This is a genomic window from Flavobacterium lacisediminis, assembly GCF_025909975.1.
Taxonomy (GTDB): domain Bacteria; phylum Bacteroidota; class Bacteroidia; order Flavobacteriales; family Flavobacteriaceae; genus Flavobacterium; species Flavobacterium lacisediminis.
The window spans coordinates 115,344-230,686 of record NZ_JAPCIO010000002.1 but is presented as its reverse complement, the minus strand read 5'-3'; the positions used below and the strand labels follow the sequence as shown (position 1 = coordinate 230,686).

General features: G+C 32.1%; 106 protein-coding genes, 5 tRNA genes and 1 pseudogene (2 of these 112 cut by a window edge). 49 read left to right on the top strand and 63 right to left on the bottom strand.

Going from position 1 to position 115,343, the window contains the following annotated elements; genetic code table 11:
• Positions 1–529, top strand: partial view of a hypothetical protein gene (locus OJ995_RS03650; RefSeq protein WP_264368197.1) — the 3' portion only. Its footprint begins 1,808 nt before the window's first position; 529 of the gene's 2,337 nt are visible here — the last part of the coding sequence; its start codon lies off the left edge, out of view; its stop codon occupies positions 527–529.
• Between the two features lie 41 nt (positions 530–570).
• Here OJ995_RS03650 and OJ995_RS03645 read toward each other — a convergent pair whose 3' ends face one another.
• The 12 genes from OJ995_RS03645 to xrtF form a co-directional block, all read right to left on the bottom strand.
• Positions 571–1,335, bottom strand: a complete 765-nt coding sequence (locus OJ995_RS03645; RefSeq protein WP_264368196.1) for a DUF2490 domain-containing protein — start codon at positions 1,333–1,335, stop codon at positions 571–573.
• Entirely contained in the window at positions 1,335–2,939 is a 1,605-nt protein-coding gene (locus OJ995_RS03640; RefSeq protein ID WP_264368195.1) for a SulP family inorganic anion transporter, read from the bottom strand. Before OJ995_RS03640 ends, OJ995_RS03645 begins: the two co-directional genes overlap by 1 nt.
• Positions 2,940–2,954: 15 nt before the next feature.
• A complete protein-coding gene (locus tag OJ995_RS03635; RefSeq protein WP_264368194.1) occupies positions 2,955–4,823 on the bottom strand; it encodes a proton-conducting transporter transmembrane domain-containing protein in 1,869 nt (622 codons plus the stop codon).
• A gap of 3 nt (positions 4,824–4,826) precedes the next feature.
• Entirely contained in the window at positions 4,827–7,322 is a 2,496-nt protein-coding gene (locus OJ995_RS03630) for a YbcC family protein (protein ID WP_264368193.1), read from the bottom strand.
• Between the two features lie 73 nt (positions 7,323–7,395).
• Entirely contained in the window at positions 7,396–7,731 is a 336-nt protein-coding gene (locus OJ995_RS03625; RefSeq protein WP_264368192.1) for a hypothetical protein, read from the bottom strand.
• 150 nt (positions 7,732–7,881) lie between these two features.
• A complete protein-coding gene (locus OJ995_RS03620) occupies positions 7,882–8,226 on the bottom strand; it encodes a heavy-metal-associated domain-containing protein (protein WP_264368191.1) in 345 nt (114 codons plus the stop codon).
• Between the two features lie 26 nt (positions 8,227–8,252).
• A complete protein-coding gene (locus tag OJ995_RS03615; RefSeq protein WP_264368190.1) occupies positions 8,253–10,538 on the bottom strand; it encodes a TonB-dependent receptor in 2,286 nt (761 codons plus the stop codon).
• Between the two features lie 55 nt (positions 10,539–10,593).
• On the bottom strand, positions 10,594–11,001 hold the full coding sequence (locus OJ995_RS03610; RefSeq protein ID WP_264368189.1) for an HYC_CC_PP family protein: 408 nt from the start codon (positions 10,999–11,001) through the stop codon (positions 10,594–10,596).
• Positions 11,002–11,047: 46 nt separating this feature from the next.
• Complete coding sequence (locus OJ995_RS03605; protein ID WP_264368188.1) at positions 11,048–12,403, bottom strand: MBL fold metallo-hydrolase; 1,356 nt, start codon at positions 12,401–12,403, stop codon at positions 11,048–11,050.
• A 10-nt stretch (positions 12,404–12,413) separates the two neighbouring features.
• The gene (locus OJ995_RS03600; protein WP_264368187.1) at positions 12,414–13,238 is read right to left on the bottom strand and encodes an ATP cone domain-containing protein; all 825 of its coding nucleotides are present in this window, start codon (positions 13,236–13,238) and stop codon (positions 12,414–12,416) included.
• Positions 13,239–13,272: 34 nt separating this feature from the next.
• Complete coding sequence (locus OJ995_RS03595; protein WP_264368186.1) at positions 13,273–13,716, bottom strand: exosortase F system-associated membrane protein; 444 nt, start codon at positions 13,714–13,716, stop codon at positions 13,273–13,275.
• Positions 13,697–14,248 carry an exosortase family protein XrtF gene (xrtF, locus tag OJ995_RS03590; RefSeq protein ID WP_264368185.1) on the bottom strand — a complete coding sequence of 184 codons (552 nt, stop codon included), beginning with the start codon at positions 14,246–14,248 and terminating at the stop codon, positions 13,697–13,699. Before xrtF ends, OJ995_RS03595 begins: the two co-directional genes overlap by 20 nt.
• Positions 14,249–14,321: 73 nt before the next feature.
• On the opposite strand from xrtF, the gene OJ995_RS03585 reads away from it, so the two are divergent.
• The 10 genes from OJ995_RS03585 (at position 14,322) to rpe (ending at position 27,094) form a co-directional block, all read left to right on the top strand.
• Positions 14,322–14,777, top strand: a complete 456-nt coding sequence (locus tag OJ995_RS03585) for a GAF domain-containing protein (protein WP_264368184.1) — start codon at positions 14,322–14,324, stop codon at positions 14,775–14,777.
• Between the two features lie 69 nt (positions 14,778–14,846).
• Complete coding sequence (locus tag OJ995_RS03580) at positions 14,847–16,079, top strand: cation:proton antiporter (RefSeq protein WP_264368183.1); 1,233 nt, start codon at positions 14,847–14,849, stop codon at positions 16,077–16,079.
• A 118-nt stretch (positions 16,080–16,197) separates the two neighbouring features.
• Complete coding sequence (gene rpsO / locus OJ995_RS03575; protein ID WP_026711936.1) at positions 16,198–16,467, top strand: 30S ribosomal protein S15; 270 nt, start codon at positions 16,198–16,200, stop codon at positions 16,465–16,467.
• 137 nt (positions 16,468–16,604) lie between these two features.
• On the top strand, positions 16,605–18,764 hold the full coding sequence (locus tag OJ995_RS03570; RefSeq protein WP_264368182.1) for a polyribonucleotide nucleotidyltransferase: 2,160 nt from the start codon (positions 16,605–16,607) through the stop codon (positions 18,762–18,764).
• A 148-nt stretch (positions 18,765–18,912) separates the two neighbouring features.
• Positions 18,913–19,632, top strand: a complete 720-nt coding sequence (locus OJ995_RS03565) for a hypothetical protein (RefSeq protein ID WP_264368181.1) — start codon at positions 18,913–18,915, stop codon at positions 19,630–19,632.
• 6 nt (positions 19,633–19,638) lie between these two features.
• On the top strand, positions 19,639–22,392 hold the full coding sequence (locus OJ995_RS03560; protein WP_264368180.1) for a TonB-dependent receptor: 2,754 nt from the start codon (positions 19,639–19,641) through the stop codon (positions 22,390–22,392).
• 2 nt (positions 22,393–22,394) lie between these two features.
• The gene (locus OJ995_RS03555) at positions 22,395–23,585 is read left to right on the top strand and encodes a DUF4249 domain-containing protein (protein WP_264368179.1); all 1,191 of its coding nucleotides are present in this window, start codon (positions 22,395–22,397) and stop codon (positions 23,583–23,585) included.
• Positions 23,582–25,264 carry a hypothetical protein gene (locus tag OJ995_RS03550; protein ID WP_264368178.1) on the top strand — a complete coding sequence of 561 codons (1,683 nt, stop codon included), beginning with the start codon at positions 23,582–23,584 and terminating at the stop codon, positions 25,262–25,264. The genes OJ995_RS03555 and OJ995_RS03550 overlap by 4 nt, the downstream gene beginning before the upstream one ends.
• Before the next feature lie 111 nt (positions 25,265–25,375).
• Positions 25,376–26,239, top strand: a complete 864-nt coding sequence (locus tag OJ995_RS03545) for a sigma-70 family RNA polymerase sigma factor (protein ID WP_166236498.1) — start codon at positions 25,376–25,378, stop codon at positions 26,237–26,239.
• A 195-nt stretch (positions 26,240–26,434) separates the two neighbouring features.
• The gene (gene rpe / locus OJ995_RS03540) at positions 26,435–27,094 is read left to right on the top strand and encodes a ribulose-phosphate 3-epimerase (protein ID WP_264368177.1); all 660 of its coding nucleotides are present in this window, start codon (positions 26,435–26,437) and stop codon (positions 27,092–27,094) included.
• A 40-nt stretch (positions 27,095–27,134) separates the two neighbouring features.
• On the opposite strand, the gene OJ995_RS03535 is transcribed toward rpe, so the two are convergent.
• The 17 genes from OJ995_RS03535 to mraZ form a co-directional block, all read right to left on the bottom strand.
• Positions 27,135–27,554, bottom strand: coding sequence for a CBS domain-containing protein (locus OJ995_RS03535; RefSeq protein ID WP_264368176.1), 420 nt, complete (start codon positions 27,552–27,554; stop codon positions 27,135–27,137).
• A gap of 69 nt (positions 27,555–27,623) precedes the next feature.
• Positions 27,624–28,484 (bottom strand): zinc-dependent peptidase, encoded by an 861-nt coding sequence (locus OJ995_RS03530; RefSeq protein ID WP_264368175.1) that lies wholly within the window; start codon positions 28,482–28,484, stop codon positions 27,624–27,626.
• 81 nt (positions 28,485–28,565) lie between these two features.
• Positions 28,566–28,639 (bottom strand) — tRNA-Arg (locus OJ995_RS03525).
• Positions 28,640–28,698: 59 nt separating this feature from the next.
• Positions 28,699–29,148 (bottom strand): GatB/YqeY domain-containing protein, encoded by a 450-nt coding sequence (locus tag OJ995_RS03520; protein ID WP_264368174.1) that lies wholly within the window; start codon positions 29,146–29,148, stop codon positions 28,699–28,701.
• Between the two features lie 135 nt (positions 29,149–29,283).
• Positions 29,284–31,257: a cell division protein FtsZ gene (ftsZ, locus tag OJ995_RS03515; protein WP_264368173.1), complete on the bottom strand. Its 1,974-nt coding sequence runs from the start codon at positions 31,255–31,257 to the stop codon at positions 29,284–29,286.
• An 11-nt stretch (positions 31,258–31,268) separates the two neighbouring features.
• A complete protein-coding gene (gene ftsA, locus OJ995_RS03510) occupies positions 31,269–32,651 on the bottom strand; it encodes a cell division protein FtsA (protein ID WP_264368172.1) in 1,383 nt (460 codons plus the stop codon).
• 8 nt (positions 32,652–32,659) lie between these two features.
• Positions 32,660–33,382: a cell division protein FtsQ/DivIB gene (locus tag OJ995_RS03505; RefSeq protein ID WP_264368171.1), complete on the bottom strand. Its 723-nt coding sequence runs from the start codon at positions 33,380–33,382 to the stop codon at positions 32,660–32,662.
• A complete protein-coding gene (gene murC / locus OJ995_RS03500; RefSeq protein WP_264368170.1) occupies positions 33,369–34,715 on the bottom strand; it encodes a UDP-N-acetylmuramate--L-alanine ligase in 1,347 nt (448 codons plus the stop codon). The genes OJ995_RS03505 and murC overlap by 14 nt, the downstream gene beginning before the upstream one ends.
• Before the next feature lie 98 nt (positions 34,716–34,813).
• Positions 34,814–35,902, bottom strand: coding sequence for an undecaprenyldiphospho-muramoylpentapeptide beta-N-acetylglucosaminyltransferase (murG, locus tag OJ995_RS03495; RefSeq protein WP_264368169.1), 1,089 nt, complete (start codon positions 35,900–35,902; stop codon positions 34,814–34,816).
• The gene (locus OJ995_RS03490) at positions 35,903–37,255 is read right to left on the bottom strand and encodes an FtsW/RodA/SpoVE family cell cycle protein (protein ID WP_133608176.1); all 1,353 of its coding nucleotides are present in this window, start codon (positions 37,253–37,255) and stop codon (positions 35,903–35,905) included.
• A gap of 12 nt (positions 37,256–37,267) precedes the next feature.
• Positions 37,268–38,602, bottom strand: coding sequence for a UDP-N-acetylmuramoyl-L-alanine--D-glutamate ligase (gene murD / locus OJ995_RS03485; RefSeq protein ID WP_264368168.1), 1,335 nt, complete (start codon positions 38,600–38,602; stop codon positions 37,268–37,270).
• A 1-nt stretch (position 38,603) separates the two neighbouring features.
• Positions 38,604–39,824, bottom strand: coding sequence for a phospho-N-acetylmuramoyl-pentapeptide-transferase (gene mraY, locus OJ995_RS03480; protein ID WP_133608181.1), 1,221 nt, complete (start codon positions 39,822–39,824; stop codon positions 38,604–38,606).
• A gap of 36 nt (positions 39,825–39,860) precedes the next feature.
• Positions 39,861–41,324: a UDP-N-acetylmuramoyl-L-alanyl-D-glutamate--2,6-diaminopimelate ligase gene (locus OJ995_RS03475; protein WP_264368167.1), complete on the bottom strand. Its 1,464-nt coding sequence runs from the start codon at positions 41,322–41,324 to the stop codon at positions 39,861–39,863.
• Complete coding sequence (locus OJ995_RS03470) at positions 41,321–43,303, bottom strand: penicillin-binding protein (protein ID WP_264368166.1); 1,983 nt, start codon at positions 43,301–43,303, stop codon at positions 41,321–41,323. Before OJ995_RS03470 ends, OJ995_RS03475 begins: the two co-directional genes overlap by 4 nt.
• Positions 43,294–43,650 carry an FtsL-like putative cell division protein gene (locus OJ995_RS03465; RefSeq protein ID WP_133608187.1) on the bottom strand — a complete coding sequence of 119 codons (357 nt, stop codon included), beginning with the start codon at positions 43,648–43,650 and terminating at the stop codon, positions 43,294–43,296. The genes OJ995_RS03470 and OJ995_RS03465 overlap by 10 nt, the downstream gene beginning before the upstream one ends.
• Positions 43,651–43,653: 3 nt before the next feature.
• Entirely contained in the window at positions 43,654–44,562 is a 909-nt protein-coding gene (gene rsmH / locus OJ995_RS03460; protein ID WP_264368165.1) for a 16S rRNA (cytosine(1402)-N(4))-methyltransferase RsmH, read from the bottom strand.
• Positions 44,537–45,007, bottom strand: coding sequence for a division/cell wall cluster transcriptional repressor MraZ (gene mraZ, locus OJ995_RS03455; RefSeq protein WP_264368164.1), 471 nt, complete (start codon positions 45,005–45,007; stop codon positions 44,537–44,539). The genes rsmH and mraZ overlap by 26 nt, the downstream gene beginning before the upstream one ends.
• Before the next feature lie 333 nt (positions 45,008–45,340).
• Between mraZ and OJ995_RS03450 the strand changes: the two genes are divergently transcribed.
• Both OJ995_RS03450 and yihA read left to right on the top strand, forming a co-directional pair.
• Positions 45,341–46,096 carry an alpha/beta fold hydrolase gene (locus OJ995_RS03450; protein ID WP_284698660.1) on the top strand — a complete coding sequence of 252 codons (756 nt, stop codon included), beginning with the start codon at positions 45,341–45,343 and terminating at the stop codon, positions 46,094–46,096.
• A 36-nt stretch (positions 46,097–46,132) separates the two neighbouring features.
• Positions 46,133–46,753 (top strand): ribosome biogenesis GTP-binding protein YihA/YsxC, encoded by a 621-nt coding sequence (gene yihA / locus OJ995_RS03445; protein ID WP_194093230.1) that lies wholly within the window; start codon positions 46,133–46,135, stop codon positions 46,751–46,753.
• A 51-nt stretch (positions 46,754–46,804) separates the two neighbouring features.
• Here yihA and gldC read toward each other — a convergent pair whose 3' ends face one another.
• Positions 46,805–47,131 (bottom strand): gliding motility protein GldC, encoded by a 327-nt coding sequence (gene gldC, locus OJ995_RS03440; protein WP_133608197.1) that lies wholly within the window; start codon positions 47,129–47,131, stop codon positions 46,805–46,807.
• 2 nt (positions 47,132–47,133) lie between these two features.
• The gene (gldB, locus tag OJ995_RS03435; protein ID WP_264368162.1) at positions 47,134–48,096 is read right to left on the bottom strand and encodes a gliding motility lipoprotein GldB; all 963 of its coding nucleotides are present in this window, start codon (positions 48,094–48,096) and stop codon (positions 47,134–47,136) included.
• Positions 48,097–48,177: 81 nt separating this feature from the next.
• Here gldB and nadE point away from each other — a divergent pair, with 81 nt between their 5' ends.
• Both nadE and OJ995_RS03425 read left to right on the top strand, forming a co-directional pair.
• A complete protein-coding gene (gene nadE / locus OJ995_RS03430) occupies positions 48,178–48,981 on the top strand; it encodes an NAD(+) synthase (protein WP_264368161.1) in 804 nt (267 codons plus the stop codon).
• Positions 48,982–49,064: 83 nt separating this feature from the next.
• The gene (locus tag OJ995_RS03425) at positions 49,065–49,694 is read left to right on the top strand and encodes a response regulator transcription factor (protein ID WP_133608203.1); all 630 of its coding nucleotides are present in this window, start codon (positions 49,065–49,067) and stop codon (positions 49,692–49,694) included.
• Here the strand turns inward: OJ995_RS03425 and dnaG are convergent.
• The 6 genes from dnaG to rlmN form a co-directional block, all read right to left on the bottom strand.
• Positions 49,691–51,667 carry a DNA primase gene (gene dnaG / locus OJ995_RS03420; RefSeq protein WP_264368160.1) on the bottom strand — a complete coding sequence of 659 codons (1,977 nt, stop codon included), beginning with the start codon at positions 51,665–51,667 and terminating at the stop codon, positions 49,691–49,693. The two genes, OJ995_RS03425 and dnaG, sit on opposite strands and share 4 nt — an antisense overlap.
• A 135-nt stretch (positions 51,668–51,802) precedes the next feature.
• Positions 51,803–52,918 (bottom strand): hypothetical protein, encoded by a 1,116-nt coding sequence (locus OJ995_RS03415; RefSeq protein WP_264368159.1) that lies wholly within the window; start codon positions 52,916–52,918, stop codon positions 51,803–51,805.
• Between the two features lie 34 nt (positions 52,919–52,952).
• Positions 52,953–53,636 carry a hypothetical protein gene (locus tag OJ995_RS03410; RefSeq protein WP_264368158.1) on the bottom strand — a complete coding sequence of 228 codons (684 nt, stop codon included), beginning with the start codon at positions 53,634–53,636 and terminating at the stop codon, positions 52,953–52,955.
• The gene (locus OJ995_RS03405; RefSeq protein WP_264368157.1) at positions 53,623–54,192 is read right to left on the bottom strand and encodes an RNA polymerase sigma factor; all 570 of its coding nucleotides are present in this window, start codon (positions 54,190–54,192) and stop codon (positions 53,623–53,625) included. The genes OJ995_RS03410 and OJ995_RS03405 overlap by 14 nt, the downstream gene beginning before the upstream one ends.
• Positions 54,193–54,291: 99 nt before the next feature.
• Positions 54,292–55,272: a polyprenyl synthetase family protein gene (locus OJ995_RS03400; RefSeq protein WP_264368156.1), complete on the bottom strand. Its 981-nt coding sequence runs from the start codon at positions 55,270–55,272 to the stop codon at positions 54,292–54,294.
• A 79-nt stretch (positions 55,273–55,351) separates the two neighbouring features.
• On the bottom strand, positions 55,352–56,392 hold the full coding sequence (rlmN, locus tag OJ995_RS03395) for a dual-specificity RNA methyltransferase RlmN (RefSeq protein WP_264368155.1): 1,041 nt from the start codon (positions 56,390–56,392) through the stop codon (positions 55,352–55,354).
• A 67-nt stretch (positions 56,393–56,459) separates the two neighbouring features.
• On the opposite strand from rlmN, the gene OJ995_RS03390 reads away from it, so the two are divergent.
• The 3 genes from OJ995_RS03390 to OJ995_RS03380 are packed head-to-tail and all read left to right on the top strand — an operon-like array spanning position 56,460 to position 58,717.
• On the top strand, positions 56,460–57,029 hold the full coding sequence (locus OJ995_RS03390; RefSeq protein ID WP_264368154.1) for a hypothetical protein: 570 nt from the start codon (positions 56,460–56,462) through the stop codon (positions 57,027–57,029).
• Entirely contained in the window at positions 57,030–57,671 is a 642-nt protein-coding gene (locus OJ995_RS03385; protein WP_264368153.1) for an O-methyltransferase, read from the top strand.
• Entirely contained in the window at positions 57,671–58,717 is a 1,047-nt protein-coding gene (locus OJ995_RS03380; protein ID WP_264368152.1) for a glycosyltransferase family 9 protein, read from the top strand. The genes OJ995_RS03385 and OJ995_RS03380 overlap by 1 nt, the downstream gene beginning before the upstream one ends.
• On the opposite strand, the gene OJ995_RS03375 is transcribed toward OJ995_RS03380, so the two are convergent.
• The 6 genes from OJ995_RS03375 to OJ995_RS03350 form a co-directional block, all read right to left on the bottom strand.
• Positions 58,707–59,288 (bottom strand): phosphatase PAP2 family protein, encoded by a 582-nt coding sequence (locus OJ995_RS03375; protein ID WP_264368442.1) that lies wholly within the window; start codon positions 59,286–59,288, stop codon positions 58,707–58,709. The two genes, OJ995_RS03380 and OJ995_RS03375, sit on opposite strands and share 11 nt — an antisense overlap.
• Positions 59,288–59,635 (bottom strand): Sec-independent protein translocase subunit TatA/TatB, encoded by a 348-nt coding sequence (locus OJ995_RS03370; protein ID WP_264368151.1) that lies wholly within the window; start codon positions 59,633–59,635, stop codon positions 59,288–59,290. The genes OJ995_RS03375 and OJ995_RS03370 overlap by 1 nt, the downstream gene beginning before the upstream one ends.
• A gap of 102 nt (positions 59,636–59,737) precedes the next feature.
• Positions 59,738–62,014 carry a M1 family metallopeptidase gene (locus OJ995_RS03365; RefSeq protein ID WP_264368150.1) on the bottom strand — a complete coding sequence of 759 codons (2,277 nt, stop codon included), beginning with the start codon at positions 62,012–62,014 and terminating at the stop codon, positions 59,738–59,740.
• Positions 62,015–62,029: 15 nt separating this feature from the next.
• Positions 62,030–62,491 (bottom strand): DUF6702 family protein, encoded by a 462-nt coding sequence (locus OJ995_RS03360; RefSeq protein WP_264368149.1) that lies wholly within the window; start codon positions 62,489–62,491, stop codon positions 62,030–62,032.
• A gap of 61 nt (positions 62,492–62,552) precedes the next feature.
• Entirely contained in the window at positions 62,553–63,308 is a 756-nt protein-coding gene (locus tag OJ995_RS03355; protein WP_264368148.1) for a carboxypeptidase-like regulatory domain-containing protein, read from the bottom strand.
• A gap of 67 nt (positions 63,309–63,375) precedes the next feature.
• The gene (locus OJ995_RS03350; RefSeq protein WP_264368147.1) at positions 63,376–64,131 is read right to left on the bottom strand and encodes a carboxypeptidase-like regulatory domain-containing protein; all 756 of its coding nucleotides are present in this window, start codon (positions 64,129–64,131) and stop codon (positions 63,376–63,378) included.
• 114 nt (positions 64,132–64,245) lie between these two features.
• Between OJ995_RS03350 and pepE the strand changes: the two genes are divergently transcribed.
• Complete coding sequence (gene pepE, locus OJ995_RS03345; RefSeq protein ID WP_264368146.1) at positions 64,246–64,953, top strand: dipeptidase PepE; 708 nt, start codon at positions 64,246–64,248, stop codon at positions 64,951–64,953.
• A gap of 30 nt (positions 64,954–64,983) precedes the next feature.
• Here the strand turns inward: pepE and OJ995_RS03340 are convergent.
• From OJ995_RS03340 to OJ995_RS03325, 4 genes are all read right to left on the bottom strand, one after another.
• Positions 64,984–65,059: transfer RNA gene (locus tag OJ995_RS03340), tRNA-Gly, on the bottom strand.
• 34 nt (positions 65,060–65,093) lie between these two features.
• A tRNA-Gly gene (locus OJ995_RS03335) sits at positions 65,094–65,166 on the bottom strand.
• A gap of 34 nt (positions 65,167–65,200) precedes the next feature.
• A tRNA-Gly gene (locus OJ995_RS03330) sits at positions 65,201–65,273 on the bottom strand.
• 34 nt (positions 65,274–65,307) lie between these two features.
• Positions 65,308–65,380 (bottom strand) — tRNA-Gly (locus OJ995_RS03325).
• Positions 65,381–65,566: 186 nt separating this feature from the next.
• Between OJ995_RS03325 and OJ995_RS03320 the strand changes: the two genes are divergently transcribed.
• Positions 65,567–66,010, top strand: coding sequence for a GNAT family N-acetyltransferase (locus tag OJ995_RS03320; RefSeq protein WP_264368145.1), 444 nt, complete (start codon positions 65,567–65,569; stop codon positions 66,008–66,010).
• Positions 66,011–66,053: 43 nt separating this feature from the next.
• On the top strand, positions 66,054–67,637 hold the full coding sequence (locus OJ995_RS03315) for a L,D-transpeptidase family protein (protein WP_264368144.1): 1,584 nt from the start codon (positions 66,054–66,056) through the stop codon (positions 67,635–67,637).
• Here OJ995_RS03315 and OJ995_RS03310 read toward each other — a convergent pair.
• Entirely contained in the window at positions 67,626–68,357 is a 732-nt protein-coding gene (locus OJ995_RS03310; RefSeq protein WP_264368143.1) for a murein L,D-transpeptidase catalytic domain family protein, read from the bottom strand. The two genes, OJ995_RS03315 and OJ995_RS03310, sit on opposite strands and share 12 nt — an antisense overlap.
• A gap of 190 nt (positions 68,358–68,547) precedes the next feature.
• Between OJ995_RS03310 and OJ995_RS03305 the strand changes: the two genes are divergently transcribed.
• The 7 genes from OJ995_RS03305 (at position 68,548) to OJ995_RS03275 (ending at position 81,423) form a co-directional block, all read left to right on the top strand.
• On the top strand, positions 68,548–70,959 hold the full coding sequence (locus OJ995_RS03305; RefSeq protein WP_264368142.1) for a DUF5916 domain-containing protein: 2,412 nt from the start codon (positions 68,548–68,550) through the stop codon (positions 70,957–70,959).
• A gap of 83 nt (positions 70,960–71,042) precedes the next feature.
• Positions 71,043–72,560: a 2,3-bisphosphoglycerate-independent phosphoglycerate mutase gene (gene gpmI / locus OJ995_RS03300; protein ID WP_264368141.1), complete on the top strand. Its 1,518-nt coding sequence runs from the start codon at positions 71,043–71,045 to the stop codon at positions 72,558–72,560.
• Positions 72,561–72,678: 118 nt separating this feature from the next.
• Positions 72,679–73,350 (top strand): TetR/AcrR family transcriptional regulator, encoded by a 672-nt coding sequence (locus tag OJ995_RS03295; RefSeq protein ID WP_264368140.1) that lies wholly within the window; start codon positions 72,679–72,681, stop codon positions 73,348–73,350.
• On the top strand, positions 73,347–74,999 hold the full coding sequence (locus OJ995_RS03290; protein WP_264368139.1) for a peptidase domain-containing ABC transporter: 1,653 nt from the start codon (positions 73,347–73,349) through the stop codon (positions 74,997–74,999). Before OJ995_RS03295 ends, OJ995_RS03290 begins: the two co-directional genes overlap by 4 nt.
• Positions 75,000–75,002: 3 nt before the next feature.
• On the top strand, positions 75,003–76,346 hold the full coding sequence (locus tag OJ995_RS03285) for an HlyD family secretion protein (RefSeq protein WP_264368138.1): 1,344 nt from the start codon (positions 75,003–75,005) through the stop codon (positions 76,344–76,346).
• A complete protein-coding gene (locus OJ995_RS03280) occupies positions 76,346–77,734 on the top strand; it encodes a TolC family protein (protein ID WP_264368137.1) in 1,389 nt (462 codons plus the stop codon). The genes OJ995_RS03285 and OJ995_RS03280 overlap by 1 nt, the downstream gene beginning before the upstream one ends.
• A gap of 83 nt (positions 77,735–77,817) precedes the next feature.
• Positions 77,818–81,423, top strand: a complete 3,606-nt coding sequence (locus OJ995_RS03275; RefSeq protein ID WP_264368136.1) for a T9SS type B sorting domain-containing protein — start codon at positions 77,818–77,820, stop codon at positions 81,421–81,423.
• A gap of 72 nt (positions 81,424–81,495) precedes the next feature.
• On the opposite strand, the gene rbp is transcribed toward OJ995_RS03275, so the two are convergent.
• Both rbp and OJ995_RS03265 read right to left on the bottom strand, forming a co-directional pair.
• Complete coding sequence (gene rbp / locus OJ995_RS03270; RefSeq protein ID WP_264368135.1) at positions 81,496–81,831, bottom strand: RNA-binding regulator; 336 nt, start codon at positions 81,829–81,831, stop codon at positions 81,496–81,498.
• Positions 81,832–82,047: 216 nt separating this feature from the next.
• A complete protein-coding gene (locus tag OJ995_RS03265) occupies positions 82,048–83,325 on the bottom strand; it encodes an acetyl-CoA hydrolase/transferase family protein (protein WP_264368134.1) in 1,278 nt (425 codons plus the stop codon).
• Between the two features lie 179 nt (positions 83,326–83,504).
• Between OJ995_RS03265 and map the strand changes: the two genes are divergently transcribed.
• Positions 83,505–84,323 carry a type I methionyl aminopeptidase gene (gene map, locus OJ995_RS03260; RefSeq protein ID WP_264368133.1) on the top strand — a complete coding sequence of 273 codons (819 nt, stop codon included), beginning with the start codon at positions 83,505–83,507 and terminating at the stop codon, positions 84,321–84,323.
• Positions 84,323–85,087 carry a class I SAM-dependent methyltransferase gene (locus OJ995_RS03255; protein WP_264368132.1) on the top strand — a complete coding sequence of 255 codons (765 nt, stop codon included), beginning with the start codon at positions 84,323–84,325 and terminating at the stop codon, positions 85,085–85,087. The genes map and OJ995_RS03255 overlap by 1 nt, the downstream gene beginning before the upstream one ends.
• A gap of 34 nt (positions 85,088–85,121) precedes the next feature.
• On the opposite strand, the gene OJ995_RS03250 is transcribed toward OJ995_RS03255, so the two are convergent.
• The 8 genes from OJ995_RS03250 to OJ995_RS03215 form a co-directional block, all read right to left on the bottom strand.
• Positions 85,122–86,138 carry an FAD:protein FMN transferase gene (locus OJ995_RS03250; RefSeq protein ID WP_264368131.1) on the bottom strand — a complete coding sequence of 339 codons (1,017 nt, stop codon included), beginning with the start codon at positions 86,136–86,138 and terminating at the stop codon, positions 85,122–85,124.
• The gene (locus OJ995_RS03245) at positions 86,113–86,478 is read right to left on the bottom strand and encodes a DUF8840 domain-containing protein (RefSeq protein ID WP_284698658.1); all 366 of its coding nucleotides are present in this window, start codon (positions 86,476–86,478) and stop codon (positions 86,113–86,115) included. Before OJ995_RS03245 ends, OJ995_RS03250 begins: the two co-directional genes overlap by 26 nt.
• Before the next feature lie 80 nt (positions 86,479–86,558).
• Positions 86,559–87,860 (bottom strand): NADH:ubiquinone reductase (Na(+)-transporting) subunit F, encoded by a 1,302-nt coding sequence (nqrF, locus tag OJ995_RS03240; RefSeq protein WP_264368130.1) that lies wholly within the window; start codon positions 87,858–87,860, stop codon positions 86,559–86,561.
• Positions 87,861–87,885: 25 nt separating this feature from the next.
• Positions 87,886–88,644 carry an NADH:ubiquinone reductase (Na(+)-transporting) subunit E gene (gene nqrE, locus OJ995_RS03235; RefSeq protein WP_264368129.1) on the bottom strand — a complete coding sequence of 253 codons (759 nt, stop codon included), beginning with the start codon at positions 88,642–88,644 and terminating at the stop codon, positions 87,886–87,888.
• 5 nt (positions 88,645–88,649) lie between these two features.
• Entirely contained in the window at positions 88,650–89,315 is a 666-nt protein-coding gene (locus OJ995_RS03230; protein WP_264368128.1) for an NADH:ubiquinone reductase (Na(+)-transporting) subunit D, read from the bottom strand.
• A 5-nt stretch (positions 89,316–89,320) separates the two neighbouring features.
• Positions 89,321–90,004, bottom strand: coding sequence for an NADH:ubiquinone reductase (Na(+)-transporting) subunit C (gene nqrC, locus OJ995_RS03225; protein WP_264368127.1), 684 nt, complete (start codon positions 90,002–90,004; stop codon positions 89,321–89,323).
• A gap of 2 nt (positions 90,005–90,006) precedes the next feature.
• Positions 90,007–91,173, bottom strand: coding sequence for an NADH:ubiquinone reductase (Na(+)-transporting) subunit B (locus OJ995_RS03220; RefSeq protein ID WP_264368126.1), 1,167 nt, complete (start codon positions 91,171–91,173; stop codon positions 90,007–90,009).
• 5 nt (positions 91,174–91,178) lie between these two features.
• Positions 91,179–92,528 (bottom strand): Na(+)-translocating NADH-quinone reductase subunit A, encoded by a 1,350-nt coding sequence (locus OJ995_RS03215; protein ID WP_264368125.1) that lies wholly within the window; start codon positions 92,526–92,528, stop codon positions 91,179–91,181.
• A 193-nt stretch (positions 92,529–92,721) separates the two neighbouring features.
• Between OJ995_RS03215 and OJ995_RS03210 the strand changes: the two genes are divergently transcribed.
• From OJ995_RS03210 to pruA, 4 genes are all read left to right on the top strand, one after another.
• Positions 92,722–93,969, top strand: a complete 1,248-nt coding sequence (locus OJ995_RS03210) for a type IX secretion system plug protein (protein WP_264368124.1) — start codon at positions 92,722–92,724, stop codon at positions 93,967–93,969.
• A 2-nt stretch (positions 93,970–93,971) separates the two neighbouring features.
• Positions 93,972–95,027, top strand: a complete 1,056-nt coding sequence (locus tag OJ995_RS03205) for a DUF3667 domain-containing protein (protein WP_264368123.1) — start codon at positions 93,972–93,974, stop codon at positions 95,025–95,027.
• Positions 95,028–95,030: 3 nt separating this feature from the next.
• A complete protein-coding gene (gene apaG / locus OJ995_RS03200) occupies positions 95,031–95,417 on the top strand; it encodes a Co2+/Mg2+ efflux protein ApaG (RefSeq protein ID WP_264368122.1) in 387 nt (128 codons plus the stop codon).
• A 156-nt stretch (positions 95,418–95,573) separates the two neighbouring features.
• The gene (gene pruA / locus OJ995_RS03195; protein WP_264368121.1) at positions 95,574–97,199 is read left to right on the top strand and encodes an L-glutamate gamma-semialdehyde dehydrogenase; all 1,626 of its coding nucleotides are present in this window, start codon (positions 95,574–95,576) and stop codon (positions 97,197–97,199) included.
• Between the two features lie 95 nt (positions 97,200–97,294).
• Here pruA and rsmG read toward each other — a convergent pair whose 3' ends face one another.
• Positions 97,295–97,924 carry a 16S rRNA (guanine(527)-N(7))-methyltransferase RsmG gene (rsmG, locus tag OJ995_RS03190; protein WP_264368120.1) on the bottom strand — a complete coding sequence of 210 codons (630 nt, stop codon included), beginning with the start codon at positions 97,922–97,924 and terminating at the stop codon, positions 97,295–97,297.
• A 108-nt stretch (positions 97,925–98,032) separates the two neighbouring features.
• Between rsmG and OJ995_RS03185 the strand changes: the two genes are divergently transcribed.
• The 12 genes and pseudogenes from OJ995_RS03185 (at position 98,033) to OJ995_RS03130 (ending at position 107,798) form a co-directional block, all read left to right on the top strand.
• Complete coding sequence (locus tag OJ995_RS03185) at positions 98,033–99,127, top strand: fatty acid desaturase family protein (RefSeq protein WP_264368119.1); 1,095 nt, start codon at positions 98,033–98,035, stop codon at positions 99,125–99,127.
• 59 nt (positions 99,128–99,186) lie between these two features.
• Positions 99,187–100,371 (top strand): pyridoxal phosphate-dependent aminotransferase, encoded by a 1,185-nt coding sequence (locus OJ995_RS03180; RefSeq protein ID WP_264368118.1) that lies wholly within the window; start codon positions 99,187–99,189, stop codon positions 100,369–100,371.
• A 169-nt stretch (positions 100,372–100,540) separates the two neighbouring features.
• A complete protein-coding gene (locus OJ995_RS03175) occupies positions 100,541–102,412 on the top strand; it encodes a peptidase U32 family protein (RefSeq protein ID WP_264368117.1) in 1,872 nt (623 codons plus the stop codon).
• 72 nt (positions 102,413–102,484) lie between these two features.
• On the top strand, positions 102,485–103,060 hold the full coding sequence (locus tag OJ995_RS03170) for a Crp/Fnr family transcriptional regulator (RefSeq protein WP_264368116.1): 576 nt from the start codon (positions 102,485–102,487) through the stop codon (positions 103,058–103,060).
• A 78-nt stretch (positions 103,061–103,138) separates the two neighbouring features.
• On the top strand, positions 103,139–103,855 hold the full coding sequence (locus tag OJ995_RS03165) for a pirin family protein (protein ID WP_264368115.1): 717 nt from the start codon (positions 103,139–103,141) through the stop codon (positions 103,853–103,855).
• Positions 103,856–103,863: 8 nt separating this feature from the next.
• Complete coding sequence (locus tag OJ995_RS03160; RefSeq protein WP_264368114.1) at positions 103,864–104,148, top strand: GNAT family N-acetyltransferase; 285 nt, start codon at positions 103,864–103,866, stop codon at positions 104,146–104,148.
• An 18-nt stretch (positions 104,149–104,166) separates the two neighbouring features.
• The gene (locus OJ995_RS03155) at positions 104,167–104,397 is read left to right on the top strand and encodes a (4Fe-4S)-binding protein (RefSeq protein ID WP_264368113.1); all 231 of its coding nucleotides are present in this window, start codon (positions 104,167–104,169) and stop codon (positions 104,395–104,397) included.
• A pseudogene (locus OJ995_RS03150) lies at positions 104,390–104,920 on the top strand (NADPH-dependent FMN reductase). Before OJ995_RS03155 ends, OJ995_RS03150 begins: the two are co-directional and overlap by 8 nt.
• Positions 104,921–104,952: 32 nt before the next feature.
• Positions 104,953–105,756 carry an energy transducer TonB gene (locus tag OJ995_RS03145; protein ID WP_264368112.1) on the top strand — a complete coding sequence of 268 codons (804 nt, stop codon included), beginning with the start codon at positions 104,953–104,955 and terminating at the stop codon, positions 105,754–105,756.
• Positions 105,757–105,860: 104 nt separating this feature from the next.
• Positions 105,861–106,733 carry an ACP S-malonyltransferase gene (gene fabD, locus OJ995_RS03140; RefSeq protein ID WP_264368111.1) on the top strand — a complete coding sequence of 291 codons (873 nt, stop codon included), beginning with the start codon at positions 105,861–105,863 and terminating at the stop codon, positions 106,731–106,733.
• Positions 106,734–106,815: 82 nt separating this feature from the next.
• The gene (locus OJ995_RS03135) at positions 106,816–107,493 is read left to right on the top strand and encodes a peptidoglycan DD-metalloendopeptidase family protein (RefSeq protein WP_264368110.1); all 678 of its coding nucleotides are present in this window, start codon (positions 106,816–106,818) and stop codon (positions 107,491–107,493) included.
• 50 nt (positions 107,494–107,543) lie between these two features.
• A complete protein-coding gene (locus OJ995_RS03130; protein WP_242004809.1) occupies positions 107,544–107,798 on the top strand; it encodes a hypothetical protein in 255 nt (84 codons plus the stop codon).
• Positions 107,799–107,840: 42 nt separating this feature from the next.
• On the opposite strand, the gene OJ995_RS03125 is transcribed toward OJ995_RS03130, so the two are convergent.
• The 4 genes from OJ995_RS03125 to OJ995_RS03110 form a co-directional block, all read right to left on the bottom strand.
• Entirely contained in the window at positions 107,841–109,304 is a 1,464-nt protein-coding gene (locus tag OJ995_RS03125) for a phage tail-like protein (RefSeq protein WP_264368109.1), read from the bottom strand.
• 89 nt (positions 109,305–109,393) lie between these two features.
• Positions 109,394–110,410, bottom strand: coding sequence for a UDP-glucose 4-epimerase GalE (gene galE / locus OJ995_RS03120; protein ID WP_264368108.1), 1,017 nt, complete (start codon positions 110,408–110,410; stop codon positions 109,394–109,396).
• A gap of 51 nt (positions 110,411–110,461) precedes the next feature.
• A complete protein-coding gene (locus OJ995_RS03115; RefSeq protein WP_264368107.1) occupies positions 110,462–111,589 on the bottom strand; it encodes a DegT/DnrJ/EryC1/StrS family aminotransferase in 1,128 nt (375 codons plus the stop codon).
• A 27-nt stretch (positions 111,590–111,616) separates the two neighbouring features.
• Positions 111,617–111,808 carry a hypothetical protein gene (locus tag OJ995_RS03110; RefSeq protein WP_264368106.1) on the bottom strand — a complete coding sequence of 64 codons (192 nt, stop codon included), beginning with the start codon at positions 111,806–111,808 and terminating at the stop codon, positions 111,617–111,619.
• 51 nt (positions 111,809–111,859) lie between these two features.
• Between OJ995_RS03110 and OJ995_RS03105 the strand changes: the two genes are divergently transcribed.
• The 3 genes in view from OJ995_RS03105 to OJ995_RS03095 are tightly spaced (at most 10 nt apart) and all read left to right on the top strand, a layout consistent with a single transcriptional unit that may run on beyond the window.
• A complete protein-coding gene (locus OJ995_RS03105; protein ID WP_264368105.1) occupies positions 111,860–113,092 on the top strand; it encodes a 3-deoxy-D-manno-octulosonic acid transferase in 1,233 nt (410 codons plus the stop codon).
• Positions 113,092–113,541, top strand: a complete 450-nt coding sequence (locus OJ995_RS03100; protein ID WP_264368104.1) for a GNAT family N-acetyltransferase — start codon at positions 113,092–113,094, stop codon at positions 113,539–113,541. Before OJ995_RS03105 ends, OJ995_RS03100 begins: the two co-directional genes overlap by 1 nt.
• A 10-nt stretch (positions 113,542–113,551) precedes the next feature.
• Positions 113,552–115,343, top strand: partial view of a S46 family peptidase gene (locus tag OJ995_RS03095; RefSeq protein WP_264368103.1) — the 5' portion only. The gene runs 362 nt beyond the window's last position; only the first 1,792 of its 2,154 coding nucleotides appear in the window; its start codon is at positions 113,552–113,554; its stop codon lies off the right edge, out of view.

Sequence of the window (115,343 nt, the reverse complement as noted above, 5' to 3'; positions counted from 1 at the left end):
TCATGAATATGATGTTCAGGTAGAAAATGGAAGAACTGTAATATTGACTAGGAACAAAAGATCTTTTTTAGGCAATAGATATCCGCTAGTTTTTTTAGATAACACAAGAGTTGATAATATAAATGATTTAGTTAATCTAAGATTGATAAATGTTGAAGAAATCTACATTAATAATAAGGGAGCTGGTATGGGAAATGAAGGAATGAACGGAGTAATTAGCATTTTTACTAAAAAATCAGGTACTGTTACACTACAACCTGAAGCAAAAAAGAGCAATTTCTTTTACATTACAAATGGATTTAAAAATGTTATACCCTTTTCTGATACAATCGAATTAGTTAAACAATCTCCTTCTGTTTTTAAAGAATTTGGAACAATCGATTTTTCTAGAACACTTGAGACAAAACCTGATGGGTCATTTGAATATATGATTCCTTTAAATAATCAAAAAGAAATTATTTTAAACATTCAAGGAATGGATAGTAAAGGACAATTATACTATCAAAATATAGAACTTGAAATAAAATAAAATATAAAACCCCGATTAAAATTTCTAATCGGGGTTTTGTTTTATTTTCTCCAATCGAAATTGGTAACATAAGTTAATCTTACTGTGGGATTACTCTCTTGAAATGTGTTCGTGTAATTCCAAATATTTTGATGAATGTAACTCATTTGAATCTGATGGTTTTTATCGAAATTATATCCAACTCCACCTATTAATCGATTCTGATTTAAAAAGGTTTTTCCTGCATTGGAGCCAATATTTATAAAAACCTCATCACCAAACAACGCAAATAATTTAGTTGCATCTTCCTTTTTTATCAATGGATAATTAAACAACAGCATATATCGTAATCGATTTCGATAATCGTAATGATCAATCTTTAAATCGCCATTAGATTGCATTACTGGAACTCCAACATATCGAAATTCATCTCTTAATCGGTGTGTGATTTTTAATTGTCCACTATTTTGAACAAAAGTTCCTTGAATCCAAAAATGATTTTCGGGAATACTAATTTTATTCATCGCCTGATTTCCGTAGGAATAGGTATTGTAATGACTAAATCCAACACTTCCCATAAACTTTTTAGTAAATTGATAATCTACCGATGGGCGAATAAAATATTGCTGCTTTTCAGAAACTCCGTTGGCGTAGCGCATTGTGGCTTCAAATGAAAAAGAAAATTTTTCAGTAATCATATTCTTTCCAAAATAATGCAACCAAATATCATTATTACTTTCTTTTACTTGAGCATAACTAATATTCACAGTAAGAAAGCTCGCTATTCCAAAAAAGAATAGCAAGCTCATTTTTATATATTTTATCATTATTCTGTAATTAAATTTTTTCTTGAAGACAATGGATGAGCTGAAAGCGATTTGTGATTTTCAAGTCCTTTAATTTTAACTGTACCCCCATTAGCTTCATAATCATGCTTAAAGTGCTCTAAATTTTCCATAACAGAATGGTCTACTAATTTTGTTTTCTTTAAATCGATTGTTACATCAAAACCATAAGGAATAGCTTCCAATTTACTTTTTACTCCTAAGTAGTTTGTAAAAACAGCAGCTTTACTAATTTCAACTAAATATTTATTTCCTTCAAAAGAAACTAATGTTGGCGCTTTAAATAAAGAAGAAATTGGAGTTCCATTTACTAAATGGATTATGATTTTTAAAACCATACCCGCTGCAATACCAATAAGTAAATCTTCAAACAAAGTAAAGAAAATTGTTACTAAAAAGATTGCCAATTGTTCTTTACCAATTTGAAATGTATGAATGAATTCTTTTGGATGTGCTAGTTTAATACCTACCGTAATTAACATCGCCGCTAAAGCTGCATTAGGAATAAGCTCTAATATTGGAGTAGCTAATAATACAAAAATCAAAATAAAGAATCCGTGGAAGAAATTAGCCCATCTGGTTTTTGCGCCATTATTAACATTTGAAGAAGAACGTGCTACTTCAGAAATCATTGGCAATCCACCCAAGAAAGCGGCAATAGTATTTCCTATACCAACAGCAATTAAATCTTTGTTCATATTTGATTTTCTCTTGAAAGGATCCAATAAATCAATTGCCTTTACTGTTAATAACGATTCTAATGTTCCTACTAAAGCAAACATAATTACATATTTAATAAACAATCCTGTTTGAGAAAAACCATCAAAACTTGCATTAAAATTCAAATTATCAATAAAATTTCCAATTTTAACCAAAGCATAAGCAGGTTCTGTTTCTTTGAAATTCATAAATAATTCACATGGAATAGCAAATAACAACACTACTAGTGGAGCCGGAATCATTTTAATCGTTTTGTTTTTGATATAAGGCCATCCCAACATAATTGCTAAGCTCACAATACCAATAATAGACGCTTTTGGATCTAAATTAGCAATAAAATTTGGAATATTAGCTAATAATTCTAATGGCCCTTTTCCTTTTGCTAACACAGGATTATCATTCAATAAAACAGGAATTTGTTTTGCAATAATGATAATTCCAATCGCTGCCAACATTCCGTGAATAGCTGAAAGCGGGAAGAAATCGGCTAATTTGCCTAGTTTTAAAACTCCGAATAGAATTTGAATTATCCCTGCAACAACCATTGCTCCAAGAGCTAATTTCCAGCCTATTTCATTATCTCCTTTGCCAAATTCGGCAACAGCTCCAGCTACAATTACAATTAACCCTGCGGCAGGTCCTTTAATAGTTAAACGAGAACCCATGAAAAAAGAAACTACAATTCCACCAATAATAGCGGTAATTAACCCCATAATTGGAGGGAAATCAGATGCTTTTGCAATTCCTAAACTTAAAGGCAATGCTAATAAAAACACGATAAAACCTGAAATGGCATCGGTTTTAAAATTTTCTTTTAAACCTGCTAAACCATCAGCAGGAATGTATTTTTTTATATTTGCGTTCATATATTTTCGAATAAATTAAGATGATTTGTAAGGCAACTCATGATACGTTTTAACATGAGGACCTAAGAAAAGACGAGCATAAATTCGGATTCCAGCAATACCTGAAACTACAAAACTTGATGCTACAAAAAAGGCTAAAATAAGTTGATTGCTATCAATATGACTAAAAATCAAATCTTCACCAATAAAAGTGGTTGTAATTGGAAATCCAGTAATTCCTAAAGTAGCTAACAAGAAAAAGAAAGCAAACTTAGGATGCTCGTAAACATGACCTAAATATTGGCTAATTAGTATTTTTCTCTCTAACTTACGAAGCTGTAATAATGCCACATAACCTATGATTCCTGCTACAATAATTCCTGCAAGATAAAAAGCAATTTCGCTTACACTCACTTTATCATTAAACACAATGGCTAGTGCTATCCAAAAATGATTCATTACGATTAAAATCCATGCTAAGAAAGGACTTCTTCTTTCTGAAAAAGATTTAAAAACAAATACCAATCCGATGAAAGCAAACAATTCTGGAAGAATATTGGTAATTTGATATGGCATATGCAACTTGAATTTATAAGTAATGAATCCCATTAAATAGATTGGAATGAATAAGAAATAAATCCTCTTAATATTCAAGAAATCTAGCGATTTACCTATTATTTTCAAAGGTTTCCACAATACCATATTTAAGAATCCTTCCAAATTGAATTCTTTCAAAGCTAAAATGTAAAGCGTGTATTCTAATTTCTTTGGATAAGAATCTTCAATTGCTTTTTCTCTTGGTTTGAAATTGTAAAATTGGTCACGAATCAAATAACTCACTACAGATGGAGAAACTAATAATTGATATGTTCTCAAGAAAGCATTTCCAGCGAAGTGAATTAATGCTAGGGTTTCGAAACCTAAAGCAATTTCAATAAATATAATACCAATTTGAGAAATAGAACTATACGCCACCTGACTCTTAACTGAAGATTGTACTCTTGCCATAACCGATGCAGCTAAACTCGTTGTTAGTCCCATTAATCCAATAGCAATTCGCATAGTGGTTTGATGTTCCCAAAATGGAAACGTTCGTAACATTAAGAAAACACCTAAATGCACTGATAATGAACCGTAGAAAATAGCACTTGAAGGTGTTGGTCCTTCCATAGCTCTTGGTAACCAAGAAGAAAATGGAATCTGAGCCGATTTTGCAGCTGCAGCACAAGCCAAACAAAGCGCAATAAATATTCCGATAATGGAATGATTTTGCAGATGCTCGTTGACCAATTCGTAATTATTCAATTTCATGAAGGTAATATTTTCATGAAATAAATGGTGACTTGCCCACATAGCCAATAACAATCCGACATCCCCGATTCTGTAAATTGAAAATACTTTGAAAGCATTTTTAACGGGTAAATAACGTTCTCTATAAAAAGCAATTAAAAGGAAAGAGGAAATTCCAATGATTTCCCAACCAATGAATAAGGTTTCGAAATTTCCTGATAAAATAGCTAAGTTATATCCGAAAAAGAAAAACAAAACCGTATTAAAAAAACGTTTGTATCCTTTTTCTCTATGTAAATAATAGCGACTATATGTAGTTATCATCGAAGTTAATAAAGCTCCTATGAATAAATAAACGGCTGAAATTTGATCAAAATAGAAATCGATAAAAAACTCGTAATGAGCTGTTTTTAAAACCGATAATTCTACTAAATTTAAATCTTTAGCACCATCAATTATCCAAAAAATGATAAAAACTACTAATCCTATCAATTGTAAAAAAACTGTTCCAAAAGCTGTCCATGAGATGGCTTTTTCTTTAGATTCAGGCAAAAACAAACTAATGATAAAGCCTAAAAACGGCAACAGTATAAAATATTGCAATAACTCGTTCATGACTTAAAATGTATTAGTAATTATTCCTACCGGAAGATTCTCTTTTGTGGTTTCAACCAACTGCAATTCATCTTTAATGAAATTAACTGCTTGAATTGGAGCATATGTAACAAACTTTTCATCTTCAAATACAAAAAGTTCTTTTGTTTCTGGATGAACGGCCACCAATTTTACCCAATCATTTTTAAACCATTCATAAGTAGCCGGATTTTTTGTAATCGCATACATCACTTTCTCTGGGAAATGTTCTGCAATAACTAATAATCGAACTGGGTCATGCACTTCAATCATTTGACTTGGTAAACCTGGACGTAAATCACCATCGATTCCATTCGCAACTCCGATTAATCCCATTACGTTATGAGGTAATTTAGAGCCAGCTCCTAATTTTTGATTATCAACTCTTGAGAAATAGTATTCCAAATTAATTCCGCCACCTACTGGAGCAACTGCTCCTAAAATGATGGCTAAATAATCTCCAGAAGGATCAACTTCACAGTCATATGAATTCAAGAACGAACGTCTATCTAAAAACAATTGTTTAGATAAATTTCTCCTTCCAACAATACACATGGCATTAGTAGCATGGTTCAACTCTGGACGTGGTTCAAATAATGAAAGTGAGCGACGTTTTACTTTTTCGTGTACTTTTTCTAAAGTATCTGAAGTATCAATCGTATCAAAACGTCTTGAACGCTCTTTTGCATTGTTATCTAAGGCTTTTGTAAATGTGATTACATTTTGTTGGTGTAAAGCTTTATTTTCATCAGACAAATTATCTTCATCATAAAAAGCAATTTCATCACGAGTCGTATCATGTAAAGCTGGTAAAAATTGTGTTGAAGTTGGAATATCAATTCCTCGTTGTCTCAAAATAGCTCTAACTTCTGGATGATTCGCTGCAAACGAAGCTACTTTTGCGTTTACCGAACTTGGTCTACCACAACAAGCACCACAATCATAACCTGCATAATGCGTGTTGTTGATACTTGTTGCTCCGTGGCCAACTACATAAACTATAGGAGAAAAGTTAGACACTAACCCAATACTTTTTAGCAGACCTTCTACTCTATTGACCATTTCTTCTACCGAAAAACCAATTTGTAAATCATTTTCTCTTTGATTGGCATCTTTGTTTTCGATAACCAATTTCGATTTCTTATGTAAATGTTTAAAAGAAGCTGTTGTAGCTGGTGACATCGAAGGTTTAAAAATATTTAAAAACAATTTTAAAGCTGATGAAAACCCTAATGTTTGACTAATTATCCAACCAAAAAACAAAGAATGTGTTTGTTTGTGATAATGTAAATCTTTAGCTTGTTTTTTCTTTCTATGCTCTTCTTTAATTAAGAATTTAGGAGTAACAGGTGCTGGACACAATTTTGTATAAAATTTTCCATTTACCGGTTGATAGAAAAACTCGAAGTTAAAGAAAGCCGCAGTTCCGAAAGTCGAAACATTTTTATCAATGTGTTCGATATGTCTTCTGAATGAACATTCTCTGTCATCCATACAAAACATCCCTTGAAAGCTTGGTATATTTTCTTGTTTAACTTCTTTTACATTTTGAACATTGGATAAAACTGCATCATAGAAATTCCATTCAAATGCTTGTTGCCAAAGCGACAATACATCGAAAAGTTCGTTATAGGCTACTTTTTCAAATAATAAAAACACTTCGTTTTCAATTTTAAAACCAAGTGGAGCCCAAATATCATGAAACTTTGCATCTAAAGTATCAATCTCTAAAAGCAATTCGAATTTTATTAATTCTTCTAGCGTAATTTGCTTGGTATCTAATAAAGAACTTGGATTATTTTCAATAGTAGCTATCATTCCGCTCCATCCAGGATGTCCGAATTGCTGATCAAACAAATACTGTTCAAACAATTCTTCTTTCCCTACAATTAACTCTAATAATTGCGTAATAGAAGCATCATCTTGCAATAATTTTTTAGCTCTAGTTGACGTAAAAATTCCTTTAAACGTGTTTTTTTCTAACTCTTTTATAGAAGCTAAAAAACCTTTGTCGTGAACAGGAAAATTCCAAATAGCAACACCTTGATCTAAGTAGCTACATAACACACGAAACAACAAACTGTGTGTTGATTTTTCAAGATTTATAGCATAGTATTTTTTCCAATTAGAACGCAAACTTCCTATTCTTGGAGAAACCGATTCATCATAATTGATTTTTAATAATTTTTCTTTCCAAGTTTGAAGATTTTCAGCTCCTTTTGCTTTTGCAATAACGGCATCTAAAACTGCTTCATTGATTTCCTTATTGGCAAATCGTTGTCTGAAATCGGTTATTGACAAATACGTTTTGTATCCAAAAATAGTAGAAGCTTCTAATAGTGCATCGTGAAATTTTTTACTTTGAAAAGCATGCAAAGTATTGTGGTGCACAAAGTCTTTCAACGGATTTTGTGCTGGTAAATAATGGGTTAAGTTATGAAGAACTTCGTGTTCGTCAAAACCAACGGTATGTGTTTTCATTGATTAATGAAATAAATTAATACACAGTGAACATTCACAATCAAACAAATGACGTGAAATATATATATGTGTATTAAGAAAGATGAAACTTCCAATTACAATATAAATCGTAAAGTGGAATTGTTTCTTTTGAAGAAGATAATGAAGTTACACATGAATTTGTGTTCTCTTTTAACGAAGATTGTAAAAAGTTAAAAGATTTAGTTGAATTGGAAAACCAATCCAACTCAACTTCAAATTCAGGTTGGGATTCAATAATTATAAATTCTCCTTCTTCAACCTCAACAGTTTGAAAATGAGAAAAATCAGAAGTAGTATATTTTTGCTGAAATTCAAATTGAGATTTTGGCGCTACTTCATTTGAGGCGGTAAATGAAACACCAATAGCCCACATAAAAAATGTGAGCATAAAAAAAGTAAGTAATTTTATTAATCTTTTCAAATTGATTTCACTTCTACCTAAAAGCAATACAAATGTATGTTATATTTTGATTCAACGATTTAAATTACAATAAAAATTAACAAAAAATCCGATTAGAGATTCTAATCGGATTTTTTACTATTTCATTCTTTCATACAAACAACAACCATGAAGTTTATCATAAACAGCATCCTCCGCTTTTATAGAACCTGTATCATGTCCTACGGCAGCAATTGCTTTTGCAACATCATCAGCTGAACATTTAGTTTCATCAATTACCAAATGAATATCTTGACAATCTACATGCCATTCTGCATTTTTAACGCCTTTTACAGAATAAGCTGCTTTTTCGATACGTTTTTCACACATACCGCAATTTCCAGCAACCTTAATTACAACTTTTTTGTTTTTACTTTTCTTCTCTTGCGCTACCATAGTTAGTGAAAAAAGGCAGGCTAATACTAATAAAACTATTCTTTTCATTTTTATATTGTTTAATGGTTATAAGCTTACTCTCCTATTGGATTTAGCTCTTCTATTTTATGATTCTCTTTTTTATCTTTAATTTTAAATCGCAATCCAGCATAGTACATGGCACCAAAAGTTGGGGCATATATCATACTACTATCAAAATAAGTACCAAAAGGGTTTTCATTTTGAACAATTCCGTTCATTTGTTTGTAATTTGTCATATTCTCTCCTCCAATATACACTTCAAAAGTACTTGAAAACGTTCTCGTAATTTGAGCATTTAATGTTCCGAAAGCCGGCGCATATCCATCCAAACGATATTGTACTGGATTTGATTGCGTATAAGGTAAGCGTTGTTCGCCTAACCAATTATACGTTACATCAAACTTCCATTGTTGCCCTTTGTCTTTGATATGTGTTTCGTAGGCTAAATTTCCAAAAACTCTGTGTTTTGCTTGCAAAGGTCTTTCTAATTGTCCTCTTGTGAATTGCGTTTGCACATCGTAATATTTATAAGCCGTTTTAAAAGTTAAATGCGTCATCAAGTCAATTGAAAATTCTGCTTGAAATGAATTGGCAAAACTGTTTCCTTCTAAATTATAAAACAAGACTTCTTGTGGTGAATGATCCACATCAACAACTGCTTGATTTTGGAAATCTGTTCTGTAGTAATCTAAAATCACCTCAGCATCTTTTCCAGCTAATTTGAATTTTTGAATGAAACTCAAACCATAGTTCCAAGCAATTTCAGGGTTTAATCCGTATAATTTCCCATCAGTATTCAAGATTGAAAAACTTCTGTTGGATGCAAACAATTGTTGGTTTTCAGCAAAAATATTAGCTGCACGTTTTCCTCTTCCAGCTGAAGCTCTAATTACAGCTTCTTTCCAAGGATTGTAACGGATATGTAATCTTGGCGTGATAAAAGTTCCTAAACGATTATGATTATCTACACGTGCTCCGGCTACTAAACTGAAATTATCGGTATTGTCATAGGTATATTCAAAAAAAGCACCAACCGAATTATCGATTCTTGAAAAATCGCGATTGAAATTCACATTTACAAATTCATTATAGTCATCGTAAGTAAAATTTAAACCCGTTGTGAATTTATTTTTGGTATTATTGATAATCGAATTGAATAGTAAATTCGAGTAAAAACTCTTCTGCTGTATATCATACTGACTCAAACCAAAATACGAATCTTGTTTGTGCGATTGAAACGAATTTTGAAATCCAAAACTTTGATATGGCATATCTGGAAAAACATAACCTGTTTTGTTTGAAATTTCAATTTTTTCAGTATTGATTTCACTTCCCCAAGCGTTTGTAGTTAATCTGTCTGTATCTGGATTGAAACTCATTTCTCCAGCTTGTTTTTCATCGTTCATGTAGCGAACATTTAAAAAACTTACGATTCCATTTTCAGCATCGTTATATTGCCAGCGATTTAAAATATTGACTTGTTTTCCAATTGGACCATCTAAAAATCCGTCATCGTTCATATCATTTTTTCCTACACGTGTATTTCCGTGTAAAAACAAAGTCGAACTCAATTTATCAGAAAATTTATTATTGAAATGCGTATTGATTTCATAACGTTCATCTTGCGAAGCATACGCATTTAAGAAAAACGGAATATCATTTGAAGGTTTCAAAACTTCATAATTAATTTGGCCAGAAATACTTTCATAACCATTAATTACACTTCCAGCTCCTTTAGTAATTTGAATACTTTCTACCCAAGTTCCTGGCACAAAAGACAATCCGTAAGCTTGTGAAGCGCCACGAACCGAAGGAATATTTTCTTCCGCAATTAAGATATATGGACTGGTTAAACCTAACATCTTAATTTGACGATTTCCTGTTACAGCATCCGAAAAATTAACATCGATTGAAGGATTAGTACTAAAACTCTCCGATAGATTACAACAAGCCGCTTTAAGCAACTCTTTTTGCCCCATTACTTGGACATTTTGAACTTTGTATAAGGAATGTTCGGTTCCTTTTTTGGTTTTGGTAATCGTTACTTCTTTTAAAGTATTCACTTCTTTTAAAACCACAGAGATTGTGCTTGAAGTAATCTCTATTTTTTTAGTTTCAAATCCAATGTAGCTCACCACTAAAAAAGTAGTCTCGGGAGATTTTTTTATAGAGAAATTCCCATTTCCATCTGTTGTGGTTCCAATTGCAGTATTGAACCAAAACACATTAGCCCCTAATAAAGGTTGATTATTTTCGTCTGTTACTATTCCTTTTATGGTTTCTTGCGAATAAATAAATTGAGAAACAAAGAATAGCAAAAACGCTATATTTTTAAACATAATAAGTTTATTTATTGTTATTAATTCTTTGATTTACAGAATAAAAAACAATAAATTATGCGTAAAAAACTAATTGACAATAGAGTTTGTAGAGTGGCGGCGCATGAGAATCGCAGTAAAAAGCCACTTCATTTGATGTTGTAACAACTGAATTAAATACCACTAAGTTTGGTTTCCAATCAGTACTAAAAACCGCTTGTTCTAAATCAAGTTGCAAAGTTTTAACCAATATATCATCAGTCTTCTTTTCAACTTTGATTAATTTGTTTGAACAACAAGAATCGTGAGAATCTTCTTTTGCACAACATGATTTTACATCTTCAACACAAGGTTCGTCTTCTTGATATTGAAAAGAAACCGATGCAATTTCATCTTTACAATAATGCACAGCAAAACTCAACCCTAAATTGGCAAGCAATACTAAGGAAGCTAATACAATACTTATGTGTTTTCTGAAATTCATCGGAGCAAAAGTAGGAAATTGAATTTTAATTTGCGTTAATTTTAATCTAAATTTCAATGACTTGCCCTAAAAAAGGAACTTGAGCTTCAAAACCATATTGTTCTTGCACCTTTAATCGCAATTCATCTGCAGCTTCATTTTCGCCATGAACTAAGAATACTTTTTTTGGTTTTGTTTCCAATTCAGATAACCAATTTAGCAAATCTTTTTGGTCGCCATGTGCGGATAAACTTTCTATTAAAAGAATATTTGCTGAAACAGGATAATATTTTCCGTAAATTTTGATTTCTTGTGCGCCTTCTAGTAATTTTCGTCCGCGAGTTCCTTCTGCTTGATAACCTACTAGTGTTACGGTTGTTTCTGGTTTATCTATTAAATGTTCTAAATAAGATAAAACCCTTCCGCCGGTAATCATACCGCTTGCTGCGATGACTACTTTTGGTTGCTTATCGTAAACAGCATTCATGCTGTCTTTGTAATCAGAAATTAGTGTAAAAACTTTGCACATTTCGTCGCAATCTTCAAAAGAAAGTTTGTGCCAAGTTCTATTGTCTTTAAAAACATCTAAAACGCTAATTCCCATTGGCGTATCTATAATATAAGGCATATTAGGAATACGCTCTTCTTTTTTCAATTGCCAAATCAAATACATCATGGTTTGTACTCTTTCTACAGCAAAACTTGGAATTACAACCGTTCCGCCTTTGTTGAATGTATTATTTATGATGGTTTCCAATTCAAGCAAAGCATTAGTTTGTGGATGAAGGCGATTTCCGTACGTACTTTCTAAAAAAACATAATCGGCTTTTTTGGGTTTTTGAGGTGGGAACATCAGCACATCATCATCTTGACCAATATCTCCAGAGAAAACCAAAACTTTTCCATCGATGGTTAATTCAATTGAACAAGCGCCTAAAATATGACTTGCATAAAAGAATTTGAAAGAAACGTCATCATCGAGTTTTACATCAAAATCTTTATCTACTACTCGAAACTTCGGAATTACAGCATCTACTTCGGCTTCAGTATACAAAGGTTCGGCTGGGTCGTGTTTTGAGAAATGTTCTTCATTGGCTTTTTTAGCTTCTTCTTCCTGAATTTTCGCACTATCGTATAAAATCAATCGCGAAATTTCTTTTGTTGGTCTTGTACAGAAAATTTTTCCTTTGAAACCTTCATTAACTAGTTTTGGCAACCAACCACAATGATCTAAATGTCCGTGAGTAAGAATTACAAAATCAATCGTTTCAGGTAAAATGGAAAGTGGCTCTCGATTTAATTCGCGTAACGATTTTATTCCTTGAAACATGCCACAATCAATCAAAATTCGAAGATTATTGTGTTCGATTAACGTTTTTGAACCTGTTACTGTTCCTGCTCCGCCTAAAAAATGAATTTTCATGATTTTTGGTTTAATTTGTTAATTGATTCGCTTCTTTTAAAACATTTATAGTTCGATTATGACTTAACTCGATGGTTTTCAAATAATCGGGATGTTGAATTAAATCTTTAATGGTAATACAATCTAAAATCAACAATTGGTCTTTTTCTGCTTTAGTTAAAGTTGTTAAACAAGTTACAGGATAAACTCGAAAACGATCAACCAAATCTTTGATTCCGTTTTTTTGAGGATAATCCCAACTCAACATACTCAAACCCGAACATTCTCCAAACTGAATTGCATCTGTGGTAAACTTGTTGTTGGTTACAATGATACATTTTGAAATACTTCGCTTCGCCGAAAACAAATCGTACTTTTTATCTTTCAAATCATTAAATCGAGAGAGGATATACATTGGAACTTTTACATCACTTTTTGCATCTTGACCTGAATGAAATTTGCATTCAATCATGGAAACTATATCGTTTTTGAGAAGTAAAACATCAATTTCATGAGAAATACATTTCCCATTTAGTGTAATGCTAATTTTAGTTTGAAAACCTTGCTCTTTCATAACTTTAGCAATAAATTTCTCAAAGAAAAATCCAGCAGGACCAAGACCTAACAAGGCGGTTCTTAAATTATAACGTGCCGCATGTACATTAGAAATATTTTTTAATAGCTGATAAGCACGCTTATAAATTCTTTTCGAGGAAATGCCTTCATACATTTCGCTTTCAATTTCCTTAACAATGGTTTCTGCCATAGCTTGGTCAGCTCCTGATTTTCGGAGTGAATTAATTAGTTTCTGTTCATCGTAATGAACTAATTCACCTGAGTATTTTGTAACTTTCATAATCAAAAAGATTATTACATAAAGATACAAAAAATTAGCGAGTTAACTGCTGATAATAAAAAGCCGGAATAAAAAGTACTAAAAATAAAGGCTGAATTAAAAAACGTCTGATGTAGAACAAAATCAAATAATCAGGTTGGTCAGAAAAATGAAGTAATCCGAAAAACAAACACATTAATACTAGAAAGAAAATACTATACAAAATCATAGAAAATCGAACCAATTGTATTTGCTTGAACAATAAGTAAATGATAGCTAAAGATAGGATAGAATTTAAAACATAGCGAAAAAGCAATCCGAAAAACAATGAGAAACCATCAAAATCAGGCAAAACTTTATTTTGATAGTCCAATTTAAAAAAAGACAAAAAAGGGTCGTAAAATAATTGACTTTCAAACGCACGAATAAGTACTAAGCCTAAAAGAGCCAAAAAAAGCAAAACAATTCTGAACTTATGCTTATTTATTTTTTTTAACATAGCCCGAATATTTAGTTACCCATAAAATCCACAAAACAAAAACTACTCCATAAATAAAAAGCGGAAACAAAGTACCATGAAGAACTTCTTCATAATTTGGAAAATAATATAGTGAGAACGATAAAACCGCAATTCTAATTATATTCAAAACATGAATTATAACAATTCCTGAAATGATATATAACGCTGTCTTTTTCCACTGAGCAGAAAAAGCAAAAACAAACGAGGCAAACAAAATCATTACACTTATTGCATTACACCCTTCTATAATTCGAGCTACGTACTTAGCGTGATAAATCATTTTTATTGAAGGTTCATTCTCATTTTTTACTGTTTCAATATTGTTATCAAAGCACAACATCAATTGCTTAGTCTGAAAAGCAACTGTTTTGGTTATACCGTCTATTTCATTTTTATTCAAATCAAATTGGTTCAAATACATCTTGTACAAGAAAATAAAAATGACATAGAACAAAATAAACTTTAGTAGAAAAGTAAAAAAATGGCTGTACTGATTAAAAATATTTTTCAAAACGTCTATTTTTAACAAAAATATAGATTTTTTAATAGCTAGGAATAAATACTTTTGTAAAAAAAATACAACTATGACTTTTGAAGAATTAAAACCAATTGTTTCAAGCATTATTGAAAAAGAAAATGCTACTCGCGAAGAGAAGCTGAAAGAAATTTGCCAACTATTAAGTGATAACGTTAGTTATTATGATTGGGTGGGCTTTTATTTTGCAAATCACGAAGCTAAAACACTTCATTTAGGACCTTATGTTGGAGCTGAAACCGACCATACTGTTATTCCATTTGGAAAAGGAATCTGCGGACAAGTTGCGGAATCAAATGCAAATTTTGTGGTTCCTGATGTTCAAGCACAAGATAATTATATTGCTTGTAGTTTTACTGTAAAATCAGAAATTGTGGTTCCTTTATTCGTTAACGGAGTTAATATTGGACAAATTGACATTGATTCACATGTTTTAGACCCTTTTACAGCAGCAGATGAACGCTTTTTAGAATTTGTTAATGAAGAAGTCGCAAAATTATTTTAAGTTATAAATAAAATTTGACTCTTTTTTATACATTTGTCGTGATTATAACTAATTCGACTCTCGCTATTTATGGAATTTAATGTCCCAAGTTTAGAGCTTCCTTTCTTTGCTAATTTATTACTATTACTAGTGTTAGCTCGATTCTTTGGCGAAATCATGGAACGTTTTAAACAACCTGCTATGATTGGTGAAATTTTAGCTGGTGTTCTTTTAGGCCCAACGATTTTAAATTTCATTCATCGAACAGAAGAGCTAAAAGTAATTTCTGAATTAGGGGTTTTCTTATTGGTTATTATTGCAGGTTTAGAAATTCACTTAGACGAAATTGTTAAATCGATGAAAGGTCGAAATATCATTATTTCTGTTTTGGCCTTTTTTCTTCCTATCGTTTCTGGATTTTTAGTAGGACGTTATTTTGAGTTAGACGTGATGTCAACCATATTTATTGGATTGTGTGTTGCTATTACTGCTCTACCAGTTAGTATTCGAATTTTAATGGATTTAGGCAAACTGAATTCGTCGGTGGGACAAAAAATAATCTCAGTTGCTATTTTTGATGATGTTATTGCGCTAACCATTTTAGGTATTTTATTAGACATTAAAGATGTTGAACAAACATTTGCTAACATAACTAATGCTACTTTACTAACACTTTTAAAACTAAGTTGTTTCTTAATTTTGGTTATTGCTACCTATCGTGTCATACGAAATGTATCAAGAGAAGAAAATTTAATTGAAAACAAACTCAATAAGATACTTTCAGTATTAAAAGGAAAAGAATCTCTTTTTGCCGTATTCTTTGTTTTTATTTTGATTTTTGCCACTATTACTGAAAGCATAGGATTACATTTTATTATTGGTGCTTTTTTTGCTTCCATGCTAATTTCAAAAGAATTAGTAGGTGAAAAACATTTAAATACTTTTCACAACACCACAAACAGTATGGCGATGGGATTTTTAGCTCCAATTTTCTTTGCAGGAATTGGGCTAGAATTTCAATTTTCATCCATTGAAAATTATCCATTATTATTTGCCATAATTGCCGTTTCATTTTTATCAAAAATTATTGGTGGATATATTGGTGGACGTTTTGCAAGATTAGACCACAAAGTATCAATAGCTCTTGGATTTGGGTTAAACGCCCGAGGTATTATGGAATTAGTTATTGCTAATATTGCTTACAAAGCTGGTATTATAAATACTGAAATCTTTTCAATGCTTGTTATCATGGGGCTTATAACTACGTTAGCAACACCATTTTTATTAAAAAGAGCCTTCAAAGCTATAGACAAAATAGCTTAATTTTTTTATTTTAAAATAATTCTGAATTCATAATCCATAATTCTAAATTATTTTTATCTTTGCATCCGAATTGCAACAATACAATTCATACATAATAATCATTTAAAATAATATTAGCATGTACTTGACTAAAGAAACTAAAGCTGAAATCTTCGCTAAACACGGAGGAAAAGCTGAAAACACTGGATCTGCTGAAGGGCAAATCGCATTATTTACATTTAGAATTTCTCACTTAACTGAGCACTTGAAAAAAAATCGTCACGATTATAACACTGAGCGTTCATTAGTACTTTTAGTAGGTAAAAGAAGAAGTCTTCTTGACTACTTAAAAAAGAAAGATATCAACAGATATCGTGAAATTATTAAAGAATTGAATATTAGAAAATAATCAACTAAAGGGGCTTCGTGCCCCTTTTTGTTTTATTTATATTGACAGAAAAAGTTTGGTTTTTCATTGGGTTACAAACAACTACACACACAACAACAACACAACTGACCCTTTGTTTAATTTAGAATTAAAAATTTATGATTCCAAAAGTATTCCAAGAAGTTATCGATTTAGGTGACGGAAGAAGCATCACAATCGAAACTGGAAAATTAGCCAAACAAGCAGATGGATCTGTTGTTGTTCGTATGGGCGATGCCATGTTATTAGCAACAGCAGTTTCTGCAAGAACATCAAATCCAGGTGTTGATTTTTTACCTTTAACGGTTGATTATCGTGAAAAATTTGCAGCAGCAGGTCGTTTCCCTGGTGGTTTCTTCAAAAGAGAAGCGCGTCCAAGTGACAGTGAAGTATTAACAATGAGATTAGTAGACCGTGTATTGCGTCCACTTTTCCCAGATGATTACCATGCTGAAACACAAGTAATGATTCAATTAATGTCGCATGACGAAAATGTTATGCCAGATGCATTAGCTGGATTAGCAGCTTCTGCAGCATTAGCTGTTTCAGACATTCCTTTTTATAACTTAATTTCTGAAGTTCGTGTTGCACGTATCGACGGAAAATTCGTTATCAATCCAAGCAGAGAAGAATTAGCACAATCAGACATCGACATGATGATTGGAGCTTCTATGGATTCTGTTGCGATGGTTGAAGGAGAAATGAAAGAAATTTCAGAAGCAGAAATGGTAGAAGCTATTAAATTTGCTCACGAAGCTATCAAAATTCAAATTCAAGCACAAGAGCGTTTAAGAGCAGCTATTGGTTCTCCTGCTTATAGAGAATATGAAGGCGAAAAAGAAGATGAAGCTATTTACAAAAAAGTAAAAGCAGCTGCATATGACAAATGTTATGCAATTGCTCAAGAAGCTTCTGGAAAAAGTGAAAGAGGCGAAAAATTCGCAGCTGTAAAAGAAGAAGTAAAAGCTTTATTTACAGAAGAAGAATTAGCTGAAAACGGAGATTTAGTAGGGAAATATTTCTACAAAACTAATAAAGAAGCTGTTCGTAATGTAATCTTAGAAAAAGGGTTGCGTTTAGACGGAAGAAAAACAACTGAAATCAGACCAATTTGGTGTGAAACAGATTATTTACCTTCTGTTCACGGTTCGTCTTTATTTACACGTGGAGAAACGCAAGCATTAGCTACTGTAACTTTAGGAACTTCAAGAGAAGCTAACCAAATAGATTCTCCATCTGAACAAGGTGAAGAAAAATTCTATTTACACTATAACTTCCCTCCTTTCTCAACTGGTGAAGCAAAACCTTTAAGAGGGACTTCAAGAAGAGAAGTAGGACATGGAAATTTAGCACAAAGAGCTTTAAAAAATATGATTCCTGCAGATTGTCCTTATACAATTCGTATCGTTTCTGAAGTATTAGAATCTAACGGTTCATCTTCAATGGCTACGGTTTGTGCTGGTACTATGGCATTAATGGATGCTGGAGTTCAAATGGTAAAACCAGTATCTGGTATTGCTATGGGATTAATTACTGATGGTGAAAAATTTGCTGTATTGTCTGATATTTTAGGTGATGAGGATCACTTAGGAGATATGGACTTTAAAGTAACTGGAACTGCTGACGGTATTACAGCATGTCAAATGGACATCAAAATTGATGGTTTACGTTATGACATCATGGAACAAGCTTTAGGCCAAGCACGCGATGGGCGTATGCATATTTTAGGTAAATTAACTGAAACTATTGCAACTCCTAGAGCTGAAGTAAAACCAAAAGCACCAAAAATTATTACAAGAACTATTCCTGGAGCTTTCATTGGAGCGTTAATTGGACCTGGTGGAAAAGTAATTCAAGAATTACAAAAAGCTACTGGAACTACAATCGTTATCAATGAAGTAGATGAACAAGGTGTAGTAGAAATTTTAGGAACTAATCCTGATGGTATTGCTGCAGTATTAGCTAAAATTGATTCTATCATTTTCAAACCAGTAATGGGAGAAGCTTATGAAGTGAAAGTAATTAAAATGTTAGATTTTGGAGCTGTTGTAGAATATACACAAGCACCAGGAAATGAAGTTTTATTACATGTATCTGAATTAGCTTGGGAAAGAACTGAAAACGTAACTGACGTTGTGAATATGGGTGACGTATTTATGGTAAAATACCTAGGTGTTGACCCTAAAACACGTAAAGAAAAAGTGTCTAGAAAAGCACTTTTACCTAGACCACCAAGAGAAGAAAGACCTATCGAGAAAAAAGACAACCCTCAAGGTTAATATAGTTAAGTTAATTCATAAAAAGCCCCGATTTTAAATATAAAATCGGGGCTTTTGAATTTTAAAAATTTAAAATATTTATATGTAAGAATAATTTTAACATTTTTGTTTTGGAAAATTAACTAACTTGCCGAAAATTCTTATAAACATGAAAAAAAAGACATGTTACCAACTTTTTTTTATAATTATACTTTTATTAAATTCTACATTATATTCTCAGAATAAAATAGAAGAATTCTTTGACAATACAGTAGGAAAAGAAAACCTACCGCTAAATAATGGCTTCTTTTATTTTAATACATTCAAAACATTAGATACACATCAGTTTTATCATATAAATAAATATTCTCAAGGTGAATTAATTTATGATAATCAATTTTATAATACAGTAAATTTAAAATATGATATCTTCAATGATGCTATTATTTTCAAACCTTATGGAGAATCTGAAAATTTTGGAATTATTCTAATTAAGGACAAAGTTTTACAATTCACACTAAACAATAGAAAATTCATAAATTTAAATCTTGTTACAAAAGATACTATCAAAAATATTAGAGGATATTATGAAGAAAATTTTAAAGGAAAGGAATTTCTATTTTATATAAAACACAAAAAAGACCGAAGAGATTTTATAAAAAATCAAATTTTTTATTCTGATTTTGACATTTATAATGAATTTTTAATTTTTTCTAAAGGTGAATATTTTGAAATAAACGGGAAAAAAGATCTAACAATTTTATTTCCTAATTACAAAAAAGAAATAAACATCTTTTATTCAGAAAATTCAAAATTAGCAAAAGACAATAAAACAGAATTTTATGAAAAAATTGTCCGATTTATTGATCAATTAACCCTTATCAAATAAGTCAATATGAAAAAATTACTTTGCATTCTTTTTCTGTTTTTTTTCTTATCATCATCCGCTCAACAAGACACAATTGTTTCTATAGAAATCAATGCTATAAGCATAAATGAAGCTATAAGGCAAATTGAAAAACAAACTGATTATTCATTTTTCTATCAAAATAATTGGTTGAAAAATGATTCTATTTCTATAAATGAAAAATTTGAAAAAACAACAATTGACTTTGTCTTAAAACATATATTTAAAGACACTAATCTAAATTTTTATATTCATAAAAAACAAGTAATACTTACACAAAACAGCGTTATTTATGATAAAGTCGCTCATGATTTTATAGAAGCGAAAGAAAATAGCCCAATAACAGTAAAACCTATTCTTATACAAGAAACTGAGAAAAGCAGCAACAATGCAGATGAAAAAGTTAACGAATTAATTGTAATTGGAAAAGAATCTGTTAGCAAACAAAAAATCACTTATGAAATATCGGGTTTTGTATTAAATAAAAAAAGTGGTATTCCCATACCAGAAGCCAATATTAAAATCCAAAACAAAACAATCACAACTACAAATGACAAGGGTTTTTACAGAATGATGTTACCTTATGGAAAACACGCTATTGAAATTGATGCATCAGGGTATAAAATAACTAAGTTGACTATTGTTGCTTATGGCAATGGAACCAAAAACTTCAGTATAAATGAAGCTATAACAGAATTAAATGAAATTATCATTGAAGCTGGAAGTGACAAAAATGTAAAAAGCACTTCTTCTGGCGTGACTTCAATTAACATGGAAGATGTCAAAAGTGTTCCTATGGTTTTAGGAGAGAGAGATATTTTAAAAGTAGCCACAACATTACCAGGGATAAAAACCACTGGAGAAGGCTCTGCTGGTGTAAATGTAAGAGGTGGAAAAGAAGACCAAAATCTTTTTCTTTTAGACAATGCAACCATATATAATCCATCTCATTTTTTTGGCTTTTTCTCTTCAATAAACCCATACGTAATAAAGAATGCTGAAATCTATAAAGGAAGCATACCTGCTGAATTCGGCGGCCGATTATCTTCGGTATTTGATATTAAATCAAAAAATGGAAATACTGATAAAATTAGTGGAGAAGGCGGAATTGGACCAGTTACAAGTAACTTAACAATAAATGCACCTATTGTAAAAGGAAAATCAAGTATCCTATTTGGTGGACGCGCAACATACTCTGATTGGATTGTAAAAGAAATTGATAATCCAGAAATTAAAAATAGTAAAGCTTCATTTTATGATTTAATCGTAAAATACAATCATCAATTATCTAAAAAAACAACTTTAGAATCTACCATATATTATAGTAAAGACCTTTTTAACTTAACTTCAGATTCCACATATACATATAGCAATAGAATTCTAACTCTAAATGGAAAACACACATTTAACGAAAAAAATAAAGCCGAATTTGGCATTACGAATTCGGAATATAAATTTGGGATAAATTTTGACAAAAACAACCAAAAATCATTTGATTTTGGATTCAAAGTAAACGAAACCAAGTTAATTTACAAAGGGCTTTATACCTATAGCAATATTCATAAATTTACTTATGGAATTAATTCAACGCTTTATAATATTAATCCTGGCACACTAACTCCAACAGATGAGAATTCACTCATAGAATATCAATCAATCCAAAAAGAAAAAGGATTAGAGAGTGCTTTCTTTATAACAGACAACATAACTGTTACTAAAAATTTATCTGTAAATTTAGGAATACGTTTTTCAAATTTTCTAGCACTCGGTCCTTCGACGCAAAGAAAATATGAAGAAGGAATGCCAACAACTGATCAAAATATAATTTCTGAAACCAACTATAAGAATAATGAATTAGTTAAATCTTACAATGGTTTAGAATATAGAATTGCTCTAAGACAACTTCTTTCCGAAACTATTTCATTAAAATTAAGTTACGATACAAACTATCAATATTTACATAAACTTTCTACAAACACTACACAATCCCCAACTGACACATGGAAACTAGCGGATCTAAATATTAAACCTAGCTATGGACAACAAGTTTCATTGGGAATTTTTAAAAATTTCAAAGGACAACCTTATGAAATTAGTTTAGAAACTTATTATAAAAAGTCTACAAACATCTTAGATTACAAAGTAGGTGCTGAACTAATTTTGAATAATCACATAGAGACAGAAGTACTTCAAGGAGAAGGTAAATCTTATGGAATAGAATTGCTTTTAAAAAAATCAAGCGGAAGACTTAATGGCTGGATTGGCTATAGCTATTCTAGGTCACTCATAAAACTAGACAGCAAGTTTAATGAAGAAGTTATTAATAATGGAGAATATTTCCCAACTAACTTTGATAAACCTCATGATTTAAGTCTAATTTTAAATTATAAATTCACTAAGCGATATAGTCTATCAACTAATTTCATTTATCAAACTGGAAGACCAATTACATATCCAATTGGAACATATGAATTCGGAGGAAATCAATACACATTGTACAGTGATAGAAATGAATTTAGAGTTCCTGATTATTATAGATTGGACATAGGATTCAATATTGAAGGCAATCATAAAATAAAAAAACTAGCGCATAGTTATTGGAATATATCAATTTATAATGTATTAGGACGCAACAATCCTTATTCCATTTATTTTGTTACCGAAGAAGGAAAAATTAAAGCCTACCAAACTAGCATTTTTTCAATTCCCGTACCTACAATTACTTATAATTTTAAATTTTAGTTATGAAAGTAAGTCAAAAAATAAAGAAAAGTTTATTAGTAATAATAATACTGTTTAACATTTACAGTTGTACAGAACCATATGCATTACAATCAAATAACTATCAAAATTATTTGGTTGTAGAAGCTACATTAACAAATGGTTTGAAAAAACAAGAAGTAAAATTAACAAGAACTTATCGCTTAGAGGAAAATGAACCTTCCATTGAAGAAAATGCAGATGTTAAAGTTTTTGGAGATGACGGTTCTGTTTTCCGATTTACTCAACAAGGTGAAACGTACATATCGATTGATGAATTTGAACCTTTACCTAATGTTGCTTATCGTTTAGAGATTGAAACATCAAATGGAAGAAAATATATTTCAACAGAACAAATACTTCCTTCTGTTTCAAACTTAGAATCAGTTGTTGCGGTAAGAAAAAGTAATGATTTAGGAACTGAAGGAGTGGAAATTCAAGCCAATAGCTTTGACCCAAATAACAACACAAATTTCTATCGATATACTTTTGAAGAAACTTACAAAGTAATTGTGCCTTATTGGTCACCAAACAATATTAGAATATTAGAAGACAATACTATTGAATTTTATTTAAGAGATGGCGAAACTAGGACTTGTTATTCAAGTAACAAATCTAATTCAATTGCTTTAGAAAACACATCTAACTATGTTGAAGATCGTGTTTCAAATTTCCCAATCCAATTTATACCTCAATCCGATTATAAAATTGCTAATAGATATAGTATAATTGTTTATCAATATGTCCATAATGCTACTTCATTTGAATTTTATAAAAACTTAAAAAACTTATCAGATGATGGTAGTAATTTATCTCAAATTCAACCTGGCTTAATTCCTAGCAACATCAGATGCTTACAACAACCGAATGAAATTGTAGTAGGCTTATTTGATATTGCCTCTGTTTCAAGTAAAAGAATCTTTTTTAACTACGAAGATCTTTTTCCTGATTCAAACCCTCCAGGATTTTTATATGAATGTACTGGAAGAACCTTTAATCCATCAGATTTTGACCCTTTAAATTCAAACGATGGTTTTTATGCTTTAAAAGCATATGTAAGAAGTAATAGATTATTATTTTATAGAGAATCCGCAGGTCTTTATTTAATGGTAATACCTTATTGTGGTGATTGCACAACCTTTTCTTCAAATATAATACCTCCATTTTGGCAATGAGAAAATATTTAATTTTACTGGCTATCACTTTTGGATGGCATTCTATTAGTTTAGCTCAAAACAACTATTTTGAAAGCGAAGCAATTTTTCTGCACACAAATGAAACAACATTTATTACAGGAGAAACATTACTGTATAAAATTTATTGTTTAAATGCTAATTCAAAAGAATTAAGCAACATAAGTAAAATTGCTTATGTAGAAATTATCGATAAAAACGGCACCTGTATAAACAGAAATAAGATAGTATTAAATAAAGGTATTGGTGCCAACGAAATTTTTATTAATACCACATTCAACACAGGAAACTACAAGCTAATTGCATACACAAATTGGATGCAAAATAATTCAAAAACAAAATATTTTGAAACCGAAATTTCAATTATAAATCCATTTTTACCTCATAAAAATATTGGCAACAATATTAATATTAAAAATCAGGAATTATTAAATGAAAATCATTTGAAAAATGATGATGTAACTATTAAACTTTTAAAAAGTAATTTTTCCAAAAGAGACAAGGTTGAATTAGAAATTATTTCAAATTCACAAAAATATACTGATGGTAATTTTTCAATTTCAATTAGAAAAATAGATGGTCTAAATTTCAACAAAGCTATTAACAGTATTAATTTTTTAAAAAACAGCACTGATAACTTTATCAATTCTTCAACTATTAAGCACTTACCTGAGCTAAGAGGCGAATTACTATCTGGTAAAATTACAACTAACGATGTTAATAAAACAATTAGCGATAAACACATTGGATTATCAACTATTGGAGAACCATTTGATTTAAAAATTGTAAAAACTAAAAATAATGGAGAATTTTACTTTATTTTAGATCAAAATTTAAAAAAAGAAAGTGTTATTCTACAAATTTTTGAAAGTGAATTAAATGATTATCAAATTACTTTAAATCAACCAACAAAAGCTGAATTTAACAACACTACATTCGAAAATAATTTAATAATTTCAGATAAAAACATCACTGATATAGAAGCAAGAATGGTTGCTTCTCAAATAACAAATGCATACACTATTAAAGATAGTTTAAAAACAAATTCTTCAAAAATTAAACCTTTTTATGACGGTAATGCAAAGGAATATATTCTAGATAATTATAAACGATTTCCTACTTTTAAGGAAACAATTATAGAAATTGTTCCAGCCGTATATTTTAAAGAAAACGAAGGTAACTACACTTTACACATAAGAGATTATATTACCTCAGGAGAATCATTTGGAAGCACATTAGTATTAGTTGACGGACTGTTATTACAAGATGTAAATGAACTTTTCAACTATAACACAAATAATATTTATAAAATAAGTGTTATAAACAAAGCTTATTCTTATGGCTCAAAAATTTTTAGTGGTGTTGTATCTATTACCACATTCAACAGAGAATACACACCTAAATCAAAAAACATATTACCTATACAAATAGAACGATGTAACGAAATCAAATCATTTCAACCTTTTCTATATGAGTCGGGAAAAGATCTAACACGTTTCCCTGATTTTAGATATCAACTAGCTTGGGATGATAATGTAAAAATCGGTAAACCATTTCATTTTTATACTTCAGATATTGAAGGGAAATTTGAAATAAGTTTAGAAGGTTTTTCATCAAAAGGAGAACCCGTTTCTATTAAAGAATATTTTGAAGTCAAATAACAAAAAACTGATTTTAAGTGATTTGAAAAATATTTTACAATTCTTTGTAACTTTTTTGTAACCTGCTACGTATAACTACCAGAACTTTTAAAAAGTAAGGAGAAAAATTCAATGAGACAACTTAAAATTACCAAGCAGGTTACCAATCGTGAAACCGCTTCCTTAGACAAATACCTACAAGAAATTGGAAAAGTTGACCTTATTACTGCTGACGAAGAAGTAGAATTAGCACAAAGAATTAAAGCCGGAGATCAACGCGCTTTAGAAAAATTAACAAAAGCTAATTTACGTTTCGTAGTTTCAGTAGCAAAACAATATCAAAATCAAGGACTTACACTTCCTGATTTAATTAACGAAGGAAATTTAGGATTAATAAAAGCCGCACAACGTTTTGATGAAACACGTGGATTCAAATTCATTTCATATGCTGTATGGTGGATTCGTCAGTCGATTCTTCAAGCTTTAGCAGAACAATCTCGTATCGTACGTTTACCGTTGAATAAAATTGGTTCTATCAATAAAATCAATAAAATGTATGCGTTATTAGAGCAATCTCAAGAGCGTGCTCCTTCTGCAGAAGAAATTGCAAAAGAATTAGACATGACGGTTAATGATGTAAAAGAGTCAATGAAAAACTCGGGTCGTCATTTATCAATGGATGCTCCACTTGTTGAAGGTGAAGATTCAAACTTATACGACGTTTTACGTTCAGGTGAATCTCCAAATCCAGATAGAGAATTAATTCACGAATCATTACAAACTGAAATCGAAAGAGCATTAGAAACATTAACTCCAAGAGAGGCCGATGTTGTTCGTTTGTATTTTGGTTTAGGTGACCAACACCCAATGACTTTAGAAGAAATTGGAGAAACTTTCGACTTAACTCGTGAGCGTGTTCGTCAAATTAAAGAGAAAGCTATCAGAAGATTAAAACATACTTCTAGAAGTAAAATATTAAAAACATATTTAGGATAACACTTCGACAAGCTCAGTGTGACACTATAAAGACAACAACAGTCTAAGACTGTTCGTTTTTTGATTGATGATTGAAACCTCGGCTGATTACCGAGGTTTTATTTTTTGCATCATTCAAACTTTTAAACTCATAATCTTTTAAACTTTTAAACTAAAAACTATCTTTGCACTCAACAACACACACTTTACAAGTTTATGAAAAATACACTTATTGCTCCATCAGTTCTTGCAGCTGATTTTGCTAATTTACAACGCGACATCGAAATGATTAATGCTAGTGAAGCGGATTGGTTTCACATTGATATTATGGATGGCGTTTTTGTTCCAAATATCTCTTTTGGAATGCCTGTTTTAGATGCAATCAACAAACATGCTAAAAAAACAATCGATGTTCACTTGATGATTGTTGACCCAGATAGATATATTACAACTTTTAAAAAATTAGGAGCTGATGTTTTGACGGTTCATTACGAAGCTTGTACTCATTTACATAGAACACTTCAGGCAATCAAAGCAGAAGGCATGAAAGCTGGAGTAGCTTTAAATCCACACACTAACGTAGATTTATTAGAAGATGTGATTCAAGATATAGATTTAGTGTGTATTATGAGTGTGAATCCTGGTTTTGGAGGTCAATCTTTCATTGAAAACACTTATGCTAAAGTTGAAAAACTAAAAGCATTAATTAATAGAAAAAATGCATCTACTTTAATTGAAATTGATGGCGGTGTAACCAATAAAAACGCAAAACAATTAGCTGATGCAGGAGCTGATGTTTTAGTAGCTGGAAGTTATGTTTTTGGAGCTCAAGACCCAATTGCCACCATTGCAGATTTAAAACAAATAACAAAATAATTCAAAAAAAGCCTAACATTTAACTGTTAGGCTTTTTAATTTAATATTGATCGATTAGGTATTTAATTAAATCGGTTGTGGTTATAATTCCTACTAACAATTCTCCTTCACATACAGGAAGAGCATGAAACTCTTTTGTGGCTAAAATTTGGGCTGCTTCCTTAATGGTAGTATCTGGTGAAATAGAAACTATTTTTTTTGCCATTACTTGCTCCACAGTAAACATGTTATAAACTGTAGTATCTACAACGTCTTCGTCATCATCAATAGCATCTGCAAATGAAATACGGAGCAAATCGGTATAACTCAACATTCCAACAATTTTATTACTGTAAACCACCGGAATGTGTCTAATGTGGTACTTTTTGAACAAGCTTTCCGCTTTTGTTAAATCATCTGATAAGTTCAACTTCACTACATTTTTTGTCATGATAGTTGACACGGGAACTTTTTGTTTCATAATACCGAAATTTTAATGACATAAAGTTACTCAATATATCGCCACAAAAACATGATAGATATCAGTATTTTAAACTATAGATGAAATAAAATACTTTTCATTATAGTTAATCATATGCTTGACTTTCAAGAATATAGAAGGGAATTTAGATTTAAATTCTTGAGGTGATTCAAAAAAATATTCTAATAAAACCGCGACAAACTCAAACTGATTTTCGTAAGCATAATCTCTTAAAAATCCAGATTCAATTAAACGTTGCTTGACTTCAGGTTTTGAAACTACACGAAATAAATTTTGAAGCGATTCGTTGAACAAAACAAAAGTTGCTTTATCACTTTTTAATGCATAAATATGAAAAGCATGGGTAAATTCATGTAATCCTAAATTCAAATTATCATTTGTGATATCAATCCCTTCTTTAAAGTGTTTCCAAGAAAAAACAATGCATTCCATTCTTGGATTAAACTCTCCTTTATGGTAATTATCATTTTGAGATGAATAATAAATATCCGGATAAACAACAATTCGCTTGAACAATGGATTTAAATATTCGCGCATTCCAAAAGTTAACATTACATAGGTTGCTGATATAGTTACTTTCATTTCTTCGGTAATTTCTATATCTCTACCTTCAAAATTATAATGCAAGATTAACTTAGCTACTCTATGCTCGAAATATCTTTTGTATTTAGGTTTTAATCGATTGTAAAAATGAAAATTTGTTGTCAATATTTGCTTTCTAGAATCATTTAACTTTAAAAAATTTACATTAGCAAACACCACTAAAGGTTTTTTATAATTACGTAGATAAACAATCTCTGTTACATAAAAAGCAAAAGCAAAAAAGATAGCCGCAAAAGGAGCCACGACAACAAACATAGCAATGTAATCAGCTAAAAATAATTCGTGTTCTATAGGTTGTGGATTCATATATTTGGGACTATTTTACAAATAACGTAAAATAATGTGTTTAAAAAAAAATAAACGCCAAGAAATCTTGACGTTTATTTGTGACCTCGGCAGGGTTCGAACCTGCAACCCTCAGAGCCGAAATCTGATATTCTATCCAGTTGAACTACGAAGCCTTTTTAGTGATAAGTGAATAGTAACTATTGATTAGCTAATTACTATTCACTAGTTACTTTTATACTAATAATTTCTTTACAATTCCAGAAATTACTTTCCCTTCTGCTTGTCCTCCTATTTGAGCTGAAGCTAATCCCATAACTTTTCCCATTGAAGCAATACCTGAAGCTCCTGTTTCAGCTATGATTTTAGCAATAATTGCTTCTACTTCTTCTTCTGATAACTGAGCTGGCAAGAATTTTTCAATTACAGCAATTTGTGCTAATTCTGGTTCCGCTAAATCAGGACGATTTTGCTCTGTGAAAATAGTAGCACTATCCTTACGCATTTTAACCAAACGTTGTAACATTTTAATTTCTTGATCTTCTGACAAACCATCTCCTGCACCAGCTTCTGTTTTGGCTAAAATAATTGCCGATTTGATAGCTCTTAATGCTTCTAAAGCCACACTATCTTTTGCCTTCATGGCTTCCTTCATGTGATCCATGATTTTTGCTTCTAAACTCATATTGTATTTTTTATTTATTGTAGTTGATTTATGTCCAAACCCTAGAAAAAGGTTTTACAAACATGGTGCAAAGGTAATAAAAAAACCCGAAAATTGCTCTTCGGGTTTCTTAGTGTAGGTTAGTTTGTTGTAGATTTAATCCACATTATCGTGTAGGAATGAATTGTTTGAACGCAATTGAATATCGTCGTTGCTATCAGTTCCTAAAGACATTCTAGATTGATTGCTAGCAGTGTTTGGTGTAGATGTTACATCAAACCCCATTCTTTTATAGGCAGGAATTCTTTCAAACTCATCAATTTGCGAAGCACTATTGTTGAATTTATGATTGAATTCTTTCATTTTTCTTTTACGTTCGTCGGCTCTAAGTTTTAATGTATCTTCGATTGACATTTCTAAAGGCGAAGTATTGTCTAATTGATGTGCATCTTCAAATTTTTGAACATTCGTTTTCATAGTGAAGTTTAACTCTTCATCAATTGGTTCAGCTACAATTTCGACTGGCTTAGAAGCTACTAATTCGTTTTCTTTTTCTAAATAATCCTCTAACGAATATTTGATAATTCCGTTTTGATTAACTTCTGTAACCGGAACAACGTTTATTGGATCTTTTACTTCCATAGCACGTGTTTCAGGCGTTAATTCGAAAACAATTGTATTCTCTTTAACTTCTTCTTTTGCAGCGAATAAATCCAAAGAAAAACTCACTTCTTCAGTTGCTACAACAAATTCTGGATCTTTTACTTCGATTTCTCTGATTTGTGGTGTAATGATTTCGAAAGTTGGCGCTACATTTGGGCTAACTACTTCAAAAGTTACATCAATATTCTTTAAAAACTCAGTTGTAGGAACTAAATCAATTGCTGCTACTGGTGTATGAATTTCGAAAACTGGCTCTTCAACTTCTTCTTCTAAAGTAAAAACAACTTTTTGTTCTACTACTTCGTCACAAATTGGATTGATGATATCTGATTTAATTTCTGTTTCAATTGGAGATTCAAAAATTGGCTCATTAACCGGAAGACTCGCAATTGTTTTATTCAACAATTCGTGAACAATTTTTTGTTCGTCTTCTAAAGAATGAATAATTTTCTTAGGCTCCGTATTAACGATTTCTGCTTGTTGCTCGATATTAAAACCTGTAGCAATTACCGTTACCGAAATTGCTTCACCTAAAGCTTCTTCTTCACCAACACCCATGATGATGTTTGCGTTGTAACCTGCTTCAGACTGAATGAAATCATTGATTTCTCCGATTTCATCGATTGTAATTTCGTTAGCTTCATCAGTTCCAGAAACGATTAACAACAATACGTTTTTAGCACCAGTAATCTTATTATCGTTTAATAATGGAGAATCTAATGCGCTTGAAATTGCTTGTTTTGCTCTATCTGAACCCGATGCAGTTGCAGAACCCATGATTGCTGTTCCGCTGTTTGACAACACGGTTTTAGCATCTTTAAGGTCAATATTTTGAGTATAGTGGTGCGTAATAACTTCAGCAATTCCTCTTGACGCAGTAGCTAACACTTCGTCAGCCTTTGAGAAACCAGCTTTGAAACCTAAGTTTCCGTATACTTCACGTAATTTATTATTATTGATAACAACTAAAGAATCTACTTGTTTACGTAAACGTTCAACTCCAGCTAACGCTTGCTCAGAGCGAACTTTTCCTTCAAATTGAAAAGGAATCGTAACAATACCCACTGTTAAAATGTCGCGCTCTTTTGCCAATTGCGCAATTACAGGAGCTGCACCAGTTCCAGTTCCTCCACCCATTCCTGCGGTGATGAAAACCATTTTGGTGTTGCTGTCCAACATTTTCTCAATTTCGGCGATACTTTCTATTGCAGATTGTTGACCTACTTCAGGGTTTGCACCCGCACCTAATCCTTCGGTAAGGTTAACACCCAACTGAATTTTATTTGGTACTGGACTATTTTGCAATGCCTGAGAATCAGTATTACAAACTATAAAATCAACACCTTTAATGCCTTGCTTAAACATGTGGTTTATGGCATTACTACCTCCACCTCCAACGCCAATTACTTTAATTACGTTAGATTGGTTTTTAGGTAAATCGAATGAAATGTTTCCAAATTCTGACATAGTATCTCCTTTTATTCTGCGTTATCTAAAAATTCTTTAATCTTATCTATATACTTATCAAAAAACGAACGTTTGATTCTATCATCTGTTGTTTCTTGTTTCGTAATTTGTTGAGTTGCTTTTGGCTCCTCTTTTTCTTCCTCAACAATTGTTTCTTCAACCACAACTTGAGGGCGAGTCACCACTACTGGCTCTTCTTTTTTCATTTCCACAAATGGAGTAGCACTTTTTGTATTGTTTCTAATACTGTTCATTACTAAACCAACTGCTGTAGCATACAATGGACTTGACAACTCTTCGTTTGAATCTCCTGCTAAATGCTCGTTTGGATAACCAATTCTTGTATCCATTCCAGTAATGTATTCTACCAGTTGTTTAATGTGTTGCAATTGCGCTCCACCACCTGTTAATACAATACCTGCAATTAGTTTTTTCTTTGGATCTTCGTGTCCGTACAATTTAATTTCAGCATATACTTGTTCAATGATTTCCACAACTCTAGCGTGAATGATTTTTGACAAGTTTTTTAATGAAATTTCTTTTGGCTCTCTGCCTCTTAATCCAGGAATAGAAACAATTTCATTGTCTTTATTTTCTCCTGGCCAAGCTGAACCAAAACGAGTTTTCAATAACTCTGCTTGTTTTTCGATAATCGAACATCCTTCTTTAATATCTTCCGTTATCACGTTTCCTCCAAAAGGAATAACAGCTGTATGACGAATGATTCCATCTTTAAAAATGGCTAAATCGGTTGTTCCACCACCTATATCTATCAAAGCAACTCCTGCTTCTTTTTCTTCTTGACTTAATACTGCATCAGCCGAAGCTAATGGTTCAAGTGTTAATCCAGATAATTCTAATCCAGCACTTTTGATACATCTTCCTAAATTACGAATAGAAGCCGCTTGTCCTACTACTACGTGGAAACTAGATTCTAATCTTCCACCGTACATTCCAATTGGTTCTTTAATTTCGGCCTGTCCGTCGATTTTAAATTCTTGTGGCAAAACGTGAATAATTTCTTCACCTGGTAACATAGCTAATTTATGAACCTGACCAATCAATGCATCGATATCTGCATCTCCAATTACTTCTTCTGCATTTGGACGACTGATGTAATCGCTATGTTGAATACTTCTAATGTGTTGCCCAGCAATACCTACAACAACATCATTAATTTTATAACCCGAATCATTTTCTGCATCAGCAACTGCTTGCTGAATTGACTGTATGGTTTGTGTAATATTATTTACAACACCTCTATGAACACCTAAGCTTTTAGATTTTCCTACTCCAAGAATCTCTAGCTTTCCGTATTCATTCTTCTTCCCTATCATTGCTACAATTTTAGTTGTACCAATGTCTAATCCTACTGCAATGTTGTCTTTGTTCATAACTCTAACTATTTCTTACAAACCACTTGTTGTGTAAACATAACGTTTACCTCTTTATAACTTTTAATCAATGTATCTTTTATCGCATGATGAAAAAACGCTTTATAATTCTTTAGCTTCTTTTCAACATTTATTGGTTTCCCAAATGCTATTTTATAATCATAACTTCTGTTGGTTAACACCACATTTCCTGAAGCCATAACCTGTGCGCCAGTAATATTTTTACTTAAGAAATCATCTTTTTTGATTTCGTTAAATAAGAACAAAAACGGCTTGCAATTTTCTTCACTTATTTCGCCAGTAACTAGCGGAACTCGTGCTGAAAAATTCTCCGACAACGACATTCTATACCCTTTTGAATCAAGATAATAGCTTTCATTATCAGTAATAACTCTTACGATTGGGGTCTTTTGAGTAATACGCGTATTTAGAAATCCATCTACAGTTGAAAAAACTTGTGCTTTTTCAATCATCTCGTGATCATCGAGAACAGTTTCTAAAGTATTCAAATCTAATTTATCTTTTTGAATTGATGATGTACCTCCCAAATTTTGTATTAACAAGTTATTAACCATTTCATGTGTTAAAAACATATTTTCATTCGACTCGAATTTAATGTCTATCTTACTGATTTTGCGCTCACTATTCCTCTTTACAGAAAAGGAGTAAAGGAAAATCATTGTAAAAATGATTAACACCAAGCGAATAGTATGCCAATTAATTCTTTTCATGAAGCGCTTTTTTTAGATCTTTTACAAGCTCACCAATGTCGCCTGCGCCAATAGTTATGAACACATCAGCATCTGAATTTTCAAAAGCCGTGAACAATTCGTCTTTACTAACTAATTTCTTATTTGGATTGTTAATTTTATTCAACAACCAAGTCGAATTTACACCTTCCATTGGCAACTCGCGAGCAGGATAAATTTCCAATAATAAAATCTCGTCAAACTTGCTTAGACTTTCTGCAAAACCATCTACAAAATCTTTCGTTCTACTGAACAAATGTGGCTGAAATGCTGCAATGATTTTTTTACCCGGATATAATTCTCGAACCGCTTGATGCACCGCGTTAATTTCGGTTGGATGATGTGCATAATCATCAATATAAACTAATTTTTCTTCTCTAATTTGGAATGAAAAACGTCTTCTTACTCCTTTAAAACTTGCTAATGCTGCAATGATTTTCTCATTTGAAACACCATAAGATTTCGCCATGGCAAAAGCCAATAGTGCATTAGTCAGATTATGATGACCTGGCAAACCAAATTTTACATTTTGAACTATTTCAGTGGGTGTTTTAACATCAAACGCATAAAACCCATTTTCAATTCGGATGTTTTGAGCTGAAAAATCAGCATCATTGTTTACACCAATCGTATTTCCTTCTAGTGGTAATCCTTTGATTACGTATAAATTTTCGCTTGATGTTTTAGCTGCGAATTCTCTGAATGATTCTTCAATACTTGCTGCATCACCATAAATATCTAAATGGTCGGCATCCATTGACGTTACACAAGAAACATTTGGATGTAAGTGCAAAAATGAACGGTCAAATTCATCCGCTTCTACAACAGTTACCGTTTTTCCTGAACCTATTAAATTGGAATTATAGTTTTCAACAATTCCGCCTAAAAAAGCAGTAACATCAACACCACTTTCATATAAAACGTGACCTAAAATACTTGATGTTGTAGTTTTTCCGTGTGTTCCTGCAACAGCGAAACAATAGGTATCTTTTGTTATGATTCCCAAAACTTCAGCACGTTTTTTAATATTGTATTCTCTTTCAATGAAATAGTTCCATTCGGAATGTGAAACTGGAACGGCTGGCGTTACGATTACTAATGTATTTTCTACATAGAAATCGGCTGGAATTAAACTGATATTATCTTCAAAATGAATTTCTAAACCGATAGCTTGCAATTCATCTGTTAACTGCGTAGGTGTTTTATCATAACCCACTACTTTTTTCCCAATGTATTGAAAATAGCGAGCAAGAGCACTCATTCCGATGCCTCCGATTCCGATGAAATAAACGTTATGTATTTGATTTAGATTCATTTTTCAAATTCAATTTCAAGTTCAATATTCAATTTCAAACTTTTATTACTTACTTTTTTATTGAGCTTGTTCTTGTAATTGAACTTGCCCTTTAAATATTATTTTATTAGCTTTATTATCTCTTCAACAATATCTTTTGTTGCGTTTGGCTTAGCTAATTTTTTTATGTTTTGACTTAATTCTGATTTCTTACTTTCGTTTGAAATTAAATCAGAAAAAATCGTTTCAAATTGCGTTTCTAATTCAGATTCTTTGATTAAAATGGCTCCGTTTTTATCTGAAATTGCTTTAGCATTTTTAGTTTGATGATCTTCGGCTACGTTTGGTGACGGAATGAAAATCGTTGGTTTTCCCACAATGCATAATTCAGAAACGGATGATGCTCCTGAACGAGAAATCACTACATCTGCAGCAGCGTAAACCAAATCCATTCTATCAATAAACGCTACTACCTGAACGTTGTCTTTCTCATTATATTTTGAGTAATCGTTCAAATATAATTTTCCGCATTGCCAAATGATTTGAATGTTCTGACTCAATAGAAAATCCAATTCTTTCTCAATCAATTGGTTGATTCTTCTAGCACCTAAACTCCCGCCTAAAACCAAAAGTGTTTTTTTATTCGCATCTAAATTAAAATAAGCTATAGCTTCGCTTTTACTCGCTTCATTAATCAAATCTTGACGCACTGGATTTCCTGTTAATATCATTTTATCTTTTGGAAAAAATCGCTCCAAATTTTCGTAAGCCACACAAATTTTATGTGCTCTTTTTGCTAATAATTTATTGGTAATTCCTGGATATGAATTTTGCTCTTGAATTACTGTTGGAATATTCAACATGGATGCCGCTTTCAAGACTGCTCCACTTGCAAAACCACCTGTTCCAATAACCACATCAGGCTTAAAACTTTTTATGATTTTGAATGAATTCCACATACTTGAAGCCAACTTTAAAGGAAACATTGCGTTATCCAAAGTCAGTTTGCGTTGAATTCCTGAAATCCATAATCCTTTGATTGCATAACCTGCTTGAGGTACTTTTTGCATTTCCATTTTATCTTTAGCACCTACAAAAAGAAACTCCGCTTCTGGAAAACGATTTTTTAATTCGTTTGCAATCGCAACGGCTGGATAAATATGTCCACCTGTACCGCCACCGCTAATTATGAATCTTGGATTTTTCATCTATCTTTTATTTAAAACTGCGTTCATTGGATTTTGTCCGTTTACTAACACATCTCCATTCTCATCTTCAATTAAAGATTCTCTAATGGAACTTTTAATATCGTTTATTTTCTGCTGATTTTCATCTGCTTCTTTATCTTCGTTTAACGCTACTTGTGCATCAATAATTTGTTGTAACGCTTCATCACGTTTGCGTTTTTCCTCTAAATCCAATGCTACTTCTTCTTCTTTCTTCGTCACACTTAAAATAATTCCAATCGCAATACACGTCATCCAAATAGAAGTTCCTCCACTACTAATCAAAGGCAAAGGCTGACCTGTCACTGGAAGTAATTCCACTGCAACTCCCATATTGATAAACGCTTGAAATATAATTGGAAATCCGAGTCCGATGATTAATAGTTTTCCAAATAATGTAGTTGCTTTCTGAGCATCAATTATAAATCGGATAAACAATAGCAAATACAAAAAGATGATTCCGACAGCACCTACTAAACCGTACTCTTCCACAATTATGGCAAAAATAAAATCGGAAGAAGATTGAGGTAAAAAGTTTTTCTGAACACTTTTTCCTGGACCTAATCCTTTTATCCCACCGGATGCGATGGCTATTTTTGCTTTTTCAATTTGGTAATCATCTTCATTTGGTTTATCATCGAAGAAACTATCAATACGACTCATCCATGTATCAACACGGTTTGGCATTGCGTCAGGAAAAGCTTTTGCTACCAAAATAAACATCGTTAAACTCACAATTCCAGCTCCAATTATAATTCCGAGATATCGCATTGGATACTGCCCAATGAAAACCAACATACATACCATTGAAAAAATCAAAGCAGTTGTTGAAAAGTTCGCTGGAAGCACTAATGCTAAAATGGCAAAAACTGGCGCCCACAATTCTAATAAGGAATCTTTAAACGAATATTCTTTATCGCTTACTTTAGCTAAATATCGTGCTACATATATCATTAACACGATAAACGCTAATGTAGACGTTTGAAAACCAATACCTATAAAAGGAATTTGTATCCAACGACTGGCATTTGCACCATCAATAACAGTTCCTTTAAATAATGTATAAACTAATAATAATATTACTAACGGAATTCCGAAAATAGAAAGCGCTTTAAAGTAATGATAAGGTGTTTTGTGAATAAAAAATATGATTCCGAAACCCAACATTACATGTATAAAATGTTTGAACAAATACCCAATTGTAGTTCCTTTTCCGATAACGTAAACTAAATTAGTACTAGCACTATACACTGGCAAAAACGAGATAAGAGCCAATAGAAAAACTATAGCCCAAATGGTTTTATCTCCTCTTATTTTACCAATGATATCAAACATTTCTATCTGTTATTATAAATTATAAATTGCTTGTTTGAATTGTTTTCCTCTGTCTTCGTAGTTTTCAAACAAATCGAAACTTGCACATGCTGGCGATAACAAAACGCTATCTCCCTTTTCTGCTAAACGTTGAGCGATTTGAACTGCTTCAGACATTGAAGTAGTTTCTACCATCACATCTACAACATTATTAAATGCGTTGCTGATTTTTGTATTATCAACACCTAAGCAAACGATAGCTTTTACTTTCTCACGAACTAATGGCATTAATTCATCGTAATCATTTCCTTTATCAACACCTCCTACGATCCAAACGGTTGGTGTTGTCATGCTATCTAAAGCATAAAAAACAGAATTTACATTCGTAGCCTTAGAATCGTTGATGTATTGCACACCTTGAATTTTCAATACTTTTTCTAAGCGATGTTCTACACCTTGAAAATTAGTCAAACTTTCTCTGATGGTCTGTTTTCTAATATTCAACAATTGTGCTACAGCAGTTGCTGCCATTGCATTCTTGATGTTGTGTTTTCCTTCTAGTGCTAGTTCGTTGATTGGCATAGTAAATATTTCGTTTTTAATAGTGCTGTTAATGTTGTTATTTTCTATAAATCCTCCATCTTTTTCAGGTTTTCCTGTTAATGAAAAAGGAACTTTATTTGCTTTAATTGTATTCTTGTTTAGCCAATTTTGAATCGCATCGTCTTCATTGTCATAAATCAAATAATCGGCTTCTGTTTGATTTTTTGTAATTCTAAATTTTGAATTGATATATAAACTATAATCGTAATTATATCTATCTAAGTGATCTGGACTAATATTGGTCAAAATCGCGATGTGTGGCTTGTAATTGATGATACCGTCTAACTGAAAACTGCTCAATTCCAATACATAAATATCGTGCTTGTTTTCGGCTACTTGCCAAGCGAAGCTTTTTCCAATATTTCCTGCTAATCCTACATTTAATCCACCTTGTTTTAACAAATGATACGTCAACAATGTTGTCGTTGTTTTTCCATTACTTCCCGTGATTCCAACTGTTAAAGCATCTGTAAACTGAATCGCAAATTCTATTTCAGAAATTACTGGAATTCCTTTTTCAATTAGCTTTTTTACTATTGGTGCTTTTTCGGGAATTCCCGGACTTTTCATTACTACATCGGCATTCAGAATTAATTCTTCTGTGTGCTTTTCATCTTCCCAAGCGATTCCATTAATGGTAAGAACTTCTTTGTAATTTTCTTTTATTTTTCCAAAATCCGACACAAAAACATCGTAACCTTTTTTCTTTCCTAAGATGGCGGTTCCTACTCCACTTTCGCCTCCGCCTAAAACTACCAGTCGCATCTTATCTTAATTTTAAAGAAACAAGTGAGAAAATCGCTAACAGAATTCCAACAATCCAAAAGCGTGTTACAATTCTACTTTCGTGATAACCTTTTTTCTGATAATGATGATGCAATGGTGACATTAGGAAAATTCGTCTTCCTTCACCAAATTTCTTTTTAGTGTATTTAAAATAACTCACCTGAATAATTACTGATAAATTTTCGGCTAAGAAAATTCCGCAAACTACAGGTATCATTAATTCTTTACGAATAGCAATTGCAATTACAGCGATAATACCACCAATAGTTAAACTTCCGGTATCGCCCATGAATACAGATGCTGGATAAGCGTTGTACCAAAGAAATCCAACCAAAGCTCCAACGAATGCTGCGATGTAAACCGTCATTTCACCCGAGTTTGGAATATACATGATGTTCAAATAATCAGAGAAAATGATATTACCTGATACGAAAGTGAACAAACCGAGTGTCAGTACCGAAATTGCGGAAGTTCCTGCGGCTAAACCGTCAATACCATCCGTAAGATTGGCGCCGTTTGAAACTGCTGTGATGATTAAAATTACCATTGGAATAAAAATCAACCAAGCGTAATCTTTGTAATCATCGCCCATGAACGATAACACTTCTGCGTAATCAAATTCGTTATTTTTTAAAAATGGTATAGTGGTTGCTGTCGATTTTTCTTCTAAATCAGCAGGTTTGATGTTGTTCTCGATTTTTACTCTTGAAGTTAAAGTATCTTTTCTAACGGTTACATCTGGACTAAAATACAAAACGGTTCCTACAATTAAACCTAATCCAACTTGCCCAATTACTTTAAAAATTCCTTTTAAACCTTGTTTATCTTTCTTGAAAATTTTAATGTAATCATCAATAAAACCAATGACTCCCATCCAAATTGTAGTTACAATCAATAAAATGATGTAAATATTATTCAGCTTAGCCAATAACAAAACGGGAATTAAAGTCGCCAAAATGATGATAATCCCACCCATTGTTGGTGTTCCTGCTTTTGCAGTTTGCCCTTCTAAACCAAGTTCACGAACCGTTTCACCCACTTGTTGGTTTCTCAAATAGTTGATGATTTTTTTTCCGTAAATCGTAGCAATTAACAACGACAAAATAAAAGCTAATGCCGAGCGAAAAGTAATATATTGAAAAACTCCTGCTCCAGGAACATCAAAGGCTTTGTCTAAGTATTGAAAGATGTAGTATAACATATTGTTTGCTTAGTTTTAAAGGTTAATTGTTGGCTTTTATTTGTTTAATTGTTGTAATAATTCAGTTACTATTTGTAAATCGTCAAAGTCGTGACGGACTCCATTAATTTCTTGATAGGTTTCGTGACCTTTTCCAGCGATTAGAATAATATCGTTAGGATTTGCCAATTGACAAGCGGTTTTAATAGCTTGCTTTCTATCTAAAATGGAAACTGTTTTTTTGAAATTTTGAGGTTCTACACCTTTTTCCATTTCTTCAATAATCGTTTCTGGATTTTCGGTTCTTGGATTATCTGACGTAAAAATGGCTTTATCACTCATTGATGAAGCAATGTGAGCCATAATTGGTCTTTTTGTTTTATCTCTATCGCCACCACAACCTACAACTGTAATCAATTGTTCGTTTTTTGTACGAATATCTTCAATCGTTTTTAATACATTTTCCAATGCATCAGGTGTGTGAGCATAATCTACAATTGCAGTGATTTTTGTATCGGAAACAATAAATTGAAAACGTCCTGAAACACTTTCTAACTCAGAAAGTAAACGTAACGCTTCTACTTTTTCTATTCCTAATTCTACTGCAACTCCGTAAATCGCTAGTAAATTATATGCGTTGAATGAACCAATTAATTTCACCCAAACTTCATTATCATTGATTTTTAATAACAATCCCGATAATTGGTTTTCTAAGATTTGTGCTTTGTAATCGGCATACGATTTTAAAGCATAAGTTAATTTCTTAGCCTTCGTATTTTGAAGCATTACCAATCCATTTTTGTCATCGATATTAGTAATTGCAAAAGCTGATTTAGGTAAATTATCGAAGAACGATTTTTTTACATCGCGATATTCAGCAAACGTATTGTGGTAATCTAAATGATCATGTGATAAATTGGTAAAAACGCCACCTTCAAAACGCAAGGCTTCTGTTCTTTTTTGATGAACGCCGTGCGAAGAAACTTCCATAAAGCAAAATTCGCAACCTTCTTGAACCATTAAATCTAAAAACTTGTTAATAGTTAAAGAATCTGGAGTTGTATGTGTGGCTTTGAATTCTTGTTCGTCAACCATGATCTTTACGGTTGATAACAATCCAACTTTAAAACCTGCTTTTTTGAACAATTGATATAATAGTGATGCAATAGTTGTTTTACCATTAGTTCCCGTAACACCAACTAATCTTATGTTTTCAGAAGGATTTTCGTAGTAATTAGCCGCTAAAAAAGCCAACGCTTCGTTAGAATCTTTTACTTTAATATAGGTAACGCCATTTACAATTACACTAGGAAATTCTTCACAAATTACCGCCACAGCACCAAGACTTAATGCTTTTTCAATATAATCATGACCATCAGAAAGTGTTCCTCTGATAGCTACGAAAACATCGTTCAATTCAATTTTTCTCGAATCAAATTCAATTTTTGAAATAGTAATATCAGTAGCTCCATGAACTGCTTCAATTCCTACTTTATATAATATGTCTTTTAATTGCTTCACGATAATTCGATTATAATAGTTTGGTTTTTGTTAAAAGCTTGTCCTGATGTTAATGATTGTTTTTTCACTCTACCCACACCAATTACTTTTACTTTTAACCCTAAATTCTCTAATAATGCCACAGCATCCATACCTTCCATCCCTTTTACATTTGGAACAACTCGCTCTTCCTTTTCTGCTTTCTTATAATATTCTGCATAGTTTTTTTCTTGAGAAACAACTTTAGCATCGATATTTTTCACATGATTTGTCGATGGAGAATCGGTAAATATTTTTTGTGCGATTCTTTTGAAAACTGGTCCAGCAACATCGGCTCCGTAATATCCTGCAGCAACATTTGGTTTATGAACAACTACTATACAAGAATATTTAGGTTCATCTGCTGGAAAATACCCTACAAAAGAAGAAGCATAGTATAATTTCGATTTGTCTTTATAATTCACTTGAGCTGTTCCTGTTTTTCCTGCCATGGAGAAATCTTTTGAATACAATTTTGAACCCGTTCCTTTCTTTACAACATTTTCCAAAACGGCATGAACTTTATCTAAAGTTTCTTGCGAACAGATTTTTGGATTGATTACTTGGGTATCAAATTTCTTGATGGTCTTGTTCCACTCTTTGATTTCACTAACGAAAATTGGTTTTATCATTACTCCATCATTTGCAACCGCATTATATAATGTCAAAGTTTGTAATGGAGTTACTGATAATCCGTATCCAAAGGCCATCCAAGGCAATGCTACTCCCGACCAACGATTTGTTCCTGGTTGTGGAATAACTGGCTTTCCTTCACCTTTTATTGGTAAACCTAGAGGCTTATTCAATCCGTAACTATTGATTCTATCTACAAATTGTTTTGGATTGTCTTTGTAACTATTGTAAACTGATTGTACTAAAACCGTATTGGATGATACTTCAAATCCTCTTGCTAAAGAAATTTTTCCATAACCACCTTTATGTGAATCCCTTACTCTTCTGCCATAATATTGAACTTCACCACCATTTGAATTATAAACCGTACTGGTATCTGCTTTTTTATCATCTAATACCGCAATTAAATCAACTAGTTTAAAAGTAGAACCTGGTTCGTGAGATTCAGTAATGGCATAGTTTTGTGTTTCATAATACGAACCATCTTCAGATCTTCCTAAATTTGAAATTGCTTTGATGTGACCCGTTTTTGTTTCCATAACCACTACGCATCCGTGGTCTGCGCTGTAATACTCTAATTGTTTTAATAAAGCATGGTGAGCAATATCCTGAATGTAAACATCAATTGTAGAAATAATATCGTAACCATCTTGAGGATCTTTCTCGTTGATATCGCTAATTGGTTTCCATTGATTTTTAGCAATTTTTTGCATCATACGATGACCGTTCTTTCCGTTTAAGTAATCGCGAAAAGCATATTCTAATCCTTTTCCATCTTCGTTTGAACGTTCGTAACCAATGGTTCTTTTTGCTACTAATCCAATTGGATGTTCTCTCACAATTTTTTGCTCAATAATCAATCCGCCTTTGTTCGCCCCTTTATTGAACATTGGAAAAGTTTTCAAACGCATTTGTTCAGTATAACTCAACTTTTTTGCAATGAAAACGTAACGACTTTTATTAGCTCTTGCTTTTTGTAGTTTCGCTTGATAATGCCCGGATGATTTTCCAAACATAACCGATAGTGAATCAGAAAGTCCTTGAACATTCTCTTTAAACAATTCTGGTGTAGGTGCCACCGCATCAAAATAAATAGTGTATTCTGGAATTGATGTTGCTAACAAACTTCCATCAGCCGAGTACACATTTCCTTTGTTGGCTGGAATTGGAAAATTTTTAACCGTTCTTTCTTTTCCTAATTTTCGGTAATAATTACCTTCAACCCATTGAATATTATTCAGTTTAATCAAAATAAATACAGCCATTATGAAGAACATAACAGCTACAAAATACATGCGATACGATATTTTTTTATCTTCTATTGCCATATTTTTAATTTATCCCAAAAACTTTTTTTACTTTCTTTATCTTCAACAACAACTTTTACTGGAGGCACTTCTGAAGGCAGAATTTGACGTGTTTCCATTTTCTTAGCTACCGTAGATTCCATTTTTAACTTCATCAATTCAGAACGACGATCTACAAACTCAGAACGTAATTCTTTAACTTGATTATTTAATTCGGTGATTCGGTAATTTTTTGCATCGTATTGATGATTATTTGCAATAGCAAACATTCCAAGAACCACAAGAAAAACAATGAACTTCCAGTTCTTAAGAGCGTCATCACTAATAAGAAACTTGGCTTTTAATAAACTGTAAATTCCGTCTTTCATTTTTTAAATTTTTTCCGCTACTCTTAATTTTGCGCTTCTTGCTCTATTGTTGATTGCAATTTCTTCTTCTGATGGGACGATTAGTTTTTCGATAGTTTTAAAAGGAACTTCAAAATTTCCGAAGAAATCACGTTCTGGTTCTCCTTCAAACATGCCGTTTTTTACAAAACGTTTTACCAATCTATCTTCTAATGAGTGATATGAGATAACACTCAATCTTCCGCCTGGTTTTAGAATTTCTAAGGATTGCTCTAAGAATTCTTTTAACACATCCATTTCTTGATTCACTTCAATTCGGATGGCTTGGTATATTTGGGCTAAAATTTTATTGCTTTTATGTCCTGGTAAAAACTTAGCCAGCACCTTTTTTAATTCGTCAGAATTCTTAATTTCTTTATCTTTTCGAGCTGTTACAATTACGTTTGCCATAGCTCTTGCATTTTTTAATTCGCCGTAATCAAACAAAACTCTTGCAATATCTTGCTCATCATATTCATTAACAACATGATAAGCACTGATGTCACCTTTTTGATTCATTCGCATATCCAATTCCGCATCAAAACGGGTTGAAAAACCTCTTTCTGCCACATCAAATTGGTGAGATGAAACTCCTAAATCAGCTAAAATCCCATCTACTTGCTTGATTCCATGGAAACGTAAAAAACGTTTTATGAATCTGAAATTTTCATTGATTAAAGTAAATCGCTCGTCATCAATAGCGTTTTTCAAAGCATCTAAATCTTGGTCAAAAGCGAATAGTTTTCCGTTTTCACCTAAACGACTCATAATTTCTCTCGAATGCCCGCCACCACCAAAAGTAACATCCACATACACACCATCAGGACGAATATTCAATCCATCAACTGTTTCTTTTAACAATACTGGATTATGATATTCCATCTTCGTCGTCATTAAAATTACCCATTACTTCTTCTGCCAAATCTGCGAAATCACCAACAGCGTTTTCAATCGCATTTTCGTATTTATCTTTATCCCAAATTTCGATGATATTAATCGCTGAATTCAGCACAATATCTTTATCAATTTGAGCAAAAACCACTAAATCTTTCGGAATTAAAAGTCGCCCTGTTGCATCAATCTCTATCATTTTAACTCCTGCTGTAAATCTTCTAATAAAATCGTCATTCTTTTTATTGAAACGATTTAGTTTATTGATTTTCAACATCATTTTATTCCATTCACTCATTGGAAACAACTCCAAACAAGGCTGAAAAACCGAACGTTTCAACACGAAACCATCCTCTAAAGAACCCAATTGTTTCTTTAGCGACGTAGGCAGCATAAGCCTTCCTTTGGCATCTACTTTACATTCGTATGTTCCGATTAGTGTTTTCAATTTTTATTTCGATTAGAATAAGGACAAATTTAGAAAAATTTTACCACTTTTTACCACAAACTACCACTTTGTTAATAAGTTTTTAGATTTCAAAAGCTACTTTACCACTTTTAACAAAAGAATATTTGCAAAATCAAGAATTAAGAAGAATTCATGTAGAAAAATGAAAATCCAATATTTTATCCTTTTTTAGTAAAAACTATTAAAATTGTTGATAACTAACATTTTACAAGCCGTAAAAGTTTAAAAACAACTCTGTTAAATTTTTCTTTTCATTCTTTAATAAAATAGTATATTTGTCAATCATTAGAACTAATACCTTAAGTGGAATTTATGTTAAAAAAAGAAAAAAAATACACCTATTTTGAAGCTGGCGAAGGAACCCCAATAATCATACTTCATGGTTTAATGGGCGGACTTAGTAATTTTGATGGTGTAGCTAATTTTTTTCCTCCTAAAGGATACAAAGTGGTGATTCCTGAATTGCCTATTTACACGCAAAATATATTAAAAACTAACGTTAAAGCCTTTTCAAAATTTGTTAAAGACTTTGTTGTTCATAAAGGATTTGACCAAGTAATTCTTGTTGGGAACTCGTTAGGCGGGCACATTGGATTATATTTTACTAAAATGTATCCAGAACTTGTAAAAGCATTAGTAATTACTGGAAGTTCAGGTTTGTATGAAAGCGGAATGGGTGAAAGTTACCCAAAACGCGGCGATTATGAATACATCAAAAAGAAAGCTGAAGACGTATTTTACAATCCCGAAATAGCAACTAAAGAAATTGTTGATGAAGTTTTTGCAACAGTTAACGATAGAATCAAATTGATTAAAACCTTAACCATTGCAAAGAGTGCTATCCGTCATAACATGGCAAAAGATTTGCCAAAAATGACAACACCAACATGTATTATTTGGGGAAGAAATGATAAAGTAACACCACCAAATGTTGCAGAAGAGTTTGATAAATTATTACCAAATTCGGAGTTATTTTGGATTGACAAATGTGGGCACGCTGCCATGATGGAGCATCCAGAAGCATTCAATCAAATTTTGTTTGATTGGTTACAAAAGAAGAATTTATAATAGTTCCCCTTTTTGGGGAATTTTATTTTATAGCATATGAAAATTAATACCGCCGAATTCGTAATTAGTAATTCAGAAGTAGATAAGTGTCCGAAAGACCGCTTACCTGAATACGCTTTTATTGGTCGTTCCAATGTAGGAAAATCATCTTTGATTAACATGTTGACGAACCATAAAAATTTGGCCAAAACATCGTCAAAACCAGGAAAAACACAGTTAATCAATCACTTTAAAATCAATAACAATTGGTTTTTAGTGGATTTACCAGGTTATGGTTATGCAAGAGTTTCTAAGAAAACTAAAGCCGTTTTCCAACAATTTATTATGGATTATTTTGAGCAAAGAGAACAATTAGTTTGCGCCTTTGTTTTAATTGACATTCGATTAGAGGCTCAAAAAATTGATTTGGAATTCATGGAATATTTAGGCGAAAGCGAAATTCCGTTTGCGATTATTTTTACCAAATCAGATAAATTAGGAAAAAATAAAGTCAACAATCATGTGGAAGCTTATAAGAAACAATTGTTAGCTGGTGATTGGGCTGAAATGCCTCCTTATTTTGTTACCTCATCATTAGAAGCTATAGGTAGAGAAGGAATTTTAGAATACATCAATCAAATTAATGAAGATATTTTTAAAGATAATGGATTTGTTTAAAAACAGATACCAAATAAAAAAGCCACTAATTAATCGTTAGTGGCTTTTTTATTATGCTTTTAAATCCATTTTTTCGGCGAAATAATCACAGAAATCGCGCATGGTATCCGACATTTTTTCATCGGCAGTAGCGCGTTGAAAAGTATCTGCCATTGCTACTAATGTTTGATGGAAGAATTGTTTCATTTCGTCTACTGGCATATCTTTTGTCCATAAATCTATACGAAGCGTTTCTTTTGCTTTGCTATCCCAAACTGATAACAACAACGCTTTAGCTTCTTCTTGCTCAATTCCGCCATCTTGCGCTGTCCATAACAATTTATCAGGAACGTTATTTTCGTCTAAACCTACGGTGATTTTTATATCTGATGTTTTCATATTTATTGCTTCTTTGGTTTGTATTTTGAATTGTCGAAGATGGTTTTAGCATCCATCGCTAATAATTCTTGTAAAGTTACTTCTTCGTGGTTTTCCATGTAGCTTCTTACGATTTGCCAGCCTAACCATTGCCCCACTCTTCCTGGTGTTTGATTATCGATTTCTAAATAGAATTTTGAAAAAGGAGCTGGTTTAATGAATCGTAATTCGTTTTTTGGATTGGAATCAAATAATAATTTATTTTCGACTAGATTACTCCACATGTAATATTCGTTTGCTTGACAAAATTGCAACTGAGTTTCAGTATAACCAATTTTTACTGCATCAGAATAAAAAGGAATCAATTTGTCTTTTACATACAGTTCTTTTCCATAATAAATCATAGCAGAAAGCAATGTTCTATCAGTTGGAGGTGCAATTTTTCCATAACAAAAAGTCGAAACTAAATTAGGCAAGATTTGATTTTCTTCTAATTCTGCTTTCTTATATTCTGGAAAATCAACATAAAAACGATGGTCTTTTCCTAAGTAACAATCCAAAGAAACTAGAGCTAAACTATCTACATAAAACGCTTTGGCTTCAGTATCCACTTCACTAATTAAAGTAATAACACGAGGTGTTTTATATTTTGGGAAATAATATTGTACGTAAGCAAACATTTTTTCCATATCCGCTTCAACAGGACCTAAAGTTGGATATTTCATTTGCACTTCTTTGTACAATTCTTTCAATAGCGGATTCTGTAGTTTGTTTACCCAAATAGAATCTGGGTTTCCTGCTGGAAAAAAGAAAGGATATTGCGCTTTAATCTTATTTAAATCCTCTGGTTTTGATTGATAAAAGATTTGATCAAAACGTTCAACTTTAAATTCAATTGGAATTTTAGCTACCGCTTCTTCCACCTTACTATCATCTTTACATGAAAATAAAGTAATCGCAACAAGGACAAATAATAATTGCTTCATATAGCGTATTTTTTATATTTTTATCAAAACTAATTTGGTTTGCAAATATACAGTTATCGACTAATAAATTTTCATAAAAAAATGACAAATTCTACCACGTTCCAAGCCGAAAAAATCAACCAACATATTGTAAAATGGTTACTCGATTATGCTACTAACGCAAAAGTTAAGGGTTTTGTTGTGGGAATCTCGGGCGGAATTGATAGCGCATTAACCTCAACGCTTTGTGCTCAAACAGGTTTACCTACATTATGTGTGGAAATGCCAATACATCAAGCGGAAAGTCATGTGAATAGAGCTAACGAACATATTGACCAATTAAAAAAACGTTTCCCAAATGTTTTTAATGAAAGAGCCGATTTGACTCCCATTTTTGAAACATTTAAAAATCAAGTTCCTTCATCAGAAAATGAAGCCGTTTTGAATTTATCATTAGCTAATACACGTGCTCGTTTACGCATGACCACTTTGTATTATTTTGCTGGAATTCACGGATTATTAGTAGCTGGAACTGGAAATAAAGTTGAGGATTTTGGCGTAGGTTTTTTTACAAAATATGGCGACGGTGGCGTTGATATTAGTCCTATTGCAGATTTAGTGAAAAGTGAAGTAAGATTATTGGCTGAACATTTAGAAGTTCCAGAAAGCATCTTAAAAGCAAAACCAACAGATGGTTTGTTTGGTGATGATAGAAGCGATGAAGATCAGATTGGAGCTAATTATGATGAATTAGAATGGGCCATGACTCAAATGGAAAACGGTAAAACAGTTGAAGATTTTTCAGGAAGAGAAGCACATGTTTTTTCAATATACAAAAGATTAAACACCATCAATCAGCATAAAATGAATCCTATACCAATTTGTAAAATTCCTAAAAATTTTTAATTTTTATATCTATAATTAACAAGTAATTACATTTTTTTTTAGTAACTTTGAGAGTATATTATGAATAATGTAATTTTTTAGTTATGATTAAAATATGTATCGCAGATAGTTTACCCGTTGTATCCCAAGGATTACAATCGTATTTTCAAGGTAACACCAGAATGGAAATTGTAGCATCAGCTAAAAATTTAGAATCATTACTTAATGTTTTAAATAATAAACGCTGTGACATCCTCCTTCTTGATGTTGAATTAGAAGGTTTATCTAGCATAAGAGATATAAAAAGTTTATTGAAAGATTTTCCCGAAACTAAAATTGTACTTTTTACTAACGTTTCCGAACAAATGTATGCGCCAACAGCTATTAAAGCTGGTGTTTCGGCCTATGTTTCTAAACGAAGTGATTTAAAAGAACTAGAAGCTACAATTGCAAAAGTATCGGAAGGAAAAGTTGTTTTCAGTGAAACCGTTAAGAAAAGCATAGAAATGCTGAGTAAAGGAAAAAAATCGGAACGCTTGTTCAAAAAATTATCTACTAGAGAAATTGAAGTACTTCGTTACCTAAACGATGGTAAGAAAAACAAAGAAGTAGCTCAAATTTTAGGTTTGGATGAAAAAACAATCAGCACATATAAGTTGCGTTTGTTAGCCAAATTAAATGTAACCAACCTTGTAGATTTATTGAAAAAAGCGAAAGATTTAGACGTAATTTAGTTGTATCTGGATAAAACTCTACCTAAGCTTTTAGAAAAAATATGCGTAAGCCCCAAGTAAGCCATTACCATTTCTAATGTTTCTGAATTATCAGATTGCTCTTCGTTTGAAACATTATTTTTCAAATCGTCGATAATATTATTGACCAAATACCAGCGCAATGTGATAATCGTTTCGGTTACGTATTGGCTTATGGTGGCTTCTTTCTGTTTTACATAAATTTGCTGTACTTCCCAGTTATGTAACACTTCGCGTTCTTCATTCATAAGAACTGTCGTAACTTCTTGCGCTAATTCTTCTGGAAGATGCATCAAATATTTATCCAATTCAAAAGCTTCATTTTCATTATAGTAAGCAATCAAATGGTTATAAATTGCTTTGAAAACCGGATTAGCCAATTCTACCTCATCTTCTTGCAAACTCAGATAAATACGTTGGTATACTTTATATTTATTTTGCTCCTTAACTTCAACCATTTCACCATCTTCATTTTGAGCTAAAATAGTATCTTCAAAGGTGTCTTCTTTATCTCCGTACAACAATAAAATTTGGATGATTTTATGTTCTAATTCGTACTGAATATCAACTTTAGCCGTAGGCTGCGAAATATCATTCTTAACAACTTCAAAAGCTTTTTGTTCCTCCTTGTATTGTTTATTAGCTTCCGATAAATCCTTTTTGACTAATTGCGCTAACGTATTAAAAAGCACATCTTCGGAAATATCCATAATTCTAGAACATTCCTTAATATATACTTCACGTTTGATTCGGTCTGGAATTTTTGAAATACTGATGACCATATCGCGGATTAAATCTGCTTTCTTGATGGGATCATTCTTGGCTTCTTGCATCAATAAAGACGCTTTGAACTGAATGAAATCTTTAGCATTTTCTTCGAAATAGTGCAATAAATCTTCATAAGACGTTTTTCGAGCAAAACTATCTGGGTCATCTCCATCTGGAAACGTACAAACTTTCACGTTCATTCCAGCTTCCAAAATCAAATCAATTCCACGAATCGAAGCACGAAGCCCGGCTGCGTCACCATCAAAAAGCACGGTAATATTTGGCGTTAAGCGATTAATTAAACGAATTTGATCAGGTGTTAAAGCTGTTCCAGATGAAGCCACAACATTTTCAATTCCGGCCTGATTCATTTGGATAACATCGGTATACCCTTCCACCAAATAACAATTATTCAACTTAGCGATGGATTGCTTCGCGTGGAAAATTCCGTATAAAACTTTACTCTTGTGGTAAATATCACTTTCCGGCGAATTCAAGTATTTTGCTGCTTTTTTATCATTGGTCAAAATACGACCACCAAAACCCAAAACACGCCCACTCATACTCTGAATCGGGAACATCACACGACCTTTGAATCGGTCGAATTGCTTGTCTTCCTTAACAATGGAAAGTCCGGTTTTGTCTAAATATTCTAATTTATAACCTTTCCCGAGCGCTTCTTTGGTAAAAGCATCCCAAGTTTCTGGCGAATATCCTAACCCGAATTTTTTAATCGTATCGGAAGTAAAACCGCGTTCTTTAAAATAAGACAATCCGATAGCTTTTCCTTCTTCGGTTTCTAATAAAGTATGATGGAAGTATTTCTGTGCGAATTCAGAAACCAAATACATACTTTCCTTTTCGTTGGCTTGCGCTACATCTTCATCGGTTTGAACCGTTTCTTCAATCTCAATATTGTATTTTACTGCTAAATATTTGATAGCTTCTGGATACGTAAAATGTTCGTGTTCCATTAAGAAAGTCACTGCATTTCCGCCTTTTCCTGAGGAGAAATCTTTCCAAATTTGCTTCACAGGCGACACCATAAAAGAAGGCGATTTCTCATTTACAAACGGACTTAATCCTTTCAAATTACTTCCTGCACGTTTGAGTTGTACAAAATCACCAATAACCTCCTCAACTCGGGCGGTTTCAAATACTTTTTCTATGGTGTCTTTTGATATCAAATTGCTATTTTACTTTGGAAAGTCTCAAAGATACAAAGTTGTAAAGTTAATCTACAAAAAAACTTATAAAAACAAAAAAGCACTTCATATGTCTGAAGTGCTTTTTTAAACAGAGAACTTAACTTAACCCTAAATCTAATTAAAATCAAAGCGTAATCCTAATGAAACGTTATTTTGATCTATATTATTGTTCTTGAACATCGGATTTAAATCATATTTAACATATAGACTGGTTTGTCCATATCCTACATATGCGCTCAACCCGTATGTAAATTCAGAAACATTGAAATCTCCTTTTTGTTTTTCTTTTATTTTAATGTCGTCTAATTCGTATTCTAAGATTTGTTTTGATTTGATACGAACACCTCCATAACCCCCAATTCCTAAACGAACCGTCTCGTGTGTTCTGAAATAGGTTTTAGTTCCATCTTTTGAAAGTTTCTTTGGCGTAAAATCGAATTCCAAATGCAAAGGCGCTGTTAAATACACATTTCTAAAACGAGAATCATCTAATTTTACAGTTGATGTAACTAAATCTGTTTGATCACCATTTTTAACGAAATAACGATTATCAGTTGGACGAAGATTGTTATACATTAAAGAAAGTCCGTATTTCGCATGAAGCAAGTTGTTGTTTTTGAAAATTCTTGAATTATACGTAACTCCCCATTCGTAAAAATGCGAACCCCAAACTCTATAATCTGAATCTTCTAAATTTTCTCCATCAGTAATCACATTATTTAAACCAAAGGCAAAAACAAATTGTGATGTAGTTCTTTTTGATCTTCTTTCAGCTTTGTCTTTTTCACCATTGTATATTTTCATTGAACCAAAATTGATTTCGGTTTTATTTTTACCTATAGAATCATTATTATTACCTCCTAAAATAATGGTTGTCCCGCCTCTTCTTGATTCTTCTCCTGAATCTGTTATTTTTCCATCTACTTTGTCTTGTACTAATTGTGCTAATTTTGCTTCTTCAATAGCTACTTTTGTTTCGATGTTTTTGGCACGTTCTTCGGCAATTTTTAATTTTAACTCTTGTGCATTTTCAGCTGTAATTTTACCTTCTTTAACTTGTACATCGATAGCTTCAACTTCTTTTTTTAAAGCATTTTTCTCTTCAGTTGTAATCATTTCAATATTTGAAGCGATTTCCTTAGCTTGCTGTTCAAATGTTTTTTCCTGCGCAACTGCTTTAGTTACTAAACTAAAGACAATAACGATTGTGTACAAAATAATTTTTTGCATGACTGTTTGATTTTTGATTAATGATGATTTTTGTTTATTCGTAATTTCTATTCGCTAAAGCTGATTTAGCATCTTTAAACTTTCTATTTAATTTATCTAAAGTAGTTTCTCGGTGATTTTCGTCTAATTCTTTTTCAACGTTTGTTAGTAAAGAATTAGCATCTACTTTCATTTTAGCTTTTGGACTTATTTTTTTATCCGATGTAATTACTTTTTCTCCTGTTTGAACTTCAGCTAATAAATTTTCAGGCGAAACGTATTTGTAGGTATTGGGTGTTGGATGATGGATGATGGATGATGAATTATCTTTAGTTAAATTCTCCTCTTTTATCAATTCCTTTCTTTCTTCTGATTTTTTATTTCTTACAGTTTTTGAATAATTTTCTTCATTCTGAACTAAAACGGGTTGCTCTTTTTCAACTGAAATTTGATTTATTTTATTTACTTCGGTTGAATCCATCACTTCGTTAATTGTTGTTACAATCGGATTTGAATTATTAATTTCCTTTGTTTCGTTTGAATTGAAAAGGAAAAACCCCAATCCGAAAAAAAGTATCGTAGACGCGGCTACAAAAAACCATCCGTAACCTTTCTTTGACTTTTTTTCTTCCGAAACCGCAAGCATCGCATCTAATCGGTCCCAAGCTTGAGCAGACGGCTGAATCTCTCTAGCATTCAGCTTTTCTCTTATTTGATTATCTATTTTATTTGGTTCCATTTAATTTGTTTTTTAAGTCGGTGATTTGTTGTTGCAATAACTTTCGGGCGTGTGATAATTGCGATTTTGATGTTCCTTCACTTATTTTGAGCATTTCGGCTATTTCCTGATGTTTGTAACCTTCAATCGCATATAAATTAAACACCATTTTATAACCATCGGGCAAATTGTCAATCATATTTTGAATGTCATCTACTGAAAAAACTTCCATTTCATACACCGATTCATTCTCGCTTACCGTAACATCATCAATATCTTGGTGATTGAAATTATTCTTTTTCACCCGAATAAAATCGATACATTCATAAATCATAATTCTTCGAATCCAACCTTCAAAACTACCTTTGTGTTCAAAATTTTTCAGATTGGTAAACACTTTCATAAATCCGGTAATCATTACATCCTCTGCGTGGTGAATGTCTTTTATATATTGGCGACACACGCTTAACATTTTGGAAGAAAACTTAGCATAAATCTGCTGTTGTGCTTGTCGATTGTTTTCGACAGCCAACATAATGAGTTGTTTTTCTTCTTGATGTAATTGAATTACTTTCATTTTTAAAAATTAGAATTCAGAAAATAGAATTCAGAATCTCGCTTCTTATTACATAGACGAGAATGAATTTAAAATGGTTGTATGAAATGAGAAAAAAAATTATTTTTTTCTTTCAATAACGTAATTTACCATTAAAACAAGGGAATCTTTATAAGTAGATGTTGGGAAATCTTGTAATAACGAAAGTGCTTCTTGTTGAAATTGCACCATTTTTTCTTCGGCGTAAGTTAACCCGTTTTTGTCTTTTACAAATTGGATAACTTCTTTTACACGCTTTTTGTCTTTATTATAGTTTTTTACCGAATTGATTACCCAACTTTTTTCTTTAGGCGAACAATTATTCAATGCATAAATCAAAGGCAATGTCATTTTTTGTTCTTTGATATCAATTCCTGTTGGTTTTCCTATAGCATCATCAGTGTAATCGAATAAATCGTCTTTGATTTGGAACGCCATTCCGATAAGTTCTCCGAATTTTCGCATTTTCTCGACCACATCTTTATCATCTGGAGCAACAGAACAAGCACCAAGCGAACAACAAGCGGCAATTAAAGTAGCGGTTTTTTGTCGGATGATTTCGTAATAAATATCTTCTGTAATATCTAATCTTCGAGCTTTTTCAATTTGAAGTAATTCGCCTTCACTCATTTCGCGAACTGCGACTGAAATGATTTTTAATAAATCGAAATCGTTATTATCAATGGAAAGCAATAAACCTTTTGAAAGTAAATAATCCCCTACTAAAACAGCAATTTTGTTTTTCCAAAGTGCGTTTAAAGAGAAAAACCCACGACGTTTGTTACTATCATCAACTACGTCATCATGAACTAAAGTGGCGGTGTGAATTAATTCGATAACCGAAGCACCACGATACGTTCGTTCGTTAATGGAACCACCCGAAACCATTTTAGCGGTTAAGAAAACAAACATTGGTCGCATTTGTTTTCCCTTTCGATTTACTATGTAATGTGTGATTCTGTTTAATAAAGCTACTTTTGAAGACATGGAATCGCGAAACTTCTCTTCAAAGAGTTCCATTTCATTTGCGATAGGTAGCTTTATTTGTTCGGTTATTTTCATTGAGGTATCAAAAGTACGAAAACAATTGATAAAGGCAAAAATTTAGATTCTGAAACAGATTCAGAATGACAAAAATAAATTATGATTTATTCGCTAACTGTCCGCAAGCCGCATCAATATCTTTACCGCGACTTCTTCTTACTTTTGCTACAATATTACTTTTTGCTAAAGCAGCGATATAAGCATTAGTAGCTTCTTCCGAGGCTTGTTGAAACATGCCGTCATCAATTGGATTATATTCAATCAAATTCACTTTACATGGTACATATTTGCAAAATTTCACCAAAGCATCAATTGATTTTTTATCATCGTTGATTCCTTTCCAAACTACATATTCGTATGTAACTTTGCTTTTTGTCTTTCTGTACCAATATTCTAAACTTTCACGTAAATCGGTTAAAGGAAAGTTTTTAGTAAATGGCATGATTTCGTTACGAATTTCCTCCACAGCTGAATGTAATGAAACAGCTAATTTGAATTTCACCTCATCATCCGCCATTTTCTTAATCATTTTAGGAATTCCAGATGTAGAAACTGTGATACGTTTTGGCGACATCCCTAAACCTTCGGTAGACGTAATCATATCAATCGCTTTCATTACGTTTGGATAATTCATCAAAGGCTCACCCATTCCCATAAAAACGATGTTTGATAGCGGTCGGTCATAATACAAACGGCTTTCGTTATCAATTGCGGCAACTTGGTCGTAGATTTCTCCTGGTTCCAAGTTACGCATGCGTTTTAATCGAGCGGTTGCACAAAAATTACAATCTAAACTACAACCCACTTGCGAAGAAACACAAGCGGTAGTTCGAGTTTCGGTAGGAATTAAAACCGATTCTACAATTAAATCGTCATGCAAACGAACGGCATTCTTAACGGTTCCATCTTCACTACGTTGTAAAGTATCAACTTTAATATGATTTATTACAAAATTAGCTTCTAACATAGAACGCGTTTCTTTAGAAACATTGGTCATATCTTCAAAAGTATGCGCACGTTTTTGCCATAACCATTCATATACTTGGTTACCACGAAACGCTTTGTCTCCGTTAGAAACAAAAAAGTTGCGCAATTGTTCTTTTGAAAGTGCTCGTATGTCTTTTTTCTCGATTTGCATGGTGCAAAGTTAGGTTAAAATGTTTAATTGTTAAATCGTTAAAATGTTTAATTGCTAATTTGTATTTTTGAAAAAAAAAAGAAAGATGAAATTATTATCAAATTTATTTATCATAAGCATTTTTACAACAAGTCTACTATTTGGACAAGATAAAAAAAGTAATATAGTTTTTGATGTTAATAAAAATAAAACTCAAATAATTAACCTTGTTGTAAATGACACTCTTACTATAGATGGAAAATGGGAAGAAGTAAAAAAAATAAAAAATAAATTTGAAGTCAATTATCATTTTATTGGATTCAAAAACACAAATAATGATTTTATAGAAATAGCAGTAAACAACAAAAGCAAAACGCAATTCTACTCAAATTCCATTTCTGATATAGAACTTTTAAAATCATCAAAAGAATTTGAAAGCTACAAATGCAAAGCCAACTACAACTCATTTAATCCTTTAAAAAGTGATAATCAAAGTTTCTATAGTTATTACGTAGAAAATAAAAAAATATTAATAACAACATTGGTTGGAATTATTGAAGACTATTATTTAACAATTAACTACTACCCTAACAGCAAAAATGAACCTGCTGAAATTGACAAACTAGTTCAATTATTTCAATCCATAAAATTTAATTAAATGCATTTCATATCAGAAGATTTAGAAGATTACGTTGCCAATCATTCACAAGCGGAACCTGAATTATTAGCGAAACTTAACAAAGAAACTTACCAAAAAATCATGCAACCTCGTATGTTGAGTGGTCATTTTCAAGGTAGAGTTTTGAGTATGCTTTCTAAAATTATTCGTCCGAAACATATTTTGGAAATTGGAACGTATACAGGTTATGCCGCTTTGTGCTTAGCAGAAGGATTAGCTGAAAATGGGACTTTAGATACGATTGATATTGAAGAAGAATTAGTAGATTTTCAAAGAAAATATTTCGATGCTTCGCCATGGAAAGACCAAATTTTTCAACACTTAGGCGATGCAGTCGATATTATTCCAACTATAAATAAAAAATTTGATTTGGTTTTTATTGATGCCGACAAGGAAAACTATGTGAATTATTTTCATTTAATCGTTCCGATGATGAATAAAGGAGGAATTATTTTATCGGATAATGTGTTATGGAGCGGAAAAGTTTTGGAAGAAGTAAAACCTAACGACAAAAGCACACCTGTTTTATTAGAATACAATCAACTATTAAACACAGACCCAAGAGTTGAAACTGTTTTGTTACCTATTCGTGATGGTTTAACCGTAAGCCGAGTTTTATAATGACTTTGAAAGAAAAAATAAATTTGTTTAGAAAAAGTATAACAAAAAACCTTTTTGTAAAAACGATTAATGAAACCAAATCAACGCAAAATAGTTTAAAAAATTCTTCTGAAATTAAAAGAATACTTATTGTTCGACCAAATCACAGATTGGGAAATCAACTTCTAATAACACCTTTAGTACAAGAAGTAATTACTACTTTCCCTGAAGCAAAAATTGATCTTTTCCTAAAGGGTAATCTCGGCCCAATATTATTTAAAAACTATCCTGAAGTTAATAAAATAATCGCATTACCGAGAAAACATTTTAAAGAATTTATAAAATACTTAGGGTGCTGGTTTTACTTACGCAAACATAAATATGATTTAATAATCAATACAGTTAGTTATTCTTCATCTGGTTCGATTGCTACTAAAATTACAAAATCAAAACACAAAGTATTTGGAAGAATTAAAGATTTGGAATCTTCTGTTTACAATGATTACTTACATAACGCCAAACGACCAGTTTACGATTTTAGAGAAGAGATTAAAGCATTAGGATTAGAATTACCTGATATTTCAATTCCTAAAATCAATATACGCTTAGACTCAGAAGAATTAAAAAAAGGAGCTGAAGATTTAATTAAACTTACTGGTAATAAGCAAAAAACCATATGTATATTCACGTATGCAACTAGTGATAAAAAATACACAAAAGAATGGTGGAGTACTTTTTATGAAGTTTTAAAAACCGAATTTAATAATTATAATATAATCGAGGTTTTACCCGCCGAAAATGTTTCGCAAATTGACTTTAAAGCACCATCCTATTATAGTAAAGATGTACGCAAAATAGCTGCATTAATTGCTAATACAGAACTTTTTATCGGTGCTGATAGTGGCATTATGCATTTGTCTAATTCCACTAATACAACTACCATTGGACTTTTTTCAGTAACAGACAAAAAATTATACCAACCTTATTCAAATAATAGTTTTGGGATAGACACTAATGGAAAAGAAATTGATGTAATTTTAAAAGAAATCAAAACTGTTAATCCGTAATAACTTCTGAATTGAATTTGTATCGTTTGCCTATATATTTGTAGAGTTTATAAAAAACAAATCCGAAAGTTGCACCAAACACATAACCAGTTAAAATATCGCCAGGATAGTGTAGTCCTAAATAAATTCTACTAAATGCAAATACTAACGGAAACAAAAACAGCATATAAGTAAACTTGTAATACTTTCTGATAATTAAAAACACAAACATTGTAGAAGCCATGGAATTGGCCGCATGCCCTGAGAAAAAACTAAATGATTTCCTAGTGATTACTTCTCGAATTATACCTTCAAATTCTGGATTGTTACATGGTCGTAAACGTTCGAAAGAATGTTTAAAAAGATTAGTAATTTGATCGGTAAAGGTTATTAATAAAGCTAAAAAAAGAATAATTATTCCAAAGTTTTTCCAACCTACTTTTTTTTGTATTAAATAAAAAATAGCGATAAATAATGGCGACCAATACAATTGTTTGGTTATAATTTTCCAAAAACCATCAAAAGGTTCAGAACCTAATCCGTTTAAGAATATAAATAATTCTTCATCTAAGTTAATTAACTGCTCCAAAATTACATTTGTCTTTTTACAGGTCCCGTAATATTTTCAATATCTTCTTTTACTTGTTCTATAGGGTTTTGAACATCTAAATTAATGTTTTCCATAGGATTTACCATTTTTACAATCCCTTCTTTAGCTTTTGCTATTTCTTCAGAAACACCTCCTGTTAAAGTATTCATATCCAAACCAGAATCTTGAGCTCCTTTTTGAATTTCACTTTTAATTTCGTTGGTTGCATTTTTCAATTGCGCCATACCTTTTCCTAAAGCACGAGCAATATCTGGAATCTTATCCGATCCAAACAACATTAAAACTACTAGAATAATGAAAAATAATTCGCCTCCTCCTATTCCAAACATAACGTATTGTCTTGAAAATTAACTTCGCAAAGTTACAAAGTTTTACCCCTAATTCTCTTAAAGTAATCAAAAAAAAAGACTATCCGAAGATAGTCTTAATTCTTATTTTTTCTCTAAAGTATCAAATTTTGATTCTGTTTCTCCTTTAGGCCAATAATTGTTTGTTACATCAACATCGGCAGTTTCTAATTTTGGATCCACTTGAATTTTTACTACTTTTTTCTCAGTTGCAAAAACTCGTTTAGCAGTATCGTTGTTTCTTCTCCAGATTTGAGCAGGGAATTTTTGAGTTTCACTTGTTCCATCTTCAAATTGAAGTTCAACAATGATTGGCATGATTAATCCTCCTGGTTTTTCAAACTCTACTTCGTAGAAATACTTAGGTGATTTTAATGCGTTTTTTTCTTCAGCTGTGTAATTTTTATTCACATAATCAGAAAGTGCTTGTACACTATTTACATCCATTGCTTTTTTCAATTCTGGTTTAAAATCAGGATTATCTTCTGCAACTAAATATAACATTGGCTCACCATCGCTAATTTTTCTTCCTCTTCTATTAAACATTGCCTGTGTTTCTTTGGTAGCTTCTGTAGAAACATAGTATTGTTTTACCGTTTTTACTCCAATATCTGTATAGTCTGTTGAATAGAACCAACCTCTCCAAAACCAATCTAAATCTACAGCTGAAGCATCTTCCATTGTTCTAAAGAAATCCTCTGGAGTTGGGTGTTTAAACTTCCAACGGTTTGCATACGTTTTGAATGCATGGTCAAACAACTCATGCCCCATAATGGTTTCTCTTAAAATATTTAAACCTGTAGCTGGTTTTCCGTATGCATTAGCTCCAAAGTTGTAAATATTTTCAGAGTTTGACATAATTGGCTCCAAATATTTTTGATTTCCTTTCATATAAGGAACAATATTAGCTGCAGGCCCTCTTGATGATGGAAACTTAGAATCGAATGAAATTTCAGTTAAATATTCTAAGAATGTATTTAACCCTTCGTCCATCCAAGACCATTGTCTTTCGTCTGAATTTACAATCATAGGAAAGAAATTGTGTCCTACTTCGTGAATGATAACTCCTAACATTCCGTATTTAATTCTATCACTTACAAATCCTTTTTCGTCAGGACGACCGTAATTCCAACAAATCATTGGATATTCCATTCCTTGATCTTCCGCTGAAACTGAAACTGCTTTTGGATAAGGATAATCAAATGTAAAATGTGAATACGTTTTTAAAGTATGTGCTACTGCTTTTGTAGACAAATCTCCCCAAAGTGGATTTGCTTCTTTAGGATAAATAGAAATTGCTAATGGTTTGTTTGTTGGTAAATCAACTGCCATAGCATCGATTATGAATTTTCTTGAAGTTGAAAAACCAAAGTCACGAACATTTTGTGCTTTAAATTTCCATGTTTTCTTTTTGTCTGAGAATCCTTTTTCTGCTGCAACCGCTTCTTCTTGGGTTACAATTACTACTGGCTTATCAAATGTTTTTTCAGCTAATTCCCATCTTTTTACTTGTTCTGCTGTAAAAACCTCGCTTCTGTTTTGTAACACTCCTGTTCCTTCCATAACGTGGTCAGCAGGAACTGTGATATTTACTTCGTAATCACCAAAAGCTAAAGCAAACTCTCCTCTACCCCAAAATTGCATATTTTGCCATCCTTCTACATCATTGTAGACAGCCATTCTTGGGAAAAATTGCGCCATTACATACAAACGGTTTCCATCAGGAAATTGCTCATAACCAGAACGTCCATTATTTGCTTGTTCTTGATAATTTACAATATTATACCACCATTTGATTGAAAATGTAACTTTCTCACCATTCTTTAATGGTTTAGGCAAATCAATACGCATCATTGTTTGATTGATAGTGTATTTCATTGGATTACCTTTAGCATCTTTAACATATTCAATGTTAAAACCTCCTTGGAAAGGACTTCCCATATATTTTTTTGCAAAACCACTTGTTGTGATGGCTTTGTCCATATTTTGGTTTTCTACTAATGGCGTTTTAGAATCTGGTCTTTCGATATTTTGATCTAATTGCACCCATAAGTATTCTAATGATTCTTTTGCATTGTTGTGATATGTAATCGTTTCTGAACCATATAATTTTTTATTCTTATCATCTAATTCCAGATTCATTTTATAATCTGCTTTTTGTTGATAATAAGCTGGTCCTGGAGCACCAGAAGCTGTTCTAAACATGTTAGGAGTCGCCATTTCATCATACATCTGACGAAATTTATTCTCATTGTAATGTCCTGGTTCGCGCTTTTTTTCTTCTGGTTTAACATCCTGAGCCATAGCTCCGAAAGCAATAGTTAAAGTCAAGAAAGCACTAAGTACAATTGATTTTTTCATAATATTTCAATTCTTTTAATAGTCAATTTTTTGTTGCGTATCACTATTAGTAAACAAAAAGCTATTTTTGTTACTATTAATATTTACATGAACAATATTTTGTTGCTCTTTGTAAATATCTGTTAATAATGAATTAAAGATTTCGAAGGTATTTATTTTTTTTGAAATAGCAATTTTAGTGTAAAAAATTAACACATCGCCTTCCACTTCTCGAGCCAAATAAACAATTTCTTGAGGCTTTTTGTTAATAGAAATTTTTATATTTTCTTTAATATAATTCTTTATTAAAGTTTCGGCTTCTGGTAGTTCTTTTGTAGAAGTTAAGTATACTTTTTTCTTGTATTTTTTTTCTAATGCTTTTTCTAAATCATCAATAAAGATTCTGTGAGTAATTTCTATTCTTTTTTTATTTGGCACATAGTCGATTTGGGTTACCGAAACATAAAATTTATGTAAGGCAAATGAGCTTAATATCATTACCAAGAAAATTGGTAAAAAAAGGCGCAATAGATTCTTCTTCATTTGGTAAAAATAGTAATTATTCTTTTTGTTTTTGAGATTTAAACATTTTTGATTTAGTCGTCAAATACTCTATAAGTTGCATTTCATATTCAGGTTTTAAAAACAAAGACAAATCTTTAATTGGCATTTCGGCAAACTGCAAAAACATAGGAATATCCTCGTGTTTAATTTTCAAGGTTTCTACAAAAAAATTATGAGAAAAACGCTCAAACATATGCTCAGAAAATGATTTGGTTTGAATATCGCGTTGTCTTCGCTCTTCAAAAACAAGTTCTGAGTTCTTTTTAGGATTTCCCTTTATTCCAAGTAGTTTTCCAATACCTTTCCCTATCAACTTAAAATCAAAATTTGAACCATTTGGAGCCAATGGATTATAAATCGCAGTGTTTACAGGCGTTCCTAATCGAACATCATCTTCATAGTACTTTACAGCATTAGCATCAATTCCGTTAAAAGCCTCTCCATAAACTTGAATGCGCTTTGTATCTTCTTTTAAAGTTCCTGTTAAAGTGTAAGGTGTAACTTCAATTTCATTTAGTTCAGTAACTTTTATATGCAATTTAATTTGCAATTCTTCTAACCAAAAATCTTTATCGGTTAACACATACTTTTTAGAATCGTAAGAAAGTCCTTGAATATATAATGTATCAGTTGCTTTCGCTTTAATAGAAAATTTTCCATCAACATTTGTGACTGCACCTATGTTTGACGTTATATTAAAAACCGTTAGATTTTCAACTTCAATAGAATCCGCAACTATTCTCCCCTTCAAAATTTTTCTTTCAACTTCTTGAGAAAAAAATAATTGACTAAAAAGAAATATAAAAAATAGAATACTCTTATTTTTCATTCTTAACAGATGTTGAAGGTTGCAACTCGGTTACTTTTAAATATTCTACAGCAAGTTCAGATAGTATAAAAGTGGCCATTGTTTTATTTTTATCTTTCATTGCTCTTACGAACCTTTCATTTTCAACAATATAAAACAAAAAACCATCAACATAATCTTCAGGAATTTTTAAAACATCTGTAAAATATTCCTTTTGATAATAATCAGCCGCTTGATCAATTAAAAACTCTTTTATCTCTATTTCAACTTCTTTTTTAAGCATTCGGGTTCTACCAGAAATCCAGTTTAGTAATGGATCTATTGAAATTATTGTGCCAATTGACATTTCAGATGCTGTTTTAAGTTTTCGTTCGGCCGGTGTATAGGTTTTTTGATTTTTAGGAATAATTCCTAAAGAAACTGCATTAATATTTTTATATTGAACAATGGTAACTTCCTCTAATTCATTAAGCTTTGATTTCATTTCAACAAACAACAAATTTTCTCCAAAATCATCTTTCTTAATTATGTGTTTTGTACCAATTAGATGAATTGCACTAAACTGTAACGTATCACCAATTGTAACTCGGATTGAAAAATAACCTCTATCATCGGTTGCAATTCCAATACCTTTATTTAAATTTAAAATATGAATTCCTTCTAAACTACTCGAAGTCGAAACAATTTTACCTTTAATAATAGTATCAGATTGAGCCCAACCCGAGAAATGAAAAAGGAATAAAAAAAAGAGTAGTAGTTTTATCATAAACTTCATTATATATAGTTCTGTAAATATAATTGGATATCTTCAAAACGAAATCCTAACAAGATGATAAACTTATGTTAATACAATTTGGTAAATTTGTAAAAAATTAATTTAATGAAAAATATTATAATTGCTAGTACATCAACTTTACATGGTGGCGGCTATTTAGATTATTTATTACCTGAATTGCAATCATTTTTTTTGAACGTAAAAGAATTGCTATTTATTCCATACGCAAGACCAAGCGGTATATCTCATGATGAATATACTAAAAAAGTTAGTGAAGCTTTTGCTAAAATTAACATCTCCGTGAAAGGAATTCATGAATTTGAAAATCCAATTGAAGCAGTTGAAAAAGCACAAGGAATTTTTACTGGAGGAGGAAACACGTTTTTATTAGTAAGCCAATTGTACAAAAACAACGTAATTGATACTATAGAAAAAGTAGTTAAAAAAGGCACACCTTATTTAGGAACTAGTGCAGGAAGTAACATTTGTGGTTTAACTATGAGCACAACTAATGATATGCCTATTGTATATCCACCAAGTTTTAGAACTTTAGGATTTGTTTCATTCAATATCAATCCACATTATTTAGACCCTATTGAAGGTTCAACTCACATGGGAGAAACGCGCGAAACCCGAATTAATGAATTTCACCATTTTAATCCGCAACCAGTTGTTGGATTGAGAGAAGGAAGCTGGCTAGAAGTTAAAGGAGATTCTGTAAAATTGAAAGGAACTTTAACTGCTCGAATTTTCAAAAGAAATGAAACGCCAATTGAAGTTGCACCTGAAACCGAACTAAACGAATTAAAATAAAAAAAGCCTTGCAATTGCAAGGCTTTTTTGTGGAGCGGAAGACGAGGCTCGAACTCGCGACAACCAGCTTGGAAGGCTGGAGCTCTACCAACTGAGCTACTTCCGCAGGTGATAATTTTTAAAACTTTATCTTGTTTTAGAGCGGAAGACGAGGCTCGAACTCGCGACAACCAGCTTGGAAGGCTGGAGCTCTACCAACTGAGCTACTTCCGCAGGTGATAATTTTTAAAACTTTATCTTGTTTTAGAGCGGAAGACGAGGCTCGAACTCGCGACAACCAGCTTGGAAGGCTGGAGCTCTACCAACTGAGCTACTTCCGCAGGTGATAATTTTTAAAACTTTATCTTGTTTTAGAGCGGAAGACGAGGCTCGAACTCGCGACAACCAGCTTGGAAGGCTGGAGCTCTACCAACTGAGCTACTTCCGCATTTGAATTACAAAAACTCTAATTTTATTAGGAGTTGCATGTATTTCTTTGGTGGGTGCAAATATACTTCAAAAGTTTTTTTAATTGCAAATTTTTTTAAATATTTTTTTCGAAGCAATTGCACTAACTTTACACTAGAATAAACCCATTTTACTAAATGATTAGCTTTTAATAAGTTATATAATTATGGAATTAAAAAAAATCAATTCAATTGACACTTATCCTGTTAGACATGAAGTTTTAAGAAAGGGAAAGCCAATCGAAACTTGCCAATTTAAAGGAGATGATGATGAAAATACCATTCATTTCGGATTGTATCAAAATGAGCGATTGATTGGAATTATTTCAATTTTTAAAGAAAAAAATGATTTATTCTCAGAAACAAATCAATTTCAAATTAGAGGAATGGCGGTTTTAGAAGAATTTCAAGGCAAAAGATTTGGAGCTGAATTAGTTAAAGAAGCTGAAAATCATTGTGTTAATTTGAACACCGATTTAATTTGGTTCAACGCACGAGAAAATGCAGTTCCTTTTTACAAAAAACTAGGCTATACTACTATTGGAGATTCTTTTTTAATTCCTGAAGTTGGCATTCATTTTGCTATGTATAAGAAAATTCAGAAGAGTTAATCCGATTATTCTTTCTATATTTATATCACAATTGCTGCTCTCTATGAAAAAAATTACTTTTCTACTTCTTATTCTCTCAATTATTTCTTGTAAAAAGGAAACTTTACCTGTTGCTTTTGATAATAGCATTATTAAAGACACTGTTTTAAATGTAATTATTAGACCTGTTCATCCTGACTTACTTTCAGAAAAATCAGATAGTTTGAAATTGTTTTATCAAAAAATGAACTTTCATGAGATTTGGTATTTAGATGAAAACCGAAAAGATTTAATTAATGAAATTAAATTTTGTTACGAAGATGGATTAAATCCAAACGATTATGAAATTAAAATCATTGAAGATTTAGAAAGTAAAAGAGCTAAATTAAATGATGAAGACATTGTAAAATACGACATTCTACTTACTGAAACCTTTGATAAATTAGCCAATCATTTGCACAAAGGGAAATTAAATCCAAAAGAATTATATACTGATTGGGATTTAAAACCAAAAGAAATAGCACTTTCTCCGTTATTAGAAAAAGGTATAAAAGAGAAAACTATCGCTTCAACCTTTAAAGGTTTAAAACCCAATCACATTGTTTATCAATCACTTAAAAAAAGTCTGTTTGAAATAGACAAATTTCCCAATGTAACTTTTGAAAAAATCGTTGTCAAAAATAAAATTGTTGTAAACGACACTTTACCCGAAATGGTAAAAATCAAAAAAAGATTAGCTTATTGGAAAGATTATAAAAACAAAGACAGCATTATTACTTGGGCTTACGACACTTTAACACTCAAAGCGGTAAAACGTTTTCAAGCTCGTCATGGATTGGCTCCAGATGGCGTTATTGGAATTGGAACTCTTAGAGCATTAAACACATCAAAAAGCGAACGTATAGAACAAATATTTGCTAATTTAGAACGCTGGAGATGGTATCCTTCCGATTTAGGTGAAAAATATTTAATAGCAAATATTCCTGATTACATGTTACATTATGTAAAAAATAATGATACAGTTGCTTCACATCGAATTGTAGTAGGAACTCCAAAAAGAAAAACTCCTATTTTGAGTTCAAAACTTTCTAATTTTGTATTTAACCCAACTTGGACCATTCCTCCTACTATTATTAAAGAAGATTTAACTCCGGAGGCATCAAAAAATCGAAATTATTTTCCATCACGAAAACTAACAATATATAATAGTCAAGGAAAAGAAGTAAGCCCATACGAATGGAACCCAGCAAGAGCTAACAATTATAAATACGTTCAAAAACCTGGCTATAACAATTCTTTAGGATTAGTAAAATTCAATTTTATCAATCGTCATTCGGTTTATTTACATGACACTAATCATCGAGATTATTTTGTAAAAACCTATCGCTCATTGAGTTCTGGATGCGTTCGTGTTGAAAACCCGCTAGTTTTAACCAAACAAATATTAACAGAAATCAATCCAGAAAAATGGAGTGGAAATGAAATAGATTCCATTATAAAATTGGAGAAAACAAAAACAGTGTCCGTTAAAGACACTGTGAATGTATATTTGTTTTATTGGACAAGTTGGATTGAAAATGGCAAACTACAATTTAGAGATGACATTTATGAACTAGATAAAGTGCTTTTCCAAAAACTACGAAACTAATTTTGATTTCGCTACATAAGTTCTAGATGGGTGATAAATAAAAATACAAGATTTTCCTTTAATTGTTTCAATTAATTCTTTGTGTAATTCATAAGGAACTGCAGGACAACCTTGACTTCTTCCTAATCTTCCTGTATTTTTAATAAACGATTTGCTAACGTAATCAGCTCCATGAACTACCACTGCTCTATTTCTAGCATTATCATTTATACCATATTCCATTCCATCTAAGCGTAACGACAATCCGTGCTTTCCATTATATACTTCGCCTGTCACGTAAAATCCTAAACTACTTTTAAATGATTCGTTAGCATTTGAAAAATCTGTAGCATATTCTGAACCTGAATTTCTACCATGAGCCACAAGTGATTTTAAAATTACCTTTTGCGTTTTCATATCTACAACCCACATTCTTTCTTGTGTTGAAGACAAACTAAAATCTACAATAGTTAAGATTTCATTTTCTATTTTTCCTTGCTGTTTTAGCTGTTCATATCCTTCAAAGGCAGCTGCAAAACTTTCAAAAGAAGGCAAAGAATAACCATTTGCATCAATAAAAGAATAAAATGATTTACTTTTAGCTTCAATAGTAGCTTTTGTATTTGCTGCAATTAATTTAGGATCAGTAGCATTAACTTCGTTCTTTGTTCCTTCTATTGTATTTAAAGGCTTGAACGAAAAAATGCAAAATAAAATTAGGGGCAAAAATCTGTAAATCATTGTTAATCTAGTAGTTATATTGTTGTTGATATGTGCCAAATATATTTATTATTTTTAAACCAACAAACTTTTTTGTGTATTTTATCGAAAATTTTAACCTTTCGTCGATTATTCTCACAAAAGTTAAACATTATATAAAAAAAGTAGACATATCATGTAATACAATAATTTTGCAATCAAAATCTTTTACATGATAAATAAATTCAGTGCAACAATCTTCATTTGCTTCGCAAGTTTTCTTTTTTCGTTTTCACAAACTAAAAAAAGTGTTTCAACAAAAAAAACAACTGAAAACATTTCAATTGATGCTGAATTAAACGAAGCTTCATGGAAAGATGCAGAAATTGCAACCGACTTTGTCTCTTTAGAACCTAAAAACGGAACACCAATTCCTGAAGAATTTAGAACTGAAGTAAAAATCTTGTATTCGGATGACGCTGTTTATATTGGTGCAAAATTATATGATCCAAATCCAGATAAAATTTTAAAGGAATTAGTTGAGAGGGATGATATTGGCACCTCTGATTTTTTTGGTGTTTTTATTAATGGTTACAACGATGGCCAGCAAGAATTTAGATTTTTTGTAACCGCAGCAAATGGTCAGGTGGACACTAATTTCACTTCATCAGAAGGTGAAGATGGCTCGTGGAATGCAATTTGGGAAAGCAATGTAAAAATTACCGATTTTGGCTATGTCATCGAAATGAAAATTCCTTATGCTGCGCTACGTTTTCCTGAAAAAGACAAACAAATTTGGGGACTTAACTTTTTCAGAGAAGTTCGAAGAGAACGCCAAAAATACACTTGGAGTCCAATTGACAATAAAATCGGAGCCATTTCACAGCAAGCTGGACTCTTAACTGGAATTGAAAACATTAAAACACCTACTCGATTATTTTTAATTCCTTATTCTTCATTTTATCTTTCAGGAAGTGAAACTCAAAAAACTAAAGGCGAATTAAAAGGTGGATTAGATATCAAATACGGAATAAACGATGCCTTTACTTTAGATGCAATTTTAGTTCCCGATTTTGGTCAAACTAAATTTGATAACGTGGTTTTAAATTTAGGTCCATTCGAACAACAATTCAATGAAAACCGTCCGTTCTTTACTGAAGGAACCGACTTATTTAGCAAAGGAAATTTATTATACTCAAGAAGAATTGGACAAACTTCCGATTTGAATTTAAACTTAGCTGAAAATGAATCAATAAACGAATATCCGGGCGCTATCAACTTAGTCAATGCTTTAAAAATTTCGGGTCGTGATAAAGATGGATTAGGAATTGGATTTTTAAATGCTATTACCGAAAAAACAATGGCAACAGCAACAAATTCTGTTGATAATTCTACTCGACAAGTAGAAATTTCACCATTGACAAATTACAATGTAATGGTTTTTGACCAGCGATTTAATCAAAATTCATCGGTAACTTTTATAAACACTAATGTTACTAGAAATGGAAGTTTTAGAGATGCTAATGTAACTGGATTATTATTCGATTTGAATAATAAAACCAATACATACAATCTTTCTGGAGGATTAAAATCGAGTAGTATTAATGATGTTGAAAACAAAAACGGCTACAATGCTTCTTTATATTTTGCAGAAACAAATGGAAAATTTAGATATAGCTTTGGTAGTGAATACATGTCAAAAGATTTTGAAATTAATGATTTAGGAATCAATTTCAGAACCAATTATTATTCTTTCTCTGGAAACACAAACTATCGAATTCTAAACCCTAACAAAACCTTCAACACCTTTAGAATTAACCTAAACTCTTACTTTGAATTTTACACACCAACAAATCAAATTCAGGCAAGTAATTTTAATGTAAACTTAAATTCTACAAATAAAAGTAACCATTATTTTGGAGGCGGTTTAAATTTTAATCCGTTTGAAAATTATGATTACTACGAACCACGAGTAGCAAATAGATATTTCGTAAACCCTAGAAATGCCGGTGGTTTTTTCTACTTTTCATCTAATTACAACAATAAATTTGCTTTAGATATTAATCCATTCATTACCCATGTAATAAATGAAAACAGATATGAAGCTGGTATAAACATCAGTCCTAGATATCGATTTAGTGATAAATTTTCATTAGTGTATAGCTTTGACTATTTCAAACAACAAAATGATATTGGTTTTATAGATTTTGAAGGTTCAAATATTATTTTTGCTCGAAGAGACAGAAACACTTACACCAATGCTATTACAAGTAAATTTTCAATTAGCAGTGTAATGAATTTCAATTTATCGGTTAGACATTATTGGTCATTAGCCGAAAATAATAAAATCAATAATCTGAATGAAGACGGAAGTTTATCAACCAATACTACTTATACAGGTAATAAAAACTCAAACTTTAGCACTTGGAATTTAGATTTAAGTTATTCTTGGTGGTTTGCTCCAGGAAGTCAAATGTCGATTTTGTACAGAAACAACGCTGGAACTTTTGACCGCACTATCAATAAAGATTTTGGCTCCAATTTCTCCAACTTATTTGAAGATAATTTGAATCATGTTTTATCTGTAAGCGTTCGTTATTTTATAGATTATAACCAAGCCAAAAACTGGATTAAAAAAGGATAAATCACTTAATCGTTTTCGTAATTTTAAGTCGGTTTTTAATTCAGAAATTTACCAATTGTTTATCTTTGTACAAACACACAAAAATGAACAAAAAAGTAATTTTAATGATATTGGACGGTTGGGGAAAATCTCCCGATCCAAAAGTTTCTGCAATAGACAATGCCAACACGCCTTTTATTGATAGTTTATATACCAAATACCCAAATGCTCAACTAAGAACCGATGGTTTAAACGTTGGTCTACCCGAAGGTCAAATGGGAAATTCAGAAGTCGGTCATATGAATCTTGGCGCTGGACGAATTGTATATCAAGATTTAGCTAAACTAAATTTAGCGGTAGAACACAAAACCATGAGTCAAGAAAAACCACTTATGGACGCTTTTGATTATGCTAAAAACAACAACAAAGCCATTCATTTTTTAGGATTAGTATCTGATGGTGGTGTGCATTCGCATACATCACATTTAAGAGGTTTGATTGATGCTGCTCAATATAGTGGTGTTCAAAAAATGTTTGTTCATGCTTTCACAGATGGTCGTGATGTAGATCCGAAATCGGGAGCTAATTATATTTTAGATTTAGAAAATTATCTTCAAAACACCAATGCGAAATTAGCTTCTGTAATTGGAAGATATTATGCAATGGATAGAGACAAGCGTTGGGAAAGAGTAAAATTAGCTTACGATTTAGTAGTAAATGCTGAAGGAACTCACTCAAAGAATGCTGTCGCGAGTATAAAAGAAAGTTACGCAAAAGATACTACCGATGAATTCATCCAACCAATTGTTATGGTTGATGAGAATGACAATCCAATAGCAAAAATTCAAGACGAAGATGTGGTGATTTTCTTCAATTTTAGAACCGATAGAGGAAGAGAATTAACCGAAGTTTTATCCCAAAAAGACTTTCATGAATTCAACATGCACAAATTGGATTTGTACTATGTAACCATGACCAATTATGACGACACGTATAAAAATGTTCATGTAATTTACGACAAAGACAATATAACCGAAACACTTGGTGAGGTTTTAGAAAAAGCAAACAAAAAACAAATTCGTATTGCCGAAACCGAGAAATATCCGCATGTAACCTTTTTCTTTTCTGGCGGAAGAGAAGAACCTTTTGTAGGTGAAACACGTATTTTAAAAAATTCCCCAAAAGTAGCCACTTACGATTTACAACCCGAAATGAGTGCTTTTGAATTAAAAGACGCTTTAGTTCCAGAATTGAAAAAAGGTGAAGTTGATTTTGTTTGTTTAAACTTTGCTAATGGCGACATGGTTGGACATACTGGAGTGATGTCGGCTGCAATAAAAGCTTGTGAAGCTGTTGATGTTTGTGTAAAAGAAGTAGTTGAAACCGCTTTAGAAAATAATTATACCACAATTATCATCGCCGATCATGGAAATTGCGAAACGATGATAAATCCTGATGGCTCACCAAACACAGCGCATACAACCAATCCTGTTCCTATTATTTTAGTAGATAAAGATTTAAAAACTATACATAATGGGGTTTTGGGCGACATTGCTCCTACGATATTAGAGTTAATGGGAATTGAAAAACCTGCAGTAATGACTTGTCATTCATTATTATAAAAATTAAAAGAGATTCATTTATTTTGAATCTCTTTTTTTTGAACGAATCTAAAATAAAAGTTAAACTTTTATATATTAATAGTAATACTATTATATTTGCATTGTTAAATTTCATTTTATGCAAAATTTACTATCAAACTTAAAAATAACAATTAACGATAAACTATACGTTAAAGATCCTGAAACATCAGAATTAGGGCGTAATATATTAAAAAACAGCATCATATTAATTGATGAAATTGGATTTGAAGCATTTACATTCAAAAAATTGGGTGAAAAAATTCAATCTAATGAAAGTTCTATTTATCGTTATTTTGAAAACAAACACAAACTACTTGTTTATCTAACTTCATGGTATTGGTCATGGATGGAATATCGTATGGCTTTTGCTACCACAAATGTTTCAAATCCAGTTGAAAAATTAGAAAAAGCAATTAAACTCGTAACTGAAAATGTAGTAGATGACAATGCAACTCCACACATTAATGAAGAAATTCTAAATCGAATAATCGTTGGAGAATTTACTAAAACCTTAATGACTAAAGAAGTAGACAACGAAAATAAAGAAGGTTTTTTCTTAGTCTACAAAAGAGTTATCAATCGTATAATTGAAATTATAAAAGAAGTAAACCCGAGCTACCCTTACGCAAAAAGTTTGGCATCAAGTATTGTGGAAGGCGCGCTTCATCAACATTTTTTAAAAAATCATTTAAAAACTATCACCAATTTATCTGAAAAAGAATGTGCTACTGAATTCTATACAGATATGGCTAAAAAAATACTATTATGACACCTTTAAAAAGATTCAAAAACCTCATCTTAATCGACAAACAAGATATTTATCAAATCTTCTTGTATTCTATTATAGCGGGATTAATCAGTTTGTCTTTACCATTAGGGATTCAATCGATTATCAATTTTATTCAAGCTGGAAAAGTAAGTACTTCATGGATAGTTTTAGTTATCATTGTAGTAGTTGGAGTCGCTTTTGTAGGATTACTAAAAATCATGCAGTTTAGAATTACCGAAAACTTACAACAAAAAATATTTGTGCGTTCCTCTTTTGAATTTGCTTATCGTTTTCCAAAAATTAAATTCAACGAATTACACAATCAATATCCCCCAGAATTAGCCAATCGATTTTTCGATACGTTAACCGTACAAAAAGGCTTTTCAAAACTATTATTGGAAATCTCAGGTGCAGCTTTACAAATTATTTTTGGAATCATATTGCTTTCTTTTTATCATTCCTTTTTTATTTTTTTCGGACTTGTCCTTTTGATATTGTTATATCTAATTTTCAAGATAAACTTTAATTTAGGATTAGAAACAAGTTTAAAAGAATCAAAATATAAATATAAAATTGCTCATTGGCTTCAAGAAATTGCAAGAAACCACTTGAGTTTTAAGAGTAATTCCATTTTTAATTATTCATTACATAAAAACGATACATTAGTAGATGAATACTTAAAACAAAGAGAAAGTCATTTTCAGGTTTTATTGAAACAGTTCATACAATTAACTGGATTTAAAATCTTAATCACAGCCGGATTATTAATTATCGGAGGATTATTAGTAATCAATCAGCAAATGAATATTGGACAATTCGTAGCCGCAGAAATCATCATTTTAAGTATCATAACAGCTGTAGAAAAACTATTTTCAGGTTTAGAATTGTTTTATGATGTGTTAACTTCATTAGAAAAATTAGGTTCAGTTGTAGACATGGAATTAGAAGAAGATGTTCAAAATTCTAACTATTTAGTAGATAATAACAAAATTACAATCGAAACCGAAAATGTAACCTTTACTTATCCTAAATCAGATAAAGAAATTCTAAAAAATGTAAGTCTATCTATTCAGCCAAAGCAGCACACTTTAATTTTGGGCGAAAATGGTTCTGGAAAAACAACTTTAATTCGTTTGTTAGCGCGTTTGATTGAACCTACTTCGGGAAGTATTTTTATCAACAATACAAATTACAAAAAGTATTCTTCGGATGAATATCGTTCTAAAATTGGAATAATTACTGCGCATGAAATGCCATTTGAAGGCACAATTTTAGAAAACATTACCTGTAATAATCCGGAGATTAAAATGGAAACGGTTTTTGAATTAGTCGAAAATTTAAAACTAACCGAGGCTATCAAATCTCTTCCAAAAGGATTAGACACACAAATTTCTTCGGAAGGAAAGCAAATTAACTCGTCTACAATTCAAAAAATTGTATTAGCGCGTTGTATCATCAATCAACCAAAATTATTATTTTTAGAAAATCCATTAGACAAATCAGATGAACAAAGTTGCAGAGAAATCATTGACTTCTTAAGCAATGAAAAACAACCTTGGACACTTGTAGTTGTTAGCAAAAATAGCTACTGGAAACAGATTTGTAAAAAAGTAATTCATTTGGAAAAAGGTGAAATTAAATCAATTTAAGCCATGTTAAACATCACAAAAAATAGAATTGACCAGTTTATTAAAATAGACCAATTCAAATCGACTCAAATTTTTAAAGAACAAAAACATTATAAAGTAATTCGTAAAATTATATGGGCTTTTGTTTTATTAGTTGTGCTTTTTCTTTTTCTACCTTGGACACAAAACATAAAAGGAGAAGGAAACGTTACTACGTTAAAACCAAATCAACGTCCGCAAACCATACAAACGGTAATTGCAGGTCGAATTGAAAAATGGTATGTAAATGAAGGTGATTATGTAAAAAAAGGAGATACCATTTTATTTATTTCAGAGGTTAAGGAAGATTATTTAGATCCTAATTTAATTGAGAACACCGGCAATCAGGTAAAAGCAAAAGAAAACGCAGTTGTATCATATGCTGACAAAGTGAAAGCATTGGAAAGTCAAATGGGCGCTATTCAAAACGAAAAAAATCTTAAACTAAAACAAGCACAAAACAAACTTAAACAAGCGTATTTAAAAGTACAAAGTGATAGTATAGATTTTGAAGCAACGAAAACCCAACTTAAAATTTCGAAAACACAGTATACTCGTTCTGTCAATTTAAACAAAGAAGGATTAAAACCAATGACAGATGTAGAGGAAAAAAGAATGAAACTTCAGGAAACTGAAGCTAAAATCATTACACAAGAAAACAAATACATTACTAGTAAAAATGAAGTTTTAAATGCAACAATGGAACTTAACAGAATTAGTGCCGAATATGCAGAAAAAAACGCTAAAGCAAGTAGTGACAAACAAACCGCTTTGAGTTCACAATTTGATACCGAAGCACAAGTAAACAAGCTTAAAAATCAATACAAGAATTATCAAATCAGAAATGGATTGTATTACATTACTGCTCCACAAGATGGTTATGTCAATCGTGCTTTACAATCGGGAATTGGTGAAACCATAAAAGAAGGAACTTCTGTGGTTAGTATTATGCCTTCAAAATATGATATTGCTGTAGAAACATATATCGACCCAGTTGATTTCCCATTAATTAATAACGGAGAGAAAGTTCGTGTTTGGTTTGATGGTTGGCCTACAATAGTTTTCAGCGGATGGCCTGATGTTTCCTATGGAACATTCGGAGGAGTTATTGTTGCCAAAGAAAATTTCATTAGTCCAAACGGAAAATATCGTGTCTTAATTGCACCTGACCCAAAAGAAAAAAAATGGCCAAAGCAATTAAGCATTGGCGCTGGAACTCAAACATTAGCTTTATTAAATGATGTTCCTATTTGGTTCGAAATATGGAGAACTCTAAATGGTTTTCCTCCTAATTTTTATCAACCCACAACTGAAAACACTAAAAAATAATGAAATCGAGACTATTTTATATCTTAATTTTCATTTGTAGTTCGATGAATTTATTGGGACAAAACAACCCAACAGAATTTACGTACAATGAATTTTTAGGTTATGTAAAAAAATATCATCCATTAGTAAAACAAGCCGATTTAAAACTAAATGAAGCACAAGCCATTTTAATGCAGGCACGTGGTGCTTTTGATCCAAAAATTGAAGTAGATTTTAATGAAAAACAATTCAAAGACAATCAATATTATTCTATTTTAAACAGCAGTTTTAAAATTCCAACTTGGTACGGAATTGAACTAAAAGCAGGATTTGATAATGCGGAAGGAATGTATGTAAATCCAGAAAACACATTACCAAATAGTGGTTTAACTTCATTTGGGATTTCAGTTCCAGTAGGTCAAGGATTGTTCATTAACCAAAGAATGGCTGACATTAGAAAAGCAAAAATTGCACAAAATTTGAATGTCGCAGAACGTAATCTACAAGCAATTGAAGTTTTATATGAAGCATCGATAAGTTATGTAAATTGGAAAAGGGCTTTTGAGGAGGTAAAATTATATGAAAATTATCTTGTTAATGCGTCAACTAGATATAAAGGAATTGAAAAATTAATTTCTGAAGGCGACAAACCTGCAATTGATAGTATTGAAGCTGGAATTGTTGTAAAAACAAGATTATTAAATTTAGAAGATGCCAAGTTAAAACTCGTTAAAGCTAAATTAGAATTGTCTAATTATTTATGGTTAGAAAACAATGTCCCTTTAGAGTTAAAAGATGATTTAATTCCTGAAATTACATTATCAAAAACCATAAAAGAAGTTTTACAAGTAAATGAATTAAACCAAATCGATTTAAACAATCATCCTAAAATAAAAGCTTTAGATGCTAAAATTGCGATGCTAAAAGTAGATAAAAAACTAAAAGCTAATGCTCTTTTACCTAAACTTGATGTAAGCTATAATTATTTATCGGAACCAAGTTATATTGATAACTATCGCTTTGAAGATTATAAAATTGGTGTAAATTTCTCTTTTCCTCTTTTTTTAAGAAAAGAAAGAGCAGGTGTAAAATTGGCCAATATTAAAATTCAAGATTCAGAATTTGGATTACAATTTGAACGAAAAAGCTTAGAAAATAAGATTAAATCGCAACAGCAAGAAATTACCTCTATAGAAAAGCAAAGAGAATACATCCGAAAATTGGTTCAAGATTACAACACACTTTTAAATGCCGAAGATCGCTTATTTGAAATGGGAGAAAGTTCATTGTTCATAATTAATTCAAGAGAAAACACATTAGTGAGTTCACAAATTAATGAAATAGCATTAGAAAACAGGTACTTAAATACCATAATAGGATTGTATAAAACAATAGCTAACGCAAATTAAAATTAACAAAAGTTTGGTAAAATTGTTTATTTTGTAACTTATCCACAAAAAAATTAATAAATTAGCACTCCCAAACTATTGAAATGAAAAACAAAATTTCTAATTTATTAATTTTTCTACTTCTATTGAGTGTGAAAAATTTCGCGCAAGGAGGTGCTTCTTCTTGTGCAGAACTTGCTGCTAATCCAGCAGCTTACCAATCATGCGCTACTAGTATCCCTTTTAGTAGTTCCGTTGGAGTTAATGGAGAAAATTTTAACTCAACTTGTATTCCAACCCAATATGTTGGCCCAACTTGGTTTTTTATTGAAATCGATTCTCCAGGAAATGTAGTTTTACAGATTAGCCAACAAAATTTATCTGGTATCGGAACCGATGTTGATTTTGTTCTATGGGGACCTTTTTCAAATTTAAATAACATTTGCAATCAGCTTAACACTACCAATGAAGCAGATTGTAGTTACTTGCCCGACACGGTTGAAACAGTTAACATACCTAATAGCAATGAAGGTGATTTATATGTAATTGTTATTGATAATTATTCTGGGCAAGCTGGTAACATTACTGTATCTCAAATTGGCGGAACAGGAAGTACAAATTGTGATTTCTTATCTTCTGTAAGTTTAAATAATACAGATGGTTCACTATTAACTAATTTAGACTATTGCAAACCAGATTCTAAAGAAATTGTAGCTACAATTGATATTTCAGATTTTCCAGGCATTCCTAGCAATCTAAGATTCAATTATACTTGGTTTAAAGATGGCATACAAGTTAATGCTATTTCTAATTCAACATCTTCTACCAGTAGTTTGATTGTTACCGAAAGTGGACTTTACAAAGTAGCAACAACCGCTTATGATATAACAGTAAATCCAACTGGTAATATAACTGATTTAATAATAAGTGAAGCTCAGGCTAAAATAAAGTTTCATACAAAACCAGAAATTAGTATTGCAAATTCTAATACAGTTTGTTTGAATACTAATCCAGAATTAACTACATCAATTGACAACTTAAATGATTTAAACCTTATCATTGATATTATGTATTTTCAATGGTACCTTAATAACAGTCCTATTAATGGTGCTAGAACAGATACTTTTACACCTACTTTACCAGGCGATTATTATGTAAAAGTTAGCAATTCTCCTTGTTCAGAAACCATTTCTAATACAATTCGAATTATTGCCAATCCAAATATTCAAATTTCATCTAATGCTACAATTTGTGAGAATGATTCTTATACCATAACCTCTACAAATACAAACTCTAGTATCAATACTGGGGTAACTTACCAATGGTATAAAGATGGAATAGCGATATTAGGAGCTACAAGTTCAACTTATACTGTAAATAAATTTAACCAAGCACTAAATAGTACATCTCAATATTATTTGGAAAGCTCAGAACAAGGAACTTGTACAAATACTTCTAACACAATTTCGATAACTATTAATGCTTTACCAGTTATTAATACTGTTTCAACAATTTTAGAACAATGCGATTACATCAATAATACTCTTGATGGTATTGCAGAAACCAATTTACTGCAACTTTATAATTATTTTACAAATAACATCCCTGGATTAACCCTATACTTTTATTCTGACGCAGGATTAACACAACTAATCAATAATCCAACAAATTATATTAATACTGGTTTTCCTTTTTTACAAACAATATATGTAAAAGCAGTTAATGAAAATGTAGTTCCAAATTGTACATCATTAAATACTGGAAGTTTTGTTCTTCAGATTAATCCCACTAGTGTTGCTAACTATCCAAATATTCCAGCAGTATGTCCTGAAATTAATCAAAATTATGGATTTATAAATTTTGAGGCGCAACGAATTTTAATTAAAAACACTTATTTCCCAAGCTCTGATGTAACTATTTCATTTCATTTGAACACATCAGATGCGTCAACAGGATTAAATGGTCAAAATAACACAAGCCAAATACCTGTTGGAACATCAATTATCTACACTCGAGTAATTTCAAATGCAACACAAAGTTGCGAAGGAATTGGTACTTTTGAAGTAGTTGTTACCCAAGCGCCTTTTCAAAATATAATAAATAATGAATCAATTTGTCTTTTAGATTCTTTTTTATTAAACACTAAAGATGTAGAAGCTTTGGTAGGACAAAATCCTACTGTAATTGTTTCTTATTTTAATACATTTGATAACGCAAAAAATAATGTTTTTGTAATTAATAAAAATATTCCACTTCCATTAGCTTTAGGGACAAGAACTATTTTTGCTCGTTTATTTGATACATTAACAGGATGTTTTTCAATCGTAAATTTCAACATCACTGTTTTCCCAAATCCAATTATTACGCAACCATCTCCAATTCGTCATTGTGGTGATGTTACCGCAACTTTTGATTTGAACAGTAGAATAGCTCAAATTAGAAATGGAAACACTAATTATCAAGTAACTTTCTACGCAAATAATGCAGATTTATTAGCAAATAATCCAATTACTACACCTGACAATTACACAAGTGCTTCTACAACAATCATTTGTAAAGTTGTTAACCCAACAAATAATTCATGTGAATCGTTTACATCTCTAACTCTTGTAGTTATGGCTTTGCCAGGAAGTAATACAAATCCTACTCAACTAGAATTATGTAATGATTCTGGTTTTGAATATTTCGATTTAACTTCTCGAGAGGTTCAAATGGCAGCTGCAACACCAATTAATACCATTGAATTTAGATACTACAAAGAGTTAGCTGATGCATTAGCAAATGCTAATGCAAGTAATCGCATTTTTTCGCCTAATAACTTTTTAAACACAACCATCAATTTTCAAAAAATATATGTTCGCTTAAATAGTAGAACCAATATTGATAGTGAAACTGGAATAGCTTGTTTTAAAATATTAGAATTAGATCTTTATGTAAGACCATTTCCAGAAAATAAACTTTCAAAAGAACCTTACATTATTTGTATCGACCAATTAAACTCCATCACTTATCCTGTAGAAATTAAAACATTATTGAATTCAACAGATTATAGTTTTCAATGGTTTACAGGCTACGACGCTTTAACTGGTAATGAAATTTTAGGAGAAACCAATACTTCATTTACAACATCAACCGTTGGACAATATTCGGTTGTGGTTACTAATATTTCAAATGCTGCCAATTGTTCATCTACATTTAATTTTAGCACTGAAAATTCAATTATTCCTAATAGCTTAACCATAACACCAAATGAACTAATTGCTTTTGGAACTGACAATACTGTAACAGCAATGGTTACTCCAGCATCTAACGATTACTTATATTCAATAAATGGGTCGTCTTTTCAAGCTAGTAATGTATTTACAAACATTCCAGGTGGAGATTATACGTTAACAGTAATTAATAAATTTGGTTGTGGAGAAGTTAGTGCTCATTTTACAGTCGTAGATTTTCTAAATTACTTCACTCCAAATGGGGATGGATACAACGACACTTGGAATATTAAAGGAAGTAATGCTTTAGATGCCTCTATAATTAGAATTTTTGACCGATATGGTAAATTAATTGCAGAAATTGATCCGAATGGGGAAGGCTGGAATGGAACTTTAAACGGTAAGCCGCTTCCTTCAACTGATTATTGGTTTACGATTGAATACACTAACGATAATATTACGAAAGAATTTAAAGGACATTTTAGTTTAATCCGATAAATGAAAAAATAGAGTAATAAAAAAGCCTTCGCAATGCGAAGGCTTTTTTTCGTTTTATATCCAAAAAATATATTAGTAACGACCTCTTGAGTTGTTATCTCTATTGTTAGAGTAACCGCCTCTACTTCCACCAGCGTTACGATCGAAACTTCTTCTCTCGCCTTCTGGTTTTGGTTCAGATTTGTTAACAACGATTTTTCTACCTTCGATAGTTCCACCGTTTAATTCGTCGATTGCTTTTTGAGCCTCAGCATCATTAGTCATTTCAACAAATCCAAATCCTTTACTTCTTCCGGTAAATTTGTCAGAGATAATTTTAACTGATTCAACAGCTCCATACTCTTCAAAATAACCTCTTAAATCTGCTTCCTCTACACTGAAAGGAAGACTTCCTACAAAAATGTTCATCTATGAAAAATTTAATTCCTGACAAAGGTAGACTATTTAATGTTGTGAAAAGGTTAAAGTTTGGTTTATTTTCAAAAACAAGCCTTTTTAGCTAAAAAATTCAAAATCAAAAGGTTATATTTTTGAAAAAAATTTAATTCGTTTTGATTTTCTTTAAAGAAGTTTCAATAAAAAAGACAACCTTTCGATTGTCTTTCTATTCTAACTCAACTTTTATTATTTATGGCAACCTGTCATTTCATAATAAGCACGCTCAACCGCTTCTTGATGATTTGGATGCGCAATTTTAACTAATTCTGTTACACGTTGTTTAAGTGTTTTTCCATATAAGTCAGCAATACCATTTTCAGTAATGATATAATGAGCGTGTGCTCTTGTAGTTACAACTCCAGCACCTTGTTTTAAATAAGGAACAATTCGACTTTCACCTCTTTTAGTAGTAGATGGAAGTGCAATAATCGCTTTTCCACCTTCACTTAATGATGCTCCACGAATAAAATCCATCTGACCACCTACTCCAGAGTACATAGTACTACCAATTGAATCCGCGCAAACTTGACCTGTTAAATCTACTTCAATAGCCGAATTAATAGCAACCATTCTTGGATTTCTTCTAATTCGGGCTGTATCATTTACCATAGAAGATTCTTTCATTTCAATAAACGGATTATCATCCACAAAATCATACAAACGTTTAGAACCCATTAAAAATGTTGCCAATGCTCTACCTCTTAAAGTTCCTTTATAATTACAATTAATGACATCATTTTCTATTAAATCGATAACACCATCTGAAAACATTTCTGTATGTAATCCTAAATCTTTGTGATTGGTTAATTTACTCAAAGCCGCATTTGGAATAGAACCAATTCCCATTTGAAGTGTACTTTTATCTTCAATTAAAGAAGCAACATAAGTTCCGATTTTTTCTTCTTCAAATGTAAATGGAGTTACTTCATGAGCAAAAATTGGCACATTAACTTCTACTAAATAATCTATTTCCGAAACATGCAAAATTCCATCACCAAAAGTTCTTGGCATTTGTGGATTCACCTGAGCAATAACAATTTTCGCATTTTCAATAGCTGCTACCGAAGCTTCAACCGAAACTCCTAACGAACAATAGCCATGACTGTCTGGAGGAGAAACATGTATAAATGCCACATCTAATTTTACTACATTTTTACGAAATAATAATGGCAATTCACTTAAAAAAACCGGTGTATACGAACCATTTCCCGCTTTTAACGTATGACGCACATTAGCTCCAATAAAAAAAGAATTCACGTGAAAACTTTCAGCTAATTCAGGATTAGCATAAGGGGCATCACCTTCTGTATGTAAATGACATATTTCTACATCTCTGAGTTCTGATGCTCTTTCGGTTAATGCTTGCGTTAAGATTGTTGGTGTAGCGGCAGCTGCCTGAACATATACCCTATCACCACTTTTTACTACTTGTACAGCTTCCGCTGCGGTTACATATTTTCCCATACCTAATGAAATTTATGCTGCAAATTTATGTTGGAATTTAAGCATAAAATATGACAATTCTCATATTTGATTAAAGGTTTTGGTTTAAAGGCAAGAGGTAATAGTAAATTGAAATTGAATTTTGAAATTGTACTTATAATTGAACTCGAATTCGTACTTTTGCCACGAAATTTTGTATTATGATTGTACTTAAAACCCTTGAAGAAATAGAATTGATGCGCGAAAGTGCTTTGATTGTTTCTAAAACATTAGGAATGATTGCTAAGGAAATTAAACCTGGCGTAACTACTTTGTATTTAGATAAATTAGCGGAAGATTTTCTTCGTTCTCACGGAGCTGAGCCTGCATTTTTAGGAATGTACGGTTTTCCAAATTCGCTTTGCATGAGTCCAAACACACAAGTAGTTCATGGTATTCCTAACAATGTTCCGTTACAAGATGGCGATATTATTTCGGTAGATTGTGGTGCGTTGAAAAATGGTTTTTATGGCGATCATGCCTATACTTTTGAAGTAGGTGAAGTGGCTCCAGAAACAAAAAAACTACTTCAAATCACTAAAGAATCTTTATACGTTGGTATTCGCGAAACTAAAGTAGGTAATCGTGTAGAAGATATCGGACATGCAATTCAACAATACTGTGAAAGTCATGGTTATGGTGTGGTTCGTGAATTATGCGGACATGGTTTAGGTAGAAAAATGCACGAAGATCCAGAAGTTCCTAATTATGGGAAACGAGGTCGCGGAAAAAAACTAGTTAACGGAATGGTTATCGCAATCGAACCGATGATTAATATGGGAACCAAAAACATCAAACAACATAAAGACGGCTGGACAATCACAACTGCCGACGGAAAACCAAGTGCTCATTTTGAACACGATGTTGCTATTGTAAACGGAAAACCTGAATTGTTATCCACTTTTGCTTACATCTATGATGCTTTGGGAATTGTGAGTAATGAAGAAGATGGGTTGAGACAAAAACCATTAGTACTATAATGAAAAAACTATTCAAACTTATATTAAACACTATTCCTCGTCCGATATTAATTCGGCTTAGTATTGTTGTGCGTCCTATTTTGGCTTTTTTATTAAAAGGAAGTCGTTTTACTGACCCTATTGATGGGAAAAGCTTTCGTATGTTTTTACCATATGGTTATGGAACACAACGAAACAATGTTCTATCACCTAGCACACTTTCTTTAGAAAGACATCGTTTGTTGTGGTTGTATTTACAAAACGAAACCAATTTTTTTAAGGCACCAAAAAAAGTATTACACTTTGCACCTGAGCAAGAATTTTACAAGCGTTTTAAAAAACAATCGAATTTAGATTATACCACTACCGATTTGTTTTCACCTTTAGCTGATGTTAAAGCAGATATATGTAATTTGCCGTTTGAAGACAATTCATATGATATGATTTTGTGTAATCATGTTTTAGAACACATCCCTGATGATACAAAAGCCATGCAAGAATTATATCGTGTTTTAAAACCGGGTGGAATGGGAATCTTTCAAATTCCACAAGATTTATCAAGAGCCACCACTTTTGCAGATGATTCGATTACTGATCCAAAAGAGAGAGCTAAAATCTTCGGACAATACGATCACGTAAGAGTTTATGGAAGAGATTACTTTGATAAACTAAGAAGCATTGGTTTTAAAGTAGACGAAGTAGATTACACTAAAACAATAGCTCCCGAATTAGTAGAAAAATATTGTTTAGCAAAAGGGGAAATTATTCCAGTTTGTTATAAGTAATAAAAAAGGCTTTCAAATTTGAAAGCCTTTTTTATTACTCTTTAATCAAAGATTTAAAATTATCTGTTGTAAATTGTTGCATCTTGTTGTCTGCATCAGCATACAAAAGCATTACACGCAATTCAGGATGTTTTTGAAGAAATGATTTACTTTCCTCTAAACTCATTAACATAAAAGCAGTGGCATACCCATCTGAAATAGCGGATGATTTTGAAAGAACAGTTGCACTTAGCACATTATTTTTTTGAGCTAATCCTGTTTTTGGATTTATAATATGAACAAACTTCTTACCTGTTTTTTCATCAATCATAACTTTACGATAATTACCTGAAGTTGCCATTCCTAAGTTTTCTAAATTTACTTTGGCCATTAAAGTGCGTTCTTCTGGTTTTTGTAATGGGTCGTCGATTCCTACTACCCAATTCTTATTTTCAATCGTGTTTTTTCCTAAAGCGAATAATTCACCTCCAATTTCAACAATAGCATTTTCAATTCCTTTCGATTTTAAATAATTTACGACCACATCAACGGAATAACCTTGAGCAATTGCATTGAAATCGATGAAAGTTTCTTTATGTTTTTTTGAAATGGTTTTATTTGAATTTAAAGTAATCTTATCAAAACCTACAAATTGCAACAAACTATCTATTTGTTTTTGAGATAAATTTTCTTGCTTTTTATTTGGTCCAAAACCATAAGCATTCACTAAAACACCAATTGTTGGGTCGAATAAACCATTCGTTTCTTTATAAATTTGATTCGAAAGTTGGAATGTTTCTGTAAAAAAAATATCAACTACAACAGTTGAATCACCAGCATTTATTTTAGAAATTTTAGAATCTGGTCGGTATGTTGAAAGCGACAAATCGAAAGCAGTTAACAACGAGTCGATTTGATTTTTAGTTACTTTTTCTTCTGATGCAATATATTTTATAGAATAGGTGCTTCCTTGTGCTTCACCTTGAATGATATGAAAATCTGTGGCTTTATCACATGAAACTAATAACACAGCTACAACCAAAAAACTACAAAATCTCTTTAATTCCTTCATAATTTAAAATATAATCTTGATTTTTAAAAACCGGCTTCTCGAAATCTTCTGCATTGGCAAAACCAACTCCAGCATACAACACCTTAGCTTTTTTTCCTTTGGCGTGATTGATGAAGGTTTCCATAAACAAAACATCGTATTCGGCAGGATTATCTGGATACGTAACGGCTTGTACCATTACAAAATGCAAAGTGTTCGTAGGTTTATCTACACAAACAAATTGCGGATGTTTTTTCAATTGGCTGTTAATAGCAATGAACTCAAATCCTTGTTTTTCGAGTTCTTTTCCCACGTGATTCATGGCCAAATGATGTAAGTCTTGTAGTGATAATGGTTCCATGATGCAAAGGTAGTTATTCTATTTGAATGCATAAAAAAACCGACTCATTTCTGAATCGGTTTTGGTATTTAAAATTTGGATTAACCTCCAAAGTCGTCAAATCTAATGTTTTCTGGATCTAAACCGAAGTCTTCACCCATTTTTTGAACTGCTTTGTTCATCATTGGTGGACCACAGAAATACAATTCAATATCTTCTGGATTATCGTGTTTTGATAAATAATTATCAATTACCACATTATGAATAAATCCTACGAATCCGTCACCTTCTCCGTCGATTCCTTCTTTCACTTTCCAGTTATCTTCTGGTTGTGGTTCAGATAAAGCCAAATAGAATTTAAAGTTTGGAAAATCTTTCTCTAACGCTCTGAAATGGTCTGTGTAGAACAATTCACGTTTAGAACGACCTCCGTACCAATACGTAACTTTTCTTCCTGTTTTTACTGTACGGAATAAGTGATATAAGTGCGAACGCATTGGCGCCATACCTGCTCCACCACCTACATACAACATTTCAGCTTCTGATTCGTTGATGAAGAATTCTCCGTAAGGTCCAGAAACTACTACTGGATCACCTGCTTTTCTTGAGAAAACGTATGAAGAAGCAATACCTGGGTTTACTTTCATCCAATCGTTTGTAGCTCTATCAAAAGGAGGCGTTGCAATACGAACGTTCAACATAATTTTTCTTCCTTCTGCAGGGTAAGAAGCCATTGAGTAAGCTCTTTCAACCAATTCGTCATTTTTCATAACTAATGGCCATAATTTGAACTTATCCCATTCCGCTTTGAATTTTTCAGGATCACCAGGATGTTCTTCTGGGTGCGCCATAATATCCATATCTGAGAATTTTACTTCACATTTAGGGATTTCAATTTGGATATATCCACCCGCTTCGTAGTGCATATCTTCTGGTAACTCAACAATAAATTCTTTAATAAAAGAAGCTACATTGTAGTTAGAATATACTTTTGCTTCGAATTTTTTGATACCAAAAATTTCTTCTGGCACTTCGATTACCATGTCTTGTTTTACTTTAACTTGACATCCTAATCTCCATCCGTCTGCTAATTCTTTACGTGAAAAGTTAGGTATTTCTGTTGGTAATGGTTCACCACCACCTTCTAATACTTTACATTTACATTGTAAACAAGAACCTCCACCACCACAAGCTGATGGTAAGAAGATTTTACTATTTCCTAAAGTAGTTAAAAGCGTACTTCCTCCACCTACTTCGATTTCGTTTTCACCGTTAATTTTAATCTTTACTGCACCTGAGTTTACCAACTTTGATTTAGCGTATAATAGCATAAACACCATTAGTAAAATAAGCACTAAGAAAGCTAAAATTGAATATGTAATTAATTCTGTTATACTAAACATGAGTTCAATTTTTAATGTTATACTATTATTTAACTACTTGAGTTGAATCTACTTTTACAGAATCTACAGCTACTTGAACTGAATCAACTACAGGAGTTTCAACAACAGCTGGAGCTGGAGTTGTTACTTTTACTTCTGGTTTTTTGTTTAATGCGTTAAGGTCAATTCCACCAAAACTCATAAAACCAATAGCCATTAAACCTGTTAAGATAAAAGTAATACCTAAACCTCTTAGCGGCGCTAATACGTTAGAATATTCCATTTTTTCACGGATAGCTGCCATTGCCACAATAGCAATTGTCCAACCTAATCCAGATGCAAATCCGAAAGTTACAACGTGTCCTAATGAAGAGTAAGTTCCACCATCAACTCTTTGTTGCATGAATAATGAACCTCCTAAGATAGCACAGTTTACAGCAATAAGTGGTAAGAAAATACCCAATGAGTTATATAATGAAGGTGAAAATTTCTCAACAATCATTTCTACTAACTGTACCATTGTAGCTACAGAAGCGATGAACAAAATGAAAGTTAAAAAGCTTAAATCTAATTCAGCAAATGATGGGTCTAACCAAGCTAATGCACCAGCACCTAAAACATAGTGATAGATTAAATAGTTTAATGGAACCGTAATTACTTGTACAAAGGTTACAGCAATTCCAAGACCTATAGCTGTTGATACTTTTTTAGAAACGGCCAAAAATGAACACATTCCTAAGAAGTATGCAAAAATCATGTTATCAATGAAAACTGATTTTAAAAATATATTGATATATTCAAACATAGCTATTATTTTTTCTCGATTAATTTCTTGTTAATTCCTCTTTGTACCCAAATTACGATACCTACCATCACTAAAGCCATTGGAGCTAATAACATGAATCCGTTGTTAACATATCCTGTTGAATATAATTTTGTTTTTTCAACAGAATTTCCAAGAATTTCGATTCCGAATAATTTTCCTGAACCTAATAATTCTCTGAAAAATGCTACAACCATTAAAATGATTCCATACCCTAAACCGTTTCCTAAACCATCTAAAAATGAAGGCCAAGGTTTGTTTCCTAAAGCAAATGCTTCAAAACGTCCCATTAAGATACAGTTGGTAATAATTAATCCTACGAATACTGATAATTGTTTACTGATATCATACGCATACGCTTTCAAAATTTGGTCAACCAAAATTACTAAAGCTGCTGCTACAACCAACTGAACAATGATACGGATTCTACTTGGAATTAAGTTTCTTAATAATGATATAATTACGTTACCAAAAGCTACAACCGCAGTTACAGAAAGCGCCATTACAAAGGCGTTTTTCATTTGAACTGTTACCGCTAAAGCTGAACAAATACCTAATACCTGAACCGTTACTGGGTTATCGTCATTAAATGGATTCGTAATTAATTTAATATTACTTTTTGAAAATAATCCTTCTTTGTTGTTATCTGCCATGACGATTATTTTTTATTAGATTTTAAATATTTTTCATATGGTTTTAAACCTCTAACTAACATTTCGGTTACACCATTTCCTGTTAAAGTAGCTCCAGAAATTGCATCAACTTCACCATCGGCTTTGTTGTCTTTCCCTTGATATCCTTTAACTACTTTTAAACCTTGTAAGTTTCCGTTAGCATCAAATACATTCTCACCAATAAAACTTTTTTGGAAATAATCTTGTGTAATTTCACCTCCTAAACCTGGAGTTTCTGCTTTATGGTCAAATACAATACCATCTACTTTTAAGTTTTCGTCAACTGAAACATAACCCCAGATAGCATCCCATAATCCCATTCCTCTTACTGGAATAACATAGAACTTTTTACCGTCTTTCTCAGCATTGAAAATTGGGAATTTCCCTTTTTCTTTAGCGATATCAACATTAAAAGCATCTTTACTGATTTCGTTTCCGTTCTCATCAAAAACCACTTCACTAATAATGTGTTTTTTATATGCTACTTCCGAAGCATCTCTATCTACAGCTACTCCAAACGATTTTAGAATGTACTGCATTTTCTCTTTCTTAATGTTTGCGTCTTGGTCTGGCTTAAGTGCAGTTGCAGCAAATGCTAAAGCAGAAGCTACTAACACTACCATTACAGTCGCAAACAAAAACGTATATCCGTTACTTTCTCTATTCATGACTATGCAGATTTTAATTGTTTAGACTTAGCCAATCTTTTCTTTCTCTTAGAAATGTTTCCATTTACTACGAAATAATCAATTGTTGGCGCTAAAGTGTTCATTAATAAGATAGCTAACATTACTCCTTCTGGGTAAGCAGGATTGAAAACTCTAATCATAATACTAAAGAATCCTATTAATAAACCGTAGATGATTTTTCCTTTATCGGTTTGAGCTGCAGAAACTGGATCAGTTGCCATGAATACAATACCAAAAGCAAAACCTCCAACTACTAAATGATTTATCCAATCAAAGTTCATTAAAGCAGTTAACCCAACAGCGTTGAACATCATTGCTGTTAATGCCGCTCCCACTACTCCAGAAACCATAATTTTCCAACTACCAACACCAGTTGCAATCAAAATAAATGCACCAATTAAGATAGCTAAAACCGAAGTTTCTCCAATTGAACCTGGAATAAAACCTAAGAACATATCCATAGTAGAATAAGCTACTTCTTTTCCTTGTGCTAATGAACCCAAGATAGTTTCTCCTGAAATTGCATCAGTAGTACTTGCCTCACTAACCCAAATTTTATCTCCCGACATAAATGTAGGATAAGCAAAGAATGCGAAAGCACGCGCTAATAAAGCTGGATTGAAAATATTCATTCCTGTTCCTCCAAAAGCTTCTTTACCAATCACAACTGCAAAAGCAACTGAAATAGCTAACATCCATAAAGGTAAGTCAACTGGCATAACCATTGGAATTAACAATCCAGATACTAAATATCCTTCGTTAACTTCGTGACCTCTAAAAATTGCGAAAGCAAATTCAATACCTAATCCTACCGCATACGATACAATAATCATTGGTAATACTTTCCACAATCCGTGTAAGAAGATATCCATAAATGGAGGTAAAACACCTTCGTTCAATTGAATAAAGTGTTGGTAACCTGCATTATAAATTCCGAATAATAATGCTGGAACTAAAGCTAAAACCACAGTAATCATGGTTCTCTTTAAATCTACAGCATCTCTAATATGAGCTCCGTGCTTTGTGGTATGATTAGGCACATATAAAAATGTATCTAATGCATTGATAGCAGGTGCAAATTTTTCAAATTTTTGCCCTTTCTCAAAAGGCTTTTTAATTTGGTCTATTTTATCTCTTAAAAACTTCATAGCTATTATCCTACTTCTTTAATCATTAAATCAAGAGCTTCACGAATGATTTGTTGCGCTTCTAATTTAGATGTGTTAGTATAATCAATTAAAGCAAAATCTTCTGGAGCTACTTCGTAAATTCCTAAGCTTTCCATTTTATCGATATCACTTGCCAAACAAGCTTTTAATAATTGCATTGGAAAAATATCAAGAGGCATAACTGCTTCCATTTCTCCTGTTACAACTAAAGCTCTTTCTTCACCGTTCAAATTGGTGTTAGGCGCATATTTTTTACCTGGCATTAACCATGATAATCCTGTTCTTGATGCACTGTGAACACTTGGCGAAGCGAATGGCATCCATCCAAACATTCTGTAAACATTTCCTTCAGGAATAATAGTTACTGTATTGCTTAAGAAACCTAAATTTCCATCCATTTTTACTTTAGTACCAGTTAAAACATCTCCAGAAATAACTCTCACGTTATCTCCTTCAATTTTACCAGCAACTAAATCGGCAATAGCAGCACCAGAAATTACATTATAGTATTGAGCGTCTTTAACTTCAGAACCTACTAAAGCCACAGTTCTTGTTGCATTGAATTTTCCAGTTAAAAATAATTCACCAATTGTTGCAACATCTTGAGGCGTTACTGTCCAAACTCTCTCACCTGCATTAATAGGCGAAATTTTTCCAATTTGAACACCAACATTTCCAGCAGGATGCGGTCCGTACACTTGGTGTAAAGAAACTCCTTTAACGTCTTTAAAAATTGATTTCCCTTTACCTTTAACAGATAAATGAACTTTTCCTGATGTCAATTTTGCTAAAGCATCGATACCAGTTTGAAAAGCTTGCAACTTGTTTTCTAAAACAAACTCAACATCTGCCGCTAACGGTGCAGTTGCATAAGCTGAAATAAAAATAGCTTTAGGTGAATCAGCTGAATTAGCAATCACATCATAAGGACGTTGATTGATAAATGGCCAACAACCTGAAGCTAACAAATGTGCTTTTACTTCTTCTGTTGATAAATCGTTAGGATTTTTCTTGCTATGCTCAACGAAAACATCTTGAGAATCAGCAGCAATAAGAATCTCTAAAATGACTCTTTTTTCACCGCGTTTGATTTCTTGAATTTTCCCGCTTACAGGAGCAACGAATTTAACTTTCTCATCCGATTTAGAATAGAAAATTACTTCTCCCGCTTTAACGTTATCCCCCTCTTTTACTACCATTTTCGGAGTAACTCCATGGAAGTCAGAAGGCTTAACAGCATAGACTTTCGAGCGAGTGGCATCAGCTATCTTTTGAGCTGCTTCACCCTTCAACTTAAGGTCTAAACCTTTTTTAATTCGAATGTCTTTTGACATATTTTTGAAGATATGATTGTTAAAAAATTTACTATAAAACGTGCAAATTTAATCAAATACATAATAGCTTACCAAAAATAAAGTTGGAGATTTGCTTTATTTATAATTATTCTAAATTAAGTAATATTAATATATTTAATAGAATAGTATTTGTTTTCAAAGTTTTGCTATTTTTACATCATAATACTTAAAAATGAATAAATTAATCTTCATAATCAGTTTCTTCTTTTGCCATGTTGTTTTTTCTCAATCTGGAATAGAACAAGAACCTCCATTCAATATAAAAACCATTTCGTTTAGAATTAATGGTAACAATGTTATTCCGTTCTTTAAACTTGGAGAAACTTTTGAGTTGAGCTTTGATGATTTATATGGAGACGAAGCAGATTATTACTATACCATTACGCAATACAATTACGATTGGTCTGCACCATCTGATTTAGGGAAAGTAGAATATTTAAACGGAATGGATAACCAGCGAATTATTACATATGAAAATTCATTCAATACTTTACAATTATATTCTCATTACAAACAAGTTTTCCCTAATAGATTCAATCAGATAACTAAAAGTGGCAATTACATCATTACGGTTTTAAATGACGAAAGTGAAATTGTTTTTTCTCGCAGAATTATAATCTACGAAGAACAAGTAGCAGTTGGAGTCTCCGTGAGAAGAACTAGAGATTTTGATAGCCTAAACCAAAAACAAAATATTGAAATGTCAATAAATTATGGTGATAGAGTTCTACAAAATCCCATTCAAAACGTTAAAGTCACCCTCTTTCAAAATGGCAATTGGAAAACTAGTATTTCCAATCTTAAACCTCAATATACACTTGGATCAGAATTAATTTACAGATATAACAAGGAAACACAATTTTGGGGCGGAAACGAATGTTATAGCATAGACAATAAAATCATAAGAGCTACAAACAATACAGTCGCAAAAGTTTCTTCAGGCGATAATATTTATAACACTCATTTGTACGTAAACACTCCAAGAAAAAACCAACCTTACACCTATTTCCCTGATATTAATGGCAACTTTTTTATTCAGAATGCGAATACTACTAATTCACAAATAGAAGCTGATTATTCATGGGTTTATTTTTCTTTAAGCACTTTAAACCTAATAGACAAAAACATCTATATAGTAGGTATGTTTAACAACTACACCTTGAATGATGAATTTAAAATGGAATTTAATAAAATTTCAGGATTGTACGAAAAAGCAATTTTATTAAAACAAGGATTTACTAACTATCAATACGTAATCATTGATAAATTAGGTAACGTAGATTATGAAAATGCAATTGATGGTAATTTCTTTCAGACAGAAAACAACTATACAGCAATTGTATATTATAGAGGAAATAACGACAGATACGATAGAGTAATTGGAATTGCAAACACGAATAGCGAAGTTATCCGTAATTAATAATGAGTAGAAAAGATATAAAATACAGAGGAACGCAATGCATTAACTGCGAAACACCTTTAGATGTTAGTGAAAAATATTGTCATGCTTGCGGTCAGTTAAATTCAACAAAAAAACTTACCATTAAAGATTTTATCGAAGAGTTTTTTGCTAATTTTTACGCTTACGATTCAAGGTTACGAAATACATTTATTACACTTTTTACACATCCAGGAATAGCTGCCAGAGAATTTTCGGAAGGAAAAAGACATCATCATGCGAATCCTTTCCGATTATTTTTAAGTATTTCTATAATCCTTTTTATAGTTATGGATATTGGAACAAGATTCAATAATAATAGTTCCAAAGAAAAACCTGAAACAGAATTAACTAAAAACGATAGCACAAAAACAGATTACAATAAAATCTATGATACTGGCGTAATTGAAGTTGATAAAAAAACTGGCAAAGAATTCCATAGAGATTCAATCTACAAAGCAAACGAATTTAATAACCCTGAAAACTTAGGACATCTAACACTTCGTATTACCACATTTAGAAACTACAATCTAAAAAACCCACAAGAAAACCCTGAGGTAGCATTGAAAAAATTGGGCTATGAAAACAACAAAATCAATCGTTACATCTATGAAAAATCTCAAAATTTAAAATCAAATGATGTTCTTAGAGAAGTTGGAGATTATATTTTAGGCAAATTACCTTTCCTGATTTTTCTATCTATTCCATTTATTGCTATTATTTTTTGGATTGCCTTTTATGATAAAAAATTCAACTATACAGATCATTTAGTATTTTCTTATAGTTTTTATTCCTTTATGTTTATCTGTTTAATTATATTTGAAATAATTAGCTTTTTCTCAGAAGATTTTTCACTGTTTTTAGTTGGGACAAGCTTCTTTATTTTGTTCCCAATTTACCTATATAAATCTTTAAGAAATTTTTATCAAAATAGCCGTTGGAAAACAATTTTTAAATTCCTACTTTTGAACATATTATTCATACCTATTTCATTATTAGCTGTTTTCGTATTAATGGCGGTGTCGATAATCTTATTTTAATATATGGTAAGTCAAATTACAAGAGGCATAAAAATTTCAGTATTAACTAGTTTTGAAGGAACTTACTTCAAGAACTATAAAATTCATTTTGCCTTTACTTATCATGTTACTATTGAAAACCAAAGTAAAGATTCGGTACAATTAACCACACGTCATTGGGAAATTTACGATGCATTAAACAATGTTGAAGTAGTAGATGGCGAAGGTGTAATTGGCAAAAAACCAGTTATCAAGCCTGGAGAAAGTTATACGTATTCTTCTGGATGCTTGCTTTCTTCTCCTATTGGCGCTATGAAAGGATATTTCAACATGGTGAACTTTACCTCAACTAGAAGCTTTAGAGTAATTATACCTACTTTCAAGTTAAGCGCTCCTTTTGCTATTAATTAACTTTCACTTCAGCTAAGTAACTTTTGTTATCGATTATTCAAAATATACTTTGTATTTTTGTATTCGTTTACGAAAAACCAGTAAATCAACACACAAAATTGTCTAATTTTCACTCAAGGACTTTGTCCAAACTGAGCGAAGCTAAAATTCAACACCATGTTAAAAGGATTTTTTAATGTCCCAAAAGCGGTTAACGAACCCGTAAAATCGTACGCACCAGGTTCTCCTGAAAGAGCAGCCGTTGCAGCAACTTATACAAAAATGTGGAATTCTCAAGTAGAAGTTCCTTTATATATTGGTAGCAAAGAAATTAAAACTGGCGATACCAAAAAAATGTCGGCACCACATGATCACCAACATATTGTAGGTGTTTATCATCAAGCAGATAGAGCTTTAGTTGAAAAAGCAATTACCGAAGCATTAGAAGCTCGCAAAAAATGGGCAGCTATGGCGTGGGAAAACAGAGCTGGAATTTTCTTAAAAGCAGCTGAATTATTAGCAGGTCCATACCGTGCTAAAATCAATGCAGCGACTATGATTGCACAATCAAAAACGATTCACCAAGCAGAAATTGATTCGGCTTGTGAGTTGATTGACTTCTTACGTTACAACGTAGAATTCATGACTAAAATATATGCAGACCAACCAACCTCTACATCAGACATGTGGAACCGAGTTGAATACAGACCATTAGAAGGATTTGTATATGCAATTACTCCTTTTAACTTTACTGCCATTGCTGGAAACTTACCTTCAAGTGCTGCGTTAATGGGGAATGTTGTAGTTTGGAAACCAGCTGCAACTCAAGTATATTCGGCAAATGTAATTATGCAAGTTTTCAAAGAAGCAGGTTTACCAGATGGTGTTATCAATATGGTAATGGGTGATTCTGGAATGGTTTCTGACGTAGTTTTATCAAGTCCACATTTAGCTGGAGTTCACTTTACAGGTTCGACTGGCGTTTTCAATGATATTTGGAAAACTATCGGAAACAATATCGCTACTTACAAAACGTATCCAAGAATTGTTGGTGAAACAGGTGGAAAAGATTTCATCATTGCTCATCCATCAGCAAATCCAGCGCAAGTTGCAGTAGGAATTGCTCGTGGCGCTTTTGAATTCCAAGGGCAAAAATGTAGTGCTGCATCTCGTGTTTATGTACCACAAAGTTTATGGCCAGCAGTTCAAGCGAAATTAGAAGCGGATTTGAAATCGATGAAAATGGGTTCGCCAGAAGATATGAGTAATTTCATTACAGCTGTAATTTCAGAAGCTTCATTTGACAAATTAGCGCGTTACATAGACCAAGCTAAAAACGATAGTGATGCGGAAATAATCATGGGTGGAAATTATGATAAATCGAAAGGTTATTTCATTGAACCAACAGTTATCTTAACCACAAATCCAAAATACAACACGATGTGTACCGAATTATTCGGACCAGTAGTTACGATTTATATTTACGAAGACGCAAAATGGTCTGAAACATTGAAATTAGTAGACGAAACTTCTGAATACGCTTTAACTGGTGCGGTATTTAGCCAATGTCGTTATGCAGTGGAAGAAGCAACCGTTGCCTTACAAAATGCAGCAGGAAACTTCTACATCAACGACAAACCAACAGGTGCTGTTGTAGGAATGCAACCATTTGGAGGCGCAAGAGGTTCTGGAACTAACGATAAAGCAGGTTCATCTCAAAACTTATTGCGTTGGGCTTCTGTTAGAACTATCAAAGAAACATTTGTAACACCAGAAGATTATAAATATCCTTTCTTAGGATAATCCGAAATACGAAGTAGAAATAAGAAACCCGATTTTCAATTGAGAATCGGGTTTTGTTTTTTATAGCTAATCACTAGTTACTTTTCACTAATCACTTATTTCTTATACTTCAACGGCAAATGCACCACTTTCTTAGTTTCAAAAAACTCATCAGTAAAGAAATCGGATAAATTATATTGCGTAGATTTTGGGAAATCCTTTAATTCTTCGGTTAAATCACCGCCTTTTAAATATAAAATTCCGTTGGCTAATTCGTGGTTTTGCTTTTTCGAAACTTTATCGTCTACCCAACTCACAAAATCAGGCATGTTGGTCACAGCACGACTTACAATGAAATCGAATTCTTGTTTTACTAACTCGGCACGCTTTTGTTCGGCTTTAACGTTTTTTAAGCCTAAACCAGTAGCAACTTCATTTACTACTTTGATTTTTTTCGCAATAACATCAATCAAGTAAAAATCAACTTCTGGATGTAAAATTGCTAATGGAATTCCAGGGAAACCACCACCTGTTCCAACATCCATAATTTTGGAACCTGGACGGAATTCGATAATTTTTGCAATTCCTAACGAATGCAAAACGTGACGCGTGTATAATTCGTCGATATCTTTTCTTGAAATCACATTAATTTTCGCATTCCAATCCTCATATAACGATTGCAATTTTTGAAACTGAAGTATTTGATTATCAGATAAATCAGGAAATTGCTTTAAAATCTCTTCCATTAGTTAAATTTTGCACAAAAATACGCTTTTTGGTGAATAAAAAATGACGAATATCATAAATGAAAAAATTATAATAATTATCTTTGACGAAATTTGAATAGAATATTTATGAGTACGACAACCCCGATTTTCTCAAAAGAAGATAATCTGAAATTTTTCAGAACATTAAATAAAAGAGTAAACGATTATTTTAAAGAAAATAAAATTGACAAAACAGGAAACTGGAAACTTCACTTGAAAACCATTGTGATGTTTGGTCTTTTCCTAACACCATACTTCTTTTTACTTGCAATGGATATGCCGTTTTGGGTATATTTATTGCTAAACGTAGTCATTGGAATTGGAATGGCTGGAGTAGGAATGAATGTAATGCACGATGGTAATCACGGTGCTTATTCAAACAAATCTTGGGTAAACAAATTAATGGGTGGAAGTATCTATATCTTAGCCGGAAATGTTTACAACTGGCAAGTTCAACACAATGTTTTACACCACACGTATACCAACATCATTGGTCACGATGAAGATTTAGAAGCGGGAAGAATTTTACGTTTTTCAAAAACGGCTAAATGGTACAGTCACCATAGATTTCAACATTATTATTCAGTTTTCTTATATGGATTATTAACGTTCAACTGGGCTATCACAACTGATTTTCTTCAAATGAAACGTTACTTAAAAAGAAAATTATCCTATGGAGAAGCAAAAAGTCCTGCTTTTCAATGGACAACTCTAATTATTACTAAAACGATTTACTTTTCAGTTTGGTTAGTATTACCAATGGTTTTAGGAATTACTTGGTGGAAAGTTTTATTAGGTTTTGTTGTAATGCATTACACCGCTGGATTAATCTTAAGTGTAGTATTCCAATTAGCTCACGTAGTAGAAGACACCGTGAATCCGTTACCAGATGAAAATGGAGAAATTGAAAACACTTGGGCTATCCACCAATTGTTTACAACGGCAAACTTTGCTCCAAAAAATTGGATTGTAAATTATTATACTGGCGGATTAAATCACCAAATTGAACATCATATTTTTCCAAACATCAGCCATGTGCATTACAACAAAATTGCTGAAATTGTAAAACAAACGGCAGCTGAATGCAACTTACCTTATCACGAGTTCAGAACGACTCGATCGGCCATCGCCTCTCACTTTAAACACTTGAGAGAACTAGGAAGAAAACCACAATTAGCATAAATAAAGTAAGAGACGCGAGGAATCGCGTCTTTTGTATTAACTATAATAACTAACACACAATGAACCCGTTATCGGACAGAATCAACAACTTAGCTGTTTCACAAACATTAGCAATGGCAGCTTTGGCAAGAGAATTAAAAGCACAAGGAAAAGACATTATCAGCCTTAGTTTAGGAGAACCAGATTTCAACACTCCTGACTTCATTAAAGAAGCTGCAAAAAAAGCTATCGACGAAAACTACAGTACTTATACTCCAGTAGAAGGTTACTTAGAATTGAAAGAAGCGATTTGCAAAAAATTCAAAAGAGATAATAATTTAGACTACAAACCATCACAAATTGTAGTTTCAACTGGAGCAAAACAATCATTATACAACATTGCACAAGTAATGTTAAACGATGGTGACGAAGTAATTCTTCCAGCTCCATATTGGGTTTCATATTTCGAAATTATCAAACTTTCTGGTGGAGTTCCAGTTGAAGTTCCTACTTCTGTTGAAAGCGATTTCAAAATCACACCAGAACAATTAGAAGCAGCAATCACACCAAAAACAAAAATGATGTGGTTCAGTTCACCTTGTAACCCAAGTGGTTCGGTTTATAATCGTGAAGAATTAACTGCTTTAGCTAAAGTTTTAGAAAAACATCCACACGTATATGTAGTTTCTGATGAAATCTACGAACATATTAACTTTTCAGGAACATTTTGTAGTATTGGTTCTATCCCTGGAATGTTAGAAAGAACGATAACTGTTAATGGAGTTGCGAAGGCATTCGCTATGACAGGTTGGAGAATTGGATATATTGGAGCTCCAGAATTTATCGCGAAAGCGTGTACAAAAATTCAAGGTCAAGTTACTTCGGGAGCGAACTCTATAGCACAAAGAGCTACTATTACTGCTGTTGAAGCTGATCCAAGCGTATTAAACGAAATGGTTTCTGCTTTCAAAAGCCGTAGAGATTTAGTGGTTGGATTAGTAAACCAAATTCCGGGATTCAAATTGAATGTTCCAGAAGGAGCGTTTTATGTTTTTCCTGATGTATCATATTATTTTGGTAAAACTGTAAAAGGAACTGAAATCAAAAACGCAACTGATTTCTCAATGTTCTTATTAGCAGAAGCAAACGTTGCAACGGTAACTGGGGATGCTTTTGGAAATCCAAATTGTATTCGTTTCTCTTATGCAACCAGCGAAGCTTTATTAACAGAAGCAATGAGAAGAATTAAAGAAGCGGTTTCTTAAACCATATACAAATACATATTAGCACGAATTCATTTATTAAATTAGATTAATTCGTGCTTTTTTATGCTCCAAATTCAAAAAAAGCTAACTCGAATTAGAAATCTTGGATTTTTTATATGAACTTTGCACACTTTTTTTCGGCAAATCCCGAATAATTAAAGCTTTACAAATGAAGAAGAAGATTGAAATTTTAGCTCCTGCAAAAAATCTAACACAAGGAATTGCTGCCATAAATAGTGGTGCCGATGCGGTTTATATTGGTGCTCCTTTATACGGCGCTCGTTCAAACGCCACCAATTCTGTGGAAGATATTGCCGAGTTGGTTAAATACGCACATTTATATAACGCTCAGGTTTTTGTGGTTATCAATACCATTTTATATGATAACGAATTAGAACCTTGTCGTCAATTGATTTGGAAATTGTATGATATTGGAGTAGATGCTTTAATCATTCAAGATATGGCGATTATGGAAATGGAGTTACCTCCTATCGTATTGCATGCCAGTACGCAAACCAATAATCGTGATGCCGATAAAATTAAATTCTTAGCGGATGCAGGAATCAAACGTGTGGTTTTAGCGCGTGAATTGAACTTACACCAAATCAAAGAAATCAGCGAAGCCTCTGATGTAGAATTAGAATTCTTCGTTACGGGTGCTTTGTGTGTTTCGTTTAGCGGAAATTGCTATATGAGTGTTGCCAATGGCGAACGTTCAGCAAACCGTGGTTCTTGTGCGCAAAACTGTCGCTTACCTTATAATTTAATTGATGGAAATGGCGACACTCTAATCAAAAATAGTCACTTACTTTCGATTAAAGATTTTGATGTTTCGAATCAAATTCCGAATTTAGTTGAAGCTGGAATTGTTTCGTTCAAAATTGAAGGTCGTTTAAAAGATATCGTTTATGTAAAAAATAACGTTTCATATTTACGTCAGAAATTAGATACTTTCTTAAACGAAAATAGCGATAAATACACCAAAGCTTCTTCTGGAAAATGTACTTATTTATTCGATTCATCATTAGATAGAACGTTCAATCGTGGTTATACCGACTATTTTGTAAACGAAAGACATCAATCTATCGGTTCTTGGGAAAGCCCAAAATCGAAAGGGCAATATATTGGCAAACTGATTAAAACCATTGGAAATTCATACGTAATTGAAAATGGCGAATTATTAAATAATGGCGACGGATTGTGTTTCATCAACGAAAACAACGAAGCCGAAGGAATTTACGTTAACCGTGCTGAAAACGGAATCGTATATCCAAACGTATTAAAAGAAATTAAAGAAGGTACTTTCATATATAGAAATAACGATGCCGCTTTCATTAAGTTAGTAGAAAGAGAAGATAGTGCAGTTAGAAAAATCAGTACAACTTTAGTATTAAAAGAAAACGAAACTGGTTTTGAATTAATCGCAACTGACGAAGATGGAAATGTAAGCGTTGTAAATTTGGCTCACCCAAAAGAACAAACAAAAAACAACGAATCTTTAGCAGAAAATTTCAAAATCAACTTAGCAAAAACTGGTTTTACGCCTTATACTGCTGATGAAATTACGATTGAATTTTCTGGAAATTGGTTTCTTCCTATTTCAAAAATCAATGAAATGCGAAGAACGGTTTACGAACAATTATCAGAAATTCGTTTGAAAAATTATGTTCGTCATGAACATCAAATCGTTAAAACATCGCATCCTTATCCAGAAACTAAACTGGATTTCATGTACAATGTTGCCAACAAAACCGCTCGTAAATTTTACGAACGTCATGGTGTAACCGAAATCGAAAAAGCATTCGAATTGCAATGGGATCCTGGAAAATCTCGTGTAATGACGACTAAATATTGCATCAAATACGAATTAGAACGTTGTCCAAAATACCACAGAGAAAACATGGACAAAAAGCTAAAAGAACCTTTAGTTTTAAAACAAGGCGAATTGGAATACAAACTAAAATTCAATTGCAAACCTTGTGAAATGGAAATTTGGGAAAAAGATGCCGAATTCGAAATTGAAGAAGATCACTTTCATTAATATAGAAACCGATGTTAACCGCATCGGTTTTTCTTATCTGGAATACCAAAATTAAATCGTATTTTTGGAGTAATGCAATCGATTCTAGAAAATATCGCCAAACATGTTGCTTTAACTCCACAAGAGCAAGAACTATTTTTGTCTAAAACCGAAACTAAACCATTCAAAGCCAAAACCATTTTATTAAGTGCTGGCGAAGTAGCTACTTGCACTTATTTTGTGAATTCTGGTATTTTGAGAAGTTTCAATATTAATGATAACATTATCGAACACGTATTGCATTTTGCTTGCGAAGGTTGGTGGATTGGCGACATGTACAGCTACATTTCTGGAAAACCTGGTAATCTATTTTTAGAAGTTTTAGAAGATGCCGAAGTAGTCATTATTACCAAAGAAAACCAACAACAACTTTATCAAGAAATTCCAAAATTAGAACGCTTTTTCAGAATTTTAGCCGAAAACTCCTTAGTTTCTCATCAAGAACGCTTAATGGATAATTTAAGTTTAACTGCCGAAGAACGTTTTGAAAAATTTTGTTCTAAATATCCTACTTTGATTCAGAAAGTTCCTCAAAAACATATCGCTTCTTACATTGGCGTTACGCCCGAGTTTTTCAGTAAAATGAAAGCGAGATTATTGAAAAAATAATTTCTTAATCTAGGTTAAGTGCCCTTCCCTATTCATCGGTGTAAATTTGTATCATAATAATTACTAAATTTATACATTATGAAAAATACAGTTTTACACAAAGCAGATTCAAGAGGACATGCAGATCATGGTTGGTTAAACGCTTACCATAGTTTTAGTTTTGCTAATTGGTACAATCCTGAAAGAATTCAGTTTGGGATGTTGCGCGTTTTAAACGACGATACTGTTGCTGCCGGAATGGGTTTTGGAACACATCCGCATGACAACATGGAAATTATAACCATTCCATTGGAAGGCGATTTGGCTCATAAAGACAGCATGGGAAATGCCGCAACCATCAAAACTGGCGATGTACAAGTTATGAGTGCTGGAACTGGAATTCAACACAGCGAATTCAATCCAAATCATGACCAACACACAAAATTATTTCAAATTTGGTTATTTCCAAAATACAGAAATGTAGAACCACGTTACCAACAAATTACGCTAGACCAATCGTTACAAAAAAATGACTTTGCGCAAATCTTATCACCAAATGCAGACGATGAAGGAGTTTGGATTCATCAAGATGCTTGGTTTTATTTGAGTGATTTTGACAAGGACTTTTCAAAAAAATTAAGTTTAAAAAAAGAAGGAAACGGTTTCTACATTATGAATATTGAAGGTGAAATCGAAGTAAATGGCGAAAAATTAGAAAGAAGAGACGCCATTGGAATTTGGGCAACCAATGAAATTGAAATCAAGGCGAATACAGCTGCGAAGTTTTTAGTGATGGAAATTCCAATGGAACAATAATTACAGCTATGAACGACGAAGTACAACTAAAAATCAATGATAAAAACGGAGCTTTTTATATTGAAGTAAATGAAAAACAAGAGTCTTTAATGACTTTTGTTTTTGCTGGCGAAGATAAAATCATTATCGACCATACCGAAGTTAATCCTGGAAATGAAGGAAAAGGGTTTGGTAAAAAAATGGTAACCAAAGCGGTGGAATTTGCTCGAGAAAAAGGCATCAAAATTATTCCGCTTTGTCCTTTTGCTAAAAGTGTTTTTGACAAAACTCCCGAATTTAGAGACGTATTATAAATTTAAAACGAAATAATCATGGATCCAAAAGACATTAAAAAAGAATATACAAATGGCGAAGTAACCATTGTGTGGCAATCTGGAAAGTGCAGCCATTCTGCTAATTGTGTTAAGAACAATCCTGATGTTTTTAAACCAAAAGAGCAACCATGGATTACACCTGATAATTCAACAACAGAAAAAATTATTGAAACCGTAAACAAATGTCCTTCGGGAGCATTAACATACTATCTAAACAAAAATGACTAAAAAAATTATCGCTTTTGGAGCTTAATCAAGCAAGTCTTCCATTAATAAACAATTAGCTACTTATACTGCAAATCAATTTCAAAATGTTACGGTTGAAATTTTAGATTTAAACGATTTTGAAATGCCCGTTTTTTCAGTGGATAAAGAGAAAGAAAATGGCATTCATCCTTTAGCACACGATTTTTATATGAAGATTGGAAGTGCTGATTTAATAATAATTTCCTTTGCTGAACATAATGGAAATTTTTCGTCAGCATTTAAAAACATTTTAGATTGGACTTCGCGTATTAACGCCAAAACCTTTCAAGAAAAACCAATGTTGTTATTAGCAACTTCTCCTGGTGCTCGTGGTGGAAGTTCAGTTTTAGATATTGCCACAAAACGTTTCCCATTTCAAGGTGGAATTGTTAAAGGTAGTTTTTCATTACCTAGTTTTAATGATAATTTTGATACTGAAAAAGGAATCACAAACGAAGAATTAAAAAATCAATTATTGAAAATTGTAAATACGATTGAATTATAATAAAAATAGTATTTTTGCGGAAATTCAATTTAATGAAACCCTTATATCTTATACTATTCTTCACCTTTTCGTTCGGAATTTTAGCACAAACCAATCCTAATTCAGTTCCAACATATTTTGGATGTAAAACAAACAAAATTACGGATTTAACAAAAAAGGAAATCATCAGTAATTCACTTTTGCATATTAGTTCAAAAGTAGATTCGATTTTTTTGAAGAGAATGAAATTAAAGGAAAACGATAGTATAGAATTTAAAATTAAATATACTGTAGATAAATTTGGGTTATTAAATCCTGATTCAACAAAAATTAATACCGGTATAATTGCTTTTGACAATTATATGAAAATGGTTGTAAATACCATTCCTCGTTTTACGCCTGCTAAAAATGAAAATGAAGAAAACGTACCTTATTCAATAGAATTTGACGGTCGATTTACTATTTCTCAAAATAAAATGATTCCTTTCGAATTTGTTGTTAAAGAATATTTCTTTGATACATTAGAAACGTTACCTGTTTTTCCTGGCTGTGAAAATGCAAAAAATTTATTGGATTGTTTTAGGGAAAAAATGGCTGATCACATACGAAACAACCAACAGTACCCAGAAGAAGCTTTAGATCATGGAATACAAGGTAGAATTCAAACTCTTTTTGTAATAGATGAAAAAGGAAATATTACAGAAATTGAAATTTTAAAAACTAAAGGAAAAGAAATTTTAGAAAAAGAGGCTTATCGTGTTATTTCTCTTTTACCTTCAATGGCATTTCCGGGATATTTGAATGGTAAACCCGTAAGAGTAAAATACTCTCAACCAATAAATTTTAAATTACAATAATTAAAAATCAATCATTGAAAATTGTAAATTCAATTGAATTGTAATAAAAATGTTATTTTTGCCTTTCAAGAAAAACTTGAAACTTTAAACTTGAAACAAAATTTATGAAAGCATACGTATTTCCAGGTCAAGGTGCTCAATTCTCAGGAATGGGAAAAGATTTATATGAAAATTCAGCAGTAGCGGCAGCATTATTCGAAAAAGCTAATGAAATATTAGGTTTTAGAATCACCGATATCATGTTCGAAGGAACAGCAGAGGAATTAAAAGAAACGAAAGTAACGCAACCAGCGGTATTTTTACATTCAGTAATTTTAGCAAAAACGTTAGATAACTTTAAACCTGAAATGGTTGCCGGACATTCATTAGGTGAATTTTCTGCATTAGTAGCCAATGGTGCTTTATCGTTTGAAGACGGATTAAAATTAGTTTCACAAAGAGCAATTGCTATGCAAAAAGCTTGCGAAATTACACCTTCAACAATGGCTGCGGTTTTGAACTTAGATGATAAAATTGTAGAAGATATTTGCGCATCGATTGATGGTGTTGTTGTAGCTGCAAATTACAACTGTCCGGGACAATTGGTGATTTCTGGTGAATACAAAGCGGTGGAATTAGCTTGCGAAAAAATGAAAGAAGCTGGAGCAAAACGTGCTTTGATTTTACCTGTTGGTGGCGCATTTCACTCACCAATGATGGAACCTGCAAGAGAAGAACTAGCGGCAGCGATTGAAGCTACTACTTTTTCAACTCCAATTTGTCCAGTCTACCAAAATGTGACTGCTAGTGCGGTTTCTGATGCTAATGAAATCAAGAAAAATTTAATCATCCAACTAACTGCTCCAGTAAAATGGACACAATCGGTACAACAAATGATTGCTGATGGCGCAACGAGTTTCACAGAAGTTGGTCCAGGAAAAGTATTGGTAGGATTAGTAAATAAAATTGATAAAGAGGTTGAAACGATTTCAGCTTAAAAATTAATAAGATACTTTTAAAATTGAATTCCTCATGAAGTTTTATTCGTGAGGAATTTTTATTTTTGGGAAAAAGAAAAACATGGAAAATATAATTGCAATTTTTAAATCAATTGAAGCCGCTAAAGTTATTGCTCCTGAAATTGATTATTCTGAATATGTTCCTTTGAATTTATCAATAACGAATTCAGAATTAAAGCATCACAAATTAGAAACAGCTCAAGATTATGAAATTTTCATACAAAACCATTTAGATAAAAATCAAGGAAAAATTGCTTTTGGCGGTTATATTGAAACCCGAAATTTATATCAAAGAAGCACTGTTTTTAAAAACACCAATTCAGATGAACGTAATATTCATATTGGTTTAGATTTGTGGATTAACGAATCCGCTCCAATTCATACTGCTTTAGATGGCACTGTTCATAGTTTTCAAAACAATACCGCTTTAGGTGATTATGGCCCAACCATTATTCTATCTCATGAAATAGAAGGAATTAAATTCCATACACTTTATGGTCACTTGAGCGAAGCGAGTTTAATTGGTAAAAAAGCGGGTGATATTGTAAAAAAAGGAGAACAAATAGCTACTTTAGGTTTGCCACCAATTAATGGCGACTATGCTCCTCATTTGCATTTTCAAATCATTATCGATATGGAAGAAAAAACTGGAGATTATCCTGGAGTTTGTAATGAAAAAACACTTTCGTTTTACAAATCAAATTGTCCAGACCCTAATTTACTATTAAAAATTATTTGATAGAATTGGCATTAATTTTGTAACTTTATTTTCATAAAACAAATTCAATCATGAAAAAAATATTTTTAGGAATAGCACTCGTAGCTGTCTTATTGTCTTGTAAAGAAGAAACAAAAGAAAAAGTAAAAGAAGCTTCTAAAGCTGTTGGGGCTGATTTAAAACAAGCCGCAGATTCGGCAAAAGTAAAAGCTAAAAAAGCAATTGATTCTTCAAAAGTAGGTGAAAAAGCAAAAGTAATTATTGCAAAAGGAGCTGAACAAGTTGAAAAAGGAGCTAAAAAAGTAAAAGAATCTGTTGAAGAGTAATAAAAAATCCCAAGTATTTCGTTCTACTTGGGATTTTCTTTTTTACTTCATTTCTGTTTCGTATTTCTTTTCAACCGATTTTTCCTGATTTATTTTTTTAGGTCCAATCGGGAACCTCACGTCAACATGTTTTGAAGCTATTGTTCCATCTTTTTCAAGTACATCTGCTCTATTGGCTACCATATTCCAAGAAAAAGAAACATTCGATTTTCCGTTTTGTAATTCTTTTACTTTAAAACCATTTTTTGTTTTTTCAGTAACGTAAACTCCTTTGCAATCGCCTTCTAATTGAATAAAAACTTTCATTGGGTGTTTATCATCAACAAAAATATGATCGCTCATTAACTCATCAATTTTGATGTAAGCTTCACCATTAACTAATTTTCCTGTTCCAAAATCTTCAAATAAAATCTCTGGTGTTTCCGTTGCATGAAGAATTCGATTGTTTCCTTGCTTGTCGACAACCATAGTCGATAAAGAGCCGCCACCTAAAACTTTATAAGACGTGTTATCATTTCTAGCACCAACAAAAACATAATCAGTAGTAGAAGTATTCGCATCAAAATAACCTCCATAAGTTACATCTCTTCTCGCAGCAGAACCGGTGAAATAATTTACATCTTTACCTGCAATTCTAGCAAATGGTCCGTTACTTGTACTTAAATTATCATCTTGATCATATTCAAAATAAGCTGAAAAATAATCTACTCCAGCACCTTTCCCTACACCTCTAATATGTAAACCCGTAGTTCCTTGACCAGAAACTCCTACCGATTCACCTGGTAATTCTGTAAAGGTTGTTCTTCCTCCAACTCCTAAAACTCCCATAACGGTTGAAGTTGCGTTTGCTGCTAAATTGGCACTAATTCCAATTACACCTCTACCTCCATTAGCATCTAGGTTTCCACCATCAATTACAAATTGTGTATTTGTAGCATTTAAAGCTCTAATAGTTCGTTGTGAATTATTGCTATTTACAAAAAGACCTATTTGTCCTGCGCCTGCATTAATGGTTGTTAACGTATTAGCAATTGGAGTCGTATTTGTTCCTAAAATAACTTGACCGTCATTTTCAACCGTAACTCGATTGGTATTGTTTGTTCTAATTTGGAAATTTTGATTGTCGGTAGTTCCTAAAAAATTAGTACTTGGATTGGTACCCGCATTTCCTGTTAAAGACCAATCTTGGCTTGCTGCTAATGGACTAGATTTCAAAGCAACCCATTCTATTCCTGACCAATAATAGAATCCGGGAGAAACTGCAGTTATTCCAGCTCCAGCAGTTGCCGTATTGAAAATTAGAACTCCTGTTGCAATAGGTGCTGGTCCAACTGGCGCCACAACATTGGTAGCCGTAAGAGCAACTCTTGGAATTAATAATCCTTTTGAATTGCTTTCTATTTGCAATTCAACTCCGTTTTGAACATTCGTTGTACCTATTCCTACTTGAGAAAATACGTTTAAAGTAAATAAGAAACTTGAAACTAAAAGTAATGTCTTTTTCATGATCTGTAAGTTTTAATTACTTGCAGTTACGAAAAGAATAAAAGATTGGTTTTCTTAAATATTAAAAAATTAGATTTTTTAACTTATGTTTATTTATTCCTGATTTTCTGCTCCCATTTCCAAGCACTTGTTAAAGCTTCCTCTAAAGTAGATTGTGCTTTCCAACCTAGAACAGTATTTGCTTTGTCTGTGTTTGCAAAGGCTTCAACTATATCACCTTCTCTTCTATCAACAATTTGATAATTTAATTTTTGATTGGAAACTTTTTCAAATGCAGTAATTACTTCTAAAACTGAACTTCCTGTTCCTGTTCCTAAATTAAACGTCTCTACTTTTTCTAAGTTTTGTTTATTCAACAAACGTTGCAAAGCAATTACATGCGCTTTTGCTAAATCTACTACGTGAATGTAATCGCGAATAGCAGTTCCATCTGGTGTAGGATAATCACTACCAAAAACCGATAGTTTTTCACGAATTCCAAATGCAGTTTGTGTAATAAACGGTACTAAATTTTGAGGAACACCTAATGGTAATTCGCCAATTTCAGCTGAAGGATGCGCTCCAATAGGATTAAAATAGCGCAATAAAATAGAATTGATATTGGTTACTTTAGCAACATCTGTAATAATTTCTTCACCTATTTGCTTTGTGTTTCCGTAAGGTGACATCGCAGATTGAATATGCGCATTTTCAGTAATTGGCATTTTTTCAGCTTGACCGTAAACCGTACAAGATGAACTGAAAATAAAATGAGCTTCAGGTTTTTTCTGTAATTCTTGAAGTAAATAAACTAAAGAATTGATGTTGTTTTCGTAATACAACAGCGGATTTTCAACACTTTCTCCTACTGCTTTTGAAGCAGCAAAATGAATAACACCTGAAATATCTTGATTTTTAGAAAAAAAACTTTGAACAGCCGATTTATCTCGCAAATCGATGTTTTCAAACAAAGGTTTTTTTCCTGTAATTCGCTCAATTCCGTCCAAAACATCAATAGATGAATTAGAAAGATTATCAATAGCAATCACTTCAAAACCTTCATTTTGTAATTCAACAACCGTGTGAGAACCTATAAATCCTAAACCGCCTGTAACCAGTATTTTCATTCTTTTTTATTAAATTGAGAGACGCGATAAATCGCGTCTCTCAAATATGAATTAAACAAATTCTAAAACCAAATCTGTAATAAATTTAATTTGTTCGTCATCTAACTCCGTGTGCATTGGTAAAGCGATTACTTCTTTTACCAATTGATTAGTAACTGGAAAATCAGCTTCGTTATAACGAGCATCTGCATACGCTTTCTGACTGTGTAATGGAATTGGATAATAAATCGCACAAGGAATTCCTTTAGCTTGTAAATGTTCTAATAATCCATCACGTTTTCCGTTTAAAATACGGATTACATATTGATGAAATACATGACAATCACAAGATTCACAAATTGTTGGCGCCCAAATATTTGGATTCACACCTAAAGCCAAACTATATTTTCTTGCAGCATCTTGACGTGCTTTGTTATAAGTATCTAAATGTGGTAATTTCGCTTTCAAAACTCCAGCTTGTATACTATCTAAACGAGAATTTACACCTACTACATCATGATGATATCTTTCATACATTCCGTGATTCACGATTCCTCTGATTTTGTGTGCTAAAGCGTCATCATTAGTAAAAATTGCTCCACCATCGCCATAACAACCTAAGTTTTTAGACGGGAAAAACGATGTTGCAGCCACATGTCCAATAGTCCCAACTTTCTTTTTAGAACCATCTTTTGAAGTGTAATCAGCACCAATTGCTTGAGCATTATCTTCAATAACATATAAATTATGTTCGCGAGCAATTTCCATAATCGCATCCATATTAGCAGCGCGACCGAATAAATGAACTGGAACAATTGCTTTAGTTTTTGGTGTAATTGCTTTACGAATTCCGTCAAGCGAAATGTTCATATTGTTCATATCAACATCTACTAAAACTGGAGTCAATTGTAATAATGCAATTACTTCCACTGTAGCTGCGAAAGTAAAATCAGCAGTAATTACTTCATCACCAGGTTTCAAATCCAATCCCATCATAGCAATTTGCAACGCATCAGTTCCGTTAGCACATGGAATTACGTGTTTAACTCCCAAATATTTTTCTAAATCGGCCTGAAATTGGTGAACCAAAGGTCCGTTGATGTATGTATTCGTATCTAAAACCTCTTGAATAGAAGCATTTACTTCTTCTTTTATTTTTTCGTATTGACTTTTTAAGTCAACCATTTGTAATTTTCTCATGATTGAAATTTTCTGTTTACAAAATTACTAATTATCTTTTGATGTAGTTTTTTTTCTGTTTAAAAAATAATAGACTAATCCAACTATTAATGTTCCTACTAAAGTCGAAATTATAGCTTTGTTATCTATCTGTTCTTCAAACAAATATTTTTTTATCGCTAGATTTACAATAAAAAATACACTCACAAAAATTCCCATTCGCATCGAAATCAATTTCATATTTTTTTTATTTGATGAAACAATTGTACTTTTATAACCTTAAATATAGGCATGAATCAAATATATAATTTAATTGTAATTCTAGCTTCACAATTGCTAAAAATAATTGCGCTTTTTAGTCCAAAAATGAAACTTTTTGTTGATGGACGAAAATCGGTCTTTCAAACTTTAGCTAATAAAATTCAAACTTCGGATAAAACGATTTGGTTTCATGCGGCTTCCTTGGGCGAATATGAGCAAGGCTTACCTGTGATTGAAGCAATAAAAGAACAATTTCCAACACATAAAATTGTGGTTACGTTTTTTTCACCTTCGGGTTATGAAGTCAGAAAAAACAATGCAATTGCTGATGTTACAGTTTATTTGCCTTTAGATACGATTTCGAATGCAAAACAATTTGTTGAATTAGTTCATCCAGAAATGGCATTTTTTATCAAATATGAATATTGGCCAAACTATTTAAACAAACTTAAGAAACAACAAATAAAGACTTATCTAATTTCTGGAATTTTACGAGAAAATCAAGCATTTTTTAAATGGTATGGTGGATTTTATAGAAACGCCTTAAAAACATTTGATTACTTTTTTGTTCAGAATGAAAGCTCAAGAAACCTTCTACAAAGTATTAGATTCAATAACGTAAAAGTTTCTGGCGATACACGTTTTGACCGAGTGGTTTCCATTTTAGAACGAGATAATTCATTGGATTTCATCGAACAATTCAAAGACAACAAAACCACAATCGTCATTGGAAGTTCGTGGCCTAAAGACGAAAGTTTATTGGTGAATTACATCAATCAGAGTTCGGATGACGTGAAATTTATTATTGCGCCACATAATATCAAATCGGAACAAATTCAGGAATTGAAAAATACTATTTCTAAAAAAACGATTTTGTTTTCTGAAAAAGATAATGTTGATCTATCGAATTCTAACGTTTTTCTCATCGATACCATCGGAATTTTAACCAAAATCTATTCGTATGCAGATATTGCTTACGTTGGTGGCGGATTTGGAAATCCAGGTGTTCATAATATTTTAGAACCAGCAACTTTTGGAGTTCCGGTTGTGATTGGTCCAAATTACTCGCATTTTGCTGAAGCTACAGCATTAGTAAATATGGAAGGTTGTATTTCGATTCAAAATCAAACCCAATTAAATGAAGCTTTTGATTTATTACTTCACAACGAAGACGAACGATTAGAAAAAGGGCACATTTGCAGCACATTTGTTCAAATGAATAAAGGAGCAACTCAAACCATTATGAATCATATTTTGAACTAATGACAACCTTCAAACCATTAGAAATCGCAGACATTTCAACCATCACTCAAATGATGCAGGATTTTTATGCAATTGATAGTTATCCAATGGATGTTGAAGTAACTAAAAATTTGTTTCGGGAATTTATTTCGAATGAACATCTTGGAAAATCTTGGATGATTTATTCCGAAAATGAAATTGTAGGTTATATCATTCTCACTTTTATTTTCAGTTTCGAATATGGTGGAAAAATTGCTTTTGTAGACGAATTATTCATCAAAGAAACCGCTCGTGGAAAAGGAATTGGAAAAGAAGCTATTCAGTTTATTCAAGCAGAAGTTCCTAAATTATCGTTAAAATTACTGTATTTAGAAGTCGAACCGCATAACGAAAACGCACAAAAATTGTATCTTGCACACGATTTTGAACTTCACAATCGAAAATTAATGAAGTACAAAGTCACTAAATAAAATTATTCTTATGAAATTTTTAAAATTACTACTTGTTTTATTTGTTATCCAAGTTCAAGCGCAACAAGGAGGCATGTGGATTCCTTCGTTATTAAAAGGAACCAACGAAAAAGAAATGAAAGCTTTGGGGATGAAAATTAGCGCCGATGATATTTATTCGGTAAATAATTCCAGCTTAAAAGATGCCGTTCCTCATTTTGATGGCGGTTGTACAGCGGAAATGATTTCGCCAAAAGGACTTTTATTAACCAATCATCACTGTGGTTACGACAATATTCAAAGTCATTCTACGGTAGAAAATGATTATTTAACGAATGGTTTTTGGGCTTATAAAATGGAAGAAGAATTGCCAAACAAAGATTTAACGGTAACCTTCATTATTAAAATTGAAGATGTAACCACTAAAATTTTTGAAGGTGTTTTAAATCTTCCTTCGGAAAGCGATAAACAAAAGAAAATCCAACAAAATATTGCGGCTTTAAATAAAAGCTATGCCAGAGAAGCTTGGCAAGAAACAATGATTCGTGCTTTTTACGATGGAAATCAATACTTATTATTCGTCACTGAAACCTTTAAAGATGTTCGTTTAGTTGGTGCGCCACCAAGTTCAATTGGGAAATTTGGTTCGGATACTGATAACTGGGTTTGGCCTCGTCACACAGGAGATTTTTCATTATTCAGAATTTATGCTGATAAAAACAATCGTCCTGCTGACTATTCAAAAGACAACGTTCCTTACACTCCAAAACACTTTTTCCCAGTTTCAGCAAAAGGAATTCAGGAAAACGATTTTACAATGGTAATGGGTTATCCTGGAAGAACACAAGAATATTTGCCATCATTCGCTGTGGAACAAATTGTAAATGATTTGAATCCTGCCAAAGTTGAAATTCGTGATGCGGCTTTAAAAATGCAAGATGGTTTCATGAGAAAAGACAATGCGATTAAAATTCAATATGCTTCAAAATATGCTTCGATTGCTAATGCTTGGAAAAAATGGATTGGGGAAACTAAAGGTTTAAAAAAATCAAATGCTGTTGCAGCTAAAAAAGAGTTTGAAAAGAAATTTCAAGAAAGAGTTAACAAAGCTGGAAAGCAAGCAGAATACGGAACTATTTTAGCTGATTTCGAGAAAAATTACTCAGAAATTAGAGAATATGCTATTGCAAGAGATTATTTTACAGAAGTTATTTTACGTAATACAGAAATTTTATCATTTGGATACCGTTTATACCAATTAGAACAAGTGTATAAAACAAAAGGCGAACAATCCTTTAATGATCGTAAAAACAATTTAATTGCAAGCTTTGAAGGCTTGTACAAAGATTACAGCGCGCAAGTTGATGAGAAAGTTTTTGAACAATTAATCAATTTATACGCTACAAAATCGCCAAAACAATTTTTACCAGAAAGTTTAAACAATGTTAATGCTTCTGCCTTGACAGCTAGTGTTTTTGGTTCTTCAAAATTAACTAGCTTTAATGGTTTGAAAGAATTATTAAATGGAGATGCTAAATCGGTTTTAGAAAAATTAAATCAAGACAAAGGATATCAATTGGTAAAATCGATTGCAGATAGTTACCAAAAAAATGTAGCTCCTAAGTTTGATGAAATTAACTTGAAAAACATTGCATTACAAAGAACCTACATGAAAGGCATTATGGAATTCTTCCCTAATGATAGAATTTTCCCTGATGCGAATAGTACATTACGTGTAACTTATGGAAAAGTAAAAGGCTACAAACCAAGCGATGCTGTAATTTACGAACCTGTGAGTTATTTAGATGGAGTAATCGAAAAAT

Excerpts from the sequence above, each read along its gene's own strand:
- OJ995_RS03645 (WP_264368196.1), bottom strand. The coding sequence starts at position 1,335 with ATGATAAAATATATAAAAATGAGCTTGCTATTCTTTTTTGGAATAGCG.
- OJ995_RS03640 (WP_264368195.1), bottom strand. The coding sequence starts at position 2,939 with ATGAACGCAAATATAAAAAAATACATTCCTGCTGATGGTTTAGCAGGT.
- OJ995_RS03635 (WP_264368194.1), bottom strand. The coding sequence starts at position 4,823 with ATGAACGAGTTATTGCAATATTTTATACTGTTGCCGTTTTTAGGCTTT.
- OJ995_RS03630 (WP_264368193.1), bottom strand. The coding sequence starts at position 7,322 with ATGAAAACACATACCGTTGGTTTTGACGAACACGAAGTTCTTCATAAC.
- OJ995_RS03625 (WP_264368192.1), bottom strand. The coding sequence starts at position 7,731 with ATGCTCACATTTTTTATGTGGGCTATTGGTGTTTCATTTACCGCCTCA.
- OJ995_RS03620 (WP_264368191.1), bottom strand. The coding sequence starts at position 8,226 with ATGAAAAGAATAGTTTTATTAGTATTAGCCTGCCTTTTTTCACTAACT.
- OJ995_RS03615 (WP_264368190.1), bottom strand. The coding sequence starts at position 10,538 with ATGTTTAAAAATATAGCGTTTTTGCTATTCTTTGTTTCTCAATTTATT.
- OJ995_RS03610 (WP_264368189.1), bottom strand. The coding sequence starts at position 11,001 with ATGAATTTCAGAAAACACATAAGTATTGTATTAGCTTCCTTAGTATTG.
- OJ995_RS03605 (WP_264368188.1), bottom strand. The coding sequence starts at position 12,403 with ATGAAAATTCATTTTTTAGGCGGAGCAGGAACAGTAACAGGTTCAAAA.
- OJ995_RS03600 (WP_264368187.1), bottom strand. The coding sequence starts at position 13,238 with ATGAAAGTTACAAAATACTCAGGTGAATTAGTTCATTACGATGAACAG.
- OJ995_RS03595 (WP_264368186.1), bottom strand. The coding sequence starts at position 13,716 with ATGTTAAAAAAAATAAATAAGCATAAGTTCAGAATTGTTTTGCTTTTT.
- OJ995_RS03585 (WP_264368184.1), top strand. The coding sequence starts at position 14,322 with ATGACTTTTGAAGAATTAAAACCAATTGTTTCAAGCATTATTGAAAAA.
- OJ995_RS03580 (WP_264368183.1), top strand. The coding sequence starts at position 14,847 with ATGGAATTTAATGTCCCAAGTTTAGAGCTTCCTTTCTTTGCTAATTTA.
- rpsO (WP_026711936.1), top strand. The coding sequence starts at position 16,198 with ATGTACTTGACTAAAGAAACTAAAGCTGAAATCTTCGCTAAACACGGA.
- OJ995_RS03570 (WP_264368182.1), top strand. The coding sequence starts at position 16,605 with ATGATTCCAAAAGTATTCCAAGAAGTTATCGATTTAGGTGACGGAAGA.
- OJ995_RS03565 (WP_264368181.1), top strand. The coding sequence starts at position 18,913 with ATGAAAAAAAAGACATGTTACCAACTTTTTTTTATAATTATACTTTTA.
- OJ995_RS03560 (WP_264368180.1), top strand. The coding sequence starts at position 19,639 with ATGAAAAAATTACTTTGCATTCTTTTTCTGTTTTTTTTCTTATCATCA.
- OJ995_RS03555 (WP_264368179.1), top strand. The coding sequence starts at position 22,395 with ATGAAAGTAAGTCAAAAAATAAAGAAAAGTTTATTAGTAATAATAATA.
- OJ995_RS03550 (WP_264368178.1), top strand. The coding sequence starts at position 23,582 with ATGAGAAAATATTTAATTTTACTGGCTATCACTTTTGGATGGCATTCT.
- OJ995_RS03545 (WP_166236498.1), top strand. The coding sequence starts at position 25,376 with ATGAGACAACTTAAAATTACCAAGCAGGTTACCAATCGTGAAACCGCT.
- rpe (WP_264368177.1), top strand. The coding sequence starts at position 26,435 with ATGAAAAATACACTTATTGCTCCATCAGTTCTTGCAGCTGATTTTGCT.
- OJ995_RS03535 (WP_264368176.1), bottom strand. The coding sequence starts at position 27,554 with ATGAAACAAAAAGTTCCCGTGTCAACTATCATGACAAAAAATGTAGTG.
- OJ995_RS03530 (WP_264368175.1), bottom strand. The coding sequence starts at position 28,484 with ATGAATCCACAACCTATAGAACACGAATTATTTTTAGCTGATTACATT.
- OJ995_RS03520 (WP_264368174.1), bottom strand. The coding sequence starts at position 29,148 with ATGAGTTTAGAAGCAAAAATCATGGATCACATGAAGGAAGCCATGAAG.
- ftsZ (WP_264368173.1), bottom strand. The coding sequence starts at position 31,257 with ATGTCAGAATTTGGAAACATTTCATTCGATTTACCTAAAAACCAATCT.
- ftsA (WP_264368172.1), bottom strand. The coding sequence starts at position 32,651 with ATGAACAAAGACAACATTGCAGTAGGATTAGACATTGGTACAACTAAA.
- OJ995_RS03505 (WP_264368171.1), bottom strand. The coding sequence starts at position 33,382 with ATGAAAAGAATTAATTGGCATACTATTCGCTTGGTGTTAATCATTTTT.
- murC (WP_264368170.1), bottom strand. The coding sequence starts at position 34,715 with ATGAATCTAAATCAAATACATAACGTTTATTTCATCGGAATCGGAGGC.
- murG (WP_264368169.1), bottom strand. The coding sequence starts at position 35,902 with ATGAAAAATCCAAGATTCATAATTAGCGGTGGCGGTACAGGTGGACAT.
- OJ995_RS03490 (WP_133608176.1), bottom strand. The coding sequence starts at position 37,255 with ATGTTTGATATCATTGGTAAAATAAGAGGAGATAAAACCATTTGGGCT.
- murD (WP_264368168.1), bottom strand. The coding sequence starts at position 38,602 with ATGCGACTGGTAGTTTTAGGCGGAGGCGAAAGTGGAGTAGGAACCGCC.
- mraY (WP_133608181.1), bottom strand. The coding sequence starts at position 39,824 with ATGTTATACTACATCTTTCAATACTTAGACAAAGCCTTTGATGTTCCT.
- OJ995_RS03470 (WP_264368166.1), bottom strand. The coding sequence starts at position 43,303 with ATGGCAATAGAAGATAAAAAAATATCGTATCGCATGTATTTTGTAGCT.
- OJ995_RS03465 (WP_133608187.1), bottom strand. The coding sequence starts at position 43,650 with ATGAAAGACGGAATTTACAGTTTATTAAAAGCCAAGTTTCTTATTAGT.
- rsmH (WP_264368165.1), bottom strand. The coding sequence starts at position 44,562 with ATGACGACGAAGATGGAATATCATAATCCAGTATTGTTAAAAGAAACA.
- OJ995_RS03450 (WP_284698660.1), top strand. The coding sequence starts at position 45,341 with ATGTTAAAAAAAGAAAAAAAATACACCTATTTTGAAGCTGGCGAAGGA.
- yihA (WP_194093230.1), top strand. The coding sequence starts at position 46,133 with ATGAAAATTAATACCGCCGAATTCGTAATTAGTAATTCAGAAGTAGAT.
- gldC (WP_133608197.1), bottom strand. The coding sequence starts at position 47,131 with ATGAAAACATCAGATATAAAAATCACCGTAGGTTTAGACGAAAATAAC.
- gldB (WP_264368162.1), bottom strand. The coding sequence starts at position 48,096 with ATGAAGCAATTATTATTTGTCCTTGTTGCGATTACTTTATTTTCATGT.
- nadE (WP_264368161.1), top strand. The coding sequence starts at position 48,178 with ATGACAAATTCTACCACGTTCCAAGCCGAAAAAATCAACCAACATATT.
- OJ995_RS03425 (WP_133608203.1), top strand. The coding sequence starts at position 49,065 with ATGATTAAAATATGTATCGCAGATAGTTTACCCGTTGTATCCCAAGGA.
- OJ995_RS03415 (WP_264368159.1), bottom strand. The coding sequence starts at position 52,918 with ATGCAAAAAATTATTTTGTACACAATCGTTATTGTCTTTAGTTTAGTA.
- OJ995_RS03410 (WP_264368158.1), bottom strand. The coding sequence starts at position 53,636 with ATGGAACCAAATAAAATAGATAATCAAATAAGAGAAAAGCTGAATGCT.
- OJ995_RS03405 (WP_264368157.1), bottom strand. The coding sequence starts at position 54,192 with ATGAAAGTAATTCAATTACATCAAGAAGAAAAACAACTCATTATGTTG.
- OJ995_RS03400 (WP_264368156.1), bottom strand. The coding sequence starts at position 55,272 with ATGAAAATAACCGAACAAATAAAGCTACCTATCGCAAATGAAATGGAA.
- rlmN (WP_264368155.1), bottom strand. The coding sequence starts at position 56,392 with ATGCAAATCGAGAAAAAAGACATACGAGCACTTTCAAAAGAACAATTG.
- OJ995_RS03385 (WP_264368153.1), top strand. The coding sequence starts at position 57,030 with ATGCATTTCATATCAGAAGATTTAGAAGATTACGTTGCCAATCATTCA.
- OJ995_RS03380 (WP_264368152.1), top strand. The coding sequence starts at position 57,671 with ATGACTTTGAAAGAAAAAATAAATTTGTTTAGAAAAAGTATAACAAAA.
- OJ995_RS03370 (WP_264368151.1), bottom strand. The coding sequence starts at position 59,635 with ATGTTTGGAATAGGAGGAGGCGAATTATTTTTCATTATTCTAGTAGTT.
- OJ995_RS03365 (WP_264368150.1), bottom strand. The coding sequence starts at position 62,014 with ATGAAAAAATCAATTGTACTTAGTGCTTTCTTGACTTTAACTATTGCT.
- OJ995_RS03360 (WP_264368149.1), bottom strand. The coding sequence starts at position 62,491 with ATGATATTAAGCTCATTTGCCTTACATAAATTTTATGTTTCGGTAACC.
- OJ995_RS03350 (WP_264368147.1), bottom strand. The coding sequence starts at position 64,131 with ATGATAAAACTACTACTCTTTTTTTTATTCCTTTTTCATTTCTCGGGT.
- pepE (WP_264368146.1), top strand. The coding sequence starts at position 64,246 with ATGAAAAATATTATAATTGCTAGTACATCAACTTTACATGGTGGCGGC.
- OJ995_RS03320 (WP_264368145.1), top strand. The coding sequence starts at position 65,567 with ATGGAATTAAAAAAAATCAATTCAATTGACACTTATCCTGTTAGACAT.
- OJ995_RS03315 (WP_264368144.1), top strand. The coding sequence starts at position 66,054 with ATGAAAAAAATTACTTTTCTACTTCTTATTCTCTCAATTATTTCTTGT.
- OJ995_RS03310 (WP_264368143.1), bottom strand. The coding sequence starts at position 68,357 with ATGATTTACAGATTTTTGCCCCTAATTTTATTTTGCATTTTTTCGTTC.
- OJ995_RS03305 (WP_264368142.1), top strand. The coding sequence starts at position 68,548 with ATGATAAATAAATTCAGTGCAACAATCTTCATTTGCTTCGCAAGTTTT.
- gpmI (WP_264368141.1), top strand. The coding sequence starts at position 71,043 with ATGAACAAAAAAGTAATTTTAATGATATTGGACGGTTGGGGAAAATCT.
- OJ995_RS03295 (WP_264368140.1), top strand. The coding sequence starts at position 72,679 with ATGCAAAATTTACTATCAAACTTAAAAATAACAATTAACGATAAACTA.
- OJ995_RS03290 (WP_264368139.1), top strand. The coding sequence starts at position 73,347 with ATGACACCTTTAAAAAGATTCAAAAACCTCATCTTAATCGACAAACAA.
- OJ995_RS03285 (WP_264368138.1), top strand. The coding sequence starts at position 75,003 with ATGTTAAACATCACAAAAAATAGAATTGACCAGTTTATTAAAATAGAC.
- OJ995_RS03280 (WP_264368137.1), top strand. The coding sequence starts at position 76,346 with ATGAAATCGAGACTATTTTATATCTTAATTTTCATTTGTAGTTCGATG.
- OJ995_RS03275 (WP_264368136.1), top strand. The coding sequence starts at position 77,818 with ATGAAAAACAAAATTTCTAATTTATTAATTTTTCTACTTCTATTGAGT.
- rbp (WP_264368135.1), bottom strand. The coding sequence starts at position 81,831 with ATGAACATTTTTGTAGGAAGTCTTCCTTTCAGTGTAGAGGAAGCAGAT.
- OJ995_RS03265 (WP_264368134.1), bottom strand. The coding sequence starts at position 83,325 with ATGGGAAAATATGTAACCGCAGCGGAAGCTGTACAAGTAGTAAAAAGT.
- map (WP_264368133.1), top strand. The coding sequence starts at position 83,505 with ATGATTGTACTTAAAACCCTTGAAGAAATAGAATTGATGCGCGAAAGT.
- OJ995_RS03255 (WP_264368132.1), top strand. The coding sequence starts at position 84,323 with ATGAAAAAACTATTCAAACTTATATTAAACACTATTCCTCGTCCGATA.
- OJ995_RS03250 (WP_264368131.1), bottom strand. The coding sequence starts at position 86,138 with ATGAAGGAATTAAAGAGATTTTGTAGTTTTTTGGTTGTAGCTGTGTTA.
- OJ995_RS03245 (WP_284698658.1), bottom strand. The coding sequence starts at position 86,478 with ATGGAACCATTATCACTACAAGACTTACATCATTTGGCCATGAATCAC.
- nqrF (WP_264368130.1), bottom strand. The coding sequence starts at position 87,860 with ATGTTTAGTATAACAGAATTAATTACATATTCAATTTTAGCTTTCTTA.
- nqrE (WP_264368129.1), bottom strand. The coding sequence starts at position 88,644 with ATGTTTGAATATATCAATATATTTTTAAAATCAGTTTTCATTGATAAC.
- OJ995_RS03230 (WP_264368128.1), bottom strand. The coding sequence starts at position 89,315 with ATGGCAGATAACAACAAAGAAGGATTATTTTCAAAAAGTAATATTAAA.
- nqrC (WP_264368127.1), bottom strand. The coding sequence starts at position 90,004 with ATGAATAGAGAAAGTAACGGATATACGTTTTTGTTTGCGACTGTAATG.
- OJ995_RS03220 (WP_264368126.1), bottom strand. The coding sequence starts at position 91,173 with ATGAAGTTTTTAAGAGATAAAATAGACCAAATTAAAAAGCCTTTTGAG.
- OJ995_RS03215 (WP_264368125.1), bottom strand. The coding sequence starts at position 92,528 with ATGTCAAAAGACATTCGAATTAAAAAAGGTTTAGACCTTAAGTTGAAG.
- OJ995_RS03210 (WP_264368124.1), top strand. The coding sequence starts at position 92,722 with ATGAATAAATTAATCTTCATAATCAGTTTCTTCTTTTGCCATGTTGTT.
- OJ995_RS03205 (WP_264368123.1), top strand. The coding sequence starts at position 93,972 with ATGAGTAGAAAAGATATAAAATACAGAGGAACGCAATGCATTAACTGC.
- apaG (WP_264368122.1), top strand. The coding sequence starts at position 95,031 with ATGGTAAGTCAAATTACAAGAGGCATAAAAATTTCAGTATTAACTAGT.
- pruA (WP_264368121.1), top strand. The coding sequence starts at position 95,574 with ATGTTAAAAGGATTTTTTAATGTCCCAAAAGCGGTTAACGAACCCGTA.
- rsmG (WP_264368120.1), bottom strand. The coding sequence starts at position 97,924 with ATGGAAGAGATTTTAAAGCAATTTCCTGATTTATCTGATAATCAAATA.
- OJ995_RS03185 (WP_264368119.1), top strand. The coding sequence starts at position 98,033 with ATGAGTACGACAACCCCGATTTTCTCAAAAGAAGATAATCTGAAATTT.
- OJ995_RS03180 (WP_264368118.1), top strand. The coding sequence starts at position 99,187 with ATGAACCCGTTATCGGACAGAATCAACAACTTAGCTGTTTCACAAACA.
- OJ995_RS03175 (WP_264368117.1), top strand. The coding sequence starts at position 100,541 with ATGAAGAAGAAGATTGAAATTTTAGCTCCTGCAAAAAATCTAACACAA.
- OJ995_RS03170 (WP_264368116.1), top strand. The coding sequence starts at position 102,485 with ATGCAATCGATTCTAGAAAATATCGCCAAACATGTTGCTTTAACTCCA.
- OJ995_RS03165 (WP_264368115.1), top strand. The coding sequence starts at position 103,139 with ATGAAAAATACAGTTTTACACAAAGCAGATTCAAGAGGACATGCAGAT.
- OJ995_RS03160 (WP_264368114.1), top strand. The coding sequence starts at position 103,864 with ATGAACGACGAAGTACAACTAAAAATCAATGATAAAAACGGAGCTTTT.
- OJ995_RS03155 (WP_264368113.1), top strand. The coding sequence starts at position 104,167 with ATGGATCCAAAAGACATTAAAAAAGAATATACAAATGGCGAAGTAACC.
- OJ995_RS03145 (WP_264368112.1), top strand. The coding sequence starts at position 104,953 with ATGAAACCCTTATATCTTATACTATTCTTCACCTTTTCGTTCGGAATT.
- fabD (WP_264368111.1), top strand. The coding sequence starts at position 105,861 with ATGAAAGCATACGTATTTCCAGGTCAAGGTGCTCAATTCTCAGGAATG.
- OJ995_RS03135 (WP_264368110.1), top strand. The coding sequence starts at position 106,816 with ATGGAAAATATAATTGCAATTTTTAAATCAATTGAAGCCGCTAAAGTT.
- OJ995_RS03130 (WP_242004809.1), top strand. The coding sequence starts at position 107,544 with ATGAAAAAAATATTTTTAGGAATAGCACTCGTAGCTGTCTTATTGTCT.
- OJ995_RS03125 (WP_264368109.1), bottom strand. The coding sequence starts at position 109,304 with ATGAAAAAGACATTACTTTTAGTTTCAAGTTTCTTATTTACTTTAAAC.
- galE (WP_264368108.1), bottom strand. The coding sequence starts at position 110,410 with ATGAAAATACTGGTTACAGGCGGTTTAGGATTTATAGGTTCTCACACG.
- OJ995_RS03115 (WP_264368107.1), bottom strand. The coding sequence starts at position 111,589 with ATGAGAAAATTACAAATGGTTGACTTAAAAAGTCAATACGAAAAAATA.
- OJ995_RS03110 (WP_264368106.1), bottom strand. The coding sequence starts at position 111,808 with ATGAAATTGATTTCGATGCGAATGGGAATTTTTGTGAGTGTATTTTTT.
- OJ995_RS03105 (WP_264368105.1), top strand. The coding sequence starts at position 111,860 with ATGAATCAAATATATAATTTAATTGTAATTCTAGCTTCACAATTGCTA.
- OJ995_RS03100 (WP_264368104.1), top strand. The coding sequence starts at position 113,092 with ATGACAACCTTCAAACCATTAGAAATCGCAGACATTTCAACCATCACT.